Here is a 114,400-nt window from a genome sequence, read left to right on the forward strand (position 1 = left end):
CAATGCGGCGCTGCTGCGCATCGCGCCCTTCCTCGAGCAATCAGAGCAGGATTTCGACGACGTCATTCGGGTCGGCCTGAAATCCGTGTTCCTCTGCAGCCAGGCGGCCGGCCGCATGATGGTCGAGCACGGCACGCGCGGCAGCATCGTCAACATGGCCTCGATCAACTCGGTCGTCGCGATCCCGACGCATGCCGCCTATGCCGCCGCGAAGGGCGGCATCGTCCAGCTCACACGCGCGGCCGCCGTGGCCCTCGCGCCGCACGGCATCCGGGTCAATGCGATCGGCCCGGGAACGATCGCCACCGAGATGGCGCGCATGAACACCCTGAGCAACGACGCGGCCCGGCGCCGGATGCTCTCCCGGACGCCGCTCGGACGCCCGGGCGAACCGGAGGAAATCGCCTCGATCGCCGTGTTCCTCGCGACCGACGCGTCGTCCTACGTCACCGGCCAGACGATCTTCGCCGAGGGCGGGCGGCTCGCCCTCAATCTGACGATGCCGGACACCTGAGCGGAGGTCTCACCGGCCCGAGAAGTTCGGCGGGCGCTTCTCCTTGAAGGCCCGCACACCCTCGTGGTGATCGTCGGTCTGGTTCAGCTGAGGCTGGACCAAGGCTTCCATCTCCAGGAAGCTGCGCAGGCTCGGTCCGGCAGCGGCGTGGAACAGCGCCTTGGCGAGGCCGAGCGCGAAGGTCGGCGCCTGCGCCAGTTCCTCCGCCCGTATCCGCGCGGCGTCGAGCAGGGCATCGTCCGGAACGACCGCCTCCACGAGACCGAGCGCGAGCGCTTCCTCCGCCTCCACCATGCGGCCCGAAAACACGAGGTCCTTGCCCCGCCCCATGCCGAGCCGCCGCGACAGGAACCAGATGGCGCCGCCATCCGGAGCGAGGCCGATCCGCTTGTAGATCTGGGAGAAACGGGCCGTCGTCGATGCGAGGATCAGATCGCAGGCCAAGGCGAGGCTCCAGCCGATCCCCACGGCTGGCCCCCGCACCGCCGCGAGAACGGGTTTCTCGCAATCGAAGATCGTCGTCACAAGGGGGTGGGCGCTCGCCTGAAGGAAGCTGCGCGCGCCGCGCAGGTCGCGTCCGCCCATCCGGCCGACATCCGCGCCGGAGCAGAAGCCGCGGCCCGCTCCGGTGAGCACGATCGCGCGCACGGCATCGTCGAACCGCAACTCCTCGAAGACGCGGACGAGGTCGCTCCGCATCTCCATCGAGAGTGCGTTCAGCTTCTCGGGTCGATTCAGGGTGACCGTCGCGACTGCGCCGTCCCGAGTCAGATCGATCATGGGGAGATCTCCTGGTGTCCGCGCCGCGTCTCAGGCCTGGAGCGCACGGCCGACCGTGAGGCCGCCGCAGGCGTAGAGCGTCTGGCCGGTGATGAAGGCCGCCTCCGGCGACAGGAAGAATGCGACGGTCGCCGCGATCTCGTCGGCATCGGCCATCCGCTTGACGGGGATGGACGCGAGATAGCGCGCGGTCGCCTCGGAGCCGCGGGGCATCACGTCCCAGAACAGCTCCGTATCGACGGGGCCCGGCGCGACGGTGTTCACCGTGATGCCGTCGCCCGCGAGTTCGAGGGCCCAGCAGCGTGCCATGGCGGCAAGGCCAGCCTTCGCGGCCGCATAGGACGAGTGCCGTTCGAGGCCCAGCATCGCGCGGCTGCCGATATTGACGATGCGCCCGAAGCGGCGCTCCCGCATGGCCGGTGTCAGCGCCTGGACGATCTGGAGAGGCGCGCGCAGGTCTACCTCCATCACTGTGCGGAACGCGTCGAGCGAAATCTCGTCGAGCGCCTGAGGAATGTTGATCCCGGCATTGTTGACGAGCGCATCGAAGCCGCCATCGGCGGTCAACTCGTCGAGGACGGCAGCCGTCCCAGCCTCGTCGGCCAGATCGCAGGGCAGGATGCGACCGGGGAATCCGGCCAGGTCGCGCCGGGCGAGGCCCACGACCGCCCAGCCCGCCTCGGCGAGACGATCGCTGACGGCACGGCCGATGCCTCGGGTCGCTCCGGTGACGAGAACCCTCTTCATGCGGGAGCACCACGGGAGGGCGCGGCCCGATCGAGCCGCATTATGCCTTTTCCCCAACGGGGCTGCGTCGTAAGGACCCTCATGCCGCCCCTGCCCATCGTGTGACCGATCGTGTCGAACCTAGGAGGCGTGCGTTGACTATGTCAACATCGCATGTGGAAGTCACAGACGGGGAACCGGAGGGGATGGTGGAACGGTCATGACCGCCGAAACCGAAAAGCTGCCTCGACGGCGCGCGTCGAAACAGGGAGCCTCGAGTGCGCCCGAACCGGGTTCGCCGGAGCCGGCCGGGAAGCCTTCGCGAGGGGCGCGACGGACTGCGAAGGCGGCGTCGCCGCAGCCGGCGTCGGCGGATGCTGCGCCGGCATCGATCCGGGACCTGCTATCCTACAAGCTGAGCGCGACGGCCAACATGATCTCGCGGAGCGCTTCGCTCCGTTTCCGGCAGGAATTCGAGGTCAGCCTCGGCGAGTGGCGCACCCTCGCGCTGGTCGGCGCCGAGCAGGCCATGTCCCTCAACAACCTCGCCCGCGCCGCGAACCTCGACAAGGGCCAGATGAGCCGCGTCGTGTCCTCCCTCGTCGCGCGGGGGCTGATCGCTCGGAAGACGGCAGGTGAAGGGAGGACCGTTGACCTGTCCCTCACCCGGCAGGGCGAGCAGCTCCACCGGAGGCTGATGCGGGTGGCCGGCGAACGGAATCTCGCCTTCCTGGCCTGCCTCACGGATGTCGAGCGCGCGGCTCTGGAGACCGCCCTGCCGAAGCTGCACGCCCTCGCGCGCGCCCTCTGCCACGGCCCGGCCGCCAGGCCGCGCGGGACGGGATGATCGCGGCTGCCCGACCGCCGCATGAGTTGACATTGTCAACGCCTCGGCTCTAGGTTGCTCAACCCGGCGGGAGCGCCAGGGGTCGGCCGTATGGGCCTGAGCGAGGAGAGGGCCGTGGCCGAGGCCGTGACGATCTGCGAGTGCTTCGCGCGTGATGGCCTCCAGCACGAAGACCTCCCGCTCTCGACCGAGACGAAGATCGCGCTCATCGACCTGTTCGCCCTGGCGGGCTTTCCCCGTATCGAGGCCACGAGCTACAGCCATCCCGACCGCGTGCCGGCCTTCCGCGACGCCTCGGCGGTGCTCGGCGGGATCGGGCGCCCCGCCGGCATCCACTTCAAGGCGACCTGCCCCAATCTGAGGGCGGTGCAGCGGGCGCTCGACGACGACGAGGCCGGTCACGGCGCGACCGAGCTGAGCCTCCTCGTGTCGGCGACCGAGAGCCACACCAACCGGAACCTGCGAACCACTCGCGAGAAGCAGTGGGAGACCGTCGCCGAGATGGCGCATGCGGCGCGAGGCCGGTTTCGCCTGGTCGGCGTCGTCTCCATGGCGCTCGGGTGCCCGTTCGAAGGCGCCGTCGATCCGGGGCGCGTCGTGGAGGATGTCGCTCGGTTTCGCGATCTGGGCGCCGAACTCGTCACCATCGGCGACACCGTCGGCTACGCCTCGCCGCGCACCGTCCGGGAGCTGTTCGGCCGGCTCCTGCGCGAGGTGCCGGGGATCGCGCCGGTCGCGCATTTCCACGACACCCGCGGCTCGGGTCTCGCCAACAGCCTGGCCGCGCTCGAAATCGGCTGCCTGCATTTCGACACCGCGATGGGCGGCGTCGGCGGCCATCCGGTCGGGATCGTCTACGGCGAGGGCTTCACCGGAAACGTGGCGACCGAGGATCTCGTGAATCTGTTCGAGGCGGAGGGCGCGAGCACGGGGATCGATCTCGACGCTTTGATGCTCGCGTCCCGGCGCTGCGAGGCGGCCCTCGGGCGGGAGTTGCGCAGCATGGTGGCGCGCTCGGGCTTCGGCCCGCTGCCCGGACGGCAGGCGGCGTGAGGTGCGGCATGGCGATGGGAGACGGTCATTGAGCGAAGACGTCCTGAAGATCGAGGATCGCGGCGCGATCCGCATTCTGAGCATGAACCGGCCCGACAAGCTGAACGCGCTGGACACGGCGCTCACCCAGGCCCTGCTCGACGGGTTCCAGGCGGCCGATGCGGACGATGCGATCCGCGCCGTGGTTCTCACCGGCGAAGGCCGTGCCTTTTGCGCCGGCGCGGATCTCGGCGAGTTCAAGGACCTTACGCCGGCCGATCAGCACAAGGTGCTCCGCCGGGCGGACCTCACCTGCCGGACTCAGGCGATCCTGCAGAAGCTGTCGAAGCCCGTCGTCTCCGCCATCCGCGGCGCTGCGGTCGGCGGGGGAGCGGGCCTCGCGATCGGCTGCGACATGGCCGTCGCCGGCGACGATCTCCGCTTCGGCTATCCCGAACTCAAACATGACATCGTGCCGGCGCTGGTGATGACGGGGCTCCAGCGGCAGCTCGGGCGGAAGATCGCCTTCGAACTCATCAGTTGCGGGCGTCTCATCGGGGCCCCTGAGGCCCTGTCCCTCGGCCTTGTGAACCGGGTCGTCCCCGCCTCGGACGTCCTCGAGGCCGCCCTCGAGATCGCCGCCGCATGGGCCCGCTCGCATCCGCTTGCGATGGGCGCCGCGAAGAGCCTGTTCTACCGCGTCGCGGATCTGCCCTACGACGCGGCCATGGCCGCCGGCCGCGACGTGAACGCCCTCATGCGCGGCTTCCGGAAGGAGCGTGCGTGAAACCGCTCGACGGCATCCGCATCCTCGATTTCTCGCGCGTCCTCGCGGGCCCGTTCGCCAGCCAGATCCTAGCCGAGCTCGGGGCCGAGGTGACGAAGATCGAGCGCCCCGGAACGGGCGACGAATCGCGCCTGTTCGAGCCCAAATACCCGGGCGGCGAGAGCGCCTATTTCTTCGCGCTCAACCGCGCGAAGCGCTCCATCACGCTCAATCTGAAGACGGCCGACGGCCAGCAGATCGCCCGTCGCCTCGCCAGCACCGCGGATGTCATCGTCGAGAACTTCCTGCCGGGCGACATGGCGCGTCTCGGCCTCGACTACGCCGCTCTCGCGGCGGAGAATCCCGGCCTCGTCTACGTGTCCAATACGGGTTTCGGACAGGACGGCCCCTACCGCGACCGCAACGGCTACGACACCGTCTTTCAGGCGCTGTCCGGCGTCATGCATCTCACGGGCTATCCCGAGGGCGCGCCGGCCAAGGTCGGCCTGCCCTTCGCGGATCTCACCTCCGGGCTCTGGATCGCGATCGCGATCCTGACGGGGCTCGCAGGGCGCACGCGGACCGGCCGCGGCTGCCACGTCGATCTGTCGATGATGGATGCGCAGGTCAGCCTCCTGAGCATCGCGGCCGCCCGCCTCTTCGCTCTCGACGAGGAACCGACGCGGACCGGGACCGAGCATCTCGGGCGCGTTCCCTCGGCGGCGTTCGTGTGCCGCGACGGCGGCTGGCTGCACATCAGCGGCAGCGATCAACACTGGCCGGCCGTTTGCGACGTCCTCGGTCTGGACGCCCTCGCGTCCGATCCGCGCCTTGCCCTGAACGCCGCGCGTGTCGCCGAGCGTGAACGGGTGATGGCCGCGATGCGGGATGCTTGCGCGCTGCGCGATCGACGCCCTCTGGCCGAAGCGCTGAGGGCCCGTCAGGTACCGGCCGGAGAGGTCAATTCGCTGCGCGAGATTCTCGACGATCCGCATACGCGAGCCCGCGGCATGGTGCAGACCTTCGAGCACCCGCTCGAGGGCACCGTCAGGGCCCTGCGCAATCCATTACGCTTCGAGGGGCTCGACGATCCGCATACGGGAACGCCTCCGAGGCTCGGACAGGATACGGACTCGATCCTCGCCGACGAGCTTGGCTTCGATGCCGCCGCGATCGCGGACCTCAGAACGAAGGGTGTGGTGTGATGAGCGACGAGCCGATCCTGATCTCGCGGGAGGATGCGGTGGCGAGGGTGGTCCTGAATCGACCCAAGGCGCGCAATGCGCTGAACCTCCCCATGTGCCAGGCGCTCCAATCGACGTTCGCCGAGCTGGACGCGGACGATCGCGTGCGCGTGATCATCGTCGAAGGCCGCGGGCCGGTCTTCTGCGCGGGGGCGGACCTGAAGGAGCGCCAGGGCAAGGACGAGGCATGGATCCGGCGCCGGCGGCTCGCCGCCTTCGCCGCCTACGAGATGATCGAACGCTGTGCGAAGCCCGTCTTCGCCGTGGCCGACGGGCCGATCGTGGGCTCCGGGGGAGAGATCGCCATGGCCTGTGACTTCATCGTCGTGTCGCCGGAGGCGAGCTTCCGCTTTCCCGAGCCGCAATGGGGCACGGTGGGGGCTACGCAGCGCCTTCAGCGCGTGGTCGGCAAGCGCCGGGCGAAGGAGCTTCTCTTCACCGGGCGATCGATGCACGCCGAGGAGGCCCTCGGCCTCGGCCTCGTGGCGCGCCTCGTCCCCCGACAAGACCTCGAAGCGACAGCGGCCGAGATCGCAAGATCCATCGCCGCAGCGCCCATGCTCGCCATGAGACTGACGAAGCAGGCCATCGAACTCGGGGAGGAAACCACGTTGAACAGCGGCATCCGGATCGAGCTGGCCGCAATCGAGCGCTGCTTGGCCGACACGGAATGGCGTCAGGGGATCGAGCAGTTCACCAAGAAGGTCGCAACCTAGATCAGCGACAGCGCACCGAGTGTCGCCTCCGAGCCAACCAAGCAGACGGAGGCGTCCCAGCCGATCGGCGTATTCACTTCATCATGCGGCGCTGTTCGCATGCTCTGCGAAGAAGCGGAGCATCTCCCGGCTCGCATCCGGGCCTCGAGGATCGGTGTATGAACCGACCGGACTCCCGCCGGCCCAGGCGTGCCCCGCCCCTGCAAGTGAAACGTGGACGAGCCACTCCCGCCCGGACCGATCAACGTAGGCCGTCCGCGTAAAGGCCATGCCGGCCTCCGATGTCCCTCGCGAGGTGACGGCCCGAAGGTCCCCGCCGAGCTGCTGGGCGATGACCTGCTCGCCATTGACCGCGTGAACCGTCTTGTCCCTCTCGCCGTGGAAAACGATGGTCGGCATGATCGTCTTGCCGCCGCGGGGCCGGACGACTCCGCCTGTTTTCATGGCTGCGAGCGCGGATGGCAGGTCGGTCGCAGCCCCGCAGGCGAGACCGGAATGCACGCCGACGGCGGCGAAAAGGTCGGGATAGGTCGATCCCATCACGGCCGCCGCGGCGCCGCCGGCCGACATGCCGACGACGTAGACGCGAGTCGGATCGACTGCGAATTCAGCCATGACGGCCTGGGTGATGCCAGCGATAAGGGACGGCTCGCCGCGGCCGCGCTTTTGATCCTCGGCGCTGAACCACCTCCAGCAGCGCTGCGGGTTGGCTGTCGCAGATTGACCCGGATAGACGACCAGGAAGGCCTGCTCTTCGGCGAGATCGTTCATGCGCGTGCCCGCAGCGAAGTCGTCCGGAGACTGCGTGCAACCGTGCAGCATGACGACGAGCGGAACACGCCCTCCGTCGTAGCCGCTCGGGATGTAGAGCTTGTAGGCGCGCGTCCCCGCGTCGCCGGTGAAACTGCGCTCCTCGAAGCGAGCCCTGTCCGGCAGTTGCATGGGGGCTTTCGTCCGCCTGCCACCGGTCGATCCTCCAAGAGTGGGGAGGCTCTCAAAATCCGAGAGTGTCGCGCCCGCGCCGATCCGATCCAGCATGGATTGCATGGCCTCCAGAGGGCTCGTGCTCGAGGCTGCGCTGTCGTGGGTCGTGTGGTCGGGGGTGGCGAACGAGGGTGGCGTCCACGTCCCGCCGGGTTGAGTTGGTGCGACCATGTCGACGACGTCGGAGTTTGCCGAGGTCTTGTCGAGACCGCGAGATCCCTCGCTGGGCGCGCGACCGCCGGGCGCGGCTCGGCCTTGGATCAGAGCGACCGCCTCGGAGAGCTGGCCGTTTTTGGTGAGGCGTAGCACTTCGCCCATGTTGGCGTTCATCGGGTTCATGATGGTGTCCTTTTGCTCGCTCGACGCACGCTGGGATGCAGGTCGGCGCGCGAGCTGTCTGGTGAAGGGGGCGTCAGCTCATCCGGTCGCGCAGCGCGGCTTTCACCTCCGCGCTGGCCTGGAAGCTGCCGAGGACGTGGACACCCGCGATCGTCGCGCGGGCGAGATCCGGCGTGACGTCGGGCGCGATGCTGGCGAGGCCGAGAACCTGGATCTCGATGGTTTCGCCCGCCACCTGCAGCTCCTCGAGCTCCCGGCGCGTGAAGGTCCGCAAGCCGAGATCGAGGCTCTTGCGAGCCACCGACGTCCTCACCTCGCCATCGTGCCGGGAGAGCTGATTGCGGATCGCGGTCCGGATGAAGTCGGTGCGGTTCGAGTAGAAGCCGTCGCCGACGAGGAGGTCGATCTGTCCGAGATCGACGAAACCGAGATTGATCGTGATCTTCTCGCTATCGACCGCCCGCATCCGGCCACCCGCATCCCCAGTCATACCATCTCTCCACCATCCACGTGGATGGTAGATGTGGCATCGGTCGGGATTTGCAAGTGCTGTCGCGATAGAGGCGGTGACGGGCCGCTATGGCTTGTCAGGCTACACGCGTTGACGTGACGCGCTGGATCGGAGAGGCGCGAAATAAGCGGGCGATCGCGGCCTGCCCGATCCCTATCGAAAAAGGGGTACTGCGCTGATTGCGAAGTGCCCCCGATCAGGGCCTGCCTGCCTTGCGGGAGCTAAGCCGACCTCCGCCCCGGCTAGCCGCCTACGCCGTCTCGGGAGGGCTCGGGCGCGGCCATCGATAGGGGCGGTCGTCGCCGATCGCATGTGGAACCGTGGCGGCGCAATCGGCCGGGTATCCGGAGGTCGAGCGGTCCCTGCCGTTGAACCGATAGGCGTAGTCGGGGGGCGACTGGCCGTAGCGCGGCGCCGTGCCGAGGATGCGGGCGGCCTTCGCCGCCCAGGCCGGATCCTCCATGAGGCCGCGCGCGAGGGCGGCGATATCCGCATGCTCCTCGCGCAGGATGGCCTCGGCATGGTGCGGATCGGTGATCAGGCCCACCGCGACGGTCGGGATGCCGATCGCGGATCGGATCCGCGAGGCGTATCCGACGTGGTAGCCCGGAACCCTCGGGATCAGCGGGAAGGGGCTGTCCCCCTGGATGCCGCCTGATGAGCAATCGATGACGTCGACGCCCCGTTCCTTGAGTCCGGCGGCGAGGGCCAGCGTGTCGTCCATGTCCCATAGGCCGCCACGACCGTCGACGCAGGAGAGGCGCACGAATAGGGGCCGATCCGCGGGCCAGGCGGCCCTCACCGTTTCGGTGATCTCGAACAGGAACCGCATGCGGCCGTCGCGGTCTCCGCCATAGGAATCGGTGCGGCGGTTCGAGATCGGCGACAGGAACTGGTGGAGCAGGTAGCCGTGAGCCGCGTGGATCTCGCAGATGTCGAATCCGGCATCGACGGCGCGCAGTGCCGCCACGCGCCAGATCTCCCGTTGCGTCCGGATGTCGTCGATGGACATCGCGCGAGGCAGATGCGCGCCCGGGCCGGCCGGGATCGCGCTCGGGGCCGTGCCGGTCCAGGGCGCGCGCCCGTCCGCGGCATCCTCGTCCCGGAGCGGTGCCCAGTTTCGCATCGCACCGTGGCAGGAGGCTTTCCGCCCGGCATGGCCGAGCTGGATCGCGGGGGCCGCCCCGAGGCTCTTCAGGAACGTGGTGATCCGCAGGTATTGGGCGACGTGTCGATCCGTGTAGAGCCCGGCGCAATCATGCGTCTTGCGGCCGCGCTCTTCGACGGCCGTCTCGTCGCCGAAGACGATCCCGGCCCCGCCGATCGCGAATTGGCCGAGATGGACGATGTGCCAGTCCGTCGGTCCGCCCTCCACGGACCGATACTGGCACATCGGCGAGACCATCACGCGGTTGCGGATGGTCAGCCCGCGAAGCGCAAGCGGGCTGAAGAGGAGCGGCCCTTCGGCCGCTCCCTGCCGCGCGCTCGGGGCGGGGGCGGTCACGCCGCCGTCTTCACGGACACGAGTTTTGCAACGGTGTAGCAGTCGAGGCCCTCCGTTCCTCCCTCTCGTCCGTATCCGCTGTCCTTGACGCCGCCGAAGGGCGTCTCGGCGAAGGACGCGGTGAAGTGGTTGACGGCGAGGTTTCCGCATTCGATGCGGGTGCTGAGGGCCTCGATGTTGGAGGCGATGTTGGTGAAGGCATAGGCTGCGAGGCCATAGGGGAGGGAATTGGCCTTGGTGATGGCCTCGTCGAGCGTCGAGACGCGGCTGACGAGGGCGAGGGGGCCGAAGGGCTCCTCCTGCATGGCGCGGGCGCTGTCCGGGACGTCCGCGAGGACGGTCATGGGGTAGAAATAGCCCTGGTTTCCGATGCGCGCTCCGCCGGCGACGAGCCTGGCGCCCTTGTCGACCGCATCGGCGATCAGGGCGTCCATGGCCTCGATGCGGCGGAAATTGGCGAGCGCGCCGAGCGCGTTGGCGGGATCGAGGCCGTTGCCGACACTGAGGGCCGCGGCGCCGCGCCCGAACTCGTCGACGAACTGGTCGTAGATCCGCTCGTGCACGAAGAAGCGTGTGGGCGAGACGCAGACCTGCCCGGAATTGCGCGACTTGCCGATGACGGAGGCCTTGGCGGCGGCGATCGGATCGACGTCGTCACACACGATCACGGGGGCATGGCCGCCGAGTTCCATGATGACGGGCTTCATGTGCCGCCCGGCGAGTTCGGAGAGCCGCTTTCCGACCGGGACCGAACCCGTGAAGGTGACGAGGCGCACGATGGGATTGGGGATCAGGTAGTCCGAGATCTCGCTCGGGCGTCCGTAGACGAGGTTGAGGACGCCGGGGGGCAGGCCGGCATCCTGGAAGCATCGCGCCAGGAGCAGCGCTCCGGCCGGGGTTTCCTCCGAGGCCTTCAGGATGATCGAGCAGCCCGAGGCGAGGGCGCCGCCGATCTTGCGGGCGGGCGAGCTGACGGGGAAGTTCCAGGGCGAGAAGCCGGCGACGACGCCGATGGGCTCGCGGATGACCGTGAAGCGCATGCCGGCTTCGGACGGGATGACGCGGCCATAGGCGCGCCTGCCCTCGGTCGCGTCCCAATCGATGATCTCGCAGGCGCGCAGGACCTCGAGCCTCGACTGGGCGATCGGCTTGCCTTGTTCGAGGGTCATCGCCACGGCGATCTCCTCGATGCGCTCGCGGGCGATGGCGGTGGCCCGGGTCAGGATCTCCTGGCGCTTGGCGGGCGCCGTCGCGCGCCAGACGCGCAGGCCCCTCTCGGCGGCCGCGAGGGCATCGTCGAGATCGCTCTGCGTCGCCTGCGGAACATGGCCGAGGACGCTCTCGTCCGACGGGTTGACGATGGGCATCTCGCCGGCGCGGCTGCGCCATTGGCCATCGATCAGCAGCTGGATCTCGGGATAGGAGGGCGCCATAGGCTCGTGCCTCGCTCGTGTTCGTCGGGTCGCCGGGACGGTCCAAAATCCGGCCCCGGCGCTGACTTGCCCCGCGGCCCCGTCCCGATCACTGTCTAACGGTAATATGGAATACCATAATACAGCAACACCAAAACGCCTCGTTCCGCCGGTCACGCAACGCCGGAACGACGACGGGGAGACGATGCGGCGGGCGTGGATGGACTGACGCCTGCGGCGGCGTTCGATGGGGTCGGTGCATCCTGTTCCGCCGTCCCCAGCGCAGCCTCCCGGGAGTTCCTCACATGGTCTTCGGCTAATCTCTGCGCGCTCGCCGAATCGCGCAGCTTCACGGCCTCGAGCAGGCGCCGTTTTTCGATGACGCTCCTGCCGGCCCGCTGAGGGCGGGACAGGGAGATCGACCGGAGGCGTGCGAGCCGGCTCCGGTGGGACGCCAGGTAGGCCTGCATCATCCGATGCCCGGCGCCGTCGGTCAGGGCCTCGTAGAAGGCCTCGATATGCAGGATGTGCTGCTCGACGTCGCCGGCCGCCACCGCCTCGGCCATTCCGTCGACGGCGTCCTGGAGCCGCTTGATATCGGCCGGCTTCGCGCGCGTGGCGCAGAGGCGAGCCGCAAGGCCTTCCAGAGCCTCGCGAATTTCGTAGATCTGCCGCGCGTCGTCGGCGCTCACGGTGGCGACGGTCGGGCCCTTGTAGGGTGGGTTGACGATCCAGCCCTCGGCCTCCAGCTGGCGAAGGATCTCCCGGACGACGGTGCGGCTGACGCCCAGGAGATCGCAGAGCCTCCGCTCGACGAGGCGCGTTCCCGGCGCGAGCTCGCCGCCGATCACGGCCTTCCTCAGCTTCTCCAGGGCCTGCTCGCGCAGCGTCGGGGCCGATCGGTCCACGGCCAGGCTGGAGCCAAGAGATTCGAGATCGCCCATCCAGTTGCTCCGTTCAGGCCGCCGACTGCCGGACGTCAGGGCGTCGCGGCCGTCAGGGCACAATTCTTGCCCTACTTAGAACAGGTGCAATGACCCCGCCCTCGCGCGCAACCGGAAAACGAATTCAATCCTGCGCGCATTCCGCGCAGCGAAGATGCTTCGAATTCCGTCACGGCGGGATGAATTTTTTTGCTTGCGTTCCTGTCGATCCCATCGTTGTATGATGGAATACCAAAAAACGGAAGCGCAATCGCATTGCGCCGACCGAAGCTGAGGACTGTTGGGTGCATGCTCCAGATCGCATTTGATATCGGCGGGACGTTCACCGACTTCGCCGTTCGGGACAGCGAGACGGGCGCCGTCACGGTCTGGAAGGTTCCGACCACCCCGAGGGCTCCCGCCGATGCGGTCGTCAACAGTCTTCGCAAGAAAGTGAGCGAGGGCGGCCTCGTCGCGCAGGATGTCGGGGATGCGTTGCACGCGACGACGATTGCGACGAACGCGATCCTGGAGCGCAAGGGGAGCCGCTGTGCTCTCATCACCACGCGCGGCTTCCGCGATGTTCTCCCGATGGGGCGCGGCAAGCGCTACGACACCAACAACCTGCATCTCGACAAGCCTCATCCGCTCGTCCAGCGGGCCGACATCTTCGAGGTGACGGAACGTCTCGCGCCGGACGGCTCGGTCGTGACGGCGCTGGACGAGGAAGAGACGAGGGCGTTGGTCGGCCGGCTGGCGTCGGGAGGCTATCAGGCGGTCGCCGTCGTCCTGCTGCACGCCTATGCCAGCCCAGCCCACGAGCGTCGGGTGGGCGAGATCCTGCGCCAGCTCATGCCCGATTGCATGGTCTGCCTCTCCTCGGATGTCTCGCCGAAGTACCGTGAATATGAGCGAGCCTCGACGACGGTCGCAAACGCCTATGTGGCCCCGCTGGTCGACGCCTACCTGACCGCGCTGACGAGTTCGCTCCATCAGCTCGAGATCGGCGCGAGCCTGTCGATCATGCAGTCCAATGGCGGGCTGGTCTCGGCCGAGCTCGCGAAGACGGGCGCGATCCGCATCGTGGAGTCCGGACCGGCTGCCGGCGTCCTCATGTGCGCCGAGGTGGGCCGCGAGGAAGGCTTCGACCACGTCATCACCTTCGATATGGGCGGGACCACCGCCAAGCTCGGCGCGATCGACGACGGCGTTCCCGCCGTCACGCCGACTTTCGAGGTCGATGCGGTCAATTACAAGAAGGGGAGCGGACTGCCGCTCAACATCACGGCGATCGAGCTCCTGGAGATCGGCGCCGGCGGCGGCAGCATCGCGCGCTCGAAGATGGGGTTGATCACCATCGGCCCCGACAGCGCGGGCGCCGAGCCCGGCCCGGTCTGCTACGGGCGCGGCGGTACCCAGCCCACCATCACCGACGCGAACCTCGTCCTCGGCTATCTCAATCCCGGCTATTTCAACGGCGGGGCGATGAACCTCTCGGAGGGCGCCGCGGAGGCGATCGAGCGGACGATCGCGAAGCCGCTCGACCTGTCGGTCGAAGAGGCGGCCTGGGGTATCCACTCGGTTGCCAACGCCAATATGGAGCGCGCCATGCGCATCGTCTCCATCGAGCGTGGCCGCGATCCGCGCCGCTATGCGATGGTCGCTTTCGGCGGGGCGGGGCCCCTTCATGCCGCGCGCCTCGCCCGCGCTCTCGAAGTGCCGCGCCTGATCATTCCGCGCGGAGCGGGCGTCGGCTCCGCCCTCGGCCTGCTCGTCGCGAAGCAGAAGATCGATCTCGCCATGACGAGCGTTCTGCGGGTCGACGAACGGGCGCCCGCCGCCGTCGCTGCGATCTTCGCAGATCTCGAGGCGCGCGTGCGGGAGCAGGCAAGGCTCCTCAATCGCTCGGGCCGGCTCGTGATCCAGCGGAGCGCCTCGATGCATCACGTCGGACAGGGCTACGAGATCCGCGTCGACCTGCCTGAGGGCGAGATCGGCGTCGGCTATGACGAAGCCGTGCGGGCCGCCTTCTACGAAGCCTATCGGCGGGAATACGGGTACAACGACCACGAAGCGGCGATCGAGGTCACGGACTGGTACGTCATCGCGACGGTCGAGGACGGTCGCACCTCCGTCCCGATGAAGCTCGACGTCCCCGAGGCGAGCGGCAGCGCGGTGACGGGCGAGCGTCTCGCCTACTTCCCCGAAGCCGGCGGCATGGTGCCGACGAAGATCATCGACCGCTATGCCCTGCGTTCGACCGACCGGATCGTCGGTCCGGCCCTCGTCGAGGAGCGTGAATCCACCACCGTCGTGCTGCCGGGCGACACGATCGCGATCACGCCGGCCGGGAACCTCATGATCGAGATCGGAGCCGCGTGATGAACGCTCAAACCAAGGTCAGCCGCCGCGTCGAGCCCGTCACGCTGACGGTCGTCTGGAACAGCCTGGTCTCGATCGCGGACGAGATGGGCGGCGCGCTGCGCCGCACCGCCTTCTCCGAAGCCGTCCGCGAGGGCGAGGATTTCTCGACGGGCCTGTTCGACAAGGACGGCCGGCTCATCGCCCAGGGCAACTTCACGCCCGGTCATCTCGGCGCGATGCCCTACGCCGTCGCGAATGTGCTGAAATACATTCCGCCGGACCAGCTCGAGCCGGGCGATACGCTCTGCACCAACGACTCCTTCCTCGGCGGCAGCCACTTCCCGGATTTCTTCCTCGTCACGCCGGTTTTCGAGGGCGAGGAGATCATCGGCTACGTCGTGAACACGGCCCACCACGTCGATGTCGGCGGCGCCTATCCCGGGTCGGAAGCCGTCCAGGGCGTGACCGAGGCCTTCGCCGAGGGATTGCGCGTCCTGCCGGTGAAGCTCATCCACAAAGGCGAGTTCGACCAGGACATCCTGCGCATCATCCTCGGCAACGTCCGCCTGCCGGATAAGGTGCGCGGAGACCTCTTCGCCCAGCGCAACGCCAACCATGTCGGCGCCGAACGCTTCCGCAAGCTGGTTCGCGCCTATGGACGCGACGCCTTCGAGAACATCATCGAGGAGATCCTCGACCGGTCCGAGGCGCGCACGCGCGAATTGCTGGCGGCGCTGCCGCAGGGCACCTTCAGCTTCGAGGACCAGATCGACGATTACGGGCCGAATACGCCTCCGATCCGGGTCGCGGTCGACGTCACGCTCGACGAGGCCGGGGTGACGGTCGATCTCTCCCGCAGCAGCGACCAGGTCGCGGCGGGGCTCAATTGCTACATCAACTACACCCGCGCCTATGGCAGCTTCGCCATGCGCATCTTCGGCAAGATCGACGTCCCCAACAATGCGGGCGTCGAGCGCGTGATCAAGGTCGTCGCGCGCGAGGGCAGCTTCTTCAACGCGGTGTATCCGGCTCCGAGCGGTGGACGTGCCTCGGTCCAGGTCCGGATCTTCGACACGATCAACGGCGCCATGGCGAAATGCGTCCCCGAGCGGGTCATGGGTGCCTTCACCCACTGGGGCAACCCGAAGATCGGCGGCGTCGACGATTCCGGGAAGCGCTGGATCATGTACGACCTGATCTTCGGCGGCTTCGGCGGTCGCTCCGACAAGGACGGCGTCGAGGGGCTCGCGCCCGTGATGAACTGCAACAACGTGCCGATCGAGGTGCACGAGACCAACAACCCGGTGCGGATCCATCAGGTGGCGGCCATCGCGGATTCCTGCGGGGCGGGCGAGTTCCGCGGCGGTTGCGGCGTGCGCAAGGACGTCGAACTGATGTGCGACACGGCGACGGTCGTGCTGCTGGGCGACCGCCACAAGAGCCAGCCTTACGGGGTCTTCGGTGGCGGTGCGGGTGCGCTGGCTCGCACCGTGCTCGTCCGGGACGGCGAGGACATCGATCTCGGCTCGAAGGAGGTCCGGCAGCTTCGGCGGGGCGACCTGATCAGCTTCCGTCTCGCCGGTGCCGGCGGATACGGCGATCCGCGCAAGCGCTCGGCCGAGAAGATCAAGCGTGACGTCGCCGACGGGTACGTGAGCCGCGAGAAGGCCGTCGAGTTGTACGGCGCCGATCCCGCCTCCCTGACCTCCTGACAGAGGAGCCGGGCCATGATCCTGTCGACGCAAGATATCGAACGGGCCCGGTTCTTCTACGATGCGGGCTTCTGGCGGGCGGACACGATGTATGTCCACCTGCGCAAGCTGGCCGCGCAGGCTCCCGACAGGCCGTTCGTGCGCGATGCGCATCGGCGTCTGACCCGAGGGGAGGCCCTCCGCCGCGTCGATGCGATCGCTGCGGACCTGCATCGGAGCGGGCTGCGGCCGGGTGACAGGGTCTCGATCTGGCTTCCGAGCCGGGTCGAATCCGTCCTGATCCTGCTGGCTTGCTCGCGCATGGGCTACGTGGCCAACACGTCGCTCCACCGTGACTATACGACGGCCGAGATCGCGGCCTTGCTCGACAGGGCAGGCAGCCGCGCGCTGTTCGCCCAGCCCGGATACGGTGCCGATGCCGACCGGACCTCGATCGAGGCGTTTCGCGAGACGCTTCCCCGCCTGACCGCGCTGCGCTGGCTCGCGCCGTCCGGCGAGCCGCAGGACGACCTGCCGGAGGAGGAGGTCGACCTTCCCTTCAGCACTTCGCCCGACCGCGTCATGTATCTCGCCTTCACGTCCGGCACGACGGGTCTGCCGAAGGGCGTGATGCACTCGGACAACACGCTTCTGGCGAACGGGCGCGCCATCACGCTGGACTGGCGCTTCGACGAGGCGACGGTCGTCTACACGCTGAGCCCCATGAGCCACAACATGGGAACCGTCGCGCTCGTCACGGTCCTGACCTGCGGCGGAGAACTCGTCGTCCATGCGCCGGCCGATTCCGATACGACGCTCCGGCGCGTGGTCGAGACCGGCGCGACCTATCTCGTCGGCGTGCCGACCCATGCGATCGATCTCCTGGTCGCGGCCGAACGGGCGGGTCTTCAGCGGCTGGGCCGCGTGGCCGCCTTCCAGCTCGCCGGATCGGCCATCCCGTCCGAGGTGGCCGAGCGGCTGATCGGGCTCGGCGTGACGCCGCAGAATACCTTCGGGATGACCGAGAACTGCTCGTTCCAGTACACCCGCCCCGACGATCCCCGAGACGTGATCGTCAATTCCTGCGGCCGCTCCTGCGACGGGTTCGAGCTGACGATCTGGTCGCAGGAGGATCCGAACCGCGAAGTCGAACAGGGCGAGATCGGCGAGCTCGGCGGACGCGGCGCCTGCCTGATGCTGGGCTATTTCGACGATCAGAAAGCGACGGAATCCTCGTTCAACATCCACGGCTGGTTCATGACGGGCGATCTCGGGCGCCTGGACGCCGAGGGCAACGTCCAGATCGTCGGGCGCAAGAAGGACCTGATCATCCGCGGTGGACACAACCTGCACCCGGCCCGGATCGAGGACCTCGCCATGCGCCACCCGGCCGTCCTGAAGACGGCGGTCTTCCCGGTCCCGGATCCGCGTCTTGGTGAGAAGGCCTGCATCGCGATCGTCATGCGGGATGATGCCCGTATCGACCCTGACGAGCTCCTGGCTCATCTCGATCGGGAGGGTTTGTCCCGATACGACATGCCCGAATACTTCATGGCCATGACCTCGCTGCCAGTGACGGCAAGCGGCAAGGTCCTCAAGCGCGCCCTCGTCGAAATGGTTCGGGCAGGCGATATCGCGCCGCTTCCGATCCGCTGGCGGGGACCGGCACCTCAGACCAAGAACGATGAAGGGGATGTGACGTGAAGGCAGCAGTCATCGAGCGCCAGGGCGGGATCGAGAACATCGTCTATCGGGAGTTTCCGGATCCCGAGCTGCGGCCGAACGATGTCCGGATCAAGGTCCACGCCGCCGGCCTCAATCACTTCGACATCTTCGTTCGCCGCGGCATGCCGGGCTGGCCCGTCCCGATGCCGTTCATCTCGGGTGGCGACATCGCCGGCGAGATCGTCGAACTCGGTCCCGAGGCCAAGGGTTGGTCCGTCGGTCAGCGCGTCATCGTCCATCCCGAACAGCCGGACGGCATGATGGGCGAGGTCATCAATGGTGGGTTCTGCGAGTATTGCCGCGTTCCCGACGACTATCTCATCGCGCTCGACGACCGCCTGAGCCATGTCGAAGGCGCCAGCATCCCGGTCAATTACGGGACGACCTACCGGATGCTCGTCACGAACGGCAATGTTCAGGCCGGCGACCTCGTTCTTGTCCTCGGTGCCAGCGGCGGCGTGGGGACCGCCACGGTTCAGGTCGCGAAGGCGATGGGCTGCACGGTGATCGCCTGCGCCGGCACCGACGAGAAATGTGCACGGCTCAAGGAGCTCGGAGCGGATCACACGATCAATTACGCGACGCAGGATTTCTCGCGCGAGGCGTGGCGCATCAGCGGCAAGAAGGGCGTCGACGTCTGCGTGAACTTCACCGGCGGCGACACCTGGGTGCCCTCGATCAAGGCCCTGACGCATCACGGCAAGCTTCTGACCTGTGGCGCGACGGCGGGCTTCGATCCCAAGGAAGACATCCGGTACATCTGGCAGCGCGAACTGCGGATCATCGGCTCGAACAGCTACAGCCTCGAGGACATCCGCCAGGGCATGGTGGACGTCGCCGAGGGCCGGTTCGCTCTGCCGGAGATCAAGACCTTTCCCCTCTCGAAGCTCGGAGAGGCGGAGGCGCTGATGGAGTCGCGCGACTTCTTCGGCAAGATCGTGCTCGTGCCGGATGCGATCCTGGAGGGGGCCTCGTGAGCCAGAACGCGCGCGAGGCGGACACGGCGCTTCTCGAACCGCTCGATCGATTGCGGTTCGAACTCGACCATCCCCCTTTTCACCAGTTCCTGCGACCCGAGCCCGTCAGCGTCGACGCGGAAGCCGGCTCGGTGGTCATCCGACTGCCGTTCCGTCCGGAATTCGCCCGGATCCCTGACCGGCCCGATTATCACGGTGGCGTGATCGCCGCCTTCATCGACATCACGGCCCATGCCGCCGCAGCCGTGAAGGCGGGACGCATGGCCCCGACGGTCGATCTTCGCATCGACTACATGCGCGTCGCCTCCGGGTCGGCCCTGATCGGGCGGGGCACGGTCCAGCGCATGGGGCGGACCCTAGCGGTGGTCGATGTCGAGATCACGACGGAAGGAGACGGGCGTCAGATCGCCCTTGGCCGCGGGGTGCTCAGCGTCCGATCAGACTGATGTATTGCCAGGCGTATTCCGCCGTCATTGTAATCGTGCCGAAGTCCCGTTCATGATCAAGGTGTGATACGAAAGGGATTGCGCCTATCGGCCGTGTGTATTTGGCGGAATATTATGCTTCCATAAAAAGAGGAGAGGACAGCTATGAGCCGATTCCTGAAATGCTTTGTTTCGTTCGCGTCAGCTCAAGGGTCGCAGTCCTGCGATCGTCGTGGGCCTGAGGCGCCCAGCGTGCGGATGAGCGCGGCCGATACCAGCAAGAGGGCTGAACCGATGGGACTGCTTCGTCGAAACAGGTGGGCCAGGGCAGCCACGGCCGTGCTCGCCGCAGGGCTTGCGACGGTGACGGTCCAAGCGGCCTCCGCCCAGCAGGTCAAGCTCCGCGGGGCCCACATCTTTCCCGCGAACTTCGTGCAGAGCGGCGTCAACCTCGAAGACTGGGCCAAGCGCCTCAAGGAGAAGTCCGGAGGTCGCATCGACTTCGAGATCATCCACGGCGGAGCGCTGCTCACCCAGGCGGACCATCTCGAAGGCCTTGCGGCAAATCTCGTCGACTTCGCAAGCTTCTACCCGATCTACTATCCGGGCGAGTTCCTGGTCGAGGGAGCCCTGACGAACATCATCGATATCTGGTCGGACAAGGTGCCGGATATCCGTGGCGTGGGCCTCATCCATGCGCAGTTGCACAAGGAGTTCCCGCAGTTCCGCGCGGAGTATGAGCGGCGGAAGATGCACATGGCAGTGCCTCTGCCGGCCGATCCCTACGTGATCGCCTGCAAGACCGAGGCGAAGTCGATGGCCGACCTCAAGAACCGCAAGATGCGGACGTTCGGTCGCTATTTCCCGGTTCTGCAACGGGCTCTCGGCGTGCAGCCGGTCACGGTGCCGGGGCCCGAAGCCTATCAGGCGCTGTCCACGGGCGTGATCGACTGCGTCTACTCGACGCCCGACTGGATCGTCGCGAACTCCCTCCAGGAGGTCGCACCCTACACGCTGATCCCGTCGCCCGGCGAGGCACGGCCCCAGATGGCGGCGACGTCCGTCATCGCGATGAACATGAACAGCTACAAGAAGCTTCCGCCTGACCTCCGGACGATCGTGGACGAGGTCTCGGCCGAGATGAACGACAAGATCGCGTCGTCCATGCAGGCCGTCTACGACGGAGCGGTCAAGAAGCTGGGCTCGAACCCGAAGGGCGCCCTTCATCACATGTCGGCCGAGGACATGAAGGCATGGGCCGCCGCGACGCCGAACCAGGTCGATCAGGCCGCCGCCGATCTCGAGGCGAGGAAGTATCCGGGGAAGGCGATCATTGCTCGCTACCGGGAATTGGCCGCCGCCTATGCGGCTGGAACCTGGCCGGCGAAGTAACGCGAAGGGGCGGCGCGTAGATGCCGCCCCTTCACCTTCCGCCGCCGGCGAACGATCGACATCTTCCACCACTTCTTCGGGCGCAGGAGCCACCAGCGATGCGAACTATCGAACGGATCGTGTCCCATATCTCATGGGGGCTGGCCGTCGCCGCGACGATCTCGATCTTCGTGATCATCGGCCTCATCATGGCTGACGTCGTGACGCGCCTGTTCGGAATCTCCCTCCCCGGCATCATCGAACTCGTCCGCACCTCCTTCGTCGTGAGCGTCTTCTTCGCCTTCGCGTATGTCATCGTGACGGAGCGCGAGATCCGGGTCGACGTGCTCCGCTACGTGGTGCCGACATTTCTGCTCCGCTACCTGGACGTGGCGGCCGCGCTGATCACGTTCGTCTTCTTCGGCTTCATGGCCTGGCTGGCGTGGGTCAGCCTCCACGATGCGTTGACGTTCGGCATCTTCATGGATGGGGAACTGCTCCTTCCGATGTGGCTGCCCTGGGCGACCATCGTGATCGGCTCGGTCGCAGCCATGGTCGCCGCCGCCTGTCTCGCGGTCCGCGCCTGGACGAGCCCGGTCCACAAACCCGATCCGACACAGGTTTCCGCGGCCGCGCGGCAAGTGGTCTGACGCGCAGAACCCCCAGAGGACATCGTCATGGATAAGGCCACGATCATCACGCTCGTCTTGGGCGGAAGCTTCGCCGCGCTGTTCCTGGGGGCGCCGGTAGGCCCTCTGCTCGCCTTCGGCGCGATGGCGGGGCTGTTTCTCCTGACGGGCAGCTTCGAGGCCGCGACCAGCCTGCTCCTGGCGGCCGGTTTCGATGTCTCCTCGTCCTTCGGCTACATCGTCATTCCGATGTTCATCATGATGGGGGCCGTCGCCGCCCAGACGGGGATCGTCAACGACTTGTTCGACGCGGCCTACAAGCTCGTCGGGCGCGTCGCGGGCGGGCTCGCCGTCGCGACCTGCTGCGCCTCGGCGGCCTTCGGCGCCGTGACCGGGTCGAGCATTTCCGCGGCCTCCGCCATGACGAAGGTCGCTCTGCCGCAGATGCAGAAATACGGCTACTCGACGCGGCTGAGCGCCGGCATCATCGCCGTGTCCGGCACGCTCGCGATGATGATCCCGCCAAGCCTGATGATGGTGTTCTATGGCATCATCGCCCAGCAATCGATCGGCAAGCTTCTGATTTCAGGCGTGCTGCCCGGATTGTTCACGGTGCTCGTGTATTCCGTGATCATCCTGGTGCGCGCCAAGCTCAATCCGTCGATCGCCCCCGCAGGGCCGCGCTTCCCCGTGAGCGAGATCGTGCGCTCCTCGGTCAAGGCGAGCCCGTTTCTGCTCGTCCTCGCAGCTCTCATGGGCGGATTGCTGCTGGGCGTGTGGACGCCGAACGAGGCCTCCGCGGGAGGCGTCGTGGTCGTCATCCTGATCGGCCTCGCCAAGCGCAGCCTGAGCTTCCAGCGACTGTTCCATGCGGGTGTCGATTCCATCGTCACCTCGGCGGCGGTCCTGGTCCTCGTGATGGGCAGCATCCTGTTCGGCAAGTTCCTCGCGCTCAGCGGCATCACCTCCGGCCTGACGACGATGACGGAGAACGCCCAGTTGAGCTCGTTTCAGCTGTTTCTCCTGCTGGTCGCGGTCTACCTCGTCCTCGGGACCTTCCTCGAGGGGATCAGCATCCTCGCCCTGACGGTGCCGATCGTCCTTCCGATCATCCTGAAGGCCGGATGGGACCCGATCTGGTTCGGCGTGATCCTGATCAAGCTGATCGAAATCGGTGCCGTCACGCCGCCGGTCGGATTGAACATCTTCGCCGTGAAGGGCGCGGCCCCAGAGTTGAAGAGCAGCGACATCATCATGGGCGCCGTGCCGTTCTGGATCTCGGAGATCTTCATTCTCTTCGTGCTGTACTTCGCGCCAAGCATTGCACTCTTCCTGCCGAGCCTGATGTAGGCTCGTCGGCCGATGTCGGCAGCGATCGGCCGGGCAGCTTGCTGTTCCGATCGCGCCGGCGGCCCGCTCTGGACGAGAAGGTCGGTCCCCGGATTCGCGATCCCGATCTTGTATTATGGTATGCCATTTGCCTGTGGCCTTGGGCTCCGCTTCCAGGAGCCCCAAATTAGAGTCGCCGAACATGTCGCGCACTTCCCTCGAGCAACCAGCCGGTCCGGCTGCGGCGAAGCCAGGCCGCATGGTCAGGGTCGCGCTCGCTTTCACCGGCTGGGCGGAACGCTGGTTCCCGGACGCCTTCGTCTTCGCGGCCGCCGCCGTCGTCATCACGGCGCTGGCGGCCCTGGCGGTCGGTGCTCCCCCGGCCGCGGTCGCCAAATCCTTCGGTGACGGCTTCTGGAGCCTCATTCCCTTTACGATGCAGATGGCGATGCTCGCGGTCGGCGGCTATGTCGTCGCGACCTCGCCACTCGCTTCGCGCGCGATCGATCAGGTGGCGCGCTGGCCCGGCAATGGTCGTGCGGCGGTCGGGATCATCGCGGCCTTCAGCCTCAGTCTCTCGCTCGTGAACTGGGGCATCAGCCTGATGTTCAGCGCCCTGCTCGCGCGGGCGATGGCGCGGCGCCGAGACCTCGACATGGATTACCGCGCCGCCGGCGCCGCTTCGATCCTCGGCATCGGCGCGACCTGGGCGCTCGGCCTCAGCTCGTCCGCAGCGCAGATCCAGGCGAATGCCGGGAGCCTGCCCAAATCGATCTACAACATCGGCGGCGTCATCCCGTTCGAACAGACGATCTTCACCTGGCAGTCGGGCCTGATGGCTGCGATCCTGCTCGTGATCTCGATCGTGATCGCACTCTATTCGGCCCCCGGGGGGCGGGATGCGATGACGGCGGAGAAGATGGGGATCGAGATCGAGGAGCCGGAGAAGAAGACGATCGAACGTCCGACGACGCCGAGCGGCTGGATGGAGCATAATCCGGCCGTGATCGTATTCCTCGTCGTGCTTGCCGGAGGCTGGTTGGTCCAGGAATTCGCGACCAAGAACGCGATCCTCGCGATCTCGAACCTCAACACCTACAATCTGCTCTTTCTCGCGCTCGGGATGCTGCTGCATTGGCGCCCGCGCCAGTTCGTCGACGCCGTCAACAAGGCCGTCCCCGCAACGGCTGGCGTTCTCATCCAGTTTCCGCTCTACGGTGCGGTCGCGGCGATCATGACATCGGCCAAGAGCGCGAGCGGTGCGAGCGTCTCGGACGTGATCGCGACCTGGTTCGTCAAGATCGCGACGGTCGAGACCTTCCCCGTCGTGATGGGGATATACTCTGCGGTGCTAGGGCTCTTCATCCCGTCCGGCGGCGGCAAGTGGATCATCGAGGCGCCCTACGTTCTTCAGGCGGCGGTCAATCTGCAATCCAATCTCGGCTGGGCCGTCCAGGCCTATAACGCGGCCGAAGCCCTGCCCGCGCTGATCAACCCCTTCTGGATGCTGCCGGCTCTCGGCATCATGGGCCTGAAGGCGCGCGATGTGGTCGGCTTCAGCTTCCTTCAGATGATCATTCACGCACCGGTCGTGATGTTCCTGCTGTGGTTGCTGGGGAAGACGTTCGAGTATACGCCGCCGATCTTCCTGCCCTAGGAATCGTCCCTGTTTCTACGCGTCTGAGGTCCTCATGTTCTTCGATCCCGTCAAGAATGATCACGGGCTTCCCCGCGATCCGTTCAAGGCCTGCATCGTTCCGCGTCCCATCGGCTGGATCAGCACCATCTCGGGGGAAGGGGTCGAGAATCTCGCCCCCTACAGCTTCTTCAACGCGGTGTCGGAATGGCCGCGGATGGTGATGGTCTGCGTGAACGGCGTCCAGCCGGGCGGGCGGGAGAAGGACACCTCGGCCAATCTCGCCGAGGTGCCGGAATTCGTCGTGAACATGTCGAACTGGCATCTGCGCGAGCAGATGAATATCAGTTGCGCTCCGGTGGGTCCCGAAATCGACGAGTTCGATTTTGCCAAGGTCGCTCGCGCTCCGGCGCGCCTCGTGCGCCCGTCGCTCGTCGTCGGGGCCGGGATCAGTCTCGAATGCACGGTCGACAGGATCATCGATCTGCCGACCCATCCGGACGGCGGCCGCAACGCGCTCATCCTCGGCAATGTGGTCGGCATCCATATCGACGAGGCCGTCATGACCGAGGGGCGGGTCGACATCGCCAAGCTGCGTCCGATCGCGCGCCTGGGCTATTCCGAATACGCTGTCATCGGCCCCGACAACGTCTTCCCGATGCGCAGACCGGATTGAGGCTCGGCGAGGCGGCCGGCCTTGCGCCGGCCGGGATACGACCCTACCGACGACTGAAAAGGCGAGACCGTTATGTGTACGCCTGGGGGGACGTGAGTGAGCGGTGGTAACGCGACGCATGTCGAGTTCAAGGACGTCTGCAAGACGTATGACGGGCGTACGCTCGCCGTCTCGCATCTCGACCTCACGGTGGCCTCCGGCGAATTCGTGACCTTTCTCGGCCCGTCCGGTTCGGGGAAGACGACCTCGCTCATGATGCTGGCGGGGTTCGAGACGGAGACGAGCGGCGAGATCCTCATCGCGGGTCGGTCCATGAGCCGGGTTGCGCCGCATCGGCGCAATATCGGCATGGTCTTTCAGAACTACGCCCTGTTCCCGCACATGACGGTGGCGGAAAACATCGCCTTCCCGCTATCCGTGCGCGGGGTGCCGGCGGCCGAGCAGGCCTCGCGCGTCGGCCGCGTGCTGGAGCGGGTGCGGCTCGGAGCCTACGGCGCGCGGCGCCCCTCCGAACTGTCGGGCGGACAGCAGCAGCGCGTGGCGCTGGCGCGGGCGCTCGTCTTCGATCCCGTCTTGATTCTGATGGATGAGCCGCTCGGCGCGCTCGACAAGCAACTGCGCGATCAGTTGCAGCTCGAGATCAAGCATCTGCATGCGGAACTCGGCGTGACCATCATCTACGTCACGCATGATCAGTCCGAGGCTCTGACGATGTCGGATCGCGTCGCGGTGTTCAACGACGGCAGCATCCAGCAGATCGCATCGCCGTCGCATCTGTATCGCTTCCCGGCGACGCCGTTCGTCGCGGGTTTCGTCGGAGAGAACAATCAATTCAGCTGCACCGTCACGGCCGTCGAGGGCGACACCTGGACGCTTGCGAGCCCGGCGGGCGACCCTCTCCGCGCTGTCGGGATCGGCTCCTGCGAGGTGGGTCGGTCGGTGCCCGTATCGGTCCGGCCCGAACATCTGATCGTGCGGCCGCGCGACGACATGCGCATGATCGACGCACGGCTGGAGGAGGCGATCTATCACGGCGACCATACGCGCCTTCGGTTCCGGACGGGCTGGGGCGACGTCGTGACGGCCAAGGTCATGCGGCCCGACGAACTCGGTCCGCTTCCGATCGGAGAATCCATGCCGCTCGGGTGGCGCCCTGAGGATTGCCGGGCTTTCGCGGCCTAGACGCGAGGAGAGAGGAAACCATGCGAGTAGGGATCATCACCACATGCGCGCTGTCGGTCCTGGCGGCGGTGGCCGTGATGCGGCCGGGCGAGGCATCGGCGCGCGACCTCACCGTCGCGGCTTGGGGCGGTTCGTCCCAGGCGGCGCAGAAGAAGCTCTACTACGCGCCCTTCTCGGCCAAGACCGGAACGCGGATCGTGGAGGATTCCTGGTCGGGCGGCATCGGCATCTTGCGGACGAAGGTCCAGGGCGGCAACGCCAACTGGGACCTCGTCCAAGTCGAGGCGGATGAGCTCAATCTCGGCTGCGAGGAGGGCCTGTTCGAGAAGCTCGACTGGACAGCCCTCGGGGGCCGCGAGCGCTTCGTGCCCGGAGCCGCGCATGAATGCGGTGTCGGCTCGGTCGTCTGGACGACGGGGCTCGTCTACGATGCGAACCGCTTCAAGGACGGCCCCAAGAACTGGGTCGATTTCTGGGATCTCAAGCGCTTTCCGGGCAAGCGCGCCCTGCGCAAGGGGCCAAAATACACGCTCGAAGCCGCGCTGATGGCGGACGGCGTCGAGCCTAAGGACGTCTACAAGGTCCTGCGTACACCGGCGGGCGTCGATCGTGCCTTCAAGAAGCTCGACGAGATCAAGAAGGATGTCGTCTGGTGGACAGCGGGGGCTCAGGGGCCTCAACTGCTCGCCTCCGGCGAGGTGGCGCTGGCGAACATCTATGCCAGCCGCGCGCTGTCGGCGAACCGCTCCGACGGCAGGAACTTCAAGGTCGTCTGGAACCAGAGCGTCTATGCGATCGACTATTTCGTCATCCTGAAGGGAAGTCCCAATCGCGCCAAGGCGGTGGAACTGCTGAGCTTCATGACCCAGCCGGAGGTGCAGAAGGACTTTCCGGGCGAAGCGAACCAGGGCATCACCACGATCGCGGCCAACAAACAGGTTCCGAAGGCGGTGTCGGCCAATCTGCCGACCGATCCGGAGAACGAGGCCGTGGCCCTCGCGCTCGACGTGGATTTCTGGGTCGATAACGTCGACCAGCTCACGCAGCGCTTCAACGCCTGGGCGTCGCGGTGACCGCAGGAGCGGTGACGACGGCGCGGGCCGCTCCTGGCGGTCCGGCGCATCGACCGCTCGACGCCTCGCTCGGCGCGCAACTGCGCCGGGCGGATCGCGGCCGGCAGATCCGGGCTCTCCTGCTCGTCGCGCCGCTGCTGCTGTTTCTTTTCGTCAACTTCGCATTGCCGCTCGTTCTCATGCTCGCGAAGAGCATCGACGGCCGCGAGGAGGCCCGCGCGCTCGCCCGCACGGGCGCAGCGCTCGCCTCCTGGGACGGGCGCTCGGCGGTGCCAGACGCCGCTGCGAAGGCGCTCGTCGCCGATCTCGGCGACCTGCGGGGCACACCCGCGCTGAGCATGGTGGCCAACCGCCTGAACTACGACGTCAACGGGATGCGGTCCCTCGTGCTCAAGACCGCGCGACGCCTTCCTCCTTCCGGGGACGCAACGCTTGCGGCGCTCGGCTCGATCGATCCGCTGTGGCAGCGTCCGGAGCAGTGGGCCGCGGTGTTGCGGGCAACGGACCGGATCACGTCTTTCCATGTTCTGGCGGCCGTCGACGCGCGGCGCGATCCGGCCGGCGGCATCACGATGCTGCCGCCACAGCAGGGCGTGATGCGCGAGATCTTCCTGCGCACCTTCTGGATCGCGAGCGTCGTCACGCTTGCCTGCATCGTGCTCGGCTACCCCGTCGCCTACCTGATCGCCTCGGCGACGCCCGGCTGGGCTTCGGTCATGATGATGGCCGTGCTGTTGCCCTTCTGGACGTCGCTGCTCGTGCGGACCTCGGCCTGGGTGGTGCTGCTTCAGACGAACGGGATCGTGAACAAGGGTCTCCAGGGCCTCGGCCTCACCTCCGCACCGGTTCCGCTCGTGTTCAACCGCACGGGCGCCTATATCGCGCTCATCCACGTTCTCCTGCCTTTCATGATCCTGCCGATCTACAGCATCATGAAGAGCGTGAAGCCCGATTACGTGCGTGCTGCGGTCTCCCTCGGAGCATCGCCCGTGACGGCGTTCCGCCGTGTCTATCTCCCGCTCACGTTGCCGGGCCTTGCGAGCGGCACGCTGCTGGTCTTCGTCTCCGCGTTGGGCTTCTACATCACGCCTGCCCTCATCGGGGGCGCCGGAGATCAGATGATCGGCTTCTTCATCGCGTACTACATCAACGACACGGTGAATTGGGGCATGGCGGCCGCGCTCGGAGGGCTTCTCCTGCTGTCGACCGCCGTCGTCTTCCTCGTCTACACGTGGCTGGCGGGCTCCTCGTCGCCGGCCTGGCGGAGTTGAGCGCGGTGTCGCTGGCGAGAAACGGGCGAAACGCGGCGTCTCTGCCCCAGCGCGCCTTCACCATCGGCCTGCACACCTTCGGCTGGGGGGTACTCCTCTTTCTGGTGCTGCCTCTGCTCGTCGTGGTCCCGCTCTCCTTCAATGCGGGATCCTTCCTCACCTATCCGCTCTCGGGCATCTCCGGGCGCTGGTACGCGGACCTCGCCGCATCGCCGTCCTGGTCGAAGGCGTTCCGCAACTCCTTCTTCGTCGGGATCATCACGACCGTGCTCGCGACGGGGCTCGGCACGGCGGCGGCGCTCGGGATCAAGCGTCTCGGCGCCGGCCGCGCGAAATGGATCTCCCTCGTCATCCTGTCGCCGATCATCGTTCCGGTCGTCATCACCGCCGTCGGCGTCTACTTCCTCTATGCACCCTTCGGCCTCGTCAGCAGCTTCACCGGACTGATCCTGGCTCACACCGTGCTGGCGGCTCCGTTCGTCGTCATCACGGTCGCGGCGACCCTCGACGGTTTCGATCCGAACCTGCTGCGGGCGGCGGCGAGTTGCGGGGCCTCTCCCTTCGTCGCCTTTCGACGCGTCATGCTGCCTCTGATCATGCCGGGCGTCGTCTCCGGAGCGATCTTCGCGTTCGCGATCTCCTTCGACGATATCGTGATGGCGCTGTTCCTCGCCGGCCCCGAGCAACGCACTCTCCCCGTCCAGATGTTCAACGGCGTGCGCGAGGAGATCAGCCCGACGATCACCGCCGCGGCGACGCTGCTCGTGGTCCTGGCGGTGATCCTCCTCGGGATCGTCGAGTATCTGCGCAAGCGTAGCCGCAGGCTCGGGATCGCCGCGGCGGATGCCGGGCAGCATTGAGCGCGCTGCCCGGCAATGGTCGGAGGCCCCCTCTCAGGCCGCGATGGCGTCCCGCGGATCGACGAAGGGCAGGCCGAGGCTGTCGGCGACCGCGGCGTTCGTGATCCGTCCTTCGTGGACGTTCAGCCCCCGCAGCAGGTGGGCATCGGCCTCGAGCGCGCGCAGACCATTCCGCGCCAGGGCGAGGCCGAAGGGCAGCGTCGCGTTGTTCAGCGCATGGCTCGAGGTCAGCGGCACGGCGCCGGGCATGTTGGCGACGCAATAGTGGATCACGCCGTCGATCTCGTAGGTCGGCGCGTCGTGCGTGGTGGCGTGCGAGGTCTCGAAGCAGCCTCCCTGATCGATCGCGACGTCGACGAGGACAGCGCCGCGTTTCATGCTCCCGAGGGCCGCCCGCGTGACGAGCTTCGGCGCGGCCGCTCCGGGCACCAGCACGGCGCCCACCACCACGTCGGCCTCGGCGATCTCCTGGTCGATCGATGCCACGGTCGAGTAGCGCGTGCGGGCGCGGCCGCCGAGCAACTCGTCGAGTTCCCGCAGGCGCGGGATCGAGCGATCGAGGATGGAGACCTCGGCGCCGAGCCCCAGGGCCATGCGTGCGGCGTGGGTGCCGACGACGCCGCCGCCGATCACGACGACCCGTGCCGGCCTGACGCCGGGAACGCCGCCGAGAAGCAGGCCGCGTCCGCCGTTGAAGCGGCGCAAGGCGGTTCCGGCGGCCTCGATGGCGAGACGGCCCGCGACTTCGCTCATCGGGGCGAGAAGTGGCAGATGGCCCCGCTCGTCCGTGACGGTCTCGTAGGCGATCGCGGTGCAGCCGGAGGCCAGGAGGCCCTTGGTCTGTTCCGGATCGGGGGCGAGATGGAGGTAGGTGAACAGGATCTGGCCCTGCCGAAGGCGCGCCCATTCCTCGGGCTGAGGTTCCTTGACCTTCACGATCATCTGCGCCTGCGCGAAGACGGTGGCGGCATCCGGTGCGATCGTGGCGCCGGCGCGACGGTAATCCTCGTCGCCGCTGCCGATGCCCGCGCCGGCGCCGGTTTCGATCACGACCTCATGCCCAGCCGCCACATATTCGCGAACCGAGTCGGGCGTCAGGCCGACCCGGTATTCATGCGGTTTGATTTCTTTGGGGACACCAATCAGCATCGTAAGCCTCGCCTTATGAACGTCATGACTCTAGTCTCGTCGGCGTGACGCGTTCCGGCAAAGTATCGCTCATGGACTTCACTTGCGGCCGAAAGCGGCGCAAAGGTGCTCGATGACGCAGGATTCCGTCGGCCTCGATCGTCTCGACCGCGCCATTCTCCGAGAGCTGCTGCGGGACGCCCGGATCAGTCATGTCGCCCTGGGTCAGCGGATCGGCCTTTCGCCGACCTCCTGCGCAAGGCGCATCAAGATCCTGGAGGACGCCGGGATCGTCGCGGGGCATCAAGCCGTCCTCGACCCGAAACGGCTCGGCCTCTCGACGACCGTGATCGTCCGGATCAGCCTTCAGAGCCAGGCGGACGAAGCCCTCGATGCGTTCGAACGGGCGATTGCCGCCTGCTCCTGCGTGGCGCGCTGCCTGCTCATGTCCGGGACGGACGATTACCTCGTCACCGTGCTCGCCCGGGACATCGAGGATTTCGAGGATATCCACCGGAGGCAGCTGTCGCGTCTTCCGGGTGTCGCCCGTATCCAGTCGAGCTTCGCGATCCGGGAGGTGATCAACCGCCCGGTGCCTCCCTCGGCCGTCGGGGCGTGAGGATCCCCGGCCCATGAGACGCTGGATCCTGCACCTCGACCTCACGACGGCGCGGCTGTTCGTCACCACCATCGAGCAGGAAAGCATCGCCGAAGCGGCGAGGGAGCATGCGATCGCCCCCTCCGCCGTCAGCAAGCGAATCCAGCAGCTCGAGGGCGAGATCGGCATGCCGCTTCTGGTGCGGCATCGACGAGGCGTCGAGCCGACGGCGGCTGGGCTCGTCGTCCTGCGACGGGCGCGGGCGATGATCCACGAAGCCATGCAGCTCGAGGCCGATCTCGCCGGGATGCGCGAGGGGCTGACGGGTCGCGTTCGTCTCTGCGCGAACGAGACGGCCCTGATCGAGTTCGTTCCCGCGGTGGTCGCCGATTTCGTCGCGGCGCATCCGGGCGTCGAGGTCGAGCTCGACGAGCGTCCGAGCACCGCCGTCGTCCGCGCGATCTGGCAGAACGCGGCCGATCTCGGCATCTATGTCGGAGACGTTCCCCCGATCGACCTCTGGCGCCGGCCCGTGTTCCAGGACCGGCTCGTCCTCGTGACGATGCAGGACCATCCGCTGGCCGCGAAACACGAGGTGTCGATGGCGGATATTCTTCATCACGAGGTCATCGGCCAGACGACCGAGGGAGCCCTCTCGATGCTCCTGACCCGCGCGGCGGCCTCGTATCACCGCGTCCTGAAGATGCGCCTCTTCGCGGACGGCTACGACACCGTGTGCAGCCTGGTCGGGCGCGGCCTCGCGGTCGGGATCGTCGCCGAGAGCGCGGCCCGCATCTTCGCGCCCCGTTTCGGCCTGGCCGTGCTTGCGATCACCGATGGCTGGGCGGACCGCGAGCATCAGGTCTGCGCACGGTCGCTGAGAGGGCTCGCGCCTCCGCAACAGGCCCTTCTCGACCACATCCTGCGCCAGGGCGAACGCGGCGCGACCTGACGATCAGCCATCTCGTTCGGAGATGGCTCAAGATCGAATGAAAGCTATCCGCCCCGGCAGCCGGTACCTATCGTCCGGTACGGCCGCCTTCCGGCGAGGTCAGGATCGGATCATGAACCAGCACGTCGTCCCCACCTATCGCGAGCGTGACAAGGCCTCGGTCCTGCACCCGCAGACCAACCTGTTGAAGCATCTGGAGACGGGGCCGACGGTCATCACGCATGGCGACGGCGTCTACGTCACCGACGATGCGGGCAATCGCTATCTCGACAGCGGCGCGGGCCTGTGGTGCGCCGCGCTCGGCTACCAGAACGAGCGTGTCGCGCGCGTCGCCCACGACGCGATGACGCAACTCGCCTATTTCCCGATCTTCAGGCACCAGTCGCACGGTCCGGCGATCGATCTCTCCGAGAAGCTCCTGGAGATCGCCCCCGTCCCGATGTCGAAGGTCCTGCTGCAATGCTCGGGGTCCGAGGCGAACGACAGCGCCGTCAAGATCGTCTGGTACTACTGGCATGGTCTCGGCAAGCCCGAGCGCCGCAAGATCATCACGCGGACCGGAAGCTACCACGGCTCGACCTGCGTCACGATCTCGATGACGGGCAATCCGGCCTATCACAAGAGCTTCGGCCTGCCTTTCGACGGCTTCATCCATGTCGACAGCCTGAACTACTATCGGTCGGCGAAGCCCGGCGAGACCGAGGAGCAGTTCTCGCAGCGCCTCGCCGATTCCCTCGAGGCGACGATCCTGCGCGAGGGACCCGAGACGGTCGCCGCGTTCTGGGCCGACCCCGTCCAGGGCAATGCCGGCGCCCTGCCTCCGCCGAAGGGTTACTTCGAGAAGATCCAGGCCGTCCTGAAGAAATACGACATCCTGTTCGTTGCCGACGAGGTCATCTGCGGCTTCGGGCGCACGGGCGAGATGTGGGGCAGCCAGGTCTACGACCTCAAGCCCGATCTCCTCGTCTGCGCCAAGGGCCTGTCGGCGGCGCTGCTGCCGATCTCGGCTCTGCTGATCAACGAGAAGATCTTCAGGGTGATGACGGAGGAGAGCAACCGGATCGGCGCCTTCGTGCACGGCTTCACCTATGCCGGGCATCCCGTGGCCTGCGCGGTCGCGCTGGAAGTCCTGAAGATCTACGAGGAGATGGACATCGTCTCGCGCGTCAAGTCGCTCGAGCCCGCCTTCCTCGGGATGCTGGATTCGCTCAAGGATCATCCGCTCGTGGGGGATGCGACCGGCGTCGGCCTCATCGGCGGCCTCGAGATCGTCGCGGACAAGGCGACGCGCAAGAGCTTCGGGCCGGAAGTCAACATCTCCGGGCTGATCGAGAAGCATGCGCGGAAGGCCGGCATCATCCTCCGCATCACCCCAGGCCGGATCGCCTATTCGCCGCCTCTCATCATCACCGAGGACGAGATCGCCGAGATGGGCCGGCTGACGCGGATGGCGCTCGACGGCGCCTGGGCGGACGTCCAGGCCGCGTCGGCCTAACTGTCGTTGCGATGGCGGTCGTCCGAGGCTTTGGAGGGAAGATGAGGTTGCGACGCCTTCATCCTCCTTCCAGGAGCCTCGGATGGACGCCGACCCGAATGCGCGAACGAGGCCGCATCGTCGACGGCTTGCATCCGAGACGTGAACGTCTATCCGGCGAAGATGGACGAGGCCTGATCTGGGTAATGCTCGACAACCCAATCGCGCGTGACAAGCCCTTGCTGCAGATCTGATCTGATGCGGTTCGGGTCACGCGCTGCCGGATCGCCGAAACCACCGCCCCCGGAATCCTCGACCGAGATCACGCCACCGGGTGCGAGCGTGACGCGCGCCTTGGCGTCCAGCTCGATGCCGTCGACCCAGATCCGGCGATGTGCGCCCGGCCGTCCGCCGCGGAAGCCGCGGGCGGCCAGGCGCGTGCGCGAGGCCATGAAGGCACCGTCCACGGGGCGCCCGGTGTCGTTGCGCAGCGCGAAGACCTGGCCGTTGCCGCCCTGGAATTCGCCAGCGCCGCCCGAATTCGGCAGCACCTCCTTGCGGAGGAAGAAGCAGCCCGTATCCTCCTCCCAGACCTCGACCGAGCCCCCGATCATGTTGGAAGGGCCCGGAAGGGCAGAGCGCCCGTCCATGTCGCCGAAGGCGCCGTAGCCGCCGGGCGTGAAGTAAATGTAGGAATAGTCGCGCCCGAGCTGGGAGCGGCCGCGCAGATTGACCTGGAAGATCATCCCGGAATCGGCCTGGACCTCGCCCGGCAGGGCCTCGGCGAGCGCGCCGAAGACGAGGGGGGCCACGTAGTGGCCGAAGATGTGCCGGGCCCCGGTCGGGTTCGGCCTCAGCGCGTTCAGGATGCAGTTGTCGGGCGCCGACAGCGTGACGAAGTCGAGGACCGCCTGGTTGTTCGGGATGGCGGGCGCGACGAGGACCTTGAAACAGAAATAGCAATAGGCCCGCGTATAGCAGATCGGCACGTTGACGCCGCGACCGACCGTCGGCCCCGTGCCCTCGAAATCGTAGCGGAAGCCGTCCCTCGCCACCGTGATCTTCACCGCGAGCGTGATCTCCGGCAGGCCGTCGACGCCTTCGACGGGCAGGGTCGCCGCGAAGGTGCCCGTCGGGATGGTGAGGAGCCTCTCGGTGATCGCCGCCCGCGTCAGCGCGAAGATCTCGTCGGCGACCTCCGCGATGTCGTCGAGGTCGTATTCGACCAGGATGTCGAGGAGGCCCTGGGCGCCGACATTGCAGGAGGCGACATTGGAATAGATGTCGCCGAGCACCAGCTCCGCGAAGCGGACGTTGCGCTTGAAGAAGTCGATCACGAAGGCGTTGGGGACGCCCTGCTCGTAGAGCCTGATCGGGGGAAGCGAGAAGCCCTCCTCGTAGACGTCCCGCGCATCCGCGCCGTAGCCGGGTCCGCCGCCGACATCGGCGAGATGCGAGACCGTCAGGCAATATCCGACGATCCGGTCCTTGAAGAAGATCGGCTTCAGCATGTTGATGTCATAGACGTGGCCCGTGCCGATCCAGGGATCGTTGGTGATCACCACGTCGCCGTCCCGAAGGCTCTCGGGCGGGATCAGTTCGAGGATGCCCTGGACCGTGCTCGGACCGGTGCCGGTGAAGGAGGGCACGCCGACGGCGCCCTGGGCCAGGAACTTGCCGCGGCCGTCGAACAGCATGACGGAGAAGTCGCCGCTCTCCCGGACCATGGTCGAGAACGAGGTGCGCACGAGCGCCGAGACCATCTCGTCCGCGACCGACACGAGACGCGACCAGATGATGCCGACATCGACGGAATCGAAGCGGGCGTTGGATGTCTTCGACGTCATGGCTGCGCCTCCAGGTCGGCGATGAGATCGAACGAGGGGGCGACGACCGCCCGGCTGCCCGCCGGGATGTAGATGGTCGTGTCGTTCTCCTCGACGAGGGCGGGGCCCGGCACCGCGTCGCCGGGCCGGAGGGCGTAGCGGTCGAAGACCGGGACGGACAGATCGCCGCCGGGTCGGCCGAGGACGGCTCGCGCGCCCTTCTCGGCGGCGCCTTCCTGGCGGAGGTTCTCGTAGCCGAAGCCGTCGAGCTCGGACATCGCGCGATCCCGCGAGACCTCCACCGTCCAGTGGACGATCTCGATCGTGTAATCCGGGAAGATGAGGCCGAAGACCTTGCGGTACTCCGCCTCGAAGGCGGCCTGGATCGCCGCGGGATCGTAGGCGCGGCGGTCGGAGCCGAGCTTCACGGCGATCTCGTAGCCCTGGCCCTCGTAGCGCATGCCGAGCGTCAGCGACGTCGCGGCGCTGCCCTGGGCGAGCAGGGAGGCGAAGCGCTCCGCGGCGATCATGCTGTCGACCTGCGCGGCGATTCCGGCGCCGGTGGCCTGGTCGAGCCGGAGCAGTCGGGTCTTCTGAAGCGCGATCCCCTCCTGCCCCATGAACAGGCCGAAGGCCGACGACACTCCGGCCCCGAAGGGGAAGACGACGCGCCGGATGTTCAGGATGCGGGCGATGGAGACCGCATGGAGGGAGGAGGAGCCGCCGGTGGTCACGAGCGTGTAGCGCCGGTAGTCGATGCCGAGTTCGGCCGCGTGGACGCGGAAGGCGCGGGCGACGTTCTCGTTGATCGTGTTGTGGATGCCGAGCGCGGCCCGCTCGACGCTGATCCCGAGCGGCGAGGCGATCGTCGTCTCGATCGCCCGGCGCGCCAGCGCTGTGCTGACCTCGATGCCGCTGTTTCGGAAGTTCGGCTCCGACAGCAGGCCGAGCACCAGGTTCGCGTCGGTCAGCGTCGCCTGCGTGCCGCCGCGACCGTAGCAGGCGGGACCCGGATCGGCACCGGCGCTGCGTGGCCCGACGGCGATGACCCCGCGCTCGTCGATGGCCGCGATGCTGCCGCCGCCCGCGCCGATCTCGATGAGGTCGATCGCGGGGATGACGAGGGGCAAGCCGCTGCCGCTCTCGAAGGCGCCGACCCGGTCGACCTCGAGCGACGATTGGACATGCACGTCCCCGGCCGTGAGGAAGGCGCCCTTGGCCGTGGTCCCGCCCATGTCGTAGGCGAGAATGTTGGCGAAGTCGGCGCCCCGCGCCGCATCCGCGTTGCGCTCCGCGATCCCGCGCGCCGCCAGAACCCCGGCGGCCGGGCCGGATTCGATCAGGCGGACCGGGTAGCGGACGCAATGTTCGAAGGAGAGCGGCAGGCCCGATGAGGTCATCATCAGTCCGCGTCCGCGGAAGCCCCGCTCCGACAGGCCCTGTTCGAGCCGGCCCACGTAATCGGCCAGCATCGGCATCGTGTAGGCGTTGACCGCGCAGGTCATCCAGCGCTCGTATTCGCGCTGGGCCGGCGCGATCGCCGAGGAGATCGAGACATAGGCCTCCGGATAGAGCTCGACGATCCAGTCGCGGACCGCCCGCTCGTTGGCATCGTTGCGATAGGAATGCAGGAAGCAGATCGCGAAATTCGTGACGCCGGTGTCATCGACAAGCCGCCGGACCCCTTCCATCACGGCCTCGCGGCACGGCGCCCCGAGGATCTCGCCCTTCGCCGAGACGCGCTCGGCGACCGCGAGCTTCAGGGATTCCTTCGTCAGCGGTTCCGGAAAGCGGAGCTTCAGGTTGGTGAGGTCGTAGCGGTGCTCACGCCCGGTCTCGAGCGTCGTGCGGAAGCCTTCCGTGTGCAGAAGGACGAAGTCTCTCCCCTTCCGCTCGATCACCGCGTTGGTGATGATCGTGGTCGCGTGGAGGAAGAGGTCGCAGGCATCTGCCCGCAATCCGGCCCGTCGCGACAGGAGGTCGAGGCCCGAGAAGATCGCCTCCTCGGGCGCGTGCGGCGTCGTCAGCACCTTCTCCGTGAAGATCGTGCGGCGCTCGCGATCCTGGAGCACGAAGTCGGTGAAGGTCCCGCCGATATCGACGGAAATGGCGAAGGGGGACATGGGATCGTCGAGCCTCTCGCGCCCCGCATCTGGGCGGGCAACGGCAGGAAGGGATCGGGACGGCGACCGGCGGCGTGCCGTGCCGGCGGTCAGTTCATGGAGCGCGAAGGCGGAGCCTCCTCCTCGAGCAGGCCGGCGCTGGAGGGCGGCCAGCAGGCCTCGATCCTGTCGCCGGCGACGGGGCCGACGGTACGGTCCTTCGCGTTCTTGCGGAGCGCGACGAAGGTATCGCCGGAGGGCAGTGCGAGGTGGATGGTGGTGACCGGGCCGCGAAACGTCACCTTCTCGACGGTGGCCGGAACCCGGTTCCAGTCGCGGTCCTCCGCGGCCGGCGGCTCGCCCGCAGGTCGGAGCCTGACGTCCTCCGGCCGCACGAAGACGGTGGCCGCAGCCCCGGGGGCGGCCCTCGTTCCGGCAGCGCTCACGGCGTGGCCGGCGACGTTCAGGGTGATCGCCCCGTCCCGGTTCGCGGTGACGGTGCCGTGCAGGAAGTTCGCGGTCCCGAGGAATTCCGCGACGAAGCGGGAGCGCGGATTGCCGTAGACCTCGGCCGGCGCCCCGACCTGCTCGAGGCGCCCGGCGCGCATGATGACGATCCGGTCGGCGAGCGTCATGGCCTCGTCCTGGTCGTGCGTGACGATGATGCTGGTGATGCCGAGACGCTGTTGGATCTGGCGCAGCTCCATCTGCATCGCCTCGCGCAGGTTCTTGTCGAGGGCGCCCAGCGGTTCATCGAGGAGCAGGACGCTCGGCTCGATCACGAGCGCGCGCGCCAGTGCCACCCGCTGCTGTTGGCCGCCCGACAGGCCGGACGGCAGCCTGTCGGCGAAGGCCTCGAGCCGCGTCAGCCGCATCCCCTCCCTGACGCGACGCGCGATCTCGTCCCGCGGGAGCTTGCGGGCCTGGAGGCCGAAGGCGATGTTCTGGGCGACCGTCAGGTGAGGGAACAGCGCGTAGCTCTGGAACAGCATGCCGATGTTCCGCCGGTGCACCGGCAGGCCGGAGATCGACCGGCCTCCGATCTCGATCTCGCCTGCGGTCGGTGTGACGAGCCCCGCGATCATGCGGAGCGCCGTCGTCTTGCCGCAGCCGCTCGGGCCGAGGAAGGCGATCATCTCGCCCTTCCCGATCGAGCAGGTGAGGTCCTGGACGGCGAGGGTCGATCCGTAGGCCTTGGTCAGCCCTCGGATCTCGACGTCCATCGGCGCGGTTCGCATCGCTCAGGCCCCGAGGATGCGGTTCAGTTTCTCGACGATCTCCCCGCGCTTCGGATTGATGAAGCCCCAGTCGATCATGCAGAGGTCGAGTTCGTCGATGCGCTTCTCCGGATACGCGACCCTGGGCGCGATCTTCGGATCCAGGGTCACGTCGCGCACGGTCGGGGCGGCGTAGACCTCCTCGGCGAGCCCCTTCTGCACGACCGGATCGAGCATGCGACTGATGAAGGCCTCGCCGAGCTCACGGTCGGGGGCGTTCTTGACGAGCGTCATGCAGTTGATGCCGCCGAAGACGCCCTCCTTCGGGTAGCATTGCTCCACGGTCGCGCCTTTGACCGTATAGGGGGCGATGTATTTCGAGAATTCGACCACGCCCGCATCGGCCTCGCCTTGCGCGACCTGCAGGATGGCCGTGACGTTGTTGTCGTAGATGGTCATGATGTTGGGCTTGAGCTCCGCCATCGCGTCGAAGCCCTTGTCGATCAGGTACTGCGCCTCCTTGAGCGGCTTGCCGCTCGCAACCGCGGCGGCGGCGATCAGCACCATGATGCTGGTGCCCTGCTTGGGCGAGACCATGAGCAGGCGGCCGCGGAACTTCTTGTCCCACAGCTCCGCGTAGCTCTTCACCGGCTGGAAGCTCGCCGAATTGATGAAGGGCGAGCAGATCGAGACCGAGAAGGCGACACCGAAATTGTCGTTGACGATGTATCGGGGCAGCGCGTTCCTGAGGTTCGGGATGCGGGCCGGGTCGAGGGTCTCGATCAGGCTTTCCGCCTTGGCGATCGGGATGCCGGCATCGTCCATCATCATGACGCTGTAGGTGGGCCGCGCCTTCTGCTGGCGAAGCAGCGCCACGTTCGCCAGCGTGAAGCCCTCGGTCAGGAAGACCTTGCAGCCGAGATCGGCCTCGAATTTCGGGATGACCTGACGGCGGATGAACTCCGCCATCGGCCCGTTATAGGTCCCGACGCTGATCGAGCGGCCCTGGGCCGTGGCCCGGCCGGACCCGATGGCCGGCAGGGCGAGGCCGGCGCCGGCCGCCGTGATGAAGCTTCGCCGCGTTGTCCGTGTGGTCATGTTCTTCCCCTTCCGGTCACATGGTCATCGCGCGTCGCAGGCCGACGAGCTTCTCGAGGCACAGCACGGCGAGCGTGCCGATCAGGATCATCACCCCCGACATGGCGGCGATGGACGGATCGAAGAGGCGCGACATGCTCTGGAAGAGCATGATGGGGACCGGGACCGTCCGGGCGTCGATGAGCCACATCGAGATCGGGAAGTTGTCGAGCGAGACCATGAAGGCGAACAGCGCTCCGGCCGCGAGCCCTGGCGCGATCTGCGGAATGGTGACCCGGAAGAAGGTCTGGAGAGGGCCGTAGCCGAGCGTGCGCGCCGCCTCGTCGAGGGAGCGGTCCGACAGGATGAGGCTCGCGGCGACCGTGCGCACGACATAGGGGAGCGTCACGAGGGTGTGCGCCAGGATCATGTTGGGGAAGGCGTTCTGCATGCCCCAGCCGGCGAAGAACTTCACGAGCACGAGGCCCGTGATCAGCACCGGGAAGATCAGCGGCGAGAGCACGACCTCCTGCAGGACCCCCGATCCGGCGAAGGGATGGCGAACGACCGCGTAGGCGGCGGGAACGCCGAGGATCAGGGCCGCCAAGGTCGCGCATGCCGCGATCTCGATGCTCGTGACGAGGGAGGTCAGGAAGTATTCGTCGGTCAGGACCTTGGCGTACCAGCCGAGCGTGAAGCCCTTCGGCGGGAAGGTCACGAAGGGGCTGTCGGAGATCGAGAGCGCGATCGTGACCAGGATCGGCGCCAGGATGAACAGCATCGCGAGTGCCGTGACGACATAGGCGGCGACGGCCCAGGGGCCGGCCATGCGCTCGTCCGCGCTCATGACTGGGCCTCGATCGCGCCGGCGTTGAGCTGGCGGCGGATGAACCACAACGACAGCGCGTTCACGGCGAAGATCATGACCACCATGACGATCGCGATGGCGGCGCTGAACGGCCAGTCGAACACCGCCGTCGCCTGCTGCTCCAGCAACTGGCCGAGCATCTGGGACTTGTTGCCACCGAGGATCACCGGCAGGACGAAGGAACTCGCCGTCAGCGTGAAGACCAGCGTCAGCCCGACCGACAGGCCCGGCAGGCAGAGCGGCAGCGTGACCTTCCAGAAGATGCGCAGGCTCGAGGCGCCGAGCGTCCGGGCGGCCTCCTCGAGGCTCCGGGGAATGCGCGCGAGCGAGGAGGCCAGCGGCAGCACCATCATGGCCAGGAACACGTGGAGCGAGCCGACGACCACGGCCGCTTCCGTGTAGAGCATGCGCACGGACACGCGCCCGAAGCCGAGCCAGGAGCCCACGACGTTGACGACGCCGTTCGGGCCGTTCGCGAGGATCAGCTGCCAGCCATAGGCCCGCACCACGATGCTGACGACGAGCGGCATGACGATGATGATGTTGACGCAGCGTGCCGCGGTCGGATGGCCCCGGGCGATGACGGCGGCGATCGGAAACCCGATCACGGCCGCCAGGAGCGCGGTCGTCGCGGCGATGCGCAGGGTGGCGACGAGCACGTCCCGGTAGAGCGGCACCTCGACGAGCCGGACGAAGTGGCGCGCCGTGAACGGTCGCCCGATCGATCCTGCGACGTCCTGGGTCTGGATGCTGGCCGAGAGCATCTCGAGGGTCGGAACGATCAGGAGGACCGTGACGAACAGCACCGCCGGCGACAGCAGCAGGAGGCCGGTCTGGCCTTCGAAGCGCGTCCGCCAGGACGCGGCCGCCACTCGGCCCATGGCGGGGGGCGCGAGAGCGGCGGCAGGGGTGGAGGCGAGGCTCACGCCGCCCCGCCGGTGCCGTGCGCGGCGAAGAAGGCGAGCATCAGCGCGGCCAGTTCATCCGGCTTTTCTTCCGGGATGAAATGACCGCAATCGGCGATCACGCCGCCCTCGACGCGATCTCCAAGCGGACGCAGCGCCTCGTAGAGATTGGGAGCCGATCCCGTCTGCCCGCCGAGCGCCAGCATCGGCACGGTGACCCGCGGCAGATGGGCGTTGTGCGCCATGTTTTCGTAGACCGCGCGGTAATAGGCGAGCGCGCCCCGCAGGTTGCCGGTCTGCTTGAGGCAGCGCTCATATTCGGCGAGGTCGGCCTCGCTGTAGGTGGCGGCCGGATTGGCGGTCTTCCGGAACAGGAACCACTCGAGATAGGCGCGCTCCCGCCCCGTGATCAGGATCTCGGGGAGGTCGGGGACGGGATGGAAGAGGAAGTGCCAGCTCTTCCAGTTCTCGGGACCGACCGTGAGCGTCGCCGGAAGGGTGACGCCCGCGATGTTGCCGTCGAGGAGGACGCAGCCGGAGAGATCCTCGCCATAGGTCGCAGCGTACGGATAGGTTGCCCAGGAGCCGATGTCGTGCCCGACGAGGAAGAAACGGTCGAAGCCGAGCTGCTCCCGGATCAGCCGGCGCAGACGCTCCGCCGTGGTCTTCGTGTCGTAGCCATCGATCGGTTTGTCGCTGTCGCCCTGGCCCGGCAGGTCGATGGCGACGACGGTGTGGTGGGGCGCCAGCAGGGGCAGGACGCGTCGCCAAGCGTAGCTGCTCTGCGGGAAGCCGGCGAGCAGGACGACGGGTGTGCCGTTGCCGGCGCGCACGGTATGATAGCGGATGCCGTCGGAGGCGATCATCGACCGCTCGATGCCTTGGATCGAATTCCAACCGGTCGTCATCGGGCCGTGGCTCCTGTCTGCGCTGTCGCGTCGTCGTTTGCGGATTGCGACGGGCCGGCCACGATGTCTCGATCCGTCATGCAGACACCTTCAAACGGTCCGAGCGAATTCCCCCTGGTGTCTGCAGGCCGGTGGCATGCAAATCGCCTTGACGACTTGGCTTCGAGCGTACGGCAGGATCTCCGATGAGCGCCAATTCAAAAAAGCCAGGAGCCGTTGAGCCAAATTCAACATCGACCCTGCGCCGGCCTCGCTTGCCGCCGCTGAAGTCGCTCATCGCCTTCGAGGCCGCGGCGCGTCACGAGAGCTTCACCCGGGGCGGCGCCGAGATCGGCCTGACGACCTCCGCCGTGTCGCACCACGTCCAGCAGCTCGAGGACTTCCTGGGCATCCCGCTCTTCCAGCGTCACGCCGGCCGCGCCATGCTCACGGGGACCGGGCGGATCTATTCGCGCGAACTCGAGCGCGCCTTCGGCGCGATCGCCGAGGCGACCAGCCTCGTCGCCCCGCAATCGCAGGGCGGCTACCTGACCATCGCGGTGCCGAACAGCTTCTCGGTGAAATGGCTGCAGCCGCGGCTCGAAACCTTCCTGAAGGCCAATCCGTCCTTCCGCGTGCGGCTGGCGACCCTGCACACGCACGAGCTGGAAGCCAACCGCTACGACATCGCCATCGCCCACGCGCCGATCCCGCCGGGCCTGAAGCTCGTCGAACCGCTTCTCGTGGAGCGCCTGAGGCCGCTCTGCAGCCCGAAGCTCAAGGCCGAGCTGGGCCTCGCGCAGCTCGGCGATCTCGCGAGAGCGACGCTCATCCACTCCAACACGCCGGTCACGTGGACGGATTTCTTCCGCCGCTTCGAGGGCGAGGTCGTCGATCCCGCCCACGAACTCTGGCTTGACCGGTCGGCCATGGCCATCGAGGCTGCCAAGCAGGGCCTCGGCGTCGTGCTGGAGAGCGACGTGCTGGCGAGCGAGGAGCTTCGCAGCGGCGAGCTCGTGCCCGCCCTCTCCGACGCCTCGCAGGTCATCGATAACCTCTCGTATTATCTCATCCGGTCGTCGAGCCTGCGAAACGCGTCCGAAGCGTCGATCTTCGATGGATGGCTGCGGCGGGAGATATCGGCGCTCGAGACCTCGGTGCGCGTCTGAGGCGATCGACGAGCCTCTCCCGATCTCGCGAACGAGCGCCATTCCGGGGACGGTCCCGCGCGGATCCGGCGATCGGCGCGGGGCTGCGCCGAAGCCGGCCGAGACGGCCTTCGTGCGATGCGCGAGACATCTTTTCTGCTGCTCGTTGAACTAAGAGAAGAAATTTTCACATCTCGATCGGATCGGAATACGAAAGTACTACCGAGCTCGATGGTGTGTAAGCGCATATCGACATCTAGATCAGATCGATTTACTGCTCGACCAATCCGATCGATTGCCGTAAAAAGTGGCAATATCTGTTTGTGGATGGTTGATATGTCTCGTCTTGCACTTCGCTCGATCGACGATGCTCCTGATGCTGCGAAGCCACTTCTGACCAAGGCCGAGCAGGCCAACGGCTACCTACCGAACCTGCTTCGCGTCCTCGCCAACGCGCCGGCGGCTCTGGAGACTTACCTCACGGTCTCCGGCATCAATGCGCGTGCGTCGCTCGATCTCGCCGCGCGCGAGGCCGTGCAGATCACCGCGGCGGCGATTCATGGCTGCGGCTTCTGCGTCGCCGGCCACACGGCCATCGCCTACAAGAAGCTCGGTCTCACCCCGGACGTCGTCGACGCCTTGCGCGGGAGCCGGACCGTTCCGGATGCGCGGCTCGATGCCGTCGCCCGCTTCACCGAGGCGGTCATCGCGCGGCGCGGGCGCGTCTCGGAGAGCGAGCTGTCCGCCTTCAAGGCCGCGGGCTTCGACGATGCGGCGGCGCTCGAGGTCGTTCTCGGCGTGAGCCTCGCGACGCTGTGCAACTTCGCCAACAACCTCGGCGAGCCGGACCTGAACGCCCAGCTCGAGCCCTACCGTTGGAACGGTCCCGTGGCCGCGGCGGCGGAATGAGCCCCTCTCTCGCCCCCGCGACCACCGGGATCGACGCGCTGACGGCGTGGCTCGACGAGACCGCGGAGGGTCTCGACGACGGCTCCGTGCCGGCATCGACGGTCCTGCCGGCCCTCGGTGCCGCCGGCGTGCTGGCGATCGGCGCCGGGCCGTTCGGAGGGGAGGGCGACATCGCCGATGCCGTCGAGGCGGTGGCAGGTGTCTCCGCCCATTCGCTCGCGGCGGGTTTCGTCTTCTGGTCGCAGCGGACCTACCTCGAATATCTCCTGCAGAGCCCGAACGCCGCCCTGCGCGACCGGCTCGCGCCCGATCTCGTCTCCGGCCGCCTCGCCGGAGCGACGGGGCTCTCGAACGCGATGAAGTTCCTGTCGGGTCTGGAGGAGCTGCAGATCCGAGCGCGCGCCGATCGCGGCGCGATCGTCTTCGACGGGCGCATGCCGTGGGTCACGAACCTGCGTCCCGAGGGCTTCCATGTCGCGGGCGTCGCGGAGGGAGAGGATGGGCGCATCCTCTGCGTCTCCTTCGCCGGGGATGACGAGGGGCTCGTGCGCTCGCCCGATCTCGGCCTGATGGGATTGCGCTCCACGAACACGGCCGCTCTCTCGGTCGCGAGCGTCCGCCTCGATGCGGAGCGGGTCATCCACCCCGATGCCGCCGGCTGGCTGCCGCAGGTGCGGCCGGCCTTCCTCGGCCTGCAATGCGGCATGTCGATCGGCCTCGCGCGGCGCTCCCTGCGCGAAGCGCGCGAGGCCATCGGCGCCGGCCGCTCCGTGCTCGCGCCCGCCATCGCAGAGCTCGAAACGCGGCTCGCGGCGGATGCGGAGGCCCTTCGCAGCGGTCTGCGCTCGGGCCTCTTCCGCGGCCAGGCGGCGGCCCTGTTCCGCATCCGGATCGGGCTCGCCGCGATTGCGGCGGAGGCGGTCGCGCTCGAGCTGCAGGCCTCGGGCGGACGCGCGTATCTGACGGCTTTCGGCTCCGGCTTCGCGCGTCGCTATCGCGAGGCGGCCTTCATCCCGGTCATCACGCCGAGCCTCGTCCAGTTGAAGGGGGCCCTGACGCCGCACGACCAGGGTGCCGCCTGATGACGGCTCCGCTGCTGTCCGCAGAGGGCCTGTCGCTGCGCTATCCGGACGCCGCGCGCCCCGTCTTCGCCGGCATCGATCTCGAAATCGAGGCCGGCGAGATCGTCACGATCCTCGGGCCGAGCGGCGCGGGCAAATCGAGCCTCCTGCGGGTGCTCGGCGGATTGCAGGCGCCGACGGGCGGCAGCGTGTCGGTCGGCGGCGCCCCGCTCCGCGGGGCCCATCCGCGGGTGGCCTTCGCCTTCCAGAGCCCCGGTCTTCTGCCCTGGCTGACCCTCGAGCGGAACGTCGCCTTCGGGCTCGACTTCAGGCGCCAGCCGCGGCTCGCTCCCGGCGAGATGACGGCGCGGATCGACGCCGCCATCGCCGAGGTCGGTCTCGACCATGCGCGCCATCTGCGGCCCGCGGCCCTGTCCGGTGGCATGGCCCAGCGCGCCGCGCTCGCCTGGTGCCTCGCCCGCAAACCCGAGGCACTGCTCCTCGACGAGCCCTTCGGCGCGCTCGACGAGGTGACGCGCGGCGAGATGCAGGAGCTGATCCTCAAGGTCGTCGCCGATCTCGGCACCGCGATCGTCCTGGTCACGCACGACATCGACGAAGCGCTCCTCGTCTCGGATCGCATCATCCTTCTGGGCGGCAGCCCGGCCGCGCCGATCGGCGCCTGGCCGGTCGCCCTCCCGCATCCCCGCCACGACCTGATCGCCGAACTCGGCGCCCTCCGGATCGACATCCTGACCACCATGCGCGGCCTTCGCAGCCGCAGACGAGAGCTCGACCATGCTGTCTGACGACGACGTCTCCCGCCGCGACATGATGCGGCTTGCGGCCCTGTTCACCGCCGCGGGCGCGGCGCCGTTCCTGCGCGCCTACGAGGCACGGGCGCAGGAGCCCGATGCGCCGGTGCGCATCGGCTACCTGCCGATCACCGATGCGACGCCGCTGCTGGTCGCCCACGGCAAGGGCTTCTTCGAGGCGGAGGGCCTGAAGGCCGACAAGCCGGTGCTGCTGCGCAGCTGGGCGCAGGTGCTGGAGGCCTTCATCTCCGGGCAGGTCAACGTCGTCCACCTCCTGTCGCCGATGACGATCTGGGCTCGGTTCGGCAGCAAGGCGCCCGCGAAGGTCGTCGCCTGGAACCACACGGGCGGGTCGGGCCTCACCGCCGCGCCCGGGATCGCGAGCGTGAAGGATCTCGGCGGCAAGACGGTCGCCATCCCGTTCTGGTATTCGATCCACAACGTCGTTCTGCAGGCGCTGTTTCGCGAGAACGGCCTCAAGCCCGTCACCAAGAAGGCGAGCCCGGCCCCCGACGAGGTCAACCTCGTCATCATGGCGCCGTCCGACATGGTGCCGGCCCTCGGCTCGGGGCAGATCGCCGGCTACATCGTCGCCGAGCCCTTCAACGCGGCGGCGGAGGCGCTCGGCGTCGGCAAGGTGCTGCGCTTCACGGGCGACGTCTGGAAGGATCACGCCTGCTGCGTCGTCTTCATGCATGAGCGCGACCTCTCGCAGCGGCCCGACTGGTCCCAGAAGGTCGTCGACGCCATGGTCAAGGCGCAGCTCTGGACGCGGCAGAACCGGGCCGAGACGGCCGCTCTCCTCTCGAAGGACGACCCGAACCGCTACACGCCCCACACCAAGGCCGTGCTGGAGAAGGTGCTCGCTCCTCCGCAGACGGACGACGCGGCCTATGTCGCCTCCGGCGCGATCCGCAATCCGGCCTGGCGCGAACGGCGGATCGACTTCCAGCCTTATCCCTTCCCGAGCTACACGGAGGAGCTGGTCCGCCAGTTGAAGGGCACGCTGATCGAAAGCGAGCGCGGCTTCCTGGCCGATCTCGACCCCGCCTTCGCCGCGCGCGACCTCGTCGACGACAGCTTCGTGAAGAAGGCGTTGGCGAAGAGAGGCGGCCTCGCCGCGTTCGGGCTCGCCGAGAGCTTCCAGCGCGACGAGGTCATCTCGGCGTGAGTGCGGCGCTCGCCGCACCGTCGCGGGTGGGCCCGGCGATCGGGGAGCGCCGGAGGCTGCGCGCCGATGGCCTGGTCCCGGTGCTCCTCGCGATCGGTGGCCTCTCCGCGCTGCTCCTCGCTTGGTGGGTCGGGACGGAGCTTCTTCCGGCCCCGGCGAGCTTCGTGCGGCGCTTCTCGCCGCTCGCGGCCTTCGCGGCTCTCGCCAAGCTCGTCGGTGGCCCCGATCTGGCGCTTCACATCGCGACGAGCCTTCGCCGCGTCGCGGTCGGTCTCGCCGTCGCCCTCGCCATCGGCGTGCCGCTCGGCCTCGCGGTCGGGCGCTTCCGGCTCGTCGACGCCGCGACGGCGCCGTCCTTCCAGTTCCTGCGGATGATCTCGCCGCTCTCCTGGATGCCCATCGCCGTGATGTTGTTCGGCGTCGGCGACCGGCCGATCTACTTCCTCCTCGCCTTCGCGGCCGTCTGGCCGATCCTCCTCAACACCGCCGCCGGCGTGCGCCAGCTCGATCCGCAATGGCTGCAGGTGGCGCAGAGCGTCTCGGCGACGCGCTGGGAGACGCTGCGCAGCGTCATCCTGCCGGGCATCCTCGGGCAGATCCTGACGGGGCTCCGGCTGGCCATCGGGATCGTCTGGATCGTGCTCGTCCCCTGCGAGATGCTGGGGGTCTCGGCCGGGCTCGGCTACTTCATCCTCGATACGCGCGATCGTCTCGCCTATGACGAGCTGACCGCGACCGTTCTCGTCATCGGGCTCCTCGGCTTCCTCCTCGATGCCGCTGCGCGCCTCGCGGCGCGGCTCTGGAGCCGGGGCGGATGACGATGTCGCCGTGAGCAGGGACTGACATGGGCGAGCATCAACCGGGTTTTGGGCGGACCGATCTCTTCGGGATCCCTGACGGCATCACCTACCTGAACGCGGCGGGCGTCTCGCCGATCCCGCGGCCCGTCCGCGAGGCCGGAGCCGCGGGCGTCGAGCGGAAGGCCGCGCCCTGGGAATTGTCGCGGGCGAGCTTCTACGACATCGTGGAGGAGGCGCGCGTCGCCGCATCGAGCCTGATCGGCTGCAGGCCCGGCGACATCGCCATCGTGGGCTCAGCCAGCTACGGCATCGCCACCGCCTGCCGGAACCTGCCTCTGCCGGCCGGGACGGCCGTCGTCACCATCGCCGAGGAGCATCCGTCCCCGGTCTATGCCTGGATCCGTGCGGCGGAGGCGGCGGGGGCAGTCCACCACGAGATTCCGCGGCCCGCCGATCACGACTGGACCGCTGCGATCCTCGAGCGGATCGCGAGCCGGGACCTGCCGCGCGTATCCGTCCTGTCCCTCACCCCGCTCCACTGGAACGACGGCGCGATCCTCGACCTCGCCGCCATCCGCCGTGCCGCGGATACGGTCGGGGCCAGCCTCGTCGTCGACGGGACGCAGGCGATCGGCGTGCAGCCCTTCCCACTGGCGGAGATCCGGCCGGATTTCCTCGTCTTCCCGACCTATAAGTGGCTGCTCGGCCCCTACGGCCTCGCCTTTCTCTACGTCGATCCCGAAAGGCAGGCCGGCATTCCGCTCGAGGAACACACCTTCTCGCGGCTGGGGGCCGATACGATCACCAACCATTACGGGCGCGAGCTCCGCTTCATGGACGGCGCCCGCCGCTACGACATGGGTGAGCGTAGCAATTTCGTGACGCTTCCCATGGGCATCGCCGGCATGCGCCTTCTTTCCAGCTGGGGCGCGGAGAGGATCTCGGCCTATCTGCGGCCGCTCGCCGGCCGCCTGATCGAGGGTGCGGCCCGGCTCGGCTTCTCGGCTCCGCCCGCCCACCGCGTCGCAGCGCATCTCGTGGGCCTGCGCCGGGACGGGACGGATGCGGGGGCGATCGCCGGCCGGCTCGCCGAGCGCGGCATCCATGTCAGCGCGCGGAACGGGGCGATCCGGGTCGCCCCGCATGTCTACAACGACGAGGCCGATATCGATCGCTTCCTCGACGGGCTCGCCGAATCCGCCTGACGCTCGAGGCGGCGGGCGAACCGCGCGATCGGGAAGCAGAGCGAGAAATAGGTCGCCGCGAGCACGAGATAGACCTCCGTCGCGTAGCGCATCCAGGCAGGATCCGCGACGGCGGCCTTCGCGGCGCCCGTCAGGTCGAAGATGCCGACGATGACGACGAGCGAGGTGTCCTTGATCGCTGCGACATAGACGTTCACGGCCGCCGGCGTCGCGATCCGGATCGCCTGCGGCAGGATCACGCTGACGAAGGCGGCGCGCTCGGACAGGCCCAGCGCCCGCGCGGCGGCCCATTGGCCTTCCGGGACCGAGCGCAGGGCCCCGCGCAGGACTTCCGCGAGGTTCACCGTCGCGAGGATGGCCACCGCGACGAAGGCCCGGAACAGCTTCGGCACGTCCGCGGCGGCCGGCGCCAGTTGCGGCAGGAGGAGGTCCGCCGCGAGGAGGATCGTGACGAGCGGGACCGCCCGGAAGACCTCGATGACGATGCGGGCTGGCCAAGCGAGGCCGGGCGACGGCGACATGCGCGCGACCGCGAGGGCGAGCGCCGCGGCCGATGCCGTCCCTGCCACCACCGCCGAGAGGAACACCGTCAGCGAGAGGCCGCCCCAGAGATCGCTCCGGACCACCGGCAGGCCGAGGCCGCCGCCGAGGAGCCAGAGCGGGGCCAGCAAGCCGAACGCGGCGCCGCCGAAGACGATCGCGGGCCGCCCTCGTCCGATCCAGAGGACCGGCAGCATGGCGGGAACGAGCAGCGCCGCGAGGGCCGGACGCCATGTCTCGCCCGCCGGATAGAGCCCGACGAGAAGAAGGCGGGCCTTCTCGGCGACCACCGCCCAGCAGGCGCCTGCCGCATCCGCGCAGGCGCCCGGCGGCCCCGACCAGACCGCGTCGACGAGGGCCCAGCGCAAGGCGGCCCACACCCAGCTCGCGAGGAGCGCCGCGACGAGGAGCGCGATCGCGACCTCGACGAGTGTCCAGCGGCGGGGCTCCGCCGCGATGCGCGGTTCGACCGAAAGCCGTCCCGCCGCCTTCGGTGCGATGCGTTCAACGACGAGGCCGAGAAGGACGTTGACGGCGAGGAAGACGATCGCGGTGATCAGCAGCCCTTCGAGGGCGCGGCCGTTGCGGTTCACGACGGTCGCGAGCGTGCCGACGAAATCGGGAAAGCCGATCGCGACGGCCAGGGAGGTGTTCTTGAGCAGGCCGAGGACCTGGACGGCGACGGACGGCGTCGCGAAGCCGAGCGCCTGAGGCAGCACGATCCGGCGGAACGTCAGCCAGGGTCCGAAGGAGAGCGCCCGCGCCGCGTTCCATTGGCCGAGCGGCACGGCCCGGATTCCGGCGCGGAAGATCTCGGCGAGATAACAGCCGTGGAACAGCGCGAGCCCACCGACCAGCACCGTGAGCTCCGGGGACAGCGACAGGCCGCCGGTGATGTTGAAGCCGGAGAGGTGCGGCCATTCGATCCCCTGCGCAGTCGGCCAGGGCAGGAAGAGGCCGCGGTTGCAGACGAGGATTCCCGGCAGGATTTCGATCGCCTGCCTCGGCCCCGGCAGCGTCTGAGTGACGATCGCGTACCAGAGGAAGAGCTGCAGCAGGACGGGCGTGTTCCTGATCGCTTCCACCAGCACGGTCGCGGGCCAGGCGATCGGCCTCACGGACGCGCTTCTCGCGAGCGCGAGCACGATGCCGATCGGCAGCGCGAGCGCGGCGGCCGAGAGTGCGGCGACGAGCGTGTTCGCGAGGCCCGCCAGCAGGACGCGCCAGACGGGATCGCTCGCCTCGACATGGAGCGGCGACTCGGCGATCTGAAATCCCGCCCGCTCCCAGAGAAAGTCGAGGCGCAGCAGGGACCAGGATGAGGACAGCCCCGGTCCCAGCGTCGCTGCGGCGACGAGGGCCGCCGCCAGAGCGAGGATCGCGAGAGCCGTGCGGCGCCGCCCTGCGAGGGCGGCGCGGCCGATCATTGGAAGGGGGGCGAGTAGAGGAGGCCGCCCTTGTTCCAGAGCGCGTTCTGCCCGCGCTCGAGGCCGAGCTTGGTCGCGGGACCGAGGTTGCGATCGAAGATCTCGCCGTAATTGCCGACGCTCGCGATCACGCGGGCGCCCCAGCTCTCGTCGAGGCCGAAGGCCTTCCCGATGCCGGGCGAGACGCCGAGAAGCCGCTGCACCGACGGGTTCTTCGACTGCTTCTGGGCCTCGACATTCGCGCTCGTGACGCCGAGTTCCTCGGCCTCGATCAAGAGGTTCAGCGTCCACCGCGCGACGGCGAACCATTGCGCGTCGTCCGCGCGCACGACGGGCGACAGCGGGGACTTCGTGATGCGCTCGGGCAGGATCGCGAAATCCTCGACCTTCCCCGCCCGCGAGGCGCGGCTCGCCGACAGGGTAGAGGCGTCCGACAGGTAGACGTCGCAGCGACCGGCATAGAAGGCCGATTCCAGCTCGGGCAGGCTCTCGATCACCACCGATTTGAACTTCATGCCATTGGCCGAGAAGTAGTCGACGAGGTTCTGCTCGTTGACCGTGCCGGGCTGCACGCAGACGGTGGCGCCGCCGAGCTGCTTGGCGCTCGTGACCCCGAGCTTCTTCGGCACCATGAAGGCCTGGCCGTCATAGAAGATCGTGCCGACGAAGGAGACGCCGAGCGAGGCGTCGCGGGTCGAGGTCCAGGTCGTGTTGCGGGACAGGACGTCGATCTCGCCGTTCTGCAGGACGGCGAAGCGCTGCGCCGAGCTCACGGGAACGAAGCGCACCTTGTCGGCGGCGCCGAGAACGGCGGCGGCGAGCGCCTTGCAGTAATCGACGTCGAGCCCCGACCACCGCCCGTTCGAATCGGGCAGCGACAGGCCGGCCGAGCCCTGGCTCACGCCGCAGACGAGCTCACCCCTCGCGCGGATCTTATCGACGGTCGGACCGGCCAGAGCCGCGGCAGACGCGGCGATGCCGCCCAGCGCGAAGGCGGCGGCAGCGAGGAAGCGATGTCTCATGAAGGGGTTTTCTCCAGGACCACCGGGCGGGCCGTGGGCTTCCGGTAATTCGAACGGCTGCGAAGCTCGCCGAGCCGGCGAAGCTGTCGTCTTCGCTCGCTATCAAAGTCCCGGATTCTTGGAAACCCGTCTCAGCTTCCGGCCGTCCGTTTTACAGAACTCTCGCGGGGCGGCCGATCGGCGATTTCGACGCTCGCGCCAAGCCTCGGCGAGCTGCTCTCGTAGCGCGCTCGCCGATGCTGCAGCGAAGCCCGTCCCGCCGCCGCCCGCCCGCTCAGATGACGATGTCGAAATGCGCGGCGGTGAGGGTGGGGTTGGTCGTGAGGACGGCGATGAGCTGCGGGGCTTCGTCCCGGCCGGAGCCGTCGGCATCGTAATAGAGATGCCCCTTGCTCTCGACATAGAGGAACCGATCCGTCGCCGAGGTCGCCCGGCCCGTGGTGCTCAGCACGAATTGCTCGGGCGTGAGCTCGTCCCCCGCGATCAGGCCGCCGCCGAAGAGGGAGGCGCTGATCTGGAGGGTGTCCTCGCCCGCGACGAAGTCGCGGATCATGTCGCGGTCGGCCGTCGTCGCGGTGAGGACGAAGGTGTCGGCGCCGATCCCGCCATACAGGTTGTCGATGCCCGCGCCGCCGATCAGCGTGTCGTTGCCCGCGCCGCCGCGGAGCGTGTCGCGCCCGCCCCCGCCGAAGAGGACGTTGTCGCCCCCGTTGCCCTGGAGGACGTTGTCGAGGTTGTTGCCGGTCGCGGTGGTGACGCCGTCGCGCAGGATCAGGCGCTCGACCGAGACGTCGTCGGCGAGGACGTAGCCGTCGACGCTGAGGAAGGCGGTGTCGTAGCCCTCGCCGGCGACCTCGATGATGGAGTCGCCGAGATCGTCGATGTAGTAGGTGTCGTTGCCGGTGCCGCCGATGAGGATGTCCGCGCCGCCCCGCCCGTCGAGCCGGTCGTCGCCGGCCCCGCCCGAGAGGGTGTTCGCGCCGCTATTGCCCATCAGGATGTTGTCGAGCTCGTTGCCCGTGCCGCTGAGATCGGCGCTTCCCATCAGGAAGAGGTTCTCGACGTTGTCGCCAAGGACATAGCCGTCGAGCGTCGTGCGGACCTGGTCGATCCCTTCGCCGGCGAGTTCCACGACGACGTCGCCGACATTGTCGACAAAGAAGATGTCGTTGCCGGTGCCGCCCCGCATGGTATCCGCGCCGAGGCCGCCGTCGAGGCGATCATCGCCCGCGCCGCCCTCCAGCAGATTGGCTGCGCCGTCGCCAACCAGGACATCACCAAAGGCGCTGCCGCGGACGTTTTCGATCGAGGAGAAGGTGTCACCGGCGGCATCGCCGGACATGCCCGACCACATGCTCGGATCAAGAAAGACGGCCACTCCGCCGCTGGCGTGCTCGTAGCTCACCGTGTCCATGCCATCCCCGCCGTCGAGCGTATCGCCTCCCGCACCGCCTTCGAGGACATCGTCTTCGATTCCGCCGCGCAGAATGTCGGCGTAAGCCCCCCCAATCAAACGAGTGGAGACAATCGAATCCGACAGATCAATGAAAAGCCCATACGACGCTGTGCTCGGCGCATATATGTCGGTTCCAGTGCTTCCGTTATTGCGGATATGAAAAACCGTAAGCCTGAGAACATCGACGGGCGTGTCGGACGAGAAACTAGGGGAATATTTGTAGGGACCGACGTATATAAAATTGTAATTCATTGGCATCGAGTAAGATGCGGACTGTGATGGATCGTAATCCCTGCCATATGTGAACGAAACCGATCCCATCGAGCCCCCCTCCCGGCATGAGGGCCACGCCCCCGCATAACGGGGCTCACCCACGCCGCCACGGGTTGAAATGTCTATCTTCTGGCGCGGATTATTTGATCGGCCGGCTTGATTTGGGAAAATTGTACGAAGGACGACCGGGGCCAGCCCGGCCGCCCCGAGAGCGCCCGCTTCGATCTCTGGGGCGGGCGCTTACGGGATCGCCGCGGCGCCAACTCGATCGGCAGACCCTCCGGCACGGGGGGGCCACGCGCCTCGAACGGCGCCTCGCCTCTCGTGATGATGGGCCAGAGCTTGTGCAGGATGTTGCACTCCTAGCGGATGACGATCCGATAGGCCGAAGGGCCGGCGGCGAAGGTCCGCGGGATCGGGAGAGCCCGGCGCATGGCGGCGTCCGGCACCGCGCGGCCTGTCGAGACGGACAGCGTCTTGCCCTTGGCCGCATCCGTGACCGCGTTGACGCCGAAATCGAGGACGTTGGTCAGGAGGCGCTCGATCAGCTACGCGGTCACGAAGCGCTGGAGCCAGGGGAACAGGCGCGCGGCCTGTGCCGCGATCCAGGCGCCGAGGAGCCCGATCAGTGGCACCAAAAGCGGGAGGACCAAGCTGTCGACGATGCGACCGTCCATTCGCCCGAGGGGATGGCGACAAGCGGCGGGTTAGGCTCGCCCTGCTCAGCCGAACATGCGGCGAGGCGGATGTCGTAGCATGACGACGAACAAATCGATGGCTATGGCCGCTCTATGGATTACAATTGGCCCCGCGTGTTACGCGCTCATCTTCTTATACTTCGGTAAGGCTGCAAGAAAAAGACTAGGAGGCGGATATCCAGATCTGTGGTACAAATTGATCAGCGGTTATTATTCTTCGGATAAGGAGATAGGTCCTTTTGTGCGCGCCGCAAATCTGGTTGCAATCGTGATGATGGTGGCGTTGCTAGCAATCTTGTCCTGGGTCGTCGGTTGAGGTGTCGCCGCTGCCGCCCAGCTCGTCGGGCTTCCCGCCGAAGCCGCCGCGATGGTCCGCGCCCTCGCCAAGTACCTGCCGGAACTACGCTGCCATCGCTCGCAACGGCGGCATCCACGACCAGGTCGATGTCATGCAGACCGGGCCGAACTCTGCGAGACCATCGGCCTCAACGATTTCGAGATGCTGGATGCGTCGATCGTCCAGACGATCGTGCCTCAGGTCATGCCGAATGACGAGACGATTTCTGTCTGGGAATGTGATGGGCGTTGGCACGGCGATGCTGGCGGTCTCCGCTGATGGACCTTCACTTTTCGGCGGCATGCCTTAGATCGCCTCGCAAAAGCTGAGCGGGGTGTCGATGTCGTTGCGATCATGGTCGGGGAACCGGCGCGTCCCGAGGCTCGTCCGCGCGGGGGTGTTCGGCATCCTCCTCTGGGCCGGCGGCGCGGCAGCGTCCGAGCCGTCTCGGCGACTCCCCGTGACGATCGGCGTCCTGACCGACATGAACGGCCCGTTCTCGGATCAGGTGGGACGGGGATCGGTGGTCGCGGCCGAACTCGCGGCGGAGGATTTCGCGCGCGAGGATGAGAGCCTCGCCGTCACGATCGTGTCGGCCGACCACCAGAACAAGCCCGATATCGGGCTTGCGATCGCCCGGCGCTGGATCGACACCGAGAATGTCGCGGCGATCGTCGACCTGCCGCATTCCGGTGTCGCGCTCGGCGTCGCCCACCTCATGCGCGAGCGGGACAGGGTCGCGCTGGCATCGAGCTCGATGACGTCCGACCTCACCGGGAAGGCCTGCGCGCCGACGACGGTCCAATGGGTCACCGACACTTGGGCGCAGGGGCGGGGAACGGTCGCGGCCCTGGCCGGGGACGGCCTGTCGGCCTGGTATTTCCTCACCGTCGATTATGCGCTCGGCCACGCCCTCGAGCGGGATGCGACGGCGGCTCTGGCAGCCACCGGCGGCTCGGTTTCGGGCGCCACGCGCCAGCCCCTCGGCACGGCCGACTTCTCCTCGTCCCTGCTGCGGGCCCGAAGCTCCGGCGCCCAGGTCCTGGCGCTCGCGAGCACGGGCGCGGACATGATCGCGGCGATCAAGCAGGCCGGCGAATTCGGGCTGACGCCGGGGCTGACGATCGCCCCGCTCTTCATCCAGCTCTCCGATATCCACGCCCTCGGGCTCGAGACGGCGCAGAAGCTCCGGTTCGTCGCGAGCTTCTATTGGGACCTCGACGATGCGACGCGCGCCTGGAGCCGGCGCTGGGGCGAGCGGATGGGCGGCCGCATGCCGACGGAGGACCATGCCGGCGTCTATTCGGCGACGCTGGCCTATCTGCGCGCCGTGCGCAGGTCCGGCACGGTGGAGGGCGCGCGCGTGGTCGCCGCGATGAAGGCCGCGCCGATCGACGATCCGCTCTTCGGCCGGACGATCATCCGGGCGGACGGGCGCGCGGTGCACGACGTGCACGTGTTCGAGGTCAAGCGGCCGGCCCAGTCGCGCGGGCCGTACGACTACTCCGTGCGGACCGGCACCATCCCCGGCGCGGAGGCCTTCCGCCCCCTGGCCGCCGGCGAATGCCCGCTCGTGCGGGGCTCGAACCCCTGACAGGCGCCGCTCGGATAACGACATAAAGATGTCTTTATATGATCCTTGACATCGGCTCCGGCGAGCGACATGCTCTCCGGGTCGAGGTTCCTCCCGGTTTCGGTCGGGGGGCTAAGAGGGAATCCGGTGAGCCGCCGACCCGAAAGGGCGGAGCGAGGCCGGAGCTGCCCCCGCAACTGTAAGCGGCGAGCACCTGTCCAAGACGTCACTGGACCTCAGGGTCCGGGAAGACGGGCAGGGGCGACGACCCGCGAGCCAGGAGACCTGCCCCGACTCCATAACGTCCCTGGGCGGGGTGTCCCGGTGGTGCGCTTGCTGCGGCCGGCCACCCGGTCCAGCCTTGCGTCCGCTCGGCCTTTGCCTCCAACCTTGTTTGGAGTTGAGCCGATGTCCTCAGTCACTGTTTCCACGCTCGGCACGCCGCGGATCGGCCCGCGGCGCGAGCTCAAGACCGCTCTCGAAGGCTTCTGGAGCGGCAAGATCGACGAAGCGGCCCTGCGCGAGACCGCGATGGGCCTGCGGGCCGCGAACTGGGCCCGCCAGAGCGGCCTCGGGATCACGGCGATCCCGTCCAACGACTTCTCGCTCTACGATCAGGTGCTCGATACGAGCGCCATGCTCGGCGCCGTTCCGCCCGCTTTCGGCTGGACGGGCGGGCCCGTCCCGCTCGCGACCTATTTCGCCATGGCGCGCGGCGCGCAGGCCGGGGCGGGCGAGGCCGCCTGCGCGCATGGCCATCACCATCATGGCGGCCAGGGCGTGCCGGCGCTCGAGATGACCAAGTGGTTCGACACGAACTACCATTACATGGTCCCCGAATTCCGGCGCGGCCAGGACTTCGCGCTCGCCTCGACCAAGGCGGTCGACGAGTATCGCGAGGCCAAGGCGCTCGGCTATGCGACGCGCCCGGTCCTGATCGGTCCCGTGACCTATCTCCTGCTCGGCAAGGCGAAGGACGAGGGCTTCGATCCTCTCTCCCTGCTGCCCGGCCTCCTGCCGGTCTATACGGACGTGCTGCGGCGCCTTGCGGCGAACGGCGCCGAGTGGGTGCAGCTCGACGAGCCGTGCCTGGCGCTCGACCTGCCGGATGCGGCACTCCAGGCGCTGCGCGACGCCTACGGCGCCTTCGCCCGCGCGCTGCCAGACCTGAAGCTCATGCTGACGAGCTATTTCGGGGGGCTCGGCGACAACTTCGCGACCGCGCTGTCGCTGCCGGTCGCGGGCCTTCACGTCGACCTCGTCCGGGCGCCCGAGCAATTGAAGCAGGTCGCCTCCGCCGCGCCGCATGGCCTCGTCCTCTCGCTCGGCGTGATCGACGGCCGCAACGTCTGGCGGGCGGACCTTCCCGCCATTCTCGAGCGGATCGAACCCGTGGCGGCGAAGCGGGGCACCGATCACGTCCAGATCGCGCCGTCCTGCTCACTGCTGCACGTGCCCTACGACGTCGCCCTGGAGACGCGCCTCGATCCCGAACTGACGGGTTGGCTCGCCTTCGCGACGCAGAAGATGGAGGAGCTGTCGATCCTCGGTCAGGCTCTGTCACATGGGCGTGACGCCGTGCGGGACGAACTCGCCGCCGCGGCGTCGGCCGTCGCCGCGCGCCGGACATCGAACCGGGTCAACGACGCGGCCGTCCAGGCGCGGGGGAAGGCGACGACCGCGGCCATGGCGAACCGCAAGGGCGCCTTCGCGGCCCGCCGCGACGCGCAGCGACGCCGGTTCGGCCTCCCGGCCTTTCCGACGACCACCATCGGATCGTTTCCTCAGACCGCGGAGGTGAGGCAGGCGCGCTCGGCCCATGCCAAGGGCGGAATGAGCGACGCCGATTACGAGGGGTTCCTGCGCGAGGCCACCGCACAGACCATCCGCTGGCAGGAGGAGATCGGCCTCGACGTGCTGGTCCACGGCGAGTTCGAGCGTAACGACATGGTGCAGTATTTCGGCGAGCAGCTCAGCGGCTTCGCCTTCACGCAGCATGGCTGGGTCCAGTCCTACGGCTCGCGCTGCGTGCGCCCGCCGGTCATCTTCGGGGACGTCTCGCGCCCGAAGCCGATGACGGTCGCGTGGTGGCGCTATGCGCAGTCGCTCACCGACAGGCCGATGAAGGGGATGCTGACCGGACCCGTCACGATCCTGAACTGGTCCTTCGTGCGGGACGATCTCCCGCGGGCCACCGTGTGCCGGCAGATCGCGCTCGCGATCCGCGACGAGGTGACGGATCTCGAGCAGGCGGGCGCGCGCATGATCCAGATCGACGAGGCGGCTTTGCGCGAGGGGCTGCCGCTGCGCCGGGCCGACTGGCAGGTCTATCTCGACTGGGCGGTGGAATGTTTCCGCGTCGCGGCCTCGGGCGTCGCCGACGAGACGCAGATCCACACGCATATGTGCTACTCGGAGTTCAACGACATCATCGCCGCCATCGGCGCGATGGATGCGGATGTCATCTCCATCGAGACCTCGCGCTCGAAGATGGAGCTGCTCGACGCCTTCACGACCTACCGGTACCCGAACGAGATCGGACCCGGTGTCTACGACATCCATTCGCCGCGCGTGCCGGACGTCGCCGAGATGACGGACCTGTTGGAGCGGGCGCGCGGCAAGCTCGCCGCCGATCAGATCTGGGTCAATCCGGATTGCGGATTGAAGACCCGGGGCTGGGCCGAGGTTCGCCCGGCCCTCGTCAACATGGTCGCCGCGGCCCATCAGGCCCGCGCCGCCCTCTGAGGCGGACACGGGGCGGGGAGGGGCGGTTTCGGCCGCCCCTCCGGCTCATCGGCGCGTGCCGCTCACGCGCCGCTCGCCGGCTCCATGTAGGATTGGAAGAGCTGGGCGTAGTTGTAGGACTCGTCGCAGGCACCGTTCCAGATGTCGGAGGAGCGGAAGCGGACGTCGTAGGTCGCTTCCATCGCAGCCTGCATGTTGTGGGCGGCCGCATCCGGAAAATGGGTGATCGGGCCATAGGCGACGATCTCGCCGGTCTTTCCGCGCAGATACCCGGGCATGCGGTGATGGCCGGACACGAACTCGTCCTTCACCCGCACCTTGTCGCCGATCTTGAATTGCGGCGGGTTCTCGCTCGCCATCCGTCCCGGACCGAGGGGCAGCGCCAGCGGATAGTCTCCGCCGACGGCCTGCTTCAGGTCCTCGGCCGTCGTCAGGCCCTTCTCGACGAGAAGGGTCGCGACGGAGGTCAGGTGACGCTCGAAATAGGGAGCGGTCATGTAGTGCATCGGCGCCATCCGCTCGATCGCGTGCCGGAACTCGTCCATGTTGAAGATCTTCGAGTTCACGCCGTAGGCCTGGAGAGCGCGGACGCGCGGCTCCCAGGTCTCCTTGTACTTGGCGCGCTCCTGGTCGACGCGTCCGAAACCCTGCTTGCCGCCGAGATCGTGCATACCGTCCATGGTTCAGCTCCGAGCGGACGCGACGGGGGCGACGCCGATCATGGCGTCCTGGGTGACGATGCCGGCAAGGTCCTCGGCCGACCAGCCCACCGTCTCCGGCGGTTGCAGGGGCAGGACCATATAGCGGGTATCCGCCGTGGTATCCCAGACGCGGAGCTCGACATCGTCGGCGATGTCGAGGCCCATCTCCTTCAGCACGGTGCGGGATTCGCGAACGAGCCGCGAGCGGTATTCGAACTCCTTGTACCAGCCCGGCGCGCCGCCGATGATCGAATAGGCCGTGCAGGAGCACAGCGTGCAGACGATCACGTTGTGCACCTTGTCCGTATTCTCCAGCACCGTCAGCTTCTGGTGCCAGGCGGGAAACTCGAAGCCCATCTCGCGTGCGGCCCCGGTGCCGTCCTGCAGCATCCGTGCGCGGTAATCGGGATCGGTCCAGGCGCGGGCGACCATCCGGGCACCGTTGGCGGTGACGAAGGTCGTCCCCGCCATGGCCGAGAAATCGTCCACGAACCCGTCCGGGAGATTTCCCTTGCGTTGGAAGACGGCTTCGAGGGCCGCCGTCCGCTGTTCGAGCCCCGCCGCACTGAGGTCCGTGTGGTTCGTCATTCCAAAGGTTCTCCAACCCAAATTCGTGTCGTCATGCGAGGCCACCGGCGAGCCCGGGCTGCGTCGCCGGGGCCCGATCGGACGCCGCATCGGCCAAGCAAGAATCGAGCTCGGCCGTGATCGCGGCCTCGTCCAGGGCCGTTCCGATGAAGACGAGCTCCTGCCGCCTGTCGCCGATGTCATCGACCCAGTTCGCTTCAAGCCACGTCTGGAACTCGGGATGGTCCGGCCATTGCCCTTTCGGGATGGCCGCCCACCAGCGGCCGATGGATTCGGTCCGCCAGGACCCGCCGGCGAGGCTCATCTCATGCACGCCGATCGGATCGTCGCCGAGCCAGTACAGGCCTTTCGCGCGGACGAGACCACGTCTGGTCTTGCCGAGGAAGGCATCGAGCCGCTCCCGGTCGAACGGATGCCGGCGGCGATAGACGAAGCTCGTGATCCCGTATTCTTCCGTCTCCGGGACATGGTCGCTGAACTCGTGCAGTTCCTTGAACCACACCGGGTTGCGCCTGGCCCGGTCGAGATCGAACCGGCGCGTCCCGAGCACCGCCTCGAGAGGGACGCGGCCATGGCTGGTCTCGATCAGCGCGGCATCCGCATTGAGGGACCGGATGAAGGCACGCAGTTCCGTCGCCGCCGAAGCGGACAGGTCTTCGGTCTTGTTCAGCACGATCACGTCGGCGAACTCGATCTGATCGGCAAGCAGGTTGGCGAGCGTCCTCTCGTCCTCCGCATCCCGCACCTGACCCCGCTCCCGCAGGTGATCGGCGCTGTAGAAGTCGCGGAGGACGCTCCGCGCATCGACCACCGTCACCATCGTGTCGAGCCGCGCCAGGTCGGACAGCGAGAAGCCGTCATGGTCGCGGAAGTCGAACGTCGCGGCGATCGGAAGGGGCTCGGCGATGCCCGTCGCTTCGATCAGGAGGTAGTCGAACCGCCCTGCGGCGGCGAGCTTCCGCACCTCGCTCAGAAGGTCGTCGCGAAGCGTGCAGCAGATGCACCCGTTCGTGACCTCGACCAGCGTCTCCTCCGTCAGCGACAGATCCGCGCCGCCGGAGCGGATCAGCGCCGCGTCGATATTGATCTCGGACAGATCGTTGACGATCACGGCGACGCGCATCCCGTCCCGGTTGGACAGGACGTGATTGAGCAGCGTCGTCTTTCCCGCGCCCAGAAAACCGGACAAAACCGTGACCGGGAGCCGCCGGTCCTCGCTCACCATCGCCCCACCGCTTCGAGTGTCTCCAGCTTCAAACTGGAGAGATTAAATCCAAGGCGGGAAATGGCAAGGCGGCCCGCGTCGAGCAGGCGCCGGCCCCGTCGCCTCCGCCTTCATCGCTGCCGCGAGGACGGCGAACAGATCGTGCGGATCTGTCGCCGGGTCACGCCGGCCGGGTCGCCACCAGCGAAGGCCGCGTGCTGAACTGCGCGTCCCACTCCGCGACCCCCGGGAATCGTGACCTCCAGCCGAAATCGGGGAAGCGGAGATCGATATAGCCGAGCGCGCATGCGATCGTGATCGTGCCGATATCGATCCGGCCGGGCAGGCTGGCCGCATTCTTCTCGATGGCCTCGAGGGCACTGCTCGACTTGGCCAATTGCGCTTCAAGCCAAAGCGGCCATTGCAACTCCGCCGGGCGGGCGGCGGTCTCGTAGCGTGCGAGGAGGGCGCCGGCGAGCATGCCGTCCCCGAGCGCCTGCTCCGTCAAGGCCCGCCAGCGAGCCGGCCCCGTCGGGGCATTGAGGGTGCCCCCGCACAGCGCGTCGAGATACTCGCAGATCACGCGGCTGTCGTAGAGCACGCTGCCATCCGCAAGCTCGAGAGCGGGGATCTGCCCGAGCGGATTGAGTGCGATCAGGTCGGCATTGCGCTGCACGGGATGCGCGCCGGCGACGACCTTCTCGATGTCCGAGGAACAGCCCAACTCCTGCGCCACGATGAGCACCTTGCGCGCATACGGGGATTGGGGGGCGTAGAACAAGCGCATCGAACGTTCGCCTCATTAACGTTCGGTTTTTAGACAAAATGCGTTGACACGTCTAGTTCCAAGACATAGCTTGAACTCGGGCTTGTTGGGTCTCTCGGTCGAGATGCGATGTCCTTGCCAGTCCTGCCTCGAGGTCCTGAGCCGCCGAAAGCCGCTCACACAGGGATGATCGCCATGACGACAGCAACGCGCCGTTCGATCCTGCCCATGCTGGCCGGGGCGGCCGCAGCGACATCGGTGCTGTCTCGCCCCTCCTTCGCCCAAGAGGGGCCGATCAAGATCGGAGGCATCTTTCCGCTGACCGGCGCGGGCTCGGTCTTCGGGAACCAGAACTTTCAGGGGGTCGAGATCGCCGTCGACCTGATCAACGACCGCGGCGGCATCAATGGCCGCAAGGTCGTGCTCTTCAAGGGAGACGGCCATACCCCGCAAGCCGCCATCAGCGAGACCAACAGGCTCCTGGCGCGAGAGGGCGTGCGCATCTTCACCGGAAGTTCGACCAGCGCGGTCGGCATGGTGGCGAGCCAGGAGGCCGAGCGTAACGGCGCGTTCTATTGGGAAGGGATGGCGGTCGCCAACGACTTCACGGCGCGCGGATTCAAGAACGTCTTTCGGGTCGGGCTGGATGCCGGCGGGCTCGGGCGGCCGGCGCCGCTCTACGTCGCGGAAGCGCTTGCGGGTTTGCTCAAGAAGTCATCGAAGGACATCCGGATCGCCATCATCGCCGAGGATTCGGCCTTCGGCGTCGACGTGTCCTCCACAGCCGTCGCGGAGGCCAAGAAGCTCGGCATCGCGGTCGCCCTCCACGAGCTGTATTCGGCGAAGACCACCGATCTGTCGCCGCTGGTCCTGAAGCTGCGGTCCGTCAAGCCGGATGCGATCGTGGCGACGCAGTTCATCAACGACGCGGTGCTGCTGCAGCGGCAGATGAAGGAGATGCGCTATCGGCCGCCGGCCTTCATCGGCACCAGCGCGGGTCATTCGACGCTCTCGTTCGCGGAGGCGATCGGCGACGACGTCAACGGGATCTTCTCGTCGTCGTACCCGAACGATGCCAATCCCGATGGGCTCCTTCCGGAGACGAGGAGCGACCGCGAGGAGTTCCTCAAGCGCTACCAGGCCAAGTACAAGGTGGTTCCCGCCGTCCAGGAATCGCTGGGCTTCGTCGTCGGCATGGCGTTGATCCGCGACATCATCGGGAAGGCCATGGGGGCGGACACCGCCGGTCTCCGGGACGCGGCGCTGGCCGCCGACGTACCCGCCGGTTCCTACATCAACGGCTGGGGGATGAAGTTCGACGAGAAGGGCCAGAACCTGCGCGCCTTCGGCAGCATGGTGCAGTGGCAGTCGCGCCGCATGGTGTCCGTCTACCCGGCCGCGAACAAGATGGCGGACCCGATCCTGGTGCCGCTCCCCGCCTGGGGCGCCCGCTGATCCGCCCGGCCCGCGCCGACGGCAGCTCCAGCACGAGGGACCGGTCTTGGACATCTATGTGCAGCTCGCGTTGTCCGGGCTTTTCGTCGGCGGCATCTATGCGCTGATCAGCGTCGGCCTGACGCTGGTCTTCGGGGTGCTTCGCGTCGTGAACTTCGCGCATGGCGAGTACCTGACGCTCGCCATGTTCCTGACCTTCTTTCTGTTTCATCAGCTGGGGCTCGATCCGTTCGTCGCCAGCCTGATCGTGGTGCCGATCCTGTTCGTGCTGGGGCTCATCACCGAGCGCCTCCTGATCCGGAGGACGCTCGAAGCGCCCCATGTCGTGCAAGTCTTCGTGACGTTCGCGCTGTCCCTGTTCCTCCAGAACCTGTTCCTCGTGCTGTTCACGTCCGACTTCCGCACCGTGCGAACGGATTATGCGACAGCCGCCTTCGAGATCGGGCCGTTCTACATCTCGTGGCTGCGCCTGATCGCCTTCGCCGCCTCGATCGCGCTGACGGTCGCGCTCGCTCTGTTCCTGAAGCACAGCTACATGGGGGCGGCCATTCGCGCGACGGCGCAGGATCGGCGGTCCGCGCGTCTCGTCGGCATCGATGTCGATCGCATCTACGCGCTGACCTTCGCGATCGGCTGCGCCCTGGTGGGGGCGGCCGCCGTGCTGCTCGCGCCCCTCTATCCGGTGAACCCCTATACCGGGGCCGATCTCATCCTGGTCGCCTTCGTCGCAGTCGTTCTGGGCGGCATGGGAAGTATCGCCGGGGCGACGCTGGCTGGCCTCCTGATCGGCGTGATCGAATCGTTTTCCAGCTACTTCCTCGGAGGCGAGATGAAGCAATTCGTCTACTTCATCGTCTTCATGGCTATCCTCAGCCTACGGCCGGTCGGGTTCTTCGGCCGCAAGGGCGCCGAGGTGATGGACGTCACATGAGCGATCGCATTGCCGTCGATCCGCCGGGACCCGCCGCCACGCGCGTCCCGCGGTACTTTTGGCCAGTCGCCATCTTCCTGGCGTTGGCCGCGCTCCCCGCGCTCATCACCGATCCGTTCGTGCTGAACATGATCATGATGTCGATGCTCTCGGCGGCGGCAGCGCTCGCCTGGAACCTGTCGGGAGGCTATGCGGGGCAGCTCTCGCTCGGGCACGCCGCCTTCTACGGCATCGGCGCCTATGCATCCACGCTCCTGCTTCTGAGGGCGGGCATCAGCCCGCTATTCGGGATGCTGGTCGGCGCCGGGATCAGCGCCCTGTCCGCGATCGTGCTCGGCATGATCACGCTGCGGCTGAAGGGCTCGTTCTTCGTGATGTCGACGCTGGCATTCGGCGCGGTCGTCCACATCGGAGCGATGAACTTCCGCGACCTGACGGGCGGTGCCTCCGGCCTCGCGATCCCGCTGAACCCGAGCGTCGTGAACCTGACCTTCGCGAACAAGGCCGTCTACGTCTTCATCGCGCTCGGCCTCGTCGCCGCGTATTATGTCGCGACCAGGCTGATCGCGGGCAGCAAGCTCGGCTATTCGCTGGTCGCCTTTCGCGAAAACCACGATGCCGCGCGGGCGCTGGGGATCAGGACCCTGCCGATCCGGATCGGCATCTTCGCCCTGTCGGCGGGCATGACCAGCATCGTCGGGTCGCTGCACGCGCAATACTTTCTCTACATCGATCCCGACAGCGTGATGAGCCTCGGCCTGTCCCTGAATTTCGCTCTCATGGCCATCGTCGGAGGGCTCGGCACGGCCTATGGACCGATCATCGGAGCCGCCGTTGTCACCTGCGTGTCGCTCGTGATGCAGATCTATCTCGGCAACCAGGTCTCGGGCCTCACGCAACTCGCCTATTCGGCGATCGTCATCGTCGTCCTCCTCTCCCTCCCGACCGGGCTGGGTCCGGGGTTGCGGGACGCGCTCGGCAGGAGATTCGGATGGCGACCCTGACAACCGATGGATTGACGAAGAGCTTCGGTGGGCTGCGCGCGGTCCAGGACGTCTCCTTCGTCGCCCGGCCCGGCCGCATTCTCTCGATCATCGGGCCGAACGGCGCGGGCAAGACCACCGTGTTCAACCTTCTGACCGGCTTCATCGCCCCCGATACCGGCAGCGTCCGGCTGGGCGACATGAACCTCGCAAAACTGTCGCCCGAGGACCGCTGCCGCGCCGGCCTCGCGCGGACCTTCCAGGTCGTCCAGCCGTTCCGGGGCCTCAGCGTCCTCGATAACGTCGTCATGGGCGCGATGCTGCGGACGTCGTCGATCGCCGAGGCCCGCGAGGCGGCTGCCTCGGTGCTCGACGAACTCGGGATGTCGCGGCTGAAGGACATGCGGGCCGGAAGCCTTCCGATCGGCGATCGCAAGCGTCTCGAGATGGCGAAGGTTCTCGCAACCCGGCCGTCGGTGCTGCTGCTGGACGAGGTCATGGGCGGGCTCATCCCGATCGAGGTGCAGCGCATGATCTCCTTCATCCACGGGCTCCGCGACCGCGGCCTCGCAGTGGTCGTGATCGAGCACCACATGAGCGCCGTGATGCGCCTGTCGGACGAGGTCCTCGTCCTTCAGAACGGTCAGCCGATCGCGCACGGTTCGCCGCAGGAGATCGGCCGCGATCCCAAGGTCTTGTCGGCCTATCTCGGCCCGAACTTCCAGGTGGACGGGGGGCATTGATGCTGACGGTTCGCAATCTGTCGGTGCGGTTCGGCGACGTGCTGGCGCTGGAGGACTTCTCCTTCGATGTCGGCCCGGGCCAGGTCGTCGGCATCGTCGGCAGCAACGGCGCGGGCAAGACCACGACGCTGTCGGCGATCTCGGGTCTCGTCGCGCGCCACGAGGGCTCGGTGACGTTCGATGGCGAGGCCATCGACCGGTTGACCGCCCATGCGATCGTCGAGCGCGGGCTCATCCACGTGCCCGAAGGCCGTCGCCTGTTCCCCTTCATGACGGTCCAGGAGAATCTCGAACTCGGCGCCTATCCGCGGGCCGCCCGGGCGAAGCGCGAGCAGCAGCTTGATTTTGTCTTCTCCCTTCTGCCGAAGCTCAAGGAGCGCCGCGGCCAGCAGGCCGTGACCCTCTCGGGCGGCGAGCAGCAGATGTGCGCGATCGGCCGGGGACTCATGTCGTGCCCGCGGCTGCTTCTGCTCGACGAGCCGACGCTGGGCCTCGCTCCGCTCCTGGTGGAGGAGGTGTTCGCGCTCGTCCGCTCGATCCGTGAGACCGGCGTGCCGGTCCTCATCGTCGAGCAGCAGGTCGTGCATGCCCTCCAGAGCGCCGACCATGCCTATGTTCTCGAAAGCGGCGCCTGCGTGATGCGGGGAGAGGGCCACGCGCTGTTGGCGAACGACGCCTTGCGTCGCGCGTATCTCGGCGTCTGAGAGAGGGGACAGGACAGTGACTCAGGTCGACCCGGTCCAGCGGAAGCGCGAGCTCAAGGCGGCGCATCGTTGCAACCAGATCCTCGACGCCGCGAAGGCCGTCTTCCAGGATGCCGATTTCGGAGCGGTGAACGTCGAGGACATCGCCACCGCGTCGGGCCTGTCGCGCGCCACGATCTATCAATATTTCGGCAGCAAGCAGGACATCTACACGGCCCTGCTGCTTCGCGATCTCGGCGGGATGGTCGATGGATTGAAGAGGTCTCTCGTCGAGACCGACACCGTCAAGAACAATTTGTTCCGAATGACGATGTCGTACATGAACTTCTTCCACGAGCATCAAGAATATTTTCGGTCGCTTTCGTTCTTCTACCTTCCGGGGCGCAAGGAATCGCTGTCGCCTGAAGCTGCGGAGCAGGTCCGCATCAAGCTCGACGAGGGCATCGCCACCATCGAGCGCGCCATCGCCCTCGGCATCGAGCGTCAGGAGGCGCGGCCGATGGATGCGCGCGCCGCGACGCTGTCGCTCTGGGGGCAGTGGATGGGATGCGCCTATCTCGCCGCGACCGGCCGGATCGCCCTCTACGAGCGCACGAGCGAGCAGGTCTACGCCAACAGCATCGAGATCTTTCTCGACGGGCTTCTCGCCGCCTGAAGCGGGTCCATCCCGCGCCCATCATTCGCAACAAGGGACCAACGATGACCATCGAGACGCACTTCCTGCGTGGAAACGGTCGCGTTCCGAATTCGCGGCTGCCGCTGCTGCTCTATCGCAAGGTGATCCGGGGGACGCCCCCGGAAATGGAGCGACTCCTGCGCGACAATGGCTGGCCGCCGGATTGGCACAGCGCGTTCGGCATGTATCCGAAGCATCACTTCCATAGCGACACGCACGAGCTGATCGCGGTCACGCGAGGCGCGCTGGTCGGCCGCTTCGGCGGGCACGACGGGATCAGGGTGACGATGGAGATGGGCGACATCGTCGTCATCCCGGCCGGCGTCGGCCATTTCGGCGAGGCGGTGACGGAGGATCTGCGGCTCACGGGAGCCTTCCCGTCCGGCTACGCCATCCACGATTTTCGCCTCTGCGACACGGACGAGTATGCGCGGATGGTCGAGCGCTCGCAGGCGGTCCCGATCCCGGCCTTCGACCCGATCTACGGCGCGGGCGGCCCGCTCACGGAACTCTGGACCACGCGTCCTGCAGGGAATGCCTGAGATGCCGATCGTTCACATCGCCGGCGGCGGCATCGCCGGCCTGGTCGCCGGGATCGTCTTCGCGCGTCGCGGCTGGCAAGCCACCATTCACGAGAGAAGCCCGGAGCTGAGGGCCAACGGCAACGGCTTTCCGATCTTCGAGAACGGCCTCCGCATCCTGGAGGCGCTCGGGCTCGGGGACAGGATCGAGTCCTGCGGACACCGGCTGGAGCGCTGGAGCATCTATCGCAGCTCCGGCGAGAAGGCGACCGAGTACGAGCCGTTCGACGCGACCGGCGGCCGGATCGTCATGTTCCATCGCCAGGCGCTCGTCGACCTGCTCGTCGGGACCGCGCAATCGTCGGGCGTCACGATCATGCCCGGCTCCCGGATCGTCGGCGCCGACAGCGATGGCGCGATCCTGCTGGAAGGCGACCGCCGGATCGAGGCCGATCTGGTCGTGGGTGCCGACGGCATCAGGTCCGCCGTGCGTCGCGCGGTGATGGGCGACCTGCCGCTCGGCGCGCATCGAAAGGGCGCGCTACGGCTGCTCATCCCCATCGAGCCGGGAGATTTTCCGGACGGGAATACTCGCGTGGGGCGTGAGTTCAACGATCCCAGCGGGCGCCGCATCGGCCTTCTGCCGTGCTCGCCAACGCTGATGTACATGATCCTGGTGAACCTCCTCACGGATCCGGAGGCGGGGCGGCAGCCGGTCGATGTCGAGCTCTGGTCGGCGACGTTCCCGATGCTGCGCCGGTATATCGAGAGGATCGGCGAGGGGGGGCATTACGACGTCTATCACTCGATCTTCCCGCCGGCCTGGTCGGCCGGCCGGTGCGCGCTGGTGGGGGACGCCGCTCACGGCATGACCCCGGCCTTGGGGCAGGGCGCGAACACGGCGATGATGACCGCCTACGCGCTGGCCGCCTCCGTATCGTCGGGATTGTCGCCGCAGGAGGACCTGCGCGAATGGGAGCGCAGGCTCCGGCCACTGGTCGATTTCACTCAGAAGTATGCCGAGGGCATCACGTCCGGCCGGCTCGATCCGAACAACGAGATCTTCTTCAGCGATCCGGGCCTGCGACGGCTGCTCGAGGCCGACATCCCGGCAGAGTTCGGGGCCGCGATCGCAGCCTGACCAGATCACTCATTCCCGAAGGACATCCACCATGTTCAAAGCGCCTCCGTCTCCCGACGCGTACGACACCCTGCAGGATACGGCGGGCTACGCCCGGCCGGCCGACGATTTCGGCGAACATGTCGCGGCCGGCGACCATCTTCAGAATCTGCTGCACTTGAAAAAGATGCTGATCGATAAGCGCCGCTTCATGGCGCAAGATGTGATCACCTATCCTGTGGTCTATCTTGCCCGCGCACAGGACATTGCCAATCTGCAGAATCTGATGTCCGCGCTCGATCTCGCCATCGCGCACGAACTGTCGCTGAAAGAGACCGCGGCTGGCGGGCCGGCCCACGAGCCGTGACCGGACGTGGCGCGCCCCTCCTATTGGCGGCAATAGGCTCGACAAGCGGCCGCCGACGCTGATGCGGGCGGATGGTGCGACGGGCTCGCAGGACTGCGGCGTCGCTATCGTCGTGGGCGACGCCGAGCCATCGGAGCAGCGCAAGGGATCATCCCATGCGCCTGGGGAGCGAGGGGCGAGCGCCCCTGCCGGCCGAATTCGGCCCCCCGCACGGCTCGGATCTCGTAGGCCGTCCGATCGTCATCGAACATCGACTGCCGACGATTGGCAGGGTCAGGCGTCGCGCCCCGTCGAGGCGTCCGGGCGCTTCAGCGACATCGAGGGCTGCTAGGATCCGGGCCGGCGGCATTCCGCGCTGGGCTCCCTGTCCCCGATCGCCTACGTTATGGGGATGACGCCCGAGGGCTGAGACACGGGCCGTGACCGTCCACGGAACCGGGTCGGCCCCGCTCGAGAGCGTTGCAGAGGAGGAGCCATGCCGACCCTTTACTACGCCGTCGGTGCCTGTTCGCTGGCGCCGCACATCGTTCTCGAATGGATCGGGGAGCCGTACGACGCGGTCAGGGTCCAGTATGGATCCGCCGAACTCCTCGCCGTGAACCCGGCGGGCGCCGTGCCCACCCTTCGCGAGGATGACGGCTGGCTTCTGACCCAGGCCGGTGCGATCCTCGATTATCTGGCCCACAAGCACCCCGAGGCCGGCCTCGCCGGCGGCGAGGGCATCCGCGCGGCGGCCGAGGCCCATCGCTGGTCGGCCTTCTTCACCTCGGACGTTCACGCCGCCTTCTGGCCGGTCTTCATGCCGTTTCGCTACACGACCGACCAAAGCGACGGCGCGCGAAGGGCGGTGGTCGAGGCGGGGCACAAGCTGGTCGCGAAGCAGTTCGGCATCCTCGATCGCCATCTCGAAGGGCGCGAGCATATCCTCGACGGCGGGCGCTCGGTGATCGACGCCTATTCCTTCCCGATGATCCGATGGGCGATGAAGCTGCTGCCCGGAGGCCTCGACGGATTTGCGAACGTGCGGGCGCTGCATGACAGGCTGGCTGCCGATCCGGGCGTGCAGACGGTGCTCGCCCGCGAGGCTGGCGGCTGACGGTCGAAGGGCATCGAGCGAATGACGAGCGGCATCCACCACCTGACCGGCATCACGGCCGATGTGCAGGCGAACGTCGATTTCTATGTCGGCTTCCTCGGCCTGAGGCTCGTGAAGCGGACGGGTGGCTTCGCGGATGCCGAGCAGTTGCACCTGATCTACGGCGATGGGCTCGGCAGTCCCGGCTCCCTGCTCACCTTCCTTGTCTGGGAGGCCGCGGGCCGCGGCCGCACCGGGATCGGACAGGTGCTGGAGGTGGCGCTCGCGGTGCCGCCCGGCTCTCTCGGCGAATGGCTCGGCAAGGCGCTCGCCGCCAATATCCCCCTCGAAGGACCGTCGCGGGAATTCGGCGAGTCGGTTCTGCGCCTGAAGGATCCGGACGGTCTGATCGTGAAGCTGGTCGGCGTCGATATGCCGACGCCGGCCCCGCTGTCAGGTGCCCCGACACGGATTCGCGGCGTCACCGTCCTGACGGACAGGGCGGCAGAGACCGCCGATTTCGTGGCGAGGTTCGGCTACAGGCCCGAGCAGCGGTCGGGCCTGACGCAGCGCATGGTGTCCGAGTCCGATGTCGTCGACATCCGGGAAGTCTCCGGTTTCGTGCCCTCCGTGCCGGGGGCGGGAGTGCCCGATCACGTCGCCTTCCGCGCAGCCGACGCCGATGCCATCCGGTCCATGCGGATTGCGCTGAAGGATCACGGGCCGACCGAGGTCCACGACCGCAAGTATTTCCTGTCCCTCTATGTCCGCGACCCCGCCGGCATCCTGCTGGAACACGCGACGGACGGTCCGGGGATGACGGTCGACGAGGCGCCCGACGATCTCGGACGGACCCTGTTCCTGCCGCCCCACGAGGCCGGCCGCGCCGAGGACCTGAAGGCGATGCTCCCGCAATTCGCCCTGCCGGGCGAGGAGCGGTTTCCGGTTCGCGACCTGCCCTTCATTCATCGCTTCAACCGGCCGGAAGCCCCCGACGGCACGACCCTCGTCCTGCTGCACGGGACCGGCGGCAGCGAGGCCGACCTGATGCCGATCGCCCGCCGCATCGCTCCGCATTCGGTCCTGCTCGGCGTGCGCGGCCGGTCGACCGAGGAAGGGACCAATCGCTGGTTTCGCCGGTTCGACGCCGCGACCTTCGACCAGGCCGATATCCGCAGCGAAGCCGAAGCGTTCGCGGCCTTCGTCGACGGTGCCTTGGCGGGTTACGGGCTCGACGCGGACAGGCTCGTCTTCCTCGGCTATTCCAACGGCGCGAATCTTCTGGCGGCACTGATCCAGCTTCACCCCGGCATCGTGCGCCGGGCGGTGTTGCTGCGCAGCGCCCAGGTTCTGCAGGATCCGCCGACCGCGGATCTCTCGGCGACCGGCGTGCTGATGCTCAACGGAGGCCTCGACGCGTATGGGAGGCGCGCGCCGGAACTGGCGGATGCTCTCGCGGGCCATGGCGCACGCGTCGATGTCCGGGAACTGCCGGTCGGTCATGAACTGACAGCCGAGGATGCCGCGGAAGCGTCCGAATGGATCCGGACGACCTCCCCATAGACGAGGCGGTTCGGTCCGGCGTGTCGATGGGCCTTCCGGCGGGACGTGTCGGGATGCCAGGAGCCGGCCGGACCCGGCGCTGTTCGGCGCGAAGCGATATCCGACGCCCGCCTCGGTCAGGACCCTGCCGGGCGCCTGCGGCGGGCCCAATGCATGCGCGGTCGCCGACGTCACCGGCAATCCCTTTCCCGACTGCGCATGCCGACAGCGTCATCTGGGCGCGGCAGCGATCGTTGCATGCCAGCGAAGCGATGGACGCATTGGACGAAGAGCCCATCGCGTGCTGTTCCCATCTCGGGCCGGTGGGGGAGCGGATACCCGTCGGCGACGCAACGCCGAACACGCTTGGTTCAACTCCAGGCCTGGCCCTCCAAAGACCGCGCGCGATGCGGCGCAGAAGGCGAGGATCAGCCCATCTTCTCCTTGAATCATTCAGCCACGAGCCGGCGAAGACTTCGAGCCGCGTCGGGCCCATGGTGGGATGCGTGGGGGAGCGGCGAGTGCGCTTATGGGCGGTAATATTTCCTGCCGGCGCGAATCAGCCAAAATGCGACCAAGCCAACGATAATAATATTGAATATGATAATTGAATTAACTATCGCCGGTAGGAAAAATATAGAAATAGCAGAAACAAGAATTAAACATACGAAGGAGGCGGGAAAAAGAGACGGGTACATGGCGACCTGCGTTCGGTGGGACGAGAAGGACCACGTCACAAAGAACAGGAGCGCCGCCACTTCGATCGCGCTCATCGACAACAATACGTGAGCCACGAGGACGGAACGCAGTTGCTCGGAGGCCAGGCCGCTCACCAAAAGTACCATTCCCATGAAAAGGCCGAAGCAGAGAACCGCCCGGATGGTCATGAGCGCACGACGCGGTAATCTGACGGGCGGATCCCCGAGCCCCTGAGATGGTGACGTCTGCTTATTCACCGCAGTACCCCCTTCGAGCGCGCTCGATGTTCCGGTTCGGAGGACAGTTTCCTCAGCTCGTCGGCGAGCCTCTCGTCGGTGGAGGGCGCCGCCCACGCGGCGTAGCCCCGGTGATACCCGCCACTACGACGCCGAGAAAGTCGAACCCGGCCGCGATCCTTTCGGTGCCGGGCATGCCGACCGTGCCGCCGTGTTGCGTCCGTGTGGCAGGGAGCCGCCGCGGCCCGATTGTAAATCGTTGAAATTGCTCGGTCCGCGTTGCAACGCGTTGCGGGCCAAACCCGCCGAATTTTGAGCCGGCCGGCCGATCTAAGTTGCCAAACTGCAAGGAGGCTTTAGCTGGCTGCCGTTTCTGAACACTTATAGAACCATGTGCCTCGCCCCAAGCGCTGATTTCCGGCGCGTTCTTGAGGACGTTCGCGAGCTTCGGCTCGCCGCCTGAACCACCATCCGCAGAGAGTGTTTAGGTATCAGTTGACGGCGCGGCGCGAATCGGCGATTTATGTGTAAAGTGGTTCGTAAACACGGGACGAGAGAGATCGGCATGTCAGGGGAGAAGTTCGGCGAGTTCGTCCGCCGCGCGCGCGAGGCCAAGGACATCGGCCTGCGCGAAATGGCGAAGATGATCGGGGTGAGCCCGACCTATCTGTCCAAGGTGGAGCGGGACGAGTTCGCGCCACCGGCCGAGGACAAGGTCAAGGCGATTGCGCAGATCATCGGCTGCGACGTGGACGAGCTGCTGGCGCGGGCGGGCCGCGTGGCGAGTGACCTGTCGGACATCATCAAGCGCCACCCGGTGGAACTGGCGGCGCTGCTGCGGACCACGAAGGGATTGACGACGGAGGATATCGCTCGGCTGGCCCGCAACGCGCAGAAGGCGAAGGACAAGTGAACGCCTGATCGGGCGATGACGGTTTCGAATATGCAGATGAGGATCGGCGATCAATGACCAAGTTCGTTTCCTATGTGCCCGACGAGGCGATCGAAAAGGACGCGCAGGCGCTGTTGGCCGAATACGCCCATGCACGCGGCGTCACGATCGAGGCGCCCATCGCGATCGACGACATCATCGAGAAGCACCTGAAGCTCGGCATCGAGTTCGACGACACCCACAGGCTGTTCGGCGTGCCGCGTTCGGGCATCGGGTTCGATCCCGATATCCTGGGCGCCATCTTCTTCGAGCAGAAGCGGATCGTGATCGACGAAAGCCTCGATCCCGACGCCAACCCGGCCAAGGAAGGGCGCTATCGCTACACCGCCGCGCACGAGGTCGGCCACTGGCGCCTGCATCGGCATCTGTTCGGCAAGGACCCGGCGCAGACTTCGATCCTCGATGCCAACGTGCCGCCGAGCGTCATCTGCCGGACCAGCCAGGCCAAGGCGCGGATCGAATTGCAGGCCGACCTCTATGCCTCCTGCGTGCTGATGCCGCGCAATCTGGTCTTCGCCGCCTGGGACGAGGCATTCCCCGGCCGTAAGCAGCGGGTGCTTCAGCCGTCCGAACCGATCGACCATCCCTTTGTCGAGATCGCGCGCTTCGAGAGCCGCATTCCGGGCGCCGCCTTCACCGAAAGCGACGATCAGGCGCTGGAAAGCTTCGCCAAGCCCTTCGCCGAGAAGTTCCTCGTCTCGCCGATCGCCATGCGCATCCGGCTCGAAAAGCTCGGGCTGCTGCACCGGACGGTGCCGCTTCAGCGGCTTCTGTCCGGATGAACCCCCTTTTTTTTGAGGAGATCGTCAAGTGTCAACTGAACGAGCGATCCGCGAGCAGCCGCACGGGACAGACACCGCATTCGAGACGCGCGATTTCTATCTCGCCTGCTTCCTGCGTTGCGCTGGCTACGAGCTGGTGAACCTGCGCGACGAGGGCCGGCGCAAGGTGTTCGTCTTTCGGGATCGCGCCACGCGGCGCGCCGACGTGATGGCTTTCTACGGCGACGCGACCAGCGTTCGGCCGCTGGCCTTCGCGGCCACCATCAAGGACATGAAGGGATTGCTGCACAATGGCTGAACCGCAAGACACGCCGTCGTTCCAGCGCGCCAAGGGTGGGCAGGTCCGGGAAGCCCTCGACCGGCTCGAAGGGCTTGTCGTCGATGGGCTGAAGCACGGCTTCTTCGACTATTCAATCGCCTGCGAGGTGGCCAATGGCGGCAAGCGCCAGCTCGTGATCCGGGCGGGTAAGAGCCACAAGTTCACGATCCCCGAGAACGAGGTGCCGCGCTGAAGCGGCGCAAGACGCGAGAACAACCGGCGATCCCTGAGACGGGGACGCCTGAAGATGCAAATCCCTGTTGGGTCCAGCGTCATCGGTGGGATTCCGAGACCGGAGGCCAGGAGCACGGAGCGGCGGACCCGCCCGTGGGGTCTTCGATGAAACGTCTCGATGCTGCAAACGACAATGACGCGGGCAAGCAGATCGCGCGGATGCGGATCGTCCGCGTCCGCGCGCGGCCCTCGCGCTCGAAGCCGACGTCGATGCCGATCTTGCGCAGGAACGTCGCCGCCCGGCGCAGCCGGCCGGCCAGCGCCCGAGGGCTATCGGGCCAGGTTTTCGCCTTGGCGATGCGCTCACCCGCCATATCGGCAAGGGCGCCCAGAAGCTCCGAGGCGGTTCCCGTCCACTCCGTCCGCGTGGTCATCACGGCCCGCACCGCGGCGGCGATCGGATCGGCGTCGATCACGCCGTCAACCGCCTCGTCACGGTTGCCGCAATAGGCCGACCAGAACGTGCCCGAGGGCCAGAGCGCGGTTTCGCAGGCCGTCACCCACAAGGCGAAGTCGGCCATGCGCGGCAGCCTGTCGAGTTTCGTGCGCGGCAGCTCGGCGAGGCCCTTCGCCACGGCGTCGAGCAGCACGCCGAGGATGCGGGGGCGTTCTAGCTCGAACGCCGCCCACAATTCCTGTTCAGGGCGGCGGCGCTCCTCGGGGATCGGTTCCAGAGTGAGGAACACGGCGCGGTCGGCGAGGTCGGGCCGCGTGACGATATCCTCGATCCCGTTCAGGATTACCGGCCGGGCCGCGTCGAACAGCACTTCATCCTGATCGGAATAGAGCTGGCGCACCGCGAAGCCGCCGCCCGTGGCAAGGCGGCACAGCGTGTCCGATATCCAGGCGGGCAGGCCCGACACATTGTCGAAGGCCAGCACATGGCCGTTGCTGGCGGCGATGAACAGATCGCGATCCTCGCGCGGCAAGGCCCGAAGCGGCGCGGTGTTCGGATCGAGCAGCGCCCGCAGGATCGCCGAGAAGGTCGATTTCGCTGAACCCTGCTCGCCCGACAGCACGATCACCGGATAGGGGCCGCGATTGCGCAAGACAGCGAGCGCCCAGGCGACCACCAGAACGAAATCGGCGTCTGTCTGGACATTGAGAAACGAGTGCAGGCTTTCGATCGAACCGCCGCCCACCGGGATCGGCATCGGCTTCATGCCGGACGCGCGGCGGAAGCGAACAGGCGGGTTGTCGATGACGCGCCAGCCGGTGGCGTCGATCTCCACCGCCCGCCATGTTTCATCGCCGAGGTCGAGATAGAGCCGCCCGTCGAGCCCGCCGACGCGGATATGGACCTGCCGTTCCGGCGCATCGAAATGCGCCTTGGCCTCGATCACGTTCAGCGCCGATTGCAGGGCTTCCGAACTCGGCGCGCCGCCCGTCTCCTCGAAGAAGCGGCGCGCGAGCCAACGGCGAAAGCCCTTGGCCCGGATCGGCCAGGTCTCGCGATGGCCGTTGATGTCGAGGTCGGCGAAGCCCGCGCCGTCCGCCGCGTGGAACAGGTCGGCAGTTTGGGCGAGGTCGATCAGGATATCGGCTTGCGTCGGCCCGCGCCCGCCTTGCTCGCCGTTCTCCTCGGCGATCGCGTCGTCGAGCGCCGTCACCCGGCAACCGGCCTTCTTCAGGCGCGAGCGCAGCGCCTCGAAGGCTGCGCGATTGTCCTGTTTCAGCGCAGCGAGCGCTTCCAGGGCTTCCGGCATGAATGGCGCGCCGGGATCGGCTTCGGTCTTTTCGGCCAGGCCCGCCAGCGGATCGGGGATTTCCTCGGCGCTGTCGATGGCGTCGGCGATCAACTGGTCGGCTTCGAGGATGGCGTCGGGGTTCATCGCGCGCCCTCCGTGTGAGACGGATTGCGGGCCTTGAGCAGATCATTGAAGTCCATGCCTTGCGGCGGGCGGGCGATCCGCACGCGGCGCCCCTCGCGCCGCCAGCGTCGCGCGCAGTCCTGCGCCGCCGCTTCGCCGGGTTCGTCACCATCGGCGAGCACGATCACGTCGCCAACGTCGCGTGGCAGATCGAGCGAGCGAACGCCCGAGGTCGAAAGCGCCGCCCACGCCGGTCTGCCGCTGGCTTGCATGGCGGCAAGGCAGGTCTCGATCCCTTCGCCCACCATCAGCACGTCGCCGGGTTCGCAGAGGCGCACGACGCCACCGCGACAAGGCCCGAGCATCATCTTCGGCGCATCGACCGGCGCCTTGCCGTTGCCGCCGCGGGCGAGGAAGGTGCGGTGAACAGCGATCGGCGATCCGGTGGCGCCATGCGTCACGATCGCCACCATCGCGGGCCAGACGCCGCCCGAAGGGTGCTTCAGGCCGGCATGGAAGCGCAGGGCCGGCAAAGCCGGAAGGTCGAGCCCGCGCGACCGCAGATAGGTTGCGACGGGCGTTTCCTCGGCCGCGTGCGATGCCTGCCAGATCGCCAGCGCCGCCGCGCTGCGCTTCAGGGTGTCGGCGTCGGGTTTGTCGGCAATCCGTCGCCGATGATTGAAGGCAATGCGCGAGGCTCGCCCGGTCACTTGCCATAGGCCGCGTTCATGCAGGGCGGCGATCAGATCACGCTGGTCGCAGCCGGCATGGCAGCGCACCAGCACCTTGCCGCCCTTGCCCGCGCTGATCGAAAGGCTCGGGCTTCGATCCTCATGCACCGGACAGCGGGCCATCCATGTTGCGCCCGCGCGATGCCCGCCGAGCGCCCTGGCGATGGTTTCAGCGGTCATGGCGCACCTCGCCCTCGATCGGCTTGGCGGGCGTGGCGGTGTCATTGGCGGCGGCAAGCCTTTCGGCGCGCGACCATTCGGCGAGCACGCCGAAGAAGCCGGTGACGTTGTGCATGATCTGGCGGGCGTCCTCGTCAGTGAGGTCGCGCCCGAGGCGCGGTTGCCAGACTTGACGGGTCACCACGGCCGGCAAAGCCGAAGCTATGGCCGCCCTTTCATCCTTCGAGATTCACGAGACGAGGACATCGCCATGAGCACCAAGAAACGTGCCGCCAACGCGCCGAAAACAGTGGTCGCTCGCGATCCCGACGACCGCAAGGGGCGGCTGAAGAACATCGGCGGATCGCAGTCGGATCACTGGAACAACATCCTCGCCAATCAGACCGTTCAAGCGCTCTGGCTGAAGAACTCAAGCCCGGAGGAACGGGACAAGCAATACAGCGCCACCGTGGCGGCACTTGTCGGGATCGCGCCGAAGGACGAACTCGAAGGCATGATGGCGGCTCAACTGATCGCCGCCCACAACGCCGCGATGGAATGTTACCGGCGCGCCATGATCGGCGAACAGACTTTCGAAGGCCGGCGCGAAAACCTCGCGCAGGCCAATAAGCTATCGCGCACCTATGCGGCGCTGCTCGAAGCCCTCAACCGCCATCGTGGCAAGGGCCAGCAGAAGGTCACGGTCGAACACGTCCACGTCCATGCGGGCGGGCAGGCGGTGGTCGGGATGGTCGCTGCACCCGGTCAACCGGGGGGTGGGGACGCCCGCAAAATCGAGGAACAACCCCATGCAAAGCAGACTGCCGGCCAGATTGCCTATGCACCTGAGCCCGCGATGCCATGCCCGGACGCGGGCGGGGAGCCCGTGCCAGTCGCCCGCGATGGCGAACGGGCGCTGCCGGATGCACGGCGGCAAGGCCAAGGGCGCGCCGAAGGGCAATAGCCACGCCTTCAAACATGGACGTTACACCGCCGAGGCCATCGCCGAGCGGCGGCGCCTGATGGCGTTGTTGCGCGGCATGAAGGGCCTTGTCGAACAGGTGGATGGCGAGGAATAGGCCGTGGCGTCTTTTCGCGAGGGGGGCGGGCCTTTAGGTTCTTCCCGGCGATTGCCGTGTGCGGGCGGCAAAGGCGCGTCCCACCGCCAGCGGCAGGGGTGCGAACCGGGTGCGCACCCCTGGGTTCGCGGGTTCGCACCCGGATGCAAACGGTGCGCATCCGTGCCAATACTCAATTTTGACTTGAACGATTGAAGGATTCGCCCGCGACGATGGACAAACGGAGCCTCACCGAACGCGATATCTGCACCAAGTTCATCCTGCCCGCCGTCAAGCGCGCCGGCTGGGACGAGATGGTGCAGGTTCGGGAGGAGGTCTATTTCACCAAGGGCCGGATCATCGTGCGCGGCAAGCTGGTGACGCGCGGCAAGGCCAAGAAGGCCGACTTCGTTCTCTACTACAAGCCGAATATCCCGATCGCCCTGATCGAAGCCAAAGACAACACGCATAGCGTCGGCCACGGCATCCAGCAGGGCCTCGACTACGCCGCGACGCTGGATATCCCCTTCGTGTTTTCCTCGAACGGCGACGGCTTCGTGTTCCACGACCGCACCGGCCGGAGCGTCCCGATCGAAACCAATCTCGGGCTCGACGCCTTCCCGTCGCCGGCCGACCTGTGGGCGCGCTATCGCGCCTGGAAGGGCCTCGACGCTGAAGCCGAGCAGATCGTGCTTCAGGACTACTTCGACGACGGCAGCGGCAAGGCCCCGCGCTACTATCAGGTGAACGCCGTCAACGCGGCGATCGAGGCCATCGCCAAGGGCCGCGACCGCGTGCTGCTGGTGATGGCGACTGGCACCGGCAAGACCTACACGGCGTTTCAGATCATCTGGCGCCTGTGGAAGGCGGGCCGCAAGAAGCGCATCCTGTTCCTCGCCGACCGCAACGTGCTGATCGACCAGACGATGGTGAACGATTTCCGCCCGTTCGGCGCGGCGATGGCGAAGCTGTCCACGAACGCCAAGACCATCGAACGGCAGGACGGCACCACGGTCGATCTGCCGCTGGCGCTCGACAGGAAGCGGCGCATCGACACCGCCTTCGAGGTCTATCTCGGGCTCTATCAGGCGATCACCGGGCCGGAGGAGCGGCAGAAGCTCTTTCGCGAGTTCTCGCCCGGCTTCTTCGACCTGATCGTGATCGACGAATGCCATCGCGGCAGCGCCGCCGAGGATTCGGCCTGGCGGGAAATCCTGACCCACTTTTCCGCCGCAACGCAGATCGGCCTTACCGCCACGCCGAAGGAAACCGAATACGTCTCCAACACCGACTACTTCGGCGAGCCGGTTTTCACCTATTCGCTGAAGCAGGGAATCAGCGACGGCTTCCTCGCGCCCTACAAGGTCATCAAGGTTCACATCGACCGCGACGTGGAAGGCTATCGCCCGGAACTCGGGCAACTCGACCGGGACGGCAACGAGGTCGAGGACCGCATCTACAACGCCAAGGATTTCGACCGGAACATCGTGCTCGATGACCGCACGGTGCTGACCGCCAAGAAGATCACCGAGTTCCTGAAGGAAAGCGGCGACCGATTCCAGAAGACCATCGTGTTCTGCGTCGATGAGGAGCACGCGGCGCGGATGCGGCAGGCGCTGGTCAACGAAAACGCCGATCTGGTCGCCGAAAACGCGCGCTACGTCATGCGCATCACCGGCAGCGACAAGGAAGGCCAGGATCAGCTCGGCAACTTCATCGACCCGGAGTCGAAATATCCGGTGCTGGTGACAACCTCGCGGCTTCTCTCGACGGGCGTCGATGCACAGACCTGCCGGCTTATCGTGCTCGATCGCGCGGTGGGCTCGATGACGGAGTTCAAGCAGATCGTCGGGCGCGGCACCCGCGTCCACGAGGACACCAAGAAGTTCTTCTTCACGCTGATCGACTTTCGCGGTGCGACCAGCCATTTCGCCGACCCGGACTTCGACGGCGATCCGGTGCAGATTTATGAACCGGGCGACGGCGATCCGATCACGCCGCCCGATGAAGCGCCGCAGGGCGACGACACCATCCCGCCGAAACCCGGCGACGACGAAACTGTGGTCGATCAGCCGGGCCTGCCGCTGCCGCCCGGTGGCCCGATCCGAAAGATTTATGTCGATGGCGTCGGCGCCCGCATCCTGGCCGAGCGCGTCGAATATCTCGACGAGAACGGCAAGCTCGTCACCGAATCCCTGCGGGATTTCACCAAGACGGCGCTGAAGAAGCGCTTCGCCAGCCTCGACGATTTCCTCAAGCGCTGGAAGTCGGCTGAGCGCAAGCAGGCGATCATCGAGGAACTGGAAGCCGAGGGCCTGGCGCTCGATGCCGTGGCCGACGAATTGGGCAAGAATCTCGATCCGTTCGATCTGATTTGCCACGTCGCCTTCGACAGACAACCGCTCACCCGCCGCGAGCGGGCCGAGAACGTCAGGAAGCGCGACGTGTTCACGAAGTATGGGCCGCAGGCCCGCGCCGTTCTCGATGCGCTGCTGGAAAAGTATCGCGACGAGGGCGTGCTCAATCTCGACGACGCCAACGTGCTGAAGGTAACGCCCTTCACGGCGATGGGCAGCGTCGTGCAACTCATCAAGGCGTTCGGCGGCAGGGAGGGCTTTGAGGCGGCCGTCCACGAAATGCAGGACGCGCTCTATCAGGAGACCGCTAGCGCATGATCGTCCGCACCACCGTCAAATCCATTCAGGACATCATGCGCCAGGACGTGGGCGTCGATGGCGATGCGCAGCGCATCAGCCAGCTCACCTGGCTGTTCTTCCTCAAGATCATCGACGATCAGGATCAGGAACTCGAACTGACCAGGGACGGCTATCACTCGCCGATCCCCGAGCGGTTCCAGTGGCGCAACTGGGCGGCGGACCCGGAGGGCATGACTGGGCAGGCGCTCCTCGACTTCGTCAACGACGAGCTGTTCCCGGCGCTGAAGGGCTTGCAGGTTTCCGCCAAGCCGGGCGACCGCCGCCGCGTGGTGCGCGACGTGTTCGAGGACGCCTACAACTACATGAAGTCCGGGCAACTGCTGCGGCAGGTGGTCAACAAGATCAACCAGGTCGATTTCAACAATCTCGACGAGCGGCGGCACTTCGGCGAGTTCTACGAGCAGTTGCTCAACGATCTGCAATCAGCCGGCAATGCCGGCGAGTATTACACGCCGCGCGCCGTGACCGCCTTCATGGTCGATCGCATCGACCCGCATCCCGGCGAAATCCTGTTCGATCCCGCCTGCGGCACGGGCGGGTTCCTGACCTGCGCCATCCGCCACATGGAGGCCAAGGGCTATGTCCGCACGCCGAAGCAGCGCGAGACCATGCAGGCGAGCTTGCGCGCGGTGGAGAAGAAGCAGCTTCCGCACATGCTCTGCGTCACCAACATGCTGCTGCACGGCATCGAGGACCCGAGCTTCGTGCGCCACGACAACACGCTGGCCCGGCCGCTGATTTCGTGGAGCAAGAACGAGCGCGTCGATATCGTCGTCACCAATCCGCCCTTCGGGGGACGCGAGGAGGACGGCATCGAAAACAATTTCCCGACCTTCCGCACCAAGGAGACCGCCGACCTGTTCCTGGCGCTGATCGTGCGCCTCCTGAAACCGGAGGGCCGCGCCGCCGTGGTGCTGCCGGACGGCACGTTGTTCGGTGAGGGCGTCAAGACGCGGCTCAAGGAACATCTGATGGAGGAGTGCAACCTCCACACCATCGTGCGCCTGCCCAATTCGGTGTTCAAGCCCTATGCCTCGATCGGCACCAACCTCCTGTTCTTCGAGAAGGGCACGCCGACAAAAGACATCTGGTTCTACGAGCACCGCGTGCCGGATGGTCAGAAGGCCTATTCGATGACCAGGCCGATCCGGCTGGAGCATTTTCAAGCCTGCATCGACTGGTGGGGCGGAAGCGAGCGCAAGGGCCGCGAGGAAGGCCCGCAGGCGTGGCGCGTGACGGCCGAGGAGGTCAAGGCGCGCGGCTACAATCTCGACTTCAAGAATCCGCATATGCAGGCCGACGATCACGGCGACCCGGAGGTGCTGCTGGCCGATCTCGCCCGCGCCGAGGCCGAGACGGCTGCCTATCGCGACCAGTTGAAGGCGATCCTGGCCGAGGCGCTTCTTCGATGATTGATCGCCCGATGAACGCGGAACGCCTGCTGGCACACTACGAGAAGATCGCCGACGCGCCCGACGCCATCGCGCGGCTGCGCCGCTTCGTGCTCGACTTGGCCGTGCGCGGCAAGTTGGTGTCGCAGGATGCGGATGACGAACCAGCCGAGGAGTTGCTGAAGCGGATCGCGAAGGAGAAAGCGCGTCTGGTGAAGGCGGGCGAGATCAGGAAAGAAAAGCCACTTACGCCGATGGGGGATGATACGGATTTCGACATTCCTCCTACATGGCGATGGACGCGACTAGGTGTCATCACTTCGTATATTCAGCGCGGGAAGTCGCCGAAGTACGCAGCGGCAGACGGTTCTCTTGTCGTCTCGCAGAAGTGCGTTCAATGGCGCGGGCTCGACCTCTCGGCAGCCAAAAAGGTTACTCTAGAATCGCTGGCCGATTACGAGGACATCCGCTTTCTTCGTGATGGTGATCTGCTTTGGAACTCAACCGGAACAGGTACTATCGGTCGCGTTATTCGGCTACTCGATCCGCCCGAAAAGCTCGTTTGCGATAGCCACGTCACTGTCGTTCGGTGCTTGGAAGTCGATCCCGAATACATTCGTAGTTGGCTTCTATCCGATCACGTTTATGCGCTGATTGAAGATCGCGCTGCGGGTTCGACGAACCAGGTCGAGCTAACCGCGCAGATGGCGATCAATCAGGTTGTTCCTCTCCCACCGCTGGCCGAACAACACCGCATCGTCGCCAAGGTCGATGAGTTAATGGGCCGGTGCGACCGACTGGAGGCGGCGCGGGCGGGCCGCGAGGCGGTGCGCGACAAACTCACGGCGGCGAGCCTCGCCCGCCTCAACGCGCCCGATCCCGAAACTTTCGAGGCCGACGCCCGCTTCGCCCTCGACGCGCTGCCAGCCCTCACCACGCGCCCCGACCAGATCAAGGCCCTGCGCCAAACCATCCTCAACCTCGCTGTGCGGGGGAAGCTGGTGCCGCAGGACGCGAACGACGAGCCGGCGGCGGAATTGCTGAAGCGGATCGCGAAGGAAAAGGCGCGTTTGGTCAAAGAGGGGAAGGTCAAGCGACAGAACGCATTGCCGGAAATAGACCTCGATCAAGTGCCGTTCGAACTGCCCGCCGGATGGGCGTGGGGGCGATTCCCCGAGGTTGGGACGTTTGGCAGAGGGAGGTCGAAACACCGACCACGCAATGATCCGGCGCTTTTTGACCGCGGCGAACACCTGATGATCCAAACTGGGGACGTTGCCCGATCACAAGGCGTCATCGAGACCTATACAAACAAGTATAACGACTTCGGGCTATCCCAGAGCTTCAAATGGCCGAAGGGAACGCTTTGCATCACAATCGCCGCGAACATCGCGGACAGCGGGATATTGAGTTTCGATGCCTGCTTTCCCGATAGCGTCGTCGGGTTCATTCCGGCGCCGATGTTCGAGAACGCGAGATACTTCGAATATTTCGTTCGAACGGCAAAGGCGACTCTCTTGGAGTTCGCGCCGGCGACGGCGCAGAAGAACATCAACCTCGAAATTCTGACACAGGTCCTCATTCCGCTCCCACCGCTTGCCGAACAGTACCGCATCGTCGCCAAGGTCGATGCCCTCATGGCGCTCTGCGACCGGCTGGAGGCGAGCCTCACCGCCACCGCTGCGACCCGCTGCCGTCTGCTCGAAGCCCTGCTCACCGAGGCGCTGACGCCTTCCGAGGATCGCGACGCTTTTTTTGACGCATCGCCGGACGCAAAACCGGTTCCCACTTTTGCTGGCGATGCTTCAGAGGCGGCGGAATGATGGAAGGAACCCCCGCGCCATGAACCGTTATGTCGCGTTGATCCTGTTCCTCGTACTCGTGCTCGGCGGCGGCCTCGCGCTCGGCGGGCTGACCGTGCGGGGTGGCTGGTACGCCGGCCTCGCCAAACCCTCCTTCAACCCGCCCGCTTGGCTGTTCGGGGCGGTGTGGACGGTACTCTATATCCTGATCGCCATCGCCGGCTGGCGTGTCTGGCAGCGCGACCGTTCCGGCTGGCCGATGAAGCTGTGGTGGGCGCAGATGGCGCTGAACTTCCTGTGGACGCCGGTGTTCTTCGGCGCGCATCAGATCGGGCTCGCGTTCGTCATCATCCTGCTGATGCTCGCCGCCATTCTCGCCTTCATCGCCACCGCGTGGCGGCTGGATCGCGTGGCGGCGTGGCTGTTCGTGCCCTACGCCGCCTGGGTGGCTTTCGCCTCGCTGCTCAACGGCTCGATCTGGATGTTGAACTGAGATGGCTGAGACCCGAGCAACCGATGCAGAGCGCGTTCAGCCACGATTGACGGGCGGAGTGGCCTATCGGCGCTTTGCGCCGCGCGTGCTCGTGGTTATCGCGCTGCTCGGCCTCACGCTCGGCGGCTCGTTCTGGTGGCGCGGCGAAGCCGGATCATCCCATGTCGCCTGGACGCTGGGGACGCTTCCGGTTCTGCTCGCCCTGTTCGGCCAGATCATCGCATCGTTGCGTCGCGGCGATGTCGGGCTCGATGTCGTCGCAGCGCTGTCGATGTCGGCGGCCCTTGTCTTCGGCGAAAGCCTCGCCGGCAACGTCGTGGCGCTGATGTACGCGGGCGGCCAGTTGCTCGAATCCTTCGCGGAAGGGCGGGCGCGCCGCGAAATGACGGCGCTGCTGGGCCGCGTCGCCTTCACCGCCATGCGCTATCGCGACCATACGCTCGAAGAAGTGCCGATCGCGACCATCCGACAGGGCGACCGACTGCTGGTTCGGCAAGGCGATGTCGTTCCGGTGGACGGCCACGTCGCCGGTGGCGTCGCGGTGCTCGATCTTTCGGCACTCACCGGCGAGTCGATCCCCAAGAGCCTTTCCCGCGGCGGCGAAGTGATGAGTGGCTCCACGCTTGTTGGCGCCGCCTTCGACCTGATTGCAAGCCGGCCCGCCTCCGAAAGCACCTATGCGGGGATCGTTCGCCTCGTCGAGGCGGCGCAGGCCAGCAAGTCGCCGATGGCGCGGCTCGCCGATCGCTACGCGATGTGGTTCCTGGCGCTCACGGTGTCGCTCGCCGGTGCCGCCTGGCTCCTCAGCGGCGATCCCATCCGCGCCTTGGCCGTGCTCGTCGTCGCGACGCCATGTCCGCTGATCCTTGCCGTCCCTGTCGCCATCATTTCCGGTATTTCACGAACGGCGAAATCGGGAGCGCTAGTGAAGGATGGCGCGGCTCTTGAAGCGCTGGCGCATGTGCGAACGGCGATCCTGGACAAGACAGGAACGGTGACACAGGGGCGTCCCACGATCACCGCCATCAGAGCGGGCGAAGGGTTCACCGAGCACGACGTGCTGGGACTCGCCGCGAGCCTCGATCAGGCGTCGGCGCACGTCATGGCGACTTCGCTCATTCAGGCGGCGACCGACGCCGGCCTCACGCTTCTGCCGCCCTCGAACATCGCCGAACTTCCTGGCAAGGGCATCGAGGGAACGGTGGGCGGGCGGCGTGTCGCCATCGGTGGCGACACCTATGTGCGCAATCGAAGCACCAGCGGCCATGCGATGCTCCAGGAGCTGGACGATCAGGGCGGCGTCCAGTTCGTGGCGGTGGCCGTCGATGGCGCGGTCGCGGGCGTCATCCTGCTTCAGGATCAATTGCGCGAGGATGCGCGCGCCACGCTCGATGCGCTCCGGGCGGCGGGAATTGATCGGATCGTGTTGGCGTCGGGGGATATGGACCACATCGCCCAAACGGTCGGCCGGTCCCTTGGCGTTGACGAAATCCTTGGCGATCTGACACCGGAGGGCAAGGTGATCGCGGTGCGTCGCGAGGCGGCAACGCGGCCCGTCATGATGGTGGGCGACGGCGTCAACGATGCGCCCGCGCTCGCCACCGCCGAAGTCGGCGTTGCCTTGGGCGCGCGCGGCGCGGTTGCGTCCTCCCAAGCCGCAAGCGTCGTGCTTCTGGTGGATGAACTCTATCCGCTCGCCACGGCGCTGAATATCGCGCGGCGAACGCGCGCCATCGCCCTTCAAAGCGTGTTCATCGGCTTGGGGCTTTCCATCGCAGGCATGATCGTCGCGGCGTTTGGCTATTTGCCGCCCGTGCAGGGCGCTCTTTTCCAGGAAGCGATCGACGTGGCCGTAATCCTGAACGCCCTTCGGGCCTTGCGGTAGTCGGGACAGTCGCGACCAGTCCGCGTTCCCGGCTTGATCCGTGCGGCCAAGGGCGCGACGATTCCGCCACGCCGATGCTTGCGATCCGAGTGTGTTTAGGTTACACTAAACGAGATGAAACGAGCCGCCAGACCCGCACCCGCCGCCGATCCCGCCCGCAAGCAGGCGGTGATCTATGCCCGCGTCTCCTCAAAGGAGCAGGAGAAGGAAGGCTTCTCGATCCCGGCGCAGTTGAAGCTGCTCAAGGAATATGCGGCGGCGAACCGCTTCGCGGTGGCGCAGGAATATGTGGACGTTGAAACCGCCAAGCAGACCGGCCGCGCCGCCTTCGGCGAAATGGTTGCCTATCTCAAGGCGCACCCTTCGGTTCGCGTGATGCTGGTCGAGAAGACGGACCGGCTTTATCGCAACCTCAAGGATTGGGTGACGGTCGATGAACTTGACGTGGAAATGCACTTCCCGAAGGAAGGCGTGGTGCTGTCGCGCGAATCGCGTTCCTCGGAAAAGTTCATGCACGGCATCAAGGTGCTGATGGCGAAGAACTACATCGACAACCTGTCCGAGGAAGCCCGCAAGGGCATGCAGGAAAAGGCCGAGCAGGGCATCTGGCCGACCAAGACGCCGCTCGGCTATCGCAATATCACCGGCGCGGACGGCAAGAAGATCATCGCCACCGATCCCGCGATCGCGCCGCTCATCTCCAAGCTGTTCGAGTGGTATGCCCGTGGCGACATCTCGCTGAAGGAAGCGGCCCGCAAGGCGCACGCGGCGGGCCTCACCTATCCCAAGAGCGGCGCCAAGGTGCCGGTGAGCACCATTCACACCATCCTGCGCAACCGGCTCTATACCGGCTGGTTCGAATGGAACGGCAAGCTCATCGAGGGCAAGCACGAGGCGCTGGTGCCGGTCGAGCTATGGGAGCGCGTGCAGGGCGTGCTCGACGGCCGCTTCGCCAGCAAGGCCAAGCGCGGCCGACATGACTTCGCCTTCTCGGGCCTGATCGCCTGCCATGCCTGCGGCTGCGCCGTGGTCGGCGAGATCAAGAAGCAGCGCTACGTCTATTATCATTGCACCGGCTACGCCGATAAGTGCCAGGGCAACCCGGCTTCATGCCGGCGCAAGCATGTGCGCGAGGAAGCACTTGAAACGCAGTTCACCGAACTGCTTGGGCGGCTTCGCTTCGACGACGAGGTGCTGGAATGGGTGCGCGACGCGCTGCACACCAGCCACGCCGACGAACGCCGCGAGCACGAAGAAGCGATCAAACGCCATCAGGCCGAATACAATCGGCTGAACGATCGCATTCACGCCATGTATGTCGATAAGCTCGATGGGCTGGTGGACACGGCCTTCTACGATCGAATGTCGAACCAGTGGCGCGAGGAGCAGAATCGCTGCCAGCGCGAGATTGAACGCCACCAGAACGCCGACAAATCCTATCTGGACGAAGGCGTCGCGCTGCTCGACCTCGGCCGCAACGCCCAAAGGCTGTTCGCAAAGCAGGAACCGCGCGAAAAACGCCGCCTGCTGAACTTCCTGCTATCGAACTGCACCTGGGAAGATGGCGAAGTGGTCGCGACCTTCCGCCAACCCTTTGACATACTTGCGGAAACCGCCACTGCCGCCGCCCGCTTCGAGGCGGGCGCGAGCGCCAAATCGGCGAAAAGTGAGATTTGGCTGGGGGACGAGGATTCGAACCTCGACTAACGGAGTCAGAGTCCGCTGTTCTACCGTTAAACTATCCCCCAACGTCGGATGCTGAGAGCGCTGTGCGATCTCTCGGCATCCGGCGGCGGAGCCGCGATCGTTTCGGATCGGGCCCGGCGAGGGGCCTCAGATAGGGCTCTTTCGTCGCCCGGTCAACGCTTCAGACGACGATCGCGCATCTGAGTTGGACAGGCGATTTTTCGCCCCCGGCTCGGCCCTATCGCCGCGCCGCGCCTTGGCGCGCCTCGGTGCCGAGCCGGGCGGCGAACGCGTCCGCCAGCGCTCCCGAGACGCGCCCGGGGATGATGTCTGTGTAGGATGCGCTTTCGGTCAGGTCCTGCTGCAGCGTCAGGGATTCGGCCGGGTCGAGGAAGCCCGAGCCGACACGCATCAGATACAGCATCGGATCGCCCTTCTCGCTGCCGATCTCGGGCGCGATCATGACGGTGATGACGACGACCTCGCGCAGTCCGAGGGGTTTCGCGAGGGCGGTGTCGCGCGGGACGAGGATCACATGATCGCCGTTCTCGGGGCGGGACCGGATGGCGGCCGGCTCGGAGGCGCCGAGCACCTTGCGCGCGGTCTCGGCGAAATCCTGGACGATCCGGATCTCGGGCAGGCTCCGGAGATTGGCCGGAAGGCGAACCCCGTCCTCGCGCGCATAATGCTCGGGACCGGTCACTTCGCTGCCGGGGATGGCCTTCAAGGCGGAGAGGAGCGGCCTCACATCGGCACGGCTCGAGACGAGGCGGATGATCTGCTTGCCGGTCCGCAGGTCGGCGCAGCCGGGGACGAGCTGGTTCGGCGGAAGAACCGCCTTCTGCTGGCGCGCGATGTCGAGGACCGCCCGGACGGAGCCGAGCGGCACGGTCGCCATGGCCTCGTTCGGGGCCAGGGTGCCGACGACTCCCGATGGCTGATAGGGTTCCGGCGCCGCGCCGTCCTCGAACTCGAGCGGCTGTTCGCGGATCGCGATGGTCTGGTCGCCGTAGACGATCGTGCCCTTGAAGCTGGGCGCTCCCTTCCCCTGGCCGGGCGCGGTCTCGATCGTGACCGTCGTCGGGAGGCCGGCGACGAGGCTCCGCCCGGTCGCCGTCATCCGGTTGCGCGTGACCGCGACCTGCGCCGTCACCCGGTCGAGCGAGGTCAGATCGGGACGCTGCGGAAAACAGAGGTCCAGCGAGAATTCCGCAGGCCGGTTGCCGGTCCGGCTCTCGCTCAGGATACCGTCGAGCATGACGCTCCGGTCGGCGGCCTCGCCCTCGCTGAAGAGAAGATGCCGCTCGCGGGCGGGCTGGTCCGGCCGCGTCGGCTGGGCCGCGGCGGGGGACGCCAGAGCGCCCATCAAAACGAGACCGATGGCCCTGATCATGTCGTCCTCCGCGATCAGGACCCACAGTCCCGCTTGCGGCGCGCTTGGCAAGTCCCAAGGACGCCCGACGCCCTCGCGCGCTAGGCGGAGGCGATCGGCCGCGTCGCCTGCGCGAGCCAGGCGCGGGTCGGCTCGTCCAGCTCGTCCGAGAGGGCCTCCCGCACGCGGGCGTGGTAGGCGTCGAGCCAGGCCCGCTCGTCCGCGTCCAGAAGGGCGGGCTCGACGACGGCGAGGTCGAAAGGCGCGAGGGTCAGGGTCTCGAAGCCGAGCATCGGCCGCTCGGCCCCCTCGATCTCGCGGGCCTCGACGAGGACGAGGTTCTCCAGGCGGATGCCGTAGGCGCCGGTCTTGTAGTAGCCAGGCTCGTTCGAGACGATCATGCCCGGCTCGAGCGCCACGCCGCCGAGCTTCGAGATGCGCTGCGGCCCCTCGTGGACGGAGAGATAGCTGCCGATGCCGTGGCCGGTGCCATGGTCGAAATCGAGCCCCGCCTCCCAGAGCGGCCGGCGGGCGAAGGCGTCGATCTGGGCGCCGGAGGTGCCTTTCGGAAAGACGGCGCGGGCGATGGCGATATGGCCCTTGAGCACCCGCGTGAAGCGGTCGCGCATCTCGGCGCTCGGCTCGCCGACGGCGATGGTGCGGGTGATGTCCGTCGTGCCGTCCCGGTACTGGGCGCCGGAATCGACCAGGAACAGCTCGCCGGGACCAAGCGTCCGGTCGCTGGCCCGGGTCACGCGGTAGTGGACGATCGCGCCGTTGGGGCCGGAGCCGGAAATGGTGGGGAAGGAGACGTCCTTCAGATGCCCGGTGTCGCGGCGGAACCCCTCCAGCGCCTCGACCGCGCCGATTTCGGTGACGCTGCCCGAAGGGGCGGTCTCGGCGAGCCAGCGCAGGTAGCGGGTCATGGCGACGCCGTCGCGCCGTTGCGCGGCGCGCGCGCCGGCGATCTCGGCCGCGTTCTTCACGGCCTTCATCAGCGTCAGCGGATCGGCGCCGCGATCGGGACGGCGGCCCGCCGCCTCGACGAGGCCGAGCAGGGCCGCGGCGCCCGTCGCCGAATCGATGCGGATCGCCCCGCCCTCGGGCCCGAGCCGCGCGATCTCCTCGGCGAGGCGTGCGGGGGGCGCGATCTCGGCGACGTCGCCGATCGCAGCGCCCGCTTCGTTCGAGATCTTGCGCGGGTCCATCACGAGGATCGGCCGGCCCTCGCGCGGCACGAGGGCGTAGCCGAGCGCGAGCGGCGTATGGGCCACGTCGCCGCCGCGGATGTTGAACAGCCAGGCGAGGTTCTGCGGGTCGGAGATCACGAGCCCGTCGAGCCGGTCCTTGGCCAGGGCCTCGCGCAGGCGACCGATCTTCGCCCCGGCGCTCTCGCCGGCGAGCTCTTCCGGCTGGAGCACGACAGGCGCGTGGGGCGGGGGAGGCCGGTCGGGCCAGACGGCGTCGAGGGGATTGGTCTCGGCCGGGACGAGCGTGCCGCCGGCCTTCGTCACGGCCTTCGCGAGGTCGTCGACGCCTTTGGCCGTGTGGAGCCAGGGATCGTAGGCGAGGCGGCGCGGACCGAGTTCGGCCGCGATCCAGGCCTCGGCATTGGTCTCGGCGAGCCGGACGACCGTGAGCAGCCCCGTATCGACCTGCTGCCCGGCCTGGAGCGTGTAGCGGCCGTCGACGACGATCGCGGCCCTGTCGGCGAGGACGATCGCGGTGCCGGCGGAGCCCGTGAATCCGGTCAGCCAGGCGAGCCGGTCCGCCGAGGGCGGCACATATTCGGATTGGTGCTCGTCCGCGCGGGGCACGACGAAGCCGTCGAGGCCGCGCCGGGCGAGTTCGGCGCGAAGCAGGGGAATGCGCCGGGTGCCCTGCGCCGGGGAGGCGAGGTCGTCGAAGCTCTGGAACTGGGCTGTCATCGCGGGTTCCGGGGGGAGACGCCGCCGCGGCGCAGGACGAGCGTCGCCCAGCCCTCGCGCACGGATTGCCGCCGCAGCGCAAGGCCTTGCGTCCGGTAGGCGGCGAGGATGCCCGGGACGTCGCGCTCGAGGAGGCCGGACAGCACGAGCGTGCCGTTCGAAGCGAGCACCCGGGCGATCGGGCGGGCGAGGCGGGCGAGGGGCCGGGCGAGGATATTGGCGAAGACGAGATCGAACCGGCCCGGGCGTCCGGCGAGGGCATGGCGCGTGCCCGGCCCGACATAGAAGGACAGATGGGGCGCGATGCCGTTCAGCCGGGCATTCGCCCGCGCGACCTCGATGGAGACCGGGTCGATGTCGCCGGCGACGATGCCGGATTTCAGCGCCTTGGCCGCGGCGAAGGCGAGGATGCCGGTCCCGGTGCCGATGTCGAGCACATGGCGCGGCCGTCGCTGCTTCAACTCGTCGGCGAGGGCGGCGAGGCAGCCGCTCGTCGTGCCGTGATGGCCCGTGCCGAAGGCGAGCGCGGCCTCGATCTCGATGGCGAGGTCGTTCGAGCGGACCCGATGGCGATCATGCGAGCCGTGGACGAGGAAGCGCCCGATGCGGACGGGGACGAGTCCGTCCAGCGAGGCCTTGACCCAATCCGAGCCGGCAAGCGTGTCGAAGACGGCCTCGTCGGCCGCATCGCCGACGGCCAGGCGGGCGAGTTCGCGGATCGCGGCCTCGTCCGGTTCGCTGGAGAAATAGGCCTCGAGCAGCCAGGACGGTCCGTCATCGACCTCGAAGGCGGCGACCGCCGTCTCGGCGGGGTCGAAGATCTCCCCGAGGAGTTCGGTGAGAGCCCGCGCCGTCCCCTCGTCGGTGGCGAGGCGCATCACATGCGTGGGGGCGTGAGGGTGGAGGCCTTCGAGCATGGCCCGGCTCTAGCATCGCCGACGTCCCGGGGCCATCGGCTTGACGCGTCGAGCGGCCCGCGGGTCCCCGGTCTCCGACGGCCGCTTGCCGTCGCCGACGAGGATCCGCGAGCTTGCATCGGGGCGCATTTCGCTCCACATCATGGGCGTTGCACCGCTGCGCCCGCCTGGAGCGCGGCTTTTTGCCGTCGCGTGATGGCGGATTCTCGTGTAGAGCGGCCCGGATGAGCCGTGCACGCGGCCAGAAAGGTCACGGTTTCAATGGCGAAAGAGGAACTGATTCAGTTCGAAGGTCTCGTTCTCGAGGCGCTGCCGGACACGCGCTTTCGCGTCCAACTCGATAGCGGCCACGAGATCATCGCCTACACGGCCGGGAAGATGAAGAAGAACCGGATCAAGACGCTCGCCGGCGACCGCGTCACGGTCGAGATGTCGCCCTACGACCTCGAAAAAGGGCGCCTGATCTTCCGCCACAAGGACGAGCGGCAATCGACCGGTCCCCGTCCGCCGTTCCGCGGTGGCATGCGACGCCGTTGACCGGGCCCCGGCATCGACAGGAAACATTGTCCCGCTAATCCGCGCTCCTTCGACGAACAGGAGGGCCGGTGACGGTCGCGATTCCGAAACTCCGCATCTTCGTCTCGTCGCCCGGCGACGTGGGAGCCGAACGTGCGGTCGCCGTTGCGGTCACGGAGCGCCTTCAGCTCGAATTCCGCGGCCAGGTCGAGCTCGAGACCTATCTGTGGGAGCGGACGGTCCTGCGCGCGACCGATTCGTTCCAAGCCCAGATCATCGACATCCAGGATGCCGATCTCGCGATCTTCATCCTCTGGTCGCGGATCGGCACGCCGCTGGCGATCGAGCAGTTCAAGCGCCAGGACGGCACGCAATACGGCTCGGGCACCGAGTATGAATTCGAGCGGGCCCGCGAGGGCTTCGTCGCCAAGGGGCGGCCCGATCTCCTCTGCTATCTCAAGACCGACGAGATCCGTTTCTCGCTGAAGGATCGCGAGGAACGCCAGCGCCGCAATGCCGAACTCGATTCGGTCGGCAGCTTCATCGATCGCTGGTTCCGCAACCCGGACGGCACCTTCAAATCGGCCTTCTATTCCTTCGAGAAGACGGCGGCCTTCGAGGAACTCGTCGAGATCCACCTGCGCGACTGGATCCGCGAGCGGCTGCGGGAGCTCCAGGCCGACGCCTCCTCGCGCACGGTCTGGAAGGGCTCGCCGTTCCGGGGGCTGCAGGCCTTCGATTACGAGCATTCGCTGATCTATTGCGGCCGCACGGCCATGGTCGCCGAGGCGCTGGAGACGCTCCGCCGCCGGGCGGCGGCCGGGCGCGCCTTCCTGATGGTCACGGGAATGAGCGGGGTCGGCAAATCCTCGCTCGTCCGCGCCGGCATCGTGCCGCTGCTGATCCGCCCCTCGGTGATCGAGGGTGTGATCGGCTGGCGCCGCGCCACCTTCAAGCCGAGCGTCGGCACCCAGACCCTGCTCGAAGGGTTCGGGGCGGCGCTCCTCGCAGCCGACGCCCTGCCCGATCTTGCGGCGCCCGAGCAGATCGAACCGCTGCTGCGGGACCAGGCGGCGCTGACCAACGCCGTCATCCGGGCGCTCGACCTCGCGACCCAGAAGGCGCGTCAGGCCCGCCCCGATCCGGACACCGAGGGCACCGTCCGCCTCGTCGTCGTCTTCGACCAATGCGAGGAGATCTTCGACGAGAAGGTGCCGATCGCCGATCGCGACGCCTTCGCGGAGGCGCTGCGCACGCTGGTCCTGACCGGCCGCGTCTGGATCATCGCGACCTTGCGGGCCGACTTCTTCAGCCGCACGGGCGACCTGCCCGAGCGCTTCCGCGAGCTGTTCATCGAGCGCGACGGCCTGTTCACGGTCGGCGGGCCGCGCACCGCCGAGATCGCGCAGATGATCCGACGGCCCGCCATGATGGCCGGCCTCGCCTTCGAGAAGCGTGGCGATCCCGAGGAGGGTCTCGACGAGGTCCTACGCGACGCGGCGGCCGGCAATCCGACCGTGCTGCCGTTGCTCGAATTCACGCTCGACGAACTCTTCCGCCGCTCGGGCGGGACGGGCTTGCTGCGGTTCTCCGATTACGAACAGATCGGCGGCCTGCACGGGGCGCTGAGGCTGCGGGCCGAGGAGGAGTTCGAGAAGCTCTCGCCCGCCGTGCAGGCCTCGCTTCCGCAGGTTCTGGCGGCGATGGTCCATACCGACCCGACCGACGACCGGCTTCTCCTGCAGAACCGCGTGCCGCTGTCGCAGTTCGACTCGCTTCCCGAATGCCGCCGGCTCATCGACGCCTTCGTCGCCGCGCATCTCTTCGTCGGCGACCAGGCCCCCGACGGTTCGCCCGTGGTCGCGCTCGCGCACGAGGCGCTGCTGCGCGAATGGCCGCCTGCGGTGCTGTGGATCGAGGCGAACCGGGAATCGCTCCGTCTGCGTTCGGGCATCGCGGCGGCGGCGGCGCTCTGGCGGACCAGCGACAGGCGCGAGAGCCGCCTCCTGTCGGGCGAGTTGCTGAAGGATGCGACCCGTCTCCTGCGGACCAACGCGACGATGCTGGGGCCGGACGAGCGGGCCTTCGTCCAGGCTTCCGCCGAACTCGACCGGAAGCGGCGGATGAAGACCGTCCGGCGCGCGGCCCTCGCGGCGGCGGCGGTCCTCGTGATGGTGCTGATCCCGACGCTCGGCTTGCGGCAGATCCAGCACGGCGTGGCGACCGCATGGGCGATCCCCCGCCTCTGGAACGCCGACCGCGTCCTGCCCGTCTCGCCCGAGGCCAAGGCCAATCTGCACCGGAGCATCGAGACGATCACGCAGATCGTGCGTCGGGATGCGGACGAGCATCCCGAACTCGGCCCCTGGTCGATGGCGCAGATGCGGGCCGCGCTTCACGGCACGCCCGGCAACGCGGCGCAGGCCGGACGCGACCTGCGGGCGTACATGACGGGCCTGCGCGATCCGTCCTGCTTCTGCTGGAAGGAGACGGCCCAGCGGCTGCCCAACCATTTCGCGAGCGCCTGGGTGCTGCTGTCCTTCGCCCTCCACGAGGAGAAGGCGACGCCCGAGGAGCTCGACGCCGTCCTGGCGCGCCAGTCCGGTGCCGGCTGGTGGGGTATCTACCACCTGGTCGAGACCGACCGGAACGCCGCGGCCGGCGTCACGGCGCTGACGCTCCACGCGCTCCAGCACCATCTCGACCGGGGGCTCGTTCCGCCCGAGCAGCAGGACCGGGTCAAGACGGCCATCGCCAAGGGCGTCGCGTGGCTCCTGTCCCAGAAGCAGCCGGACGCCGCGCGCTGGCCGCCTTATCCGCTCCCGCCCGTCGGCATCTTCGAGAAGGGCGAATATCCCGGCCTGTCGGCCTTCGTGATCCATATCCTGCGCGAGGTCACCGGGGAGCGCGGCTTCGACCGGCCCTGGCTCGATGCCTTGCCGATCACCGTGCCGCAATTCCGGGACAACGAGATCTCGAAGGCGAATCTGCTGGTCAAGGCGGGTGCCTCCGTCGAGGTCGACGATTCGCGCTTCTATCGGTTCCCGTGGATGCTGCTGGCGACGGTGGAGACGCAGGAGAGCGGCTCTCTCCTGCAACGCGCGCGGGCCCTGGTCTGGGTCGAGCAGGCGCTGAAGGCGCCGTTGTCGAACGCCGATTTCGGCAACGAGGCCTGGATCGCCGGCGAGGTCCTCTTCGTCCTGCGCCAGGTCGAGGCGCGGCTCGAGGGCAAGCCCGCCTTCGCGGATCGCCCCGCCGCCGCGGCGGCGATCGGCCCGGACCGCTACGGAAAGTCCCCACCTGCGCAATAGACGTCTGGATGCGTCGCCATCGGCCGGCTAAACGCCCGGGATCGGCTCGGAGCCGGACGGGAGGGGAGGGCCCATGGCCACGTATCAGATCGCGACGATCGAGGGTGACGGCATCGGGCCGGAGGTGACGCAGGCCGCGATGAAGGTGCTGACGGAGGCCTGCGGTTCGGACACCCTGTCCTTCGAGATGCGCGACGGCGGCGCCGGCCATTACGTCAAGTCGGGCGAGGTGCTGCCGGAGGACACCTTCGTCGCCTGCCGGGACATGCATGCGATCCTGCACGGCGCCGCAGGCCTGCCGGGGATCGTCTATCCCGACGGCACCGAGGTCGGGAACGATCTGCATCTGCGCCTGCGCTTCCGGCTCGACCTCTACGCCAACATGCGCCCGGTGAAGCTGCTCCGCGGCGTGCGCTCGCCGTTGCGCGACGTCGAGGCGGGGATCGACTACGTCATCGTCCGCGAGAACACCGAGGGGCTCTATGCCAGCCGCGGCGCGGGCGTTCTGCTGCGGGGCGAGGTCGCCTCCGACACGCTGGTCGTGACCCGCAAGGGCACGGAGCGGGTGGCCCGCTTCGCCTTCGACCTCTCCCGCCGCCGGAACGGCGCCCCGCGCGACGGCAAGCGCCGCGTGACGGTCTGCGACAAGGCCAACATCCTGCGGACCTACGCCTTCTTCCGCGCCGTCTGCGACGAGGTCGCGACCGAGTATCCGGATGTCGAGATCGACTACGCCTATGCGGATGCGATCACCGTCCACCTCGTGAAGAAGCCTGATTTCTACGACGTGATCGTCGCCGAGAACATGTTCGGCGACATCATCTCCGATCTCGGAGCGGCGACGGCGGGCGGCATGGGCATCTCTCCCTCGGGCGAGATCGGCGACCACCAGGCCCTGTTCCAGGGCGCGCACGGCTCGGCGCCCGACATCGCCGGGCAGAACGTCGCGAGCCCGCTCGCGACGATCCTGTCGGGTTCGCTCATGCTGCGCTGGCTCTCCGAGCGCCACGGCGACGCGACCCTCGCCGGGGCGGCGGACCGGATCGACGCGGCGGTCAACACGGTCCTCGCCGAGGGCATTGCGGTGCCGCGCGATCTCGGCGGGCAGGCGGGCTGCACCGAGGTGGCGGACGCCGTGTGCAGGGCGCTCGGATGAGCCTCTCCTCGCGTGGCATCGTGCCGCGCGAGGGCCGTGCAGCCCCAAGGGCCGTCATGCGTTGACCCTCAGCCTGCCCCGTCAGGCTCAACAGGGAGACATGAATGGCCATCTCGCGTCGCGCACAGGATCGTTTGCTCAGCCAGGACGAATTGGATCTCGTTCAGAGGACCCGTGACCAGGCCCTCCGGGACGCGGGACATAGCGAGCTGACGTCCCTTCGTGCGGTGATCCGCGAGAGGCGCGACAGGGCACGGGCCACGGCTTCGCGGCAGCGCCGGGAGATGCGCGGCAAGGCCGAGCCGAAGGGTGCGCGTCCGGCGGCGGGGAATGTCGGCACCGTCGGCAAGTACGATCTGCTGACCTCGGCGCTGAAGCGGATCGGCAATGAGCTGCGCAGGCGCACCCAATCCTCCAAGGCCACCCAGTCGCGCCACGCACAGCGGGCGCTCTCTATGAAGAATGCGGCGCCGTCGACATCGACGAAGCCGGACGATCGCACCGCCGACGAGGGGATGAGAAGCGTCCCCAACGATGCGCAGGCGCCGTCCGGGGCTTTCGGCGACGCGGGACTTCAGCCGGCGATGCAGCGGGCGAAATTCGCCCGCTGACCGATCACTGCGCGAGGTCGGCCGGAAGGGCTTTCAGGGCCGCGGCGACGTCGTCCCGGGCCGATCCCGTCAGCGGCAGGATCGGACGGGGCGGCTCGGCGCGGCAGAGGCCGAGGAGGTCGGCGAGGGCATAGACGACGCGCAGGCTGGTGTGGCGGCGGAAGCACTCCCAGAGAGGCTCCAGCCCCGCATGGAGCCGGGCCGTCTCCGCCGTGTCGCCGGCCTGGGCGGCGCGGGTGATGGCGAGCGTCGCCTTCGGCAGCGTGCCGCCGACAACGCTGTACCAGGCCTTCGCGCCGGCCAGCAGGGCGTCCGGGGCGGCGATGTCGATGCTGCATCCGACCGAGAAGCCGGGCTGGACGGCTTCGCCGAGCGCGCGGAACTGCGCGGCCACCTCGTTCTTCGGCTTGGCGCCCGTTTTCACGCCGAGGATCCCGTCGACCCGGCTCAGCCGTCCGATCAGGGCGGGCGAGAACGTGAAATGCGTCGTGCCGGGATTGTCGTAGATGCAGAGCGGCAGGCCGCTCTCCGTCGCGACCGTCTCGAAATGCACGAACACCTCCTCGTCGAGGAGCGGCGTGTAGGAGACCGGCGCGAGGAGGCCCGCCGCGGCGCCCGCGGCCTTCGCGTCCTCGGCTAGGCGCAGAGCGTCGTCCGTGCGCAGGGCGCCGATCCCGACGACGATCGGCACGGCGCCGGCCGCCTCGTCCAGCGCGATCTCCAGCGCCCGGCGGCGCTGCTCGCGCGTGAGATAGGCATAGGTCCCGGTCGAGCCGAGAAGGCCGATGGAATCGACCCGCGCCGCAGCGAGCCGTGCGACGAGGCGCCGAAGCGCAGCCTCGTCGACCGTGCCGTGGCGATCGGCGGGCGTGATCGGGAAGGCGGACAGGCCGGACAGGGCGATCATCGTCGTCTCCAGACGGGGCGCGCCGGCTCACGGCAGGCGTGGGGTTCGTCCGTCTTATGTCCGATAGCATCTCCCGCTCACGCTGCCGAGGCGCAGGCGCGGTCCGGCTCGCCGATGGCGGCGAACAACGCCGCATCTTCGCCGATCCCGGCATTGGGCGTCGTCAGCAGCGTGTCGCCGTAGAAGACGGAGTTCGCGCCGGCCACGAGGCAGAGGATCTGCGCTTCGCGGTTCAGGGCGGACCGGCCGGCGGACAGCCGGACGGTCGAGGCCGGCAGGACGAGGCGCGCGGTCGCCACCATGCGGACCAGCTCGAGAGGATCGATGCGTGGCCGTCTGGCGAGGGGCGTGCCGGCGACCGGCACGAGCGCGTTGATCGGCACGCTTTCGGGATGCGGATCCATCCCCGAGAGGACGTGGAGCATCGAGGCCCGATCCCGGATCGTCTCGCCCATGCCGATGATCCCGCCGCAGCAGAGGTCGATGCCGAACGAGCGCACCGTCGCCAGCGTCTCCAGCCGGTCCTCGTAGGTCCGGGTCGTGATGATCCGGCCGTAGAATTCGGGGCTGGTGTCGAGATTGTGGTTGTAGGCCGTGAGGCCTGCCGCCGCGAGACGCTCGGCCTGATGCGGCTTCAGCATGCCGAGCGTGACGCAGGCCTCCATGCCGAGGGCGCGCACGCCCGCGACCATTTCGATGACGGCATCGAACTCGCGCCCGTCGCGCACCTGGCGCCAGGCCGCTCCCATGCAGAAGCGCTCGGCGCCGGCCGCCTTCGCGGTCGCGGCCATGGCGATCACCTTGCCGGGCTCCATCAGCCTGTCGCGGGTCAGGTCCACCTCCCGGTGGTGGGCCGATTGCGGGCAATAGGCGCAGTTCTCGGGGCAGCCGCCGGTCTTGATCGAGAGGAGGCTCGCCTTCTGGACCCTGTTCGGGTCGTGGTGCCGGCGATGGGCCGCATTGGCCCGCCCGACGAGTTCGAGCAGCGGCAGATCGTGCAGGGCGACGATCGCCTCGATCGTCCAGTCGTGCCGGATCGCTCCGTCCGGCCGGTTCATCGCGCTCCCCCGCGCAGCGAGGCCGGAAGCACCAGGCCGGCGAGTGCCACGACGCCGATCTTGACGAGATCGCCGAGAAGGAAGGGCAGGATGCCGACCGCGAGGAGGCGATCGGCCGGAACGAAGAGCGCGAGCCAGGCCAGGCCGAGGCCGTAGATCGGAACGAGGCCCGCGAGCATCGCGCCGAGCCGGCCGACGAGGCCTCGTCCGCTCGCGAGGAGACCGACCAGCCAGGAGGCCGCGAGGTATCCGGCGAGATAGCCGCCGGTCGGCCCGGCCATGTAGGCGAGGCCGATGCCGCGCTCCGGCGAGCCCGAGAAGACGGGCAGGCCCACCGCCCCCGCCGCCAGATAGGCGAGGAAGATCGAGACCGCGAGCCGTGGGCCGAACGCCACCGCGAACGCCATGACCGCCAGGGTGTGGAGCGTCATCGGCACGGGCCAGAACGGGATCTGGACCTTGGCGGCGATCGTCATCAGGGCCGCGCCGCCGACGACGATCGATGCGGCCTTGAAAGCGGCCGTGACGGGATGGTCCCCGAGCCGCGCGGCGAGATTGCTCATGTTTCAGCCTCTGTCGACAAATTATAGATAAAATAGCGAATCTATCGCTAGATGAGTCCATAGAACGTCGACGGTGGCAAGGCCGGAGCGGGCCGCCCCTGGCTCGAGAGCCGGGCGGGGCGCTACTTCCTGCCCTTGTGGCCGGGCCACTGGACGTGCCGGGCCAGCACCGAGGCGGCCATCTCGCCGTCGCCCGCGCGCAAGGCGGCGAGGATCGCCTTGTGGTCGCGATCGGTCGGAGCCTCCCATTCCGCTCGCCAGCCCGAGAAGAGGAAGCGCGCGCTGGCCGTATGGAGGTCGTCGATGGTCTTCAGCAGGCGAGGCATCCCGCACGGCGTGAGGATCAGGCGGTGGAAGGTCCGGTTCGTGTCCTCCCACGATTCCACGTCCTTCGCGCGCTCGCCGGCGCGATTGACCTCCTCGGCCTCGTCGAGGACCGCCTTGGTCAGGTGAGGCACGGCGTTGCGCAGCGCGAGCACCTCCAGGGCGGCGCGCATCTCGGCCACCTCCCGGATCTCGTCGAGGCTGAACCCGGCGACGCGCACGCCCCGTCTCGGCTCGCTGATCGCGAGGCCCTGCGCTTCCAGCCGCCGGAACGCCTCGCGGACGGGCACGTGGCTCGCGCCGAACTCCGCGGCGACGTGATCCTGGCGCAGCCGGGTTCCCGGCGCGATCGTGCCGGCGATGATGCGCTCCGCCAGCGCCCTGCTGATCCGCGCGGCGATCGTTTCGTCTTTGCTCGTCATGTTTTATAGATAATTTGACGCGGCCGGGCTGTCGAGAATGGTTTTTGTCCCGAGGGGTCGACTTGGCACGGACGTCGCCTAAGCTTGGCCGTCCTTTCGTGGGAGGGAGGGCCGATGTTCGATGCCGATGGCCGTCCCCTTCACGTCGCCTGGCGCTACAGCCGCGCGGAACTGATCGCCGATGGCGTGGTTCACGCTGTCGGTCTCGTGCTCGCGCTCGGCGGGGCGGCGGTCCTGATCGCGCTCGCGGCGTTGCGGCTTCCTGCCGGCGAGATCGCGGCGGTCGTCGTCTATGCGGCCGGTCTCGTCATGCTGCTCGCCGTGTCGGCCGCCTACAACATGTGGCCGATCTCGCCGACGAAATGGCGGTTGCGCCGCGTCGACCACGCCTCGATCTTCATCCTGATCGCGGCGACCTACACGCCCTTCATGACCCGCGTGCCCTCGGAGGGCATGGCGCTCGCCGTCTTCGTCGGCGTCTGGGTGGTCGCGATCGGCGGCGCGGCGCTGAAGCTGGCCTTGCCGGGCCGGTTCGACCGGGCCGCCATCGCCGCCTATCTGCTCCTCGGCTTCAGCGGCGTGCTCGCCTGGGAGACGGTGGCGAAGGCGCTCTCGACCCCGACCCTGGTCCTCATGGTCGTCGGCGGACTGACCTACGCCGCCGGCATCGTCTTCCACGTCTGGCACGGCCTGCGGTTCCAGAACGCCGTCTGGCACGGCTTCGTCCTGGTCGCGAGCGCGGCCTTCTATTCGGCGGTCCTGGTCGGCGTCGTGCTCGCCTGAGCCTCGGCGAGGTCCGCCAGATCCTGCGGCGTATCCGCGTCCCGGGCGACCGCCGGGTCCCCGAGTTCGATCTCGACGACGTCTGGGATGCCGCGCAGCAGCTTCGCGGCGCCCGTATCGCCCGACAGGCCGGCAATGGCGGGCGCGAGCGCCATCGAGAGGATCGTCGGGTTCCCGCGCACCCCTTCGAAGGTCGGGACGAGCGCGGCGGGGCGGCCGGACGAGCGCCAGGCCTTGATCAGCCAATCGACCAGCGCGGTTCCGATCTGCGGCATGTCGCCGAGCAGGATCGCGGCCGCCTCGGCCTCCTCCGGCAGAGCCGCGAAGCCGGCCTTCAGGGAGGTCGACAGACCGTCGCGATAATCGCGGTTCTCGACGATCACCACATCGAGGCCCGCGAGCGCGGACGAGACCGCCTCCGCCTCGTGGCCGACCACGACGATGACGGGTGCGGCCTCGCTCTCGAGAGCCGCCTCGGCCGCCCGGCAGACGAGCGGCTTGCCCTCGAAGGCGGCGAGCATCTTCGGCGTCGCACCGAAGCGGGTGCCGCGCCCGGCGGCGAGCACGATGGCCGCGACGCTCATCGCTCGTCCTCCTCGTCCGGGTCCGTCGTCTCATCCGGCGCGCCGCCGGCGCGCGGCTGCCCGCGCGAGACGGTCTCCATGAGGAGGCCGCCGACGCCCATCGCCGTGATGTCGCGCCGCGTCACCGGCAGGCCTGCGAGGAGGCGAGTCAGCACCCAATCGAAGCCGTTTTCCTTCGGCGAGCGCGCGCAGCCGGGCGCGCCGAGGACGGGCTTGCCGCGCAACTCGCCGACCAGAAGCAGGTTGCCCGGGTCGACCGGCATGCCGAAATGCTCGATCCGCCCACCCGCGGCCTCGATCGCCGCCGGGATCACGTCCCGGCGGTCGGCGATGGCCGAGGCACCGAAGACGACGAGCAACTCGACCTCGTCGATCCGCGACAGGAGTTCCTCGCGCAAGTCATCGGTCGCATGGGCGCAGGCCGAGGCCGCGACGAGTCCCGCCCCCGCCGGCGCCAGGCGCTCCCCGAACACCCTGAGCGTCTTCTCGACGATGCCGATCTTGAAGCCGGGTGTCAGCGTCGAGATCGCGCCGACCCGGCGCAGGCGGTACGGCGCGATCTCGAGCGGCCGGCCGGAATGGGCCACGCCGATCGCCTGGCCGAGGAGCCGGCTCTCGATGCCGTAGGGGATGATCTTCACCGTGCCGATCATCTCGCCTTCGACGACCGGCTTGAAGGTCGGAAGGGTCGCGACGGTGATGGCCTCGTCGATCGCGTTGATGCCGTCGACCGTTCGGGAATCGACGAGCAGGATACCGGGCCGCTCGGCGAAGAGGTTCGACCGCCCGGTGAAGGGCGGCTCGACCCGGACGCCCATCCCGGCGAGGGTCACGGCGAGGCCGCCGGCGGCGGCATCCTCGCTCACGTCTCCATGATCGAGCCGCGCGGCGACGACCGTCTCGATCCCGGCGGCGCGGAGCGCGGAGGCGAGTTCGGCGGAGATCGGCTGCCCCTTGCGCAAGGCGACGCTCTCCGCCCTCACGCTATGGGCGGCGATGGCACCGATCGCCTCGCCGACGGGGATCACGCCGAATTTCACGAGGCCGGCCGGGTCTGAGGCGCGCGCCGCCGGTCGCGGCGCTGCTCGGCGACGATCTCGGCGAGGATCGAGACCGCGATCTCAGCCGGCGTCACCGCACCGATATCGAGGCCGATCGGCGCATGGATGCGTGCGATGGCCTCCGCGCCGATCCCGGCCGCTTCCAGCCTTTCGATGCGTTTCGCATGGGTCCGGCGCGAGCCGAGCGCGCCGATGTAGAAGCACTCGGCCTGGAGCGCCGGGAGGAGCGCCTGGTCGTCGATCTTGGGATCATGGGTCAGGCAGGCGAGGGCGGTATAGCGGTCGAAGCCGCCGAGCTTCGGCAGCGCGTCCTGCGGCCATTCCGCGATGACCGGCACGTCGGGGAAGCGATCGGGCGTCGCGAAGGCGGTGCGCGGATCGACGATCGTCGCGTCGAGGCCGAGTTCGCGCGCCATCGGAGCGAGGGCCTGGCTGACATGGACCGCGCCGATCACGATCAGCTTCACGGGGGGAAGATGGACGTTCAGGAAGAGCGCGCCGTCGTCGCGCTCGACCGTGCCGCTCCGGCCCGTCCGCAGGCGCTCGAGCAGCTCGTCGGACATGGGTTCGGCCTCGGCCTCGGTCTCGCGCACGAGGCGCTGGCGCCCGTTCGCAAGCTCGGTGACGAGGATCGCGGCGCGCCGCGCCTCGCGCTCTGCGTTGAGCGCGGAGAGGAGGGAGAGGTCCATCTAGGCGGCCGCCCGTCGATCGGATGTCATCGTCTCAGCCCAGCTTCTCGACATAGACCTTGATCCGCCCTCCGCAGGAGAGGCCGGCGCGCCAGGCCGTCTCGTCCGCGACGCCGAATTCCAGCATGCGCGGCTTGCCGTCCTCGATCGCATCGGCCGCTTCGGTCAGCACGTCGCCCTCGACGCAGCCGCCCGAGACCGAGCCGAGGAAATTGCCGTCGTGGTCGATCACGAGATGGCTGCCGACCGGACGGGGCGCCGAGCCCCAGGTCTCGATCACGGTCGCGAGCGCAACGCCGCGCCCCTCGCGCCGCCAGCCTTCGGCGGCTTTCAGGATGTCGCTGTCGGTGGAAAGCATGCGAAGCCTCCTTGTCGGCCTTCTAAGATAGATGCCGGGCGAGGTCGAAGCGAGGCTCGCGTTCACCCGCCCCGTGGGCCGAAGAGGATGATCGCCGCGCCGGCGAGAGAGACGGCGGCGCCGGTCAGGTCCCAGCGGTCGGGCCGGAAGCCCTCGGCGAGCCACATCCAGACCAGGGACATGACGATGTAGATGCCGCCATAGGTCGCGTAGACGCGGCCCGCGGCAGGGGCGTCGACGAGCGTCAGCAGCCAGGCGAAGGCGAGGAGGCTCGCGAAGCCGGGCAGAAGCCACCAGCTTGGGGCGCCGAGCCGCAGGACGGCCCAGACCGCGAAGCAGCCGGCGATCTCGGCGAGCGCTGCGGTGGCGAAGACGAGAGGGGTCACGAGGCAGCCTTGAGCCAGCGGGCCGGATCGGCCGAGGACGGGGCGGAGGGTGCAAGAGCCCGTACCAGATCCTCCATCGAGGCGAGGGAGTGGATCGGGCGGAACTCGTCGACATGCGGCAGCATGGCCCGGATGCCCGCCGCCCGCGCCTCGAAGGCGCCGAATCGCAGCAGCGGGTTCAGCCAGACAAGGCGGCGGCAGGAGCGGTGCAGCCGGTCCATCTCGAAGGCGAGGTCGGAATCGACCTCGCGTTCGAGCCCGTCGGTGAACAGCAGCACGACGGCGCCCTGGCCGAGCACGCGCCGTGACCAGAGCCGGTTGAAGTCGCGGAGGGCGGAGGCGATGCGCGTGCCGCCTTCCCAGTCCTTCACGCGCGAGGCCGCGCGGGCGAGGGCGTCGTCGGGGTCGCGCTGGGCGAGTTCGCGCGAGATGTTGGTGAGGCGCGTCGCGAAGACGAAGCTGTGCACGCGTCGCCTCTTCTCGGCGAGGGCATGCAGGAAATGCAGGAAGAGCCGCGAATACTCCGCCATCGAGCCCGAGATGTCGACGATGGCGACGAGCGGCGGCGGACGTTCGCGCCGCGAGCGGAATTCGACGTCGATCGTCGCCCCGCCATTCCGCAGGGAGCCCCGCAGGCTGCGGCGGAGGTCGACGAGGCGGCCGCGCGGATCGGGACGAAGCCGGCGCGTCGGGCGGGCATCGTCCGGCAGAGCGAGATCGGCGATGATCCGGCGGGCGCGGGCGATCTCGGCGGCGTTCATCTGGGCGAAGTCGCGCTCCTTGAGGACGTCCCGGTCGGAGGTGGTGAGGCGGGCCGAGATCTCGCGCTCGATCACCTCCTCCTCGCGCTTCGGCTGGTCGGGGCGGAACGCCTCCAGCACGCGCGACTCGCCGGGCTTCGGCTTCTCCTTGGCCTTCTCGCCCGGCGCGACGGGGGACATCTCGGCCAGCAGCTTCTCGACGAAGCCGCGCCGTCGCCAGAAGATGCGGAAGGCCGCATCGAAGACCTGGCTCTGCTCGTGGCGCGTGACGAAGACGCTGTGGAGCGTCCAGTAGAGGTCCTCGCGGCGCCCGATCCCGGCCGCCTCGACCGCGACGACGGCGTCCATCACCGCGCCGGGCCCGAGCGGCAGCCCGGCCGCGCGCAGGGCGCGGCCGAACAGGGCGACGTTGTCGGCGAGGTGTCCGCTCACGAGGCCCCTATGCCGCGTTGGCGGCGGCGGCGGCTTCTTCGACCCGCGCCGTGAAAATCTTCTGCACGACGACCCAGCGCCCGTCGATCTTGAGCAGGCTCAGGTAATCCGTGAAGTAGCGCGGCGGGATCTGACACTTGACCTTAACGAAGGCCGAGGTCGCGGAAGATTGGTCGATCGAGAGGATCTCGTCTGCGCGCGCGAGGCTCTTCGATTGCGGCGAGGGCCGCTTGCGGACGGCGTCGAGCCAGGCGTCGCGCGGCAGGATCTGCACCTGGCCCTCATGCTCGGAGGTCAGGGCGCTGGTCGGATGGAAGACGAAGGCGAGCTTGTCCGCGTCACCCTCGTAGAGTCCGTCGAGATAGGTCTGGATCGCCTCTTCGATCGCCTTGCGGTCTTCTGCCATGGTCTCCTCCTTGGGTTGAACGCGACTTTCCTCATCCTGAGGTGGCTGCGGAGCAGTCGTGCGTGCTTCGAGGCTCGCCGACGGCGAGCGCCTCAGCATGAGGAGGTTGAGGGAATGATCAACCTCCCCTGCACCTCACCCCATGGTCAACTCGGCCCGAACGCCGTCCAGGACCTTCTTCGTCTCCGAGCCGGCCATCCGGGCGATGTCGTCCTGGTATTTCAGGAGCACGCCGAGGGTGTCGCCGACGAGGGCCGGGTCGAGCGCGACCGCGTCGAGCTCGACGAGGGCCTGGGCCCAGTCCAGGGTTTCCGCGACGCCGGGCGCCTTGAACAGCTCCTTCTCGCGGATCGCCTGCACGAAGCCGACCACCTCCCGCGCCAGCCGCTCGTTCGCGCCCGGCACGCGCCGGGAGAGGATCGCGAGCTCGCGTCCCGCGTCCGGATAGCCGACCCAATGGTAGAGGCAGCGGCGCTTGAGCGCGTCGTGGATCTCGCGCGTGCGGTTCGAGGTCACGATGACGATCGGGGGCGCCTCGGCCCGGATCGTGCCGAATTCGGGCACCGTCACCTGGAAGTCGGACAGGATCTCGAGGAGGAAGGCCTCGAAGGCCTCGTCCGTGCGGTCGAGCTCGTCGATGAGGAGGATCGGCGGGCCGCCCTCCTGCTGTTGGAGAGCCTCCAGCAGCGGCCGCCGCACGAGGTAGCGCTCGGAGAAGAGGTCGGATTCGAGCGCGTCGCGGTCGACCGTGCCGCCCGCCTCGGCGAGCCGGATCGCCATCATCTGGCCGGCATAGTTCCACTCGTAGACGGCCGAGGCGATGTCGAGCCCCTCGTAGCATTGCAGCCGGATGAGCTTGCGTCCGAGCGCCCGCGAGAGGACCTTGGCGATCTCCGTCTTGCCGACGCCCGCCTCGCCTTCCAGAAAGAGCGGGCGGCCGAGCTTCAGCGACAGGAAGAGCACGGTCGAGAGCGCACGGTCCGAGACGTAGCCTGCCCGCTCGAGCAGGGCCTGCGTCTCGTCGATCGAAGCGGGGAGGGAGGTGACGCTCATGCGCGAGCGGTCACAGATTGCGCCGCCGGATGCAAGCCAGCGCGTCTCGCGGTCGTCATCCTGGCGTGCCGCGCACCGAGCCGCGCCAGCGGCCTCGGCTGCGTCGCTACTTAGCCCCCGCGACGGCCCGCCTCGCCATCACCCCGACGAGGTGGGCGCGGTAGTCCTGGTCGGCATGGATGTCCGAGGCCATGTCGTCCGGGGGAACGCTCAGGCCCTCCAGCGCCTTGGCCGAGAAGTCGGAGGCGAGCGCCGCCTCGAACGCGCTCGCCCGGAAGACGCCGTCGGCGCCCGCGCCGATGACCGACACGCGCGTCTCGCCCGAGGCCGTCTGCGCCACGCAAACGGCACAGAGCGCATAGCGAGAGGCGGGATTGCGGAACTTCGAATAGCCCATCCGCTTCGGGATCGGGAACTCGACGGCCGTCACGATCTCGCCCTCCTCGAGCGCCGTCGTGAAGAGGCCCTGGAAATAGTCGTCGGCGGCGATGCGCCGCCTGTCGGTCACGACGGTCGCGCCGAGCGCCATGGCCGCGGCCGCATAATCGGCGGAGGGATCGTTATTGGCGAGCGAGCCGCCGATCGTGCCGCGATGACGGACGGCCGGATCGCCGATCGTGCCGACCATCTCGGCGAGGACGGGGATCGCCTGCTTCACCACATCCGAGTTGGCGACCTCGTGATGGCGCGAGAGAGCGCCGATGATCAGCGTGTCGCCTTCGAGCTTGATGCCCCGCAATTCGGCGAGCCCGTTGAGATCCACCAGTGCCGCGGGGCCGGTCAGGCGCAGCTTCATCGCGGGAATGAGCGTATGGCCGCCCGAGAGCGCCTTGCCCTCCGGGTTGTCGGCCAACATGGCGACGGCCTCGGTCAGGCTCGCCGGCCTGAGATAGTCGAACGCGTACATCGCATCTCTCCGATTGCGGCGACCGTCGCGCCAGCCCGTCCGCGGCAGGATGGCATGCCGGAGGCCGCCCCTCCAAGCGCTTTTCGAACCGTTCCGAACTGCGCCCGCCTCCGACCATCGTCGTCTTTGCGGATGACGCCCTGTCCGCTAGGCCGATGAGAAGGAAAGCCGCCGTTCGAGCGGCGAAACGGGAGGATCGAATGATCGCAAAGGCGATGCGAGCCGTCGTGCTCGCTGGTATGGGGGCGGCTCTGGCAGCCGGGGGCGCAAGGGCGGATAGCTGGCCGACCCGGCCGGTCACGCTCATCGTCCCCTTCGCGGCAGGCGGCGGAACGGACGCCTTCGCGCGGCCGATCGCCCAGCAACTGGACATGCAGCTCGGCCAGCGCGTCATCGTCGAGAACCGGGCCGGGGCAGGGGGCACGGCCGGAGCGGCCGCCGCTGCGCGCGCCGAGCCGGACGGATACACCTTCTTCGTCGGCGCGACGCATCATGCCATCGCGCCCGCCATCTATCCGAAGCTGACCTACGACATCGAGAAGGACTTCATTCCCGTCGCCCTGATCTCGCGCCCGCCTCATGCCGTCGTCATTCACCCGAAGACGCCTGCGAATACCCTGGCCGAGCTGATCGCCTATGCGAAGGCCAATCCCGACAAGCTGACCTACAGCCACGCCGGTGTCGGCACGACGCATCATCTGGCCGGCGAATTGTTCAAGCTCCTGACGGGCACGAAGATCCGGCCCGTGCCTTATCGCGGCGCCGGCCCGGCCATGGTCGACCTCGTCGCCGGCCAGGTGAACATGGCCTTCGACGGCCTCGGCAGTTCTGCACCGCAGGTCTCGGGCGGCACGATCAAGGCCCTCGCCGTGACGTCGCCCGAGCGCGTTCCGGCATTCCCCGACGTGCCGACCGCCGAACAGGCCGGAGTGAAGAACTTCGAGGTGGCGACCTGGTATGCGCTCTTCGCCGTGAAGGGCACGCCCCAGCCCGTCGTCGATCGCATGATCAAGGAAGTGCGTGCGGCGCTCGCGACCGACTCGATCAAGCAGCAATGGGCCAAGAACGGCTCGGACGTCCCGGACGTCACCGGGAAGGAGTTCGGCACCCTGGTCTCCTCCGAGGTCAAGCGCTGGAGCAAGGTCGTGTCGGAGGCCGGCATCAAGATGGAATAGCCGTCGCGCACAGCCCGGGTTAGCGAGGTGTGAAAAGCGCCATGCGTCTGGCGCATGGCTCACTGCGCCGCAGCATCATTGTTGCGTCGCAGCATGAGGGCCATATTCCGTTCGTCTGAGAGCTGGATCGGCATGCCGCCAGGCGGATGCCTGGCAGATCCGGCCATGAGGAGACGAACATGTCGTTCATCCGTTTCGTGCGGGACGTGATCAGCGAGACCCGCGCATTGCAGCGCTCCCTCGCTTCGACCTCGCGCGAGATCAACCCGTAAGGCGTGCGTCGCGGCCGGCCTTCCAGCCGGCCGGCAAGGCTCCGTCGAACCTTGGTCCGCTCCCGCCGTTGACCCGCATGACGCGGTGAGATGGGGTGAGCGATGCCGACGAAACTGCCGAACGAACGGGATCTCGAGCCGGCCGGCGGGATGCAACTCGACCCGTCCGGCGATGGGATCGAGCTCGACGAGAGCCGGCGGCTCATCGCATCCAGCAAGGTCGAAGGCACGGCCGTCTTCGATCCGAAGGGCGAGCAGCTCGGGACGGTCATGAACTTCATGGTCGACAAGGTGACGGGTCAGGTCGCCTATGTCGTGATGGCCTTCGGCGGGTTCCTCGGCCTCGGCGAGAGCCATCATCCGCTGCCATGGCGGGCGCTCCGCTACGATGTGCAGCTCGGCGGCTACGTCGTCGATATCGACCGCGACAGGCTCGTCGCCTCGCCCCATCATCGCGCGGAAGAGGACGCGTTCGCCGATGCGGGCTACGGCAAGGCGGTGGACGCCTATTACCGCTGGTGAACCCCGCGGTACGCCGAACCCGCGGGAAAAATATCGCAGCGCGCTTGTTCGCGGCGCGCGGAACCCCTATAGCAGCCCGCCACGGGCGCAGCGCGCCCCGATGCGGCCTTCGTCTATCGGTTAGGACACCAGCCTTTCACGCTGGGAAGACGGGTTCGATTCCCGTAGGCCGCGCCACCGCCGTTTCTCTACCGAACATCGAGAAGGATCAGCTGCTTCGGCTTGAGCCGTGCGTCTGAGATGGCCTCGATGTCCCGCACAGACGGCCGACGGCCATTCATGCGATGGGTCGATGACTGTGGGTCGGGTCCGCCGCCATCCGGGTCGTGCGCGGCGCCCTCTTTTGCAGGCGCTGCTATCATCCGCCGATGGCAGACCCGACGATGGTGTTCCTTTTCCGATCCTCCGGCTTTCACCCATCCGGTGACGCGTTCGTGGCCGCCGCATGCTCGGGGCTCGTCGTCTCGGTGTTCGGCGGTGGAGGGCTGCAGGGGGAGGGCGGTCTCGTCGCGGCCTTCGGAGGGGCTGCCTTCTTCCGCAACGATGAGACAGGAGAGGGCTTCCTGGGCGTATGGGGGCGGCGCAACGCCTCTCGCTTCCGGCGTCTCGTCCGCGAGGCCAGCCCTCGCGTCACCGTGATCCGTCAGCCGCCACCGGCACGGCTGGTATGGTTGAGCTCCGGTCGCCCAGGATGAAACCGGAGCGAGGTGCCGGCCCCTCGGTCCTCCTTCCAGGTCTGCCCAGGCCAAGCGCGCAGCCGGCGAAAGGGACGTAGGCAAGAACCGTAAGGGCGCATCACGGCCGGCATTGCTGCTCGAGCAGGAACGGGACCTTGGCCGCGCAGGCAGCCGTCTGCCTCTTCACGATACTGGATACGCTCCGCGCCAGACTCGGGCAGGTCGCGTCCGCTGTGCCTGCGGCCGCCGAGGTCCGGCATCGCTTCGATGGCCGGAGACTCCGATGATGTAGCTCCGATTCCCGAAGACCCTCAGAGCCTCGTCTGGCTTGGTGCTGAGGTGTTAGCCTCTGCCTGTGACGGGAGAGCCCGGCACCGTCCGCCGGGCGGGGGGCTGTCGAGGCCTCAGGCGGACAAGGGCCCCCGTCGCGGTTCTTTTCTTCTTGCAATTAAGTCGCAAGTGCTGATAGCTCGTCACGTCACGGGAGATCGGGATGCTGAAGCGTTGGACGGGAACGGGAGCGGCGCGGATTGCCGCCGCCCTCATGGGTATCGTCGTGTCGATCGGGGCCGCTCATGCGGAGACGAAGCCGAAACGCGTCGTCACGACCTTCACGGTCATCCAGGATATCGCCCAGAACGTCGCGGGCGACCGGGCGATCGTGGAATCGATCACCAAGCCCGGCGCCGAGATTCACGGCTACGATCCCACCCCGCTCGACATCGTGAAGGCGCAGAGCGCCGATCTCGTGCTCTGGAACGGGCTCGGGCTCGAGCGCTGGTTCGAGAAGTTCTTCGGGTCGGTGAAGGACGTGCCGAGCGCGATCCTGACCGAGGGGATCGAGCCGATCGCGATCGCCGAGGGGCCCTATGGCGCCAAGCCCAATCCGCATGCCTGGATGTCGCCCGCCAACGCGCTCGTCTATGTCGAGAACATCCGCAAGGCCCTGTCGAAGGTGGATCCCGCCAATGCCGACGCCTATGCCGCGAATGCCGCCCGCTATTCCGCCGAGCTCAAGGCGCTCGATGCGCCGATCCGCGACCGGCTCGCCCAGGTTCCGGCCGACCGGCGCACGCTCGTGACCTGCGAGGGCGCCTTCTCCTATCTCGCCAAGGGCTATGGCCTGTCCGAGCTGTATCTCTGGGCGGTGAACAGCGACGAGCAGGGCTCGCCGCAGCAGATCCGCAAGGTCGTCGA

Annotated in this window: 105 protein-coding genes, 2 tRNA genes, 3 pseudogenes and 1 riboswitch (2 of these 111 running past the window's edge); of the genes and pseudogenes, 66 read left to right on the plus strand and 44 right to left on the minus strand. The window is 67.6% G+C overall.

Annotated features, from left to right (window positions below; translation table 11 throughout):
- Window positions 1–514, plus strand: the 3' portion of a protein-coding gene (locus tag EV668_RS00825; RefSeq protein ID WP_245512749.1) for an SDR family NAD(P)-dependent oxidoreductase. It extends 233 nt beyond the left edge of the window; the window shows 514 of its 747 coding nt (coding positions 234–747); the start codon falls outside the window, past its left edge; its stop codon occupies window positions 512–514.
- A 9-nt stretch (window positions 515–523) separates the two neighbouring features.
- Here EV668_RS00825 and EV668_RS00830 read toward each other — a convergent pair whose 3' ends face one another.
- Window positions 524–1,294 (minus strand): enoyl-CoA hydratase/isomerase family protein, encoded by a 771-nt coding sequence (locus tag EV668_RS00830; protein WP_133767970.1) that lies wholly within the window; start codon window positions 1,292–1,294, stop codon window positions 524–526.
- A 30-nt stretch (window positions 1,295–1,324) separates the two neighbouring features.
- A complete protein-coding gene (locus tag EV668_RS00835; protein WP_133767971.1) occupies window positions 1,325–2,041 on the minus strand; it encodes an SDR family oxidoreductase in 717 nt (238 codons plus the stop codon).
- Window positions 2,042–2,453: 412 nt separating this feature from the next.
- On the opposite strand from EV668_RS00835, the gene EV668_RS00840 reads away from it, so the two are divergent.
- From EV668_RS00840 to EV668_RS00860, 5 genes are all read left to right on the plus strand, one after another.
- Window positions 2,454–2,867, plus strand: a complete 414-nt coding sequence (locus tag EV668_RS00840; protein WP_133767972.1) for a MarR family winged helix-turn-helix transcriptional regulator — start codon at window positions 2,454–2,456, stop codon at window positions 2,865–2,867.
- 114 nt (window positions 2,868–2,981) lie between these two features.
- Window positions 2,982–3,920, plus strand: a complete 939-nt coding sequence (locus EV668_RS00845) for a hydroxymethylglutaryl-CoA lyase (RefSeq protein WP_133767973.1) — start codon at window positions 2,982–2,984, stop codon at window positions 3,918–3,920.
- A gap of 28 nt (window positions 3,921–3,948) precedes the next feature.
- Window positions 3,949–4,686 (plus strand): enoyl-CoA hydratase/isomerase family protein, encoded by a 738-nt coding sequence (locus EV668_RS00850; RefSeq protein ID WP_133767974.1) that lies wholly within the window; start codon window positions 3,949–3,951, stop codon window positions 4,684–4,686.
- Window positions 4,683–5,870 (plus strand): CaiB/BaiF CoA transferase family protein, encoded by a 1,188-nt coding sequence (locus EV668_RS00855; RefSeq protein ID WP_133767975.1) that lies wholly within the window; start codon window positions 4,683–4,685, stop codon window positions 5,868–5,870. The genes EV668_RS00850 and EV668_RS00855 overlap by 4 nt, the downstream gene beginning before the upstream one ends.
- A complete protein-coding gene (locus tag EV668_RS00860) occupies window positions 5,870–6,625 on the plus strand; it encodes an enoyl-CoA hydratase/isomerase family protein (protein ID WP_133767976.1) in 756 nt (251 codons plus the stop codon). Before EV668_RS00855 ends, EV668_RS00860 begins: the two co-directional genes overlap by 1 nt.
- 81 nt (window positions 6,626–6,706) lie before the next feature.
- Here EV668_RS00860 and EV668_RS00865 read toward each other — a convergent pair whose 3' ends face one another.
- The 5 genes from EV668_RS00865 to EV668_RS00885 all read right to left on the minus strand — a co-directional run bounded on the left by EV668_RS00865 (window position 6,707) and on the right by EV668_RS00885 (window position 12,319).
- Window positions 6,707–7,939, minus strand: a complete 1,233-nt coding sequence (locus EV668_RS00865) for an extracellular catalytic domain type 1 short-chain-length polyhydroxyalkanoate depolymerase (protein ID WP_133769916.1) — start codon at window positions 7,937–7,939, stop codon at window positions 6,707–6,709.
- Between the two features lie 82 nt (window positions 7,940–8,021).
- Window positions 8,022–8,438 (minus strand): CopG family transcriptional regulator, encoded by a 417-nt coding sequence (locus EV668_RS00870; protein ID WP_133767977.1) that lies wholly within the window; start codon window positions 8,436–8,438, stop codon window positions 8,022–8,024.
- Between the two features lie 271 nt (window positions 8,439–8,709).
- Window positions 8,710–9,963, minus strand: coding sequence for an NADH:flavin oxidoreductase/NADH oxidase (locus tag EV668_RS00875; protein WP_133767978.1), 1,254 nt, complete (start codon window positions 9,961–9,963; stop codon window positions 8,710–8,712).
- Window positions 9,960–11,396: an NAD-dependent succinate-semialdehyde dehydrogenase gene (locus tag EV668_RS00880; RefSeq protein WP_133767979.1), complete on the minus strand. Its 1,437-nt coding sequence runs from the start codon at window positions 11,394–11,396 to the stop codon at window positions 9,960–9,962. Before EV668_RS00880 ends, EV668_RS00875 begins: the two co-directional genes overlap by 4 nt.
- 152 nt (window positions 11,397–11,548) lie before the next feature.
- Entirely contained in the window at window positions 11,549–12,319 is a 771-nt protein-coding gene (locus EV668_RS00885; protein WP_133767980.1) for a GntR family transcriptional regulator, read from the minus strand.
- Between the two features lie 288 nt (window positions 12,320–12,607).
- On the opposite strand from EV668_RS00885, the gene EV668_RS00890 reads away from it, so the two are divergent.
- From EV668_RS00890 to EV668_RS00955, 14 genes are all read left to right on the plus strand, one after another.
- Window positions 12,608–14,680, plus strand: a complete 2,073-nt coding sequence (locus EV668_RS00890) for a hydantoinase/oxoprolinase family protein (RefSeq protein ID WP_133767981.1) — start codon at window positions 12,608–12,610, stop codon at window positions 14,678–14,680.
- Entirely contained in the window at window positions 14,680–16,374 is a 1,695-nt protein-coding gene (locus tag EV668_RS00895) for a hydantoinase B/oxoprolinase family protein (RefSeq protein ID WP_133767982.1), read from the plus strand. The genes EV668_RS00890 and EV668_RS00895 overlap by 1 nt, the downstream gene beginning before the upstream one ends.
- Window positions 16,375–16,389: 15 nt before the next feature.
- Window positions 16,390–18,057: a class I adenylate-forming enzyme family protein gene (locus EV668_RS00900; protein WP_133767983.1), complete on the plus strand. Its 1,668-nt coding sequence runs from the start codon at window positions 16,390–16,392 to the stop codon at window positions 18,055–18,057.
- Window positions 18,054–19,055: a zinc-binding dehydrogenase gene (locus EV668_RS00905; protein ID WP_133767984.1), complete on the plus strand. Its 1,002-nt coding sequence runs from the start codon at window positions 18,054–18,056 to the stop codon at window positions 19,053–19,055. Before EV668_RS00900 ends, EV668_RS00905 begins: the two co-directional genes overlap by 4 nt.
- The gene (locus EV668_RS00910; RefSeq protein ID WP_133767985.1) at window positions 19,052–19,501 is read left to right on the plus strand and encodes a PaaI family thioesterase; all 450 of its coding nucleotides are present in this window, start codon (window positions 19,052–19,054) and stop codon (window positions 19,499–19,501) included. The genes EV668_RS00905 and EV668_RS00910 overlap by 4 nt, the downstream gene beginning before the upstream one ends.
- A 273-nt stretch (window positions 19,502–19,774) precedes the next feature.
- A complete protein-coding gene (gene dctP / locus EV668_RS00915) occupies window positions 19,775–20,872 on the plus strand; it encodes a TRAP transporter substrate-binding protein DctP (protein ID WP_166652299.1) in 1,098 nt (365 codons plus the stop codon).
- 119 nt (window positions 20,873–20,991) lie between these two features.
- Entirely contained in the window at window positions 20,992–21,501 is a 510-nt protein-coding gene (locus EV668_RS00920; RefSeq protein WP_166652300.1) for a TRAP transporter small permease, read from the plus strand.
- Window positions 21,502–21,528: 27 nt separating this feature from the next.
- A complete protein-coding gene (locus tag EV668_RS00925; protein WP_133767988.1) occupies window positions 21,529–22,830 on the plus strand; it encodes a TRAP transporter large permease in 1,302 nt (433 codons plus the stop codon).
- A gap of 181 nt (window positions 22,831–23,011) precedes the next feature.
- Window positions 23,012–24,466, plus strand: a complete 1,455-nt coding sequence (locus EV668_RS00930; protein ID WP_133767989.1) for a short-chain fatty acid transporter — start codon at window positions 23,012–23,014, stop codon at window positions 24,464–24,466.
- A 34-nt stretch (window positions 24,467–24,500) separates the two neighbouring features.
- Entirely contained in the window at window positions 24,501–25,121 is a 621-nt protein-coding gene (locus EV668_RS00935; protein WP_133767990.1) for a flavin reductase family protein, read from the plus strand.
- Between the two features lie 96 nt (window positions 25,122–25,217).
- Window positions 25,218–26,303 (plus strand): ABC transporter ATP-binding protein, encoded by a 1,086-nt coding sequence (locus EV668_RS00940; protein ID WP_133767991.1) that lies wholly within the window; start codon window positions 25,218–25,220, stop codon window positions 26,301–26,303.
- A gap of 20 nt (window positions 26,304–26,323) precedes the next feature.
- Window positions 26,324–27,376, plus strand: a complete 1,053-nt coding sequence (locus EV668_RS00945; protein ID WP_245512750.1) for a polyamine ABC transporter substrate-binding protein — start codon at window positions 26,324–26,326, stop codon at window positions 27,374–27,376.
- Window positions 27,373–28,647, plus strand: a complete 1,275-nt coding sequence (locus EV668_RS00950; protein ID WP_245512751.1) for an ABC transporter permease — start codon at window positions 27,373–27,375, stop codon at window positions 28,645–28,647. Before EV668_RS00945 ends, EV668_RS00950 begins: the two co-directional genes overlap by 4 nt.
- Window positions 28,648–28,658: 11 nt before the next feature.
- Window positions 28,659–29,507 carry an ABC transporter permease gene (locus tag EV668_RS00955; RefSeq protein ID WP_425359605.1) on the plus strand — a complete coding sequence of 283 codons (849 nt, stop codon included), beginning with the start codon at window positions 28,659–28,661 and terminating at the stop codon, window positions 29,505–29,507.
- Between the two features lie 33 nt (window positions 29,508–29,540).
- Here EV668_RS00955 and ald read toward each other — a convergent pair whose 3' ends face one another.
- Entirely contained in the window at window positions 29,541–30,656 is a 1,116-nt protein-coding gene (gene ald, locus EV668_RS00960) for an alanine dehydrogenase (RefSeq protein WP_133767992.1), read from the minus strand.
- 112 nt (window positions 30,657–30,768) lie between these two features.
- On the opposite strand from ald, the gene EV668_RS00965 reads away from it, so the two are divergent.
- The 3 genes from EV668_RS00965 (at window position 30,769) to EV668_RS00975 (ending at window position 33,680) form a co-directional block, all read left to right on the plus strand.
- Window positions 30,769–31,254, plus strand: coding sequence for an Lrp/AsnC family transcriptional regulator (locus EV668_RS00965; protein ID WP_133767993.1), 486 nt, complete (start codon window positions 30,769–30,771; stop codon window positions 31,252–31,254).
- A gap of 13 nt (window positions 31,255–31,267) precedes the next feature.
- Complete coding sequence (locus EV668_RS00970) at window positions 31,268–32,185, plus strand: LysR substrate-binding domain-containing protein (protein ID WP_133767994.1); 918 nt, start codon at window positions 31,268–31,270, stop codon at window positions 32,183–32,185.
- Window positions 32,186–32,297: 112 nt separating this feature from the next.
- Window positions 32,298–33,680 carry an aminotransferase gene (locus EV668_RS00975; RefSeq protein WP_133767995.1) on the plus strand — a complete coding sequence of 461 codons (1,383 nt, stop codon included), beginning with the start codon at window positions 32,298–32,300 and terminating at the stop codon, window positions 33,678–33,680.
- Between the two features lie 149 nt (window positions 33,681–33,829).
- On the opposite strand, the gene EV668_RS00980 is transcribed toward EV668_RS00975, so the two are convergent.
- From EV668_RS00980 to EV668_RS01010, 7 genes are all read right to left on the minus strand, one after another.
- Window positions 33,830–35,506 carry a hydantoinase B/oxoprolinase family protein gene (locus EV668_RS00980; RefSeq protein ID WP_133767996.1) on the minus strand — a complete coding sequence of 559 codons (1,677 nt, stop codon included), beginning with the start codon at window positions 35,504–35,506 and terminating at the stop codon, window positions 33,830–33,832.
- The gene (locus tag EV668_RS00985) at window positions 35,503–37,608 is read right to left on the minus strand and encodes a hydantoinase/oxoprolinase family protein (RefSeq protein WP_133767997.1); all 2,106 of its coding nucleotides are present in this window, start codon (window positions 37,606–37,608) and stop codon (window positions 35,503–35,505) included. Before EV668_RS00985 ends, EV668_RS00980 begins: the two co-directional genes overlap by 4 nt.
- 89 nt (window positions 37,609–37,697) lie before the next feature.
- Entirely contained in the window at window positions 37,698–38,810 is a 1,113-nt protein-coding gene (locus EV668_RS00990) for an ABC transporter ATP-binding protein (RefSeq protein WP_133767998.1), read from the minus strand.
- A gap of 18 nt (window positions 38,811–38,828) precedes the next feature.
- Window positions 38,829–39,902 carry an extracellular solute-binding protein gene (locus EV668_RS00995; RefSeq protein ID WP_133767999.1) on the minus strand — a complete coding sequence of 358 codons (1,074 nt, stop codon included), beginning with the start codon at window positions 39,900–39,902 and terminating at the stop codon, window positions 38,829–38,831.
- 16 nt (window positions 39,903–39,918) lie between these two features.
- Entirely contained in the window at window positions 39,919–40,728 is an 810-nt protein-coding gene (locus EV668_RS01000; protein ID WP_133768000.1) for an ABC transporter permease, read from the minus strand.
- A complete protein-coding gene (locus EV668_RS01005) occupies window positions 40,725–41,675 on the minus strand; it encodes an ABC transporter permease (RefSeq protein WP_133768001.1) in 951 nt (316 codons plus the stop codon). The genes EV668_RS01000 and EV668_RS01005 overlap by 4 nt, the downstream gene beginning before the upstream one ends.
- A complete protein-coding gene (locus tag EV668_RS01010) occupies window positions 41,672–42,562 on the minus strand; it encodes an alpha/beta fold hydrolase (RefSeq protein WP_208111465.1) in 891 nt (296 codons plus the stop codon). The genes EV668_RS01005 and EV668_RS01010 overlap by 4 nt, the downstream gene beginning before the upstream one ends.
- Before the next feature lie 254 nt (window positions 42,563–42,816).
- Between EV668_RS01010 and EV668_RS01015 the strand changes: the two genes are divergently transcribed.
- The 7 genes and pseudogenes from EV668_RS01015 (at window position 42,817) to EV668_RS01045 (ending at window position 49,650) form a co-directional block, all read left to right on the plus strand.
- On the plus strand, window positions 42,817–43,710 hold the full coding sequence (locus tag EV668_RS01015) for a LysR substrate-binding domain-containing protein (RefSeq protein WP_133768002.1): 894 nt from the start codon (window positions 42,817–42,819) through the stop codon (window positions 43,708–43,710).
- A gap of 315 nt (window positions 43,711–44,025) precedes the next feature.
- Complete coding sequence (locus EV668_RS01020) at window positions 44,026–44,598, plus strand: carboxymuconolactone decarboxylase family protein (RefSeq protein ID WP_133768003.1); 573 nt, start codon at window positions 44,026–44,028, stop codon at window positions 44,596–44,598.
- Complete coding sequence (locus EV668_RS01025) at window positions 44,595–45,680, plus strand: acyl-CoA dehydrogenase family protein (RefSeq protein ID WP_133768004.1); 1,086 nt, start codon at window positions 44,595–44,597, stop codon at window positions 45,678–45,680. The genes EV668_RS01020 and EV668_RS01025 overlap by 4 nt, the downstream gene beginning before the upstream one ends.
- Window positions 45,681–45,760: 80 nt before the next feature.
- A pseudogene (locus tag EV668_RS01030) lies at window positions 45,761–46,468 on the plus strand (ABC transporter ATP-binding protein); the annotation flags it as partial.
- Window positions 46,458–47,645, plus strand: a complete 1,188-nt coding sequence (locus tag EV668_RS01035; protein ID WP_133768006.1) for an ABC transporter substrate-binding protein — start codon at window positions 46,458–46,460, stop codon at window positions 47,643–47,645. The pseudogene EV668_RS01030 and the gene EV668_RS01035, both read left to right, overlap by 11 nt.
- Window positions 47,642–48,463 carry an ABC transporter permease gene (locus EV668_RS01040; protein WP_133768007.1) on the plus strand — a complete coding sequence of 274 codons (822 nt, stop codon included), beginning with the start codon at window positions 47,642–47,644 and terminating at the stop codon, window positions 48,461–48,463. The genes EV668_RS01035 and EV668_RS01040 overlap by 4 nt, the downstream gene beginning before the upstream one ends.
- Window positions 48,464–48,489: 26 nt before the next feature.
- Window positions 48,490–49,650, plus strand: coding sequence for an aminotransferase class V-fold PLP-dependent enzyme (locus tag EV668_RS01045; RefSeq protein ID WP_133768008.1), 1,161 nt, complete (start codon window positions 48,490–48,492; stop codon window positions 49,648–49,650).
- Here EV668_RS01045 and EV668_RS01050 read toward each other — a convergent pair.
- From EV668_RS01050 to EV668_RS25710, 4 genes and pseudogenes are all read right to left on the minus strand, one after another.
- On the minus strand, window positions 49,593–51,617 hold the full coding sequence (locus EV668_RS01050; RefSeq protein WP_133768009.1) for an ABC transporter permease subunit: 2,025 nt from the start codon (window positions 51,615–51,617) through the stop codon (window positions 49,593–49,595). The two genes, EV668_RS01045 and EV668_RS01050, sit on opposite strands and share 58 nt — an antisense overlap.
- Window positions 51,614–52,639: an amino acid ABC transporter substrate-binding protein gene (locus EV668_RS01055; RefSeq protein WP_133768010.1), complete on the minus strand. Its 1,026-nt coding sequence runs from the start codon at window positions 52,637–52,639 to the stop codon at window positions 51,614–51,616. Before EV668_RS01055 ends, EV668_RS01050 begins: the two co-directional genes overlap by 4 nt.
- Window positions 52,640–52,913: 274 nt before the next feature.
- Entirely contained in the window at window positions 52,914–54,053 is a 1,140-nt protein-coding gene (locus EV668_RS25535) for a calcium-binding protein (RefSeq protein WP_280960079.1), read from the minus strand.
- A pseudogene (locus EV668_RS25710) lies at window positions 54,054–54,416 on the minus strand (hypothetical protein); the annotation flags it as partial.
- Between the two features lie 708 nt (window positions 54,417–55,124).
- Here EV668_RS25710 and EV668_RS01065 point away from each other — a divergent pair.
- The 4 genes from EV668_RS01065 to metE all read left to right on the plus strand — a co-directional run bounded on the left by EV668_RS01065 (window position 55,125) and on the right by metE (window position 59,721).
- Window positions 55,125–55,382: a hypothetical protein gene (locus EV668_RS01065; RefSeq protein ID WP_133768012.1), complete on the plus strand. Its 258-nt coding sequence runs from the start codon at window positions 55,125–55,127 to the stop codon at window positions 55,380–55,382.
- Window positions 55,383–55,433: 51 nt separating this feature from the next.
- Window positions 55,434–55,682, plus strand: a complete 249-nt coding sequence (locus tag EV668_RS01070; RefSeq protein WP_133768013.1) for a hypothetical protein — start codon at window positions 55,434–55,436, stop codon at window positions 55,680–55,682.
- A gap of 181 nt (window positions 55,683–55,863) precedes the next feature.
- On the plus strand, window positions 55,864–56,997 hold the full coding sequence (locus EV668_RS01075; protein WP_342636814.1) for an ABC transporter substrate-binding protein: 1,134 nt from the start codon (window positions 55,864–55,866) through the stop codon (window positions 56,995–56,997).
- A gap of 67 nt (window positions 56,998–57,064) precedes the next feature.
- Window positions 57,065–57,283: riboswitch (cobalamin riboswitch) on the plus strand.
- A gap of 101 nt (window positions 57,284–57,384) precedes the next feature.
- On the plus strand, window positions 57,385–59,721 hold the full coding sequence (gene metE, locus EV668_RS01080) for a 5-methyltetrahydropteroyltriglutamate--homocysteine S-methyltransferase (protein ID WP_133768015.1): 2,337 nt from the start codon (window positions 57,385–57,387) through the stop codon (window positions 59,719–59,721).
- 62 nt (window positions 59,722–59,783) lie between these two features.
- Here metE and nthB read toward each other — a convergent pair whose 3' ends face one another.
- The 4 genes from nthB to EV668_RS01100 all read right to left on the minus strand — a co-directional run bounded on the left by nthB (window position 59,784) and on the right by EV668_RS01100 (window position 63,001).
- Window positions 59,784–60,401, minus strand: coding sequence for a nitrile hydratase subunit beta (gene nthB / locus EV668_RS01085; RefSeq protein WP_133768016.1), 618 nt, complete (start codon window positions 60,399–60,401; stop codon window positions 59,784–59,786).
- Window positions 60,402–60,404: 3 nt separating this feature from the next.
- Window positions 60,405–61,010, minus strand: a complete 606-nt coding sequence (locus tag EV668_RS01090) for a nitrile hydratase subunit alpha (protein WP_133768017.1) — start codon at window positions 61,008–61,010, stop codon at window positions 60,405–60,407.
- 31 nt (window positions 61,011–61,041) lie between these two features.
- Complete coding sequence (locus EV668_RS01095) at window positions 61,042–62,235, minus strand: GTP-binding protein (protein WP_133768018.1); 1,194 nt, start codon at window positions 62,233–62,235, stop codon at window positions 61,042–61,044.
- 160 nt (window positions 62,236–62,395) lie between these two features.
- Window positions 62,396–63,001: a glutathione S-transferase gene (locus EV668_RS01100; protein ID WP_133768019.1), complete on the minus strand. Its 606-nt coding sequence runs from the start codon at window positions 62,999–63,001 to the stop codon at window positions 62,396–62,398.
- Between the two features lie 174 nt (window positions 63,002–63,175).
- Between EV668_RS01100 and EV668_RS01105 the strand changes: the two genes are divergently transcribed.
- The 11 genes from EV668_RS01105 (at window position 63,176) to EV668_RS01155 (ending at window position 73,118) form a co-directional block, all read left to right on the plus strand.
- On the plus strand, window positions 63,176–64,435 hold the full coding sequence (locus EV668_RS01105; protein WP_166652302.1) for an ABC transporter substrate-binding protein: 1,260 nt from the start codon (window positions 63,176–63,178) through the stop codon (window positions 64,433–64,435).
- A 46-nt stretch (window positions 64,436–64,481) separates the two neighbouring features.
- Window positions 64,482–65,366 (plus strand): branched-chain amino acid ABC transporter permease, encoded by an 885-nt coding sequence (locus tag EV668_RS01110; protein WP_133768021.1) that lies wholly within the window; start codon window positions 64,482–64,484, stop codon window positions 65,364–65,366.
- Window positions 65,363–66,370: a branched-chain amino acid ABC transporter permease gene (locus EV668_RS01115; protein WP_133768022.1), complete on the plus strand. Its 1,008-nt coding sequence runs from the start codon at window positions 65,363–65,365 to the stop codon at window positions 66,368–66,370. Before EV668_RS01110 ends, EV668_RS01115 begins: the two co-directional genes overlap by 4 nt.
- Entirely contained in the window at window positions 66,358–67,092 is a 735-nt protein-coding gene (locus EV668_RS01120; RefSeq protein ID WP_133768023.1) for an ABC transporter ATP-binding protein, read from the plus strand. Before EV668_RS01115 ends, EV668_RS01120 begins: the two co-directional genes overlap by 13 nt.
- Entirely contained in the window at window positions 67,092–67,796 is a 705-nt protein-coding gene (locus EV668_RS01125; protein ID WP_133768024.1) for an ABC transporter ATP-binding protein, read from the plus strand. The genes EV668_RS01120 and EV668_RS01125 overlap by 1 nt, the downstream gene beginning before the upstream one ends.
- Window positions 67,797–67,812: 16 nt before the next feature.
- Window positions 67,813–68,451, plus strand: a complete 639-nt coding sequence (locus tag EV668_RS01130) for a TetR/AcrR family transcriptional regulator (protein WP_133768025.1) — start codon at window positions 67,813–67,815, stop codon at window positions 68,449–68,451.
- Window positions 68,452–68,495: 44 nt separating this feature from the next.
- Window positions 68,496–69,014, plus strand: coding sequence for a cupin domain-containing protein (locus EV668_RS01135; RefSeq protein ID WP_166652303.1), 519 nt, complete (start codon window positions 68,496–68,498; stop codon window positions 69,012–69,014).
- 1 nt (window position 69,015) lies between these two features.
- Window positions 69,016–70,134, plus strand: coding sequence for an FAD-dependent oxidoreductase (locus EV668_RS01140; protein WP_166652304.1), 1,119 nt, complete (start codon window positions 69,016–69,018; stop codon window positions 70,132–70,134).
- Window positions 70,135–70,165: 31 nt separating this feature from the next.
- Window positions 70,166–70,480 (plus strand): hypothetical protein, encoded by a 315-nt coding sequence (locus EV668_RS01145; protein WP_133768028.1) that lies wholly within the window; start codon window positions 70,166–70,168, stop codon window positions 70,478–70,480.
- Between the two features lie 475 nt (window positions 70,481–70,955).
- The gene (locus tag EV668_RS01150) at window positions 70,956–71,576 is read left to right on the plus strand and encodes a glutathione S-transferase family protein (protein ID WP_133768029.1); all 621 of its coding nucleotides are present in this window, start codon (window positions 70,956–70,958) and stop codon (window positions 71,574–71,576) included.
- 21 nt (window positions 71,577–71,597) lie between these two features.
- Window positions 71,598–73,118 carry a VOC family protein gene (locus EV668_RS01155; RefSeq protein WP_133768030.1) on the plus strand — a complete coding sequence of 507 codons (1,521 nt, stop codon included), beginning with the start codon at window positions 71,598–71,600 and terminating at the stop codon, window positions 73,116–73,118.
- A 506-nt stretch (window positions 73,119–73,624) separates the two neighbouring features.
- Here the strand turns inward: EV668_RS01155 and EV668_RS01160 are convergent.
- On the minus strand, window positions 73,625–74,053 hold the full coding sequence (locus EV668_RS01160; protein WP_133768031.1) for a hypothetical protein: 429 nt from the start codon (window positions 74,051–74,053) through the stop codon (window positions 73,625–73,627).
- 544 nt (window positions 74,054–74,597) lie between these two features.
- Here EV668_RS01160 and EV668_RS01165 point away from each other — a divergent pair.
- From EV668_RS01165 to EV668_RS01180, 4 genes are read left to right on the plus strand one after another with little or no spacing between them, the layout of a single operon-like run.
- Complete coding sequence (locus tag EV668_RS01165) at window positions 74,598–74,945, plus strand: helix-turn-helix domain-containing protein (protein WP_133768032.1); 348 nt, start codon at window positions 74,598–74,600, stop codon at window positions 74,943–74,945.
- A gap of 53 nt (window positions 74,946–74,998) precedes the next feature.
- Window positions 74,999–75,766 carry an ImmA/IrrE family metallo-endopeptidase gene (locus EV668_RS01170; RefSeq protein ID WP_133768033.1) on the plus strand — a complete coding sequence of 256 codons (768 nt, stop codon included), beginning with the start codon at window positions 74,999–75,001 and terminating at the stop codon, window positions 75,764–75,766.
- Window positions 75,767–75,794: 28 nt separating this feature from the next.
- On the plus strand, window positions 75,795–76,064 hold the full coding sequence (locus EV668_RS01175; protein WP_133768034.1) for a DUF5659 domain-containing protein: 270 nt from the start codon (window positions 75,795–75,797) through the stop codon (window positions 76,062–76,064).
- Window positions 76,057–76,278, plus strand: a complete 222-nt coding sequence (locus EV668_RS01180; protein WP_133768035.1) for a hypothetical protein — start codon at window positions 76,057–76,059, stop codon at window positions 76,276–76,278. Before EV668_RS01175 ends, EV668_RS01180 begins: the two co-directional genes overlap by 8 nt.
- Window positions 76,279–76,357: 79 nt before the next feature.
- Here the strand turns inward: EV668_RS01180 and EV668_RS01185 are convergent, their stop codons facing one another.
- From EV668_RS01185 to EV668_RS25540, 3 genes are read right to left on the minus strand one after another with little or no spacing between them, the layout of a single operon-like run.
- Window positions 76,358–78,151 carry a hypothetical protein gene (locus EV668_RS01185; RefSeq protein ID WP_245512754.1) on the minus strand — a complete coding sequence of 598 codons (1,794 nt, stop codon included), beginning with the start codon at window positions 78,149–78,151 and terminating at the stop codon, window positions 76,358–76,360.
- A complete protein-coding gene (locus EV668_RS01190) occupies window positions 78,148–79,041 on the minus strand; it encodes a DUF7146 domain-containing protein (RefSeq protein WP_133768036.1) in 894 nt (297 codons plus the stop codon). The genes EV668_RS01185 and EV668_RS01190 overlap by 4 nt, the downstream gene beginning before the upstream one ends.
- A complete protein-coding gene (locus EV668_RS25540; protein WP_280960080.1) occupies window positions 79,031–79,156 on the minus strand; it encodes a hypothetical protein in 126 nt (41 codons plus the stop codon). The genes EV668_RS01190 and EV668_RS25540 overlap by 11 nt, the downstream gene beginning before the upstream one ends.
- A gap of 135 nt (window positions 79,157–79,291) precedes the next feature.
- On the opposite strand from EV668_RS25540, the gene EV668_RS01195 reads away from it, so the two are divergent.
- From EV668_RS01195 to EV668_RS01225, 8 genes and pseudogenes are all read left to right on the plus strand, one after another.
- Window positions 79,292–79,984 (plus strand): hypothetical protein, encoded by a 693-nt coding sequence (locus EV668_RS01195; RefSeq protein WP_133768037.1) that lies wholly within the window; start codon window positions 79,292–79,294, stop codon window positions 79,982–79,984.
- Window positions 79,920–80,099, plus strand: a pseudogene (locus EV668_RS25000) (HGGxSTG domain-containing protein); the annotation flags it as partial. The gene EV668_RS01195 and the pseudogene EV668_RS25000, both read left to right, overlap by 65 nt.
- A 212-nt stretch (window positions 80,100–80,311) precedes the next feature.
- On the plus strand, window positions 80,312–82,753 hold the full coding sequence (gene hsdR, locus EV668_RS01200; RefSeq protein WP_133768038.1) for an EcoAI/FtnUII family type I restriction enzme subunit R: 2,442 nt from the start codon (window positions 80,312–80,314) through the stop codon (window positions 82,751–82,753).
- Window positions 82,750–84,207, plus strand: coding sequence for a type I restriction-modification system subunit M (locus EV668_RS01205; RefSeq protein WP_133768039.1), 1,458 nt, complete (start codon window positions 82,750–82,752; stop codon window positions 84,205–84,207). Before hsdR ends, EV668_RS01205 begins: the two co-directional genes overlap by 4 nt.
- Entirely contained in the window at window positions 84,204–86,009 is a 1,806-nt protein-coding gene (locus tag EV668_RS01210; protein ID WP_133768040.1) for a restriction endonuclease subunit S, read from the plus strand. The genes EV668_RS01205 and EV668_RS01210 overlap by 4 nt, the downstream gene beginning before the upstream one ends.
- Window positions 86,010–86,028: 19 nt before the next feature.
- Window positions 86,029–86,481, plus strand: coding sequence for a TspO/MBR family protein (locus EV668_RS01215; RefSeq protein WP_133768041.1), 453 nt, complete (start codon window positions 86,029–86,031; stop codon window positions 86,479–86,481).
- Window position 86,482: 1 nt separating this feature from the next.
- Window positions 86,483–88,366 carry a heavy metal translocating P-type ATPase gene (locus EV668_RS01220; protein WP_133768042.1) on the plus strand — a complete coding sequence of 628 codons (1,884 nt, stop codon included), beginning with the start codon at window positions 86,483–86,485 and terminating at the stop codon, window positions 88,364–88,366.
- A 114-nt stretch (window positions 88,367–88,480) separates the two neighbouring features.
- On the plus strand, window positions 88,481–90,073 hold the full coding sequence (locus tag EV668_RS01225; RefSeq protein WP_208111467.1) for a recombinase family protein: 1,593 nt from the start codon (window positions 88,481–88,483) through the stop codon (window positions 90,071–90,073).
- On the opposite strand, the gene EV668_RS01230 is transcribed toward EV668_RS01225, so the two are convergent.
- The 4 genes from EV668_RS01230 to EV668_RS01245 form a co-directional block, all read right to left on the minus strand.
- Window positions 90,041–90,114: transfer RNA gene (locus EV668_RS01230), tRNA-Gln, on the minus strand. The two genes, EV668_RS01225 and EV668_RS01230, sit on opposite strands and share 33 nt — an antisense overlap.
- A gap of 176 nt (window positions 90,115–90,290) precedes the next feature.
- Complete coding sequence (locus EV668_RS01235; protein WP_133768043.1) at window positions 90,291–91,445, minus strand: hypothetical protein; 1,155 nt, start codon at window positions 91,443–91,445, stop codon at window positions 90,291–90,293.
- Between the two features lie 80 nt (window positions 91,446–91,525).
- Complete coding sequence (locus EV668_RS01240; RefSeq protein WP_133768044.1) at window positions 91,526–93,352, minus strand: aminopeptidase P family protein; 1,827 nt, start codon at window positions 93,350–93,352, stop codon at window positions 91,526–91,528.
- Window positions 93,349–94,269: a 50S ribosomal protein L11 methyltransferase gene (locus EV668_RS01245; RefSeq protein WP_133768045.1), complete on the minus strand. Its 921-nt coding sequence runs from the start codon at window positions 94,267–94,269 to the stop codon at window positions 93,349–93,351. Before EV668_RS01245 ends, EV668_RS01240 begins: the two co-directional genes overlap by 4 nt.
- Window positions 94,270–94,530: 261 nt before the next feature.
- On the opposite strand from EV668_RS01245, the gene infA reads away from it, so the two are divergent.
- The 4 genes from infA (at window position 94,531) to EV668_RS01265 (ending at window position 99,863) form a co-directional block, all read left to right on the plus strand.
- A complete protein-coding gene (infA, locus tag EV668_RS01250) occupies window positions 94,531–94,806 on the plus strand; it encodes a translation initiation factor IF-1 (protein ID WP_133769922.1) in 276 nt (91 codons plus the stop codon).
- Window positions 94,807–94,874: 68 nt separating this feature from the next.
- Complete coding sequence (locus tag EV668_RS01255) at window positions 94,875–98,096, plus strand: ATP-binding protein (protein WP_133768046.1); 3,222 nt, start codon at window positions 94,875–94,877, stop codon at window positions 98,094–98,096.
- Window positions 98,097–98,169: 73 nt separating this feature from the next.
- Window positions 98,170–99,252: an isocitrate/isopropylmalate dehydrogenase family protein gene (locus EV668_RS01260; protein ID WP_133768047.1), complete on the plus strand. Its 1,083-nt coding sequence runs from the start codon at window positions 98,170–98,172 to the stop codon at window positions 99,250–99,252.
- 104 nt (window positions 99,253–99,356) lie between these two features.
- On the plus strand, window positions 99,357–99,863 hold the full coding sequence (locus EV668_RS01265) for a hypothetical protein (RefSeq protein ID WP_245512756.1): 507 nt from the start codon (window positions 99,357–99,359) through the stop codon (window positions 99,861–99,863).
- A gap of 4 nt (window positions 99,864–99,867) precedes the next feature.
- On the opposite strand, the gene EV668_RS01270 is transcribed toward EV668_RS01265, so the two are convergent.
- The 4 genes from EV668_RS01270 to EV668_RS01285 all read right to left on the minus strand — a co-directional run bounded on the left by EV668_RS01270 (window position 99,868) and on the right by EV668_RS01285 (window position 103,137).
- Window positions 99,868–100,770: a dihydrodipicolinate synthase family protein gene (locus EV668_RS01270; protein WP_133768048.1), complete on the minus strand. Its 903-nt coding sequence runs from the start codon at window positions 100,768–100,770 to the stop codon at window positions 99,868–99,870.
- A gap of 77 nt (window positions 100,771–100,847) precedes the next feature.
- On the minus strand, window positions 100,848–101,828 hold the full coding sequence (gene bioB, locus EV668_RS01275; RefSeq protein ID WP_133768049.1) for a biotin synthase BioB: 981 nt from the start codon (window positions 101,826–101,828) through the stop codon (window positions 100,848–100,850).
- Entirely contained in the window at window positions 101,825–102,391 is a 567-nt protein-coding gene (locus EV668_RS01280; RefSeq protein WP_133768050.1) for a biotin transporter BioY, read from the minus strand. Before EV668_RS01280 ends, bioB begins: the two co-directional genes overlap by 4 nt.
- Window positions 102,392–102,513: 122 nt before the next feature.
- Entirely contained in the window at window positions 102,514–103,137 is a 624-nt protein-coding gene (locus tag EV668_RS01285) for a GntR family transcriptional regulator (RefSeq protein WP_133768051.1), read from the minus strand.
- A gap of 114 nt (window positions 103,138–103,251) precedes the next feature.
- Here EV668_RS01285 and trhA point away from each other — a divergent pair, with 114 nt between their 5' ends.
- The gene (trhA, locus tag EV668_RS01290) at window positions 103,252–103,920 is read left to right on the plus strand and encodes a PAQR family membrane homeostasis protein TrhA (RefSeq protein WP_133768052.1); all 669 of its coding nucleotides are present in this window, start codon (window positions 103,252–103,254) and stop codon (window positions 103,918–103,920) included.
- On the opposite strand, the gene EV668_RS01295 is transcribed toward trhA, so the two are convergent.
- The 9 genes from EV668_RS01295 to EV668_RS01335 all read right to left on the minus strand — a co-directional run bounded on the left by EV668_RS01295 (window position 103,884) and on the right by EV668_RS01335 (window position 110,557).
- Complete coding sequence (locus EV668_RS01295; RefSeq protein WP_133768053.1) at window positions 103,884–104,504, minus strand: nucleotidyltransferase family protein; 621 nt, start codon at window positions 104,502–104,504, stop codon at window positions 103,884–103,886. The two genes, trhA and EV668_RS01295, sit on opposite strands and share 37 nt — an antisense overlap.
- Complete coding sequence (locus tag EV668_RS01300) at window positions 104,501–105,544, minus strand: molybdopterin-binding protein (protein WP_133768054.1); 1,044 nt, start codon at window positions 105,542–105,544, stop codon at window positions 104,501–104,503. The genes EV668_RS01295 and EV668_RS01300 overlap by 4 nt, the downstream gene beginning before the upstream one ends.
- The gene (locus EV668_RS01305; RefSeq protein ID WP_133768055.1) at window positions 105,541–106,254 is read right to left on the minus strand and encodes an XdhC family protein; all 714 of its coding nucleotides are present in this window, start codon (window positions 106,252–106,254) and stop codon (window positions 105,541–105,543) included. The genes EV668_RS01300 and EV668_RS01305 overlap by 4 nt, the downstream gene beginning before the upstream one ends.
- Window positions 106,255–106,288: 34 nt before the next feature.
- Window positions 106,289–106,612: an XdhC family protein gene (locus tag EV668_RS01310; protein WP_133768056.1), complete on the minus strand. Its 324-nt coding sequence runs from the start codon at window positions 106,610–106,612 to the stop codon at window positions 106,289–106,291.
- Between the two features lie 62 nt (window positions 106,613–106,674).
- A complete protein-coding gene (locus EV668_RS01315; protein WP_133768057.1) occupies window positions 106,675–106,998 on the minus strand; it encodes a YnfA family protein in 324 nt (107 codons plus the stop codon).
- The gene (locus EV668_RS01320) at window positions 106,995–108,191 is read right to left on the minus strand and encodes a vWA domain-containing protein (RefSeq protein ID WP_133768058.1); all 1,197 of its coding nucleotides are present in this window, start codon (window positions 108,189–108,191) and stop codon (window positions 106,995–106,997) included. Before EV668_RS01320 ends, EV668_RS01315 begins: the two co-directional genes overlap by 4 nt.
- A gap of 7 nt (window positions 108,192–108,198) precedes the next feature.
- Window positions 108,199–108,597 (minus strand): nuclear transport factor 2 family protein, encoded by a 399-nt coding sequence (locus tag EV668_RS01325; RefSeq protein WP_133768059.1) that lies wholly within the window; start codon window positions 108,595–108,597, stop codon window positions 108,199–108,201.
- Window positions 108,598–108,732: 135 nt separating this feature from the next.
- Window positions 108,733–109,650, minus strand: a complete 918-nt coding sequence (locus tag EV668_RS01330; RefSeq protein WP_133768060.1) for an AAA family ATPase — start codon at window positions 109,648–109,650, stop codon at window positions 108,733–108,735.
- A gap of 106 nt (window positions 109,651–109,756) precedes the next feature.
- Window positions 109,757–110,557: an FAD binding domain-containing protein gene (locus EV668_RS01335; protein ID WP_133768061.1), complete on the minus strand. Its 801-nt coding sequence runs from the start codon at window positions 110,555–110,557 to the stop codon at window positions 109,757–109,759.
- Between the two features lie 200 nt (window positions 110,558–110,757).
- On the opposite strand from EV668_RS01335, the gene EV668_RS01340 reads away from it, so the two are divergent.
- The 4 genes from EV668_RS01340 to EV668_RS01355 all read left to right on the plus strand — a co-directional run.
- On the plus strand, window positions 110,758–111,732 hold the full coding sequence (locus tag EV668_RS01340) for a Bug family tripartite tricarboxylate transporter substrate binding protein (protein WP_133768062.1): 975 nt from the start codon (window positions 110,758–110,760) through the stop codon (window positions 111,730–111,732).
- A 374-nt stretch (window positions 111,733–112,106) separates the two neighbouring features.
- Complete coding sequence (locus EV668_RS01345) at window positions 112,107–112,526, plus strand: PRC-barrel domain-containing protein (protein ID WP_133768063.1); 420 nt, start codon at window positions 112,107–112,109, stop codon at window positions 112,524–112,526.
- A 102-nt stretch (window positions 112,527–112,628) separates the two neighbouring features.
- Window positions 112,629–112,703, plus strand: a tRNA-Glu gene (locus tag EV668_RS01350).
- 993 nt (window positions 112,704–113,696) lie between these two features.
- Window positions 113,697–114,400: the 5' portion of a metal ABC transporter substrate-binding protein gene (locus EV668_RS01355; protein ID WP_133768064.1), read on the plus strand. 214 nt of this gene lie beyond the right edge of the window; only the first 704 of its 918 coding nucleotides appear in the window; the start codon lies at window positions 113,697–113,699; the stop codon falls past the right edge of the window.

The sequence above is a fragment of the Enterovirga rhinocerotis genome (assembly GCF_004363955.1).
GTDB lineage: Bacteria > Pseudomonadota > Alphaproteobacteria > Rhizobiales > Beijerinckiaceae > Enterovirga > Enterovirga rhinocerotis.

Coding starts and splice junctions, on each gene's coding strand:
- hsdR (WP_133768038.1), top strand. CDS start 80,312: ATGGACAAACGGAGCCTCACCGAACGCGATATCTGCACCAAGTTCATC.
- EV668_RS01100 (WP_133768019.1), bottom strand. CDS start 63,001: ATGCGCTTGTTCTACGCCCCCCAATCCCCGTATGCGCGCAAGGTGCTC.
- EV668_RS01285 (WP_133768051.1), bottom strand. CDS start 103,137: ATGACGAGCAAAGACGAAACGATCGCCGCGCGGATCAGCAGGGCGCTG.
- EV668_RS01125 (WP_133768024.1), top strand. CDS start 67,092: ATGCTGACGGTTCGCAATCTGTCGGTGCGGTTCGGCGACGTGCTGGCG.
- metE (WP_133768015.1), top strand. CDS start 57,385: ATGTCCTCAGTCACTGTTTCCACGCTCGGCACGCCGCGGATCGGCCCG.
- EV668_RS01235 (WP_133768043.1), bottom strand. CDS start 91,445: ATGATCAGGGCCATCGGTCTCGTTTTGATGGGCGCTCTGGCGTCCCCC.
- EV668_RS01180 (WP_133768035.1), top strand. CDS start 76,057: ATGGCTGAACCGCAAGACACGCCGTCGTTCCAGCGCGCCAAGGGTGGG.
- EV668_RS00925 (WP_133767988.1), top strand. CDS start 21,529: ATGGATAAGGCCACGATCATCACGCTCGTCTTGGGCGGAAGCTTCGCC.
- EV668_RS01305 (WP_133768055.1), bottom strand. CDS start 106,254: ATGGACCTCTCCCTCCTCTCCGCGCTCAACGCAGAGCGCGAGGCGCGG.
- EV668_RS01120 (WP_133768023.1), top strand. CDS start 66,358: ATGGCGACCCTGACAACCGATGGATTGACGAAGAGCTTCGGTGGGCTG.
- EV668_RS01035 (WP_133768006.1), top strand. CDS start 46,458: ATGCTGTCTGACGACGACGTCTCCCGCCGCGACATGATGCGGCTTGCG.
- EV668_RS01280 (WP_133768050.1), bottom strand. CDS start 102,391: ATGAGCAATCTCGCCGCGCGGCTCGGGGACCATCCCGTCACGGCCGCT.
- EV668_RS01145 (WP_133768028.1), top strand. CDS start 70,166: ATGTTCAAAGCGCCTCCGTCTCCCGACGCGTACGACACCCTGCAGGAT.
- EV668_RS01010 (WP_208111465.1), bottom strand. CDS start 42,562: ATGACGACCGGTTGGAATTCGATCCAAGGCATCGAGCGGTCGATGATC.
- EV668_RS01340 (WP_133768062.1), top strand. CDS start 110,758: ATGATCGCAAAGGCGATGCGAGCCGTCGTGCTCGCTGGTATGGGGGCG.
- EV668_RS01325 (WP_133768059.1), bottom strand. CDS start 108,597: ATGGCAGAAGACCGCAAGGCGATCGAAGAGGCGATCCAGACCTATCTC.
- EV668_RS00880 (WP_133767979.1), bottom strand. CDS start 11,396: ATGGCGCCCTCCTATCCCGAGATCCAGCTGCTGATCGATGGCCAATGG.
- EV668_RS00890 (WP_133767981.1), top strand. CDS start 12,608: ATGCTCCAGATCGCATTTGATATCGGCGGGACGTTCACCGACTTCGCC.
- EV668_RS00945 (WP_245512750.1), top strand. CDS start 26,324: ATGCGAGTAGGGATCATCACCACATGCGCGCTGTCGGTCCTGGCGGCG.
- EV668_RS01190 (WP_133768036.1), bottom strand. CDS start 79,041: ATGACCGCTGAAACCATCGCCAGGGCGCTCGGCGGGCATCGCGCGGGC.
- EV668_RS01020 (WP_133768003.1), top strand. CDS start 44,026: ATGTCTCGTCTTGCACTTCGCTCGATCGACGATGCTCCTGATGCTGCG.
- dctP (WP_166652299.1), top strand. CDS start 19,775: ATGGGACTGCTTCGTCGAAACAGGTGGGCCAGGGCAGCCACGGCCGTG.
- EV668_RS00870 (WP_133767977.1), bottom strand. CDS start 8,438: ATGACTGGGGATGCGGGTGGCCGGATGCGGGCGGTCGATAGCGAGAAG.
- EV668_RS00985 (WP_133767997.1), bottom strand. CDS start 37,608: ATGTCCCCCTTCGCCATTTCCGTCGATATCGGCGGGACCTTCACCGAC.
- EV668_RS00995 (WP_133767999.1), bottom strand. CDS start 39,902: ATGACCACACGGACAACGCGGCGAAGCTTCATCACGGCGGCCGGCGCC.
- EV668_RS00970 (WP_133767994.1), top strand. CDS start 31,268: ATGAGACGCTGGATCCTGCACCTCGACCTCACGACGGCGCGGCTGTTC.
- EV668_RS01265 (WP_245512756.1), top strand. CDS start 99,357: ATGGCCATCTCGCGTCGCGCACAGGATCGTTTGCTCAGCCAGGACGAA.
- EV668_RS01210 (WP_133768040.1), top strand. CDS start 84,204: ATGATTGATCGCCCGATGAACGCGGAACGCCTGCTGGCACACTACGAG.
- EV668_RS01050 (WP_133768009.1), bottom strand. CDS start 51,617: ATGATCGGCCGCGCCGCCCTCGCAGGGCGGCGCCGCACGGCTCTCGCG.
- EV668_RS00840 (WP_133767972.1), top strand. CDS start 2,454: ATGATCTCGCGGAGCGCTTCGCTCCGTTTCCGGCAGGAATTCGAGGTC.
- EV668_RS01295 (WP_133768053.1), bottom strand. CDS start 104,504: ATGAGCGTCGCGGCCATCGTGCTCGCCGCCGGGCGCGGCACCCGCTTC.
- EV668_RS00930 (WP_133767989.1), top strand. CDS start 23,012: ATGTCGCGCACTTCCCTCGAGCAACCAGCCGGTCCGGCTGCGGCGAAG.
- EV668_RS25535 (WP_280960079.1), bottom strand. CDS start 54,053: ATGGACACGGTGAGCTACGAGCACGCCAGCGGCGGAGTGGCCGTCTTT.
- EV668_RS01270 (WP_133768048.1), bottom strand. CDS start 100,770: ATGATCGCCCTGTCCGGCCTGTCCGCCTTCCCGATCACGCCCGCCGAT.
- EV668_RS25540 (WP_280960080.1), bottom strand. CDS start 79,156: ATGCACAACGTCACCGGCTTCTTCGGCGTGCTCGCCGAATGGTCGCGC.
- EV668_RS01330 (WP_133768060.1), bottom strand. CDS start 109,650: ATGAGCGTCACCTCCCTCCCCGCTTCGATCGACGAGACGCAGGCCCTG.
- EV668_RS01220 (WP_133768042.1), top strand. CDS start 86,483: ATGGCTGAGACCCGAGCAACCGATGCAGAGCGCGTTCAGCCACGATTG.
- EV668_RS01345 (WP_133768063.1), top strand. CDS start 112,107: ATGCCGACGAAACTGCCGAACGAACGGGATCTCGAGCCGGCCGGCGGG.
- EV668_RS01225 (WP_208111467.1), top strand. CDS start 88,481: ATGAAACGAGCCGCCAGACCCGCACCCGCCGCCGATCCCGCCCGCAAG.
- EV668_RS00885 (WP_133767980.1), bottom strand. CDS start 12,319: ATGGGCGATCTCGAATCTCTTGGCTCCAGCCTGGCCGTGGACCGATCG.
- ald (WP_133767992.1), bottom strand. CDS start 30,656: ATGCTGATTGGTGTCCCCAAAGAAATCAAACCGCATGAATACCGGGTC.
- EV668_RS01185 (WP_245512754.1), bottom strand. CDS start 78,151: ATGAACCCCGACGCCATCCTCGAAGCCGACCAGTTGATCGCCGACGCC.
- EV668_RS01115 (WP_133768022.1), top strand. CDS start 65,363: ATGAGCGATCGCATTGCCGTCGATCCGCCGGGACCCGCCGCCACGCGC.
- EV668_RS01105 (WP_166652302.1), top strand. CDS start 63,176: ATGACGACAGCAACGCGCCGTTCGATCCTGCCCATGCTGGCCGGGGCG.
- EV668_RS01090 (WP_133768017.1), bottom strand. CDS start 61,010: ATGACGAACCACACGGACCTCAGTGCGGCGGGGCTCGAACAGCGGACG.
- EV668_RS01165 (WP_133768032.1), top strand. CDS start 74,598: ATGTCAGGGGAGAAGTTCGGCGAGTTCGTCCGCCGCGCGCGCGAGGCC.
- EV668_RS01150 (WP_133768029.1), top strand. CDS start 70,956: ATGCCGACCCTTTACTACGCCGTCGGTGCCTGTTCGCTGGCGCCGCAC.
- EV668_RS01310 (WP_133768056.1), bottom strand. CDS start 106,612: ATGCTTTCCACCGACAGCGACATCCTGAAAGCCGCCGAAGGCTGGCGG.
- EV668_RS01095 (WP_133768018.1), bottom strand. CDS start 62,235: ATGGTGAGCGAGGACCGGCGGCTCCCGGTCACGGTTTTGTCCGGTTTT.
- EV668_RS01000 (WP_133768000.1), bottom strand. CDS start 40,728: ATGAGCGCGGACGAGCGCATGGCCGGCCCCTGGGCCGTCGCCGCCTAT.
- EV668_RS01240 (WP_133768044.1), bottom strand. CDS start 93,352: ATGACAGCCCAGTTCCAGAGCTTCGACGACCTCGCCTCCCCGGCGCAG.
- EV668_RS01215 (WP_133768041.1), top strand. CDS start 86,029: ATGAACCGTTATGTCGCGTTGATCCTGTTCCTCGTACTCGTGCTCGGC.
- EV668_RS01170 (WP_133768033.1), top strand. CDS start 74,999: ATGACCAAGTTCGTTTCCTATGTGCCCGACGAGGCGATCGAAAAGGAC.
- EV668_RS01335 (WP_133768061.1), bottom strand. CDS start 110,557: ATGTACGCGTTCGACTATCTCAGGCCGGCGAGCCTGACCGAGGCCGTC.
- EV668_RS01135 (WP_166652303.1), top strand. CDS start 68,496: ATGACCATCGAGACGCACTTCCTGCGTGGAAACGGTCGCGTTCCGAAT.
- nthB (WP_133768016.1), bottom strand. CDS start 60,401: ATGGACGGTATGCACGATCTCGGCGGCAAGCAGGGTTTCGGACGCGTC.
- bioB (WP_133768049.1), bottom strand. CDS start 101,828: ATGAACCGGCCGGACGGAGCGATCCGGCACGACTGGACGATCGAGGCG.
- EV668_RS00900 (WP_133767983.1), top strand. CDS start 16,390: ATGATCCTGTCGACGCAAGATATCGAACGGGCCCGGTTCTTCTACGAT.
- EV668_RS01245 (WP_133768045.1), bottom strand. CDS start 94,269: ATGCTCGAAGGCCTCCACCCTCACGCCCCCACGCATGTGATGCGCCTC.
- EV668_RS01195 (WP_133768037.1), top strand. CDS start 79,292: ATGAGCACCAAGAAACGTGCCGCCAACGCGCCGAAAACAGTGGTCGCT.
- EV668_RS00895 (WP_133767982.1), top strand. CDS start 14,680: ATGAACGCTCAAACCAAGGTCAGCCGCCGCGTCGAGCCCGTCACGCTG.
- EV668_RS01205 (WP_133768039.1), top strand. CDS start 82,750: ATGATCGTCCGCACCACCGTCAAATCCATTCAGGACATCATGCGCCAG.
- EV668_RS00865 (WP_133769916.1), bottom strand. CDS start 7,939: ATGAACGCCAACATGGGCGAAGTGCTACGCCTCACCAAAAACGGCCAG.
- EV668_RS00830 (WP_133767970.1), bottom strand. CDS start 1,294: ATGATCGATCTGACTCGGGACGGCGCAGTCGCGACGGTCACCCTGAAT.
- EV668_RS00975 (WP_133767995.1), top strand. CDS start 32,298: ATGAACCAGCACGTCGTCCCCACCTATCGCGAGCGTGACAAGGCCTCG.
- EV668_RS01155 (WP_133768030.1), top strand. CDS start 71,598: ATGACGAGCGGCATCCACCACCTGACCGGCATCACGGCCGATGTGCAG.
- EV668_RS00860 (WP_133767976.1), top strand. CDS start 5,870: ATGAGCGACGAGCCGATCCTGATCTCGCGGGAGGATGCGGTGGCGAGG.
- EV668_RS00835 (WP_133767971.1), bottom strand. CDS start 2,041: ATGAAGAGGGTTCTCGTCACCGGAGCGACCCGAGGCATCGGCCGTGCC.
- EV668_RS01070 (WP_133768013.1), top strand. CDS start 55,434: ATGGTCCGCGCCCTCGCCAAGTACCTGCCGGAACTACGCTGCCATCGC.
- EV668_RS01140 (WP_166652304.1), top strand. CDS start 69,016: ATGCCGATCGTTCACATCGCCGGCGGCGGCATCGCCGGCCTGGTCGCC.
- EV668_RS01045 (WP_133768008.1), top strand. CDS start 48,490: ATGGGCGAGCATCAACCGGGTTTTGGGCGGACCGATCTCTTCGGGATC.
- EV668_RS01025 (WP_133768004.1), top strand. CDS start 44,595: ATGAGCCCCTCTCTCGCCCCCGCGACCACCGGGATCGACGCGCTGACG.
- EV668_RS00935 (WP_133767990.1), top strand. CDS start 24,501: ATGTTCTTCGATCCCGTCAAGAATGATCACGGGCTTCCCCGCGATCCG.
- EV668_RS00980 (WP_133767996.1), bottom strand. CDS start 35,506: ATGACGTCGAAGACATCCAACGCCCGCTTCGATTCCGTCGATGTCGGC.
- EV668_RS01260 (WP_133768047.1), top strand. CDS start 98,170: ATGGCCACGTATCAGATCGCGACGATCGAGGGTGACGGCATCGGGCCG.
- EV668_RS00990 (WP_133767998.1), bottom strand. CDS start 38,810: ATGGACGTCGAGATCCGAGGGCTGACCAAGGCCTACGGATCGACCCTC.
- EV668_RS01055 (WP_133768010.1), bottom strand. CDS start 52,639: ATGAGACATCGCTTCCTCGCTGCCGCCGCCTTCGCGCTGGGCGGCATC.
- EV668_RS01065 (WP_133768012.1), top strand. CDS start 55,125: ATGACGACGAACAAATCGATGGCTATGGCCGCTCTATGGATTACAATT.
- trhA (WP_133768052.1), top strand. CDS start 103,252: ATGTTCGATGCCGATGGCCGTCCCCTTCACGTCGCCTGGCGCTACAGC.
- infA (WP_133769922.1), top strand. CDS start 94,531: ATGGCGAAAGAGGAACTGATTCAGTTCGAAGGTCTCGTTCTCGAGGCG.
- EV668_RS00965 (WP_133767993.1), top strand. CDS start 30,769: ATGACGCAGGATTCCGTCGGCCTCGATCGTCTCGACCGCGCCATTCTC.